Origin of the sequence: Streptacidiphilus jeojiense (assembly GCF_000719095.1) — a bacterium.
Classification (GTDB): domain Bacteria; phylum Actinomycetota; class Actinomycetes; order Streptomycetales; family Streptomycetaceae; genus Streptacidiphilus; species Streptacidiphilus jeojiensis.
In genome coordinates, this window is the sequence record NZ_JOEH01000002.1 from 56,777 (window position 1) to 172,119 (window position 115,343).

At 72.2% G+C, this 115,343-nt stretch carries 96 protein-coding genes (1 of these 96 cut by a window edge); 65 read left to right on the forward strand and 31 right to left on the reverse strand.

Annotation, left to right across the window (positions count from 1 at the left end):
- From IF29_RS0102270 to rpsD, 4 genes are all read left to right on the forward strand, one after another.
- Positions 1-1,462: the 3' portion of an ATP-binding protein gene (locus IF29_RS0102270; protein WP_030248753.1), read on the forward strand. Its footprint begins 191 nt before the window's first position; only the last 1,462 of its 1,653 coding nucleotides appear in the window; its start codon lies beyond the left edge, outside the window; its stop codon occupies positions 1,460-1,462.
- On the forward strand, positions 1,459-2,148 hold the full coding sequence (locus IF29_RS0102275; RefSeq protein WP_030248754.1) for a response regulator: 690 nt from the start codon (positions 1,459-1,461) through the stop codon (positions 2,146-2,148). The genes IF29_RS0102270 and IF29_RS0102275 overlap by 4 nt, the downstream gene beginning before the upstream one ends.
- Before the next feature lie 54 nt (positions 2,149-2,202).
- On the forward strand, positions 2,203-3,549 hold the full coding sequence (locus IF29_RS0102280) for a replication-associated recombination protein A (RefSeq protein ID WP_030248756.1): 1,347 nt from the start codon (positions 2,203-2,205) through the stop codon (positions 3,547-3,549).
- Positions 3,550-3,864: 315 nt separating this feature from the next.
- A complete protein-coding gene (gene rpsD, locus IF29_RS0102285) occupies positions 3,865-4,479 on the forward strand; it encodes a 30S ribosomal protein S4 (protein WP_030248757.1) in 615 nt (204 codons plus the stop codon).
- A 75-nt stretch (positions 4,480-4,554) separates the two neighbouring features.
- Here the strand turns inward: rpsD and IF29_RS0102290 are convergent, their stop codons facing one another.
- Positions 4,555-6,756, reverse strand: a complete 2,202-nt coding sequence (locus IF29_RS0102290; RefSeq protein WP_030248759.1) for an ATP-binding protein — start codon at positions 6,754-6,756, stop codon at positions 4,555-4,557.
- A 168-nt stretch (positions 6,757-6,924) separates the two neighbouring features.
- Here IF29_RS0102290 and IF29_RS0102295 point away from each other — a divergent pair, with 168 nt between their 5' ends.
- From IF29_RS0102295 to IF29_RS43130, 15 genes are all read left to right on the forward strand, one after another.
- Positions 6,925-7,401 carry a DUF948 domain-containing protein gene (locus IF29_RS0102295; protein WP_030248760.1) on the forward strand — a complete coding sequence of 159 codons (477 nt, stop codon included), beginning with the start codon at positions 6,925-6,927 and terminating at the stop codon, positions 7,399-7,401.
- Between the two features lie 5 nt (positions 7,402-7,406).
- Positions 7,407-7,769, forward strand: coding sequence for a DUF6167 family protein (locus IF29_RS41495; protein WP_198037246.1), 363 nt, complete (start codon positions 7,407-7,409; stop codon positions 7,767-7,769).
- Complete coding sequence (gene alaS / locus IF29_RS0102305; protein ID WP_030248763.1) at positions 7,769-10,435, forward strand: alanine--tRNA ligase; 2,667 nt, start codon at positions 7,769-7,771, stop codon at positions 10,433-10,435. The genes IF29_RS41495 and alaS overlap by 1 nt, the downstream gene beginning before the upstream one ends.
- Positions 10,432-10,932, forward strand: a complete 501-nt coding sequence (ruvX, locus tag IF29_RS0102310; protein ID WP_030248764.1) for a Holliday junction resolvase RuvX — start codon at positions 10,432-10,434, stop codon at positions 10,930-10,932. The genes alaS and ruvX overlap by 4 nt, the downstream gene beginning before the upstream one ends.
- A gap of 197 nt (positions 10,933-11,129) precedes the next feature.
- Positions 11,130-12,773, forward strand: a complete 1,644-nt coding sequence (gene mltG, locus IF29_RS0102315) for an endolytic transglycosylase MltG (protein ID WP_051724788.1) — start codon at positions 11,130-11,132, stop codon at positions 12,771-12,773.
- Positions 12,773-13,609 carry a shikimate dehydrogenase gene (locus IF29_RS0102320; protein WP_030248768.1) on the forward strand — a complete coding sequence of 279 codons (837 nt, stop codon included), beginning with the start codon at positions 12,773-12,775 and terminating at the stop codon, positions 13,607-13,609. Before mltG ends, IF29_RS0102320 begins: the two co-directional genes overlap by 1 nt.
- 229 nt (positions 13,610-13,838) lie before the next feature.
- Complete coding sequence (gene aroC, locus IF29_RS0102325) at positions 13,839-15,023, forward strand: chorismate synthase (RefSeq protein WP_037594093.1); 1,185 nt, start codon at positions 13,839-13,841, stop codon at positions 15,021-15,023.
- Positions 15,020-15,547, forward strand: a complete 528-nt coding sequence (locus IF29_RS0102330; protein ID WP_030248772.1) for a shikimate kinase — start codon at positions 15,020-15,022, stop codon at positions 15,545-15,547. Before aroC ends, IF29_RS0102330 begins: the two co-directional genes overlap by 4 nt.
- Positions 15,544-16,641 carry a 3-dehydroquinate synthase gene (aroB, locus tag IF29_RS0102335; RefSeq protein ID WP_030248773.1) on the forward strand — a complete coding sequence of 366 codons (1,098 nt, stop codon included), beginning with the start codon at positions 15,544-15,546 and terminating at the stop codon, positions 16,639-16,641. Before IF29_RS0102330 ends, aroB begins: the two co-directional genes overlap by 4 nt.
- Complete coding sequence (gene aroQ, locus IF29_RS0102340) at positions 16,638-17,075, forward strand: type II 3-dehydroquinate dehydratase (protein WP_030248775.1); 438 nt, start codon at positions 16,638-16,640, stop codon at positions 17,073-17,075. The genes aroB and aroQ overlap by 4 nt, the downstream gene beginning before the upstream one ends.
- A 130-nt stretch (positions 17,076-17,205) precedes the next feature.
- Positions 17,206-17,922, forward strand: coding sequence for an AAA family ATPase (locus IF29_RS0102345; protein ID WP_051724789.1), 717 nt, complete (start codon positions 17,206-17,208; stop codon positions 17,920-17,922).
- A 148-nt stretch (positions 17,923-18,070) separates the two neighbouring features.
- A complete protein-coding gene (locus IF29_RS0102350) occupies positions 18,071-19,171 on the forward strand; it encodes a M24 family metallopeptidase (RefSeq protein WP_030248778.1) in 1,101 nt (366 codons plus the stop codon).
- A 76-nt stretch (positions 19,172-19,247) separates the two neighbouring features.
- Complete coding sequence (efp, locus tag IF29_RS0102355) at positions 19,248-19,814, forward strand: elongation factor P (RefSeq protein ID WP_030248780.1); 567 nt, start codon at positions 19,248-19,250, stop codon at positions 19,812-19,814.
- A 2-nt stretch (positions 19,815-19,816) separates the two neighbouring features.
- Complete coding sequence (nusB, locus tag IF29_RS0102360) at positions 19,817-20,257, forward strand: transcription antitermination factor NusB (RefSeq protein ID WP_030248781.1); 441 nt, start codon at positions 19,817-19,819, stop codon at positions 20,255-20,257.
- Positions 20,258-20,459: 202 nt separating this feature from the next.
- Positions 20,460-21,437 (forward strand): hypothetical protein, encoded by a 978-nt coding sequence (locus IF29_RS43130; RefSeq protein WP_030248783.1) that lies wholly within the window; start codon positions 20,460-20,462, stop codon positions 21,435-21,437.
- 76 nt (positions 21,438-21,513) lie between these two features.
- Here the strand turns inward: IF29_RS43130 and IF29_RS0102370 are convergent, their stop codons facing one another.
- Together IF29_RS0102370 and IF29_RS0102375 are read right to left on the reverse strand one after the other, a co-directional pair.
- Complete coding sequence (locus IF29_RS0102370) at positions 21,514-22,956, reverse strand: MFS transporter (protein ID WP_084713400.1); 1,443 nt, start codon at positions 22,954-22,956, stop codon at positions 21,514-21,516.
- 114 nt (positions 22,957-23,070) lie between these two features.
- Positions 23,071-23,436: a nuclear transport factor 2 family protein gene (locus tag IF29_RS0102375; protein ID WP_030248786.1), complete on the reverse strand. Its 366-nt coding sequence runs from the start codon at positions 23,434-23,436 to the stop codon at positions 23,071-23,073.
- A gap of 185 nt (positions 23,437-23,621) precedes the next feature.
- Here IF29_RS0102375 and IF29_RS0102380 point away from each other — a divergent pair, with 185 nt between their 5' ends.
- The 4 genes from IF29_RS0102380 (at position 23,622) to IF29_RS0102395 (ending at position 29,816) form a co-directional block, all read left to right on the forward strand.
- Positions 23,622-26,468, forward strand: a complete 2,847-nt coding sequence (locus IF29_RS0102380) for an ATP-binding protein (RefSeq protein WP_030248788.1) — start codon at positions 23,622-23,624, stop codon at positions 26,466-26,468.
- 146 nt (positions 26,469-26,614) lie between these two features.
- A complete protein-coding gene (locus tag IF29_RS0102385) occupies positions 26,615-27,727 on the forward strand; it encodes a substrate-binding domain-containing protein (RefSeq protein ID WP_030248790.1) in 1,113 nt (370 codons plus the stop codon).
- Positions 27,724-28,545 carry an ATP-binding cassette domain-containing protein gene (locus IF29_RS0102390; RefSeq protein ID WP_051724790.1) on the forward strand — a complete coding sequence of 274 codons (822 nt, stop codon included), beginning with the start codon at positions 27,724-27,726 and terminating at the stop codon, positions 28,543-28,545. The genes IF29_RS0102385 and IF29_RS0102390 overlap by 4 nt, the downstream gene beginning before the upstream one ends.
- On the forward strand, positions 28,542-29,816 hold the full coding sequence (locus tag IF29_RS0102395; protein ID WP_051724791.1) for a sugar ABC transporter permease: 1,275 nt from the start codon (positions 28,542-28,544) through the stop codon (positions 29,814-29,816). Before IF29_RS0102390 ends, IF29_RS0102395 begins: the two co-directional genes overlap by 4 nt.
- Positions 29,817-29,984: 168 nt before the next feature.
- On the opposite strand, the gene IF29_RS0102400 is transcribed toward IF29_RS0102395, so the two are convergent.
- The gene (locus tag IF29_RS0102400; RefSeq protein WP_030248795.1) at positions 29,985-31,145 is read right to left on the reverse strand and encodes a winged helix DNA-binding domain-containing protein; all 1,161 of its coding nucleotides are present in this window, start codon (positions 31,143-31,145) and stop codon (positions 29,985-29,987) included.
- A gap of 147 nt (positions 31,146-31,292) precedes the next feature.
- Here IF29_RS0102400 and IF29_RS0102405 point away from each other — a divergent pair, with 147 nt between their 5' ends.
- Entirely contained in the window at positions 31,293-31,721 is a 429-nt protein-coding gene (locus tag IF29_RS0102405) for a type II toxin-antitoxin system Rv0910 family toxin (protein ID WP_030248796.1), read from the forward strand.
- A gap of 6 nt (positions 31,722-31,727) precedes the next feature.
- On the opposite strand, the gene IF29_RS0102410 is transcribed toward IF29_RS0102405, so the two are convergent.
- The gene (locus IF29_RS0102410; protein WP_051724792.1) at positions 31,728-32,627 is read right to left on the reverse strand and encodes a PP2C family protein-serine/threonine phosphatase; all 900 of its coding nucleotides are present in this window, start codon (positions 32,625-32,627) and stop codon (positions 31,728-31,730) included.
- 3 nt (positions 32,628-32,630) lie between these two features.
- The gene (locus IF29_RS0102415; protein ID WP_030248799.1) at positions 32,631-33,044 is read right to left on the reverse strand and encodes an SsgA family sporulation/cell division regulator; all 414 of its coding nucleotides are present in this window, start codon (positions 33,042-33,044) and stop codon (positions 32,631-32,633) included.
- 163 nt (positions 33,045-33,207) lie between these two features.
- On the opposite strand from IF29_RS0102415, the gene IF29_RS43135 reads away from it, so the two are divergent.
- The gene (locus IF29_RS43135) at positions 33,208-34,677 is read left to right on the forward strand and encodes a sigma factor (protein ID WP_051724793.1); all 1,470 of its coding nucleotides are present in this window, start codon (positions 33,208-33,210) and stop codon (positions 34,675-34,677) included.
- A 645-nt stretch (positions 34,678-35,322) separates the two neighbouring features.
- Here the strand turns inward: IF29_RS43135 and IF29_RS0102430 are convergent.
- Positions 35,323-36,504, reverse strand: coding sequence for a helix-turn-helix domain-containing protein (locus tag IF29_RS0102430; RefSeq protein WP_030248804.1), 1,182 nt, complete (start codon positions 36,502-36,504; stop codon positions 35,323-35,325).
- A gap of 63 nt (positions 36,505-36,567) precedes the next feature.
- Positions 36,568-37,209, reverse strand: a complete 642-nt coding sequence (locus tag IF29_RS0102435; RefSeq protein ID WP_030248805.1) for an HAD family hydrolase — start codon at positions 37,207-37,209, stop codon at positions 36,568-36,570.
- Positions 37,210-37,338: 129 nt separating this feature from the next.
- Here IF29_RS0102435 and IF29_RS0102440 point away from each other — a divergent pair, with 129 nt between their 5' ends.
- Both IF29_RS0102440 and IF29_RS0102445 read left to right on the forward strand, forming a co-directional pair.
- Entirely contained in the window at positions 37,339-38,112 is a 774-nt protein-coding gene (locus tag IF29_RS0102440; protein ID WP_030248807.1) for an SDR family NAD(P)-dependent oxidoreductase, read from the forward strand.
- An 11-nt stretch (positions 38,113-38,123) separates the two neighbouring features.
- Positions 38,124-38,663 (forward strand): GntR family transcriptional regulator, encoded by a 540-nt coding sequence (locus IF29_RS0102445; RefSeq protein ID WP_232241991.1) that lies wholly within the window; start codon positions 38,124-38,126, stop codon positions 38,661-38,663.
- A 124-nt stretch (positions 38,664-38,787) separates the two neighbouring features.
- Here the strand turns inward: IF29_RS0102445 and bldD are convergent, their stop codons facing one another.
- Complete coding sequence (gene bldD, locus IF29_RS0102450) at positions 38,788-39,291, reverse strand: transcriptional regulator BldD (protein ID WP_030248810.1); 504 nt, start codon at positions 39,289-39,291, stop codon at positions 38,788-38,790.
- Positions 39,292-39,611: 320 nt separating this feature from the next.
- On the opposite strand from bldD, the gene pyrR reads away from it, so the two are divergent.
- The 15 genes from pyrR to metK all read left to right on the forward strand — a co-directional run bounded on the left by pyrR (position 39,612) and on the right by metK (position 55,701).
- The gene (gene pyrR, locus IF29_RS0102455; RefSeq protein WP_051724794.1) at positions 39,612-40,250 is read left to right on the forward strand and encodes a bifunctional pyr operon transcriptional regulator/uracil phosphoribosyltransferase PyrR; all 639 of its coding nucleotides are present in this window, start codon (positions 39,612-39,614) and stop codon (positions 40,248-40,250) included.
- Complete coding sequence (locus IF29_RS0102460; RefSeq protein ID WP_030248814.1) at positions 40,247-41,239, forward strand: aspartate carbamoyltransferase catalytic subunit; 993 nt, start codon at positions 40,247-40,249, stop codon at positions 41,237-41,239. Before pyrR ends, IF29_RS0102460 begins: the two co-directional genes overlap by 4 nt.
- Positions 41,236-42,522, forward strand: a complete 1,287-nt coding sequence (locus IF29_RS0102465; RefSeq protein ID WP_030248815.1) for a dihydroorotase — start codon at positions 41,236-41,238, stop codon at positions 42,520-42,522. Before IF29_RS0102460 ends, IF29_RS0102465 begins: the two co-directional genes overlap by 4 nt.
- Positions 42,519-43,142, forward strand: coding sequence for a PH-like domain-containing protein (locus IF29_RS0102470; protein WP_063757410.1), 624 nt, complete (start codon positions 42,519-42,521; stop codon positions 43,140-43,142). Before IF29_RS0102465 ends, IF29_RS0102470 begins: the two co-directional genes overlap by 4 nt.
- Positions 43,139-44,275 carry a glutamine-hydrolyzing carbamoyl-phosphate synthase small subunit gene (gene carA / locus IF29_RS0102475; RefSeq protein WP_380523680.1) on the forward strand — a complete coding sequence of 379 codons (1,137 nt, stop codon included), beginning with the start codon at positions 43,139-43,141 and terminating at the stop codon, positions 44,273-44,275. Before IF29_RS0102470 ends, carA begins: the two co-directional genes overlap by 4 nt.
- Positions 44,268-47,573: a carbamoyl-phosphate synthase large subunit gene (gene carB / locus IF29_RS0102480; protein WP_030248820.1), complete on the forward strand. Its 3,306-nt coding sequence runs from the start codon at positions 44,268-44,270 to the stop codon at positions 47,571-47,573. Before carA ends, carB begins: the two co-directional genes overlap by 8 nt.
- A 122-nt stretch (positions 47,574-47,695) precedes the next feature.
- Positions 47,696-48,796, forward strand: coding sequence for a quinone-dependent dihydroorotate dehydrogenase (locus IF29_RS0102485; protein ID WP_030248821.1), 1,101 nt, complete (start codon positions 47,696-47,698; stop codon positions 48,794-48,796).
- Positions 48,797-48,800: 4 nt separating this feature from the next.
- Positions 48,801-49,652, forward strand: a complete 852-nt coding sequence (locus IF29_RS0102490) for a dihydroorotate dehydrogenase electron transfer subunit (RefSeq protein ID WP_030248823.1) — start codon at positions 48,801-48,803, stop codon at positions 49,650-49,652.
- A gap of 2 nt (positions 49,653-49,654) precedes the next feature.
- Positions 49,655-50,620 (forward strand): dihydroorotate dehydrogenase, encoded by a 966-nt coding sequence (locus IF29_RS0102495; RefSeq protein WP_030248825.1) that lies wholly within the window; start codon positions 49,655-49,657, stop codon positions 50,618-50,620.
- On the forward strand, positions 50,617-51,447 hold the full coding sequence (pyrF, locus tag IF29_RS0102500) for an orotidine-5'-phosphate decarboxylase (protein WP_030248827.1): 831 nt from the start codon (positions 50,617-50,619) through the stop codon (positions 51,445-51,447). The genes IF29_RS0102495 and pyrF overlap by 4 nt, the downstream gene beginning before the upstream one ends.
- 345 nt (positions 51,448-51,792) lie before the next feature.
- Positions 51,793-52,116 (forward strand): integration host factor, encoded by a 324-nt coding sequence (locus tag IF29_RS0102505; protein WP_030248828.1) that lies wholly within the window; start codon positions 51,793-51,795, stop codon positions 52,114-52,116.
- A gap of 48 nt (positions 52,117-52,164) precedes the next feature.
- Entirely contained in the window at positions 52,165-52,722 is a 558-nt protein-coding gene (gene gmk, locus IF29_RS0102510) for a guanylate kinase (RefSeq protein WP_030248830.1), read from the forward strand.
- Positions 52,723-52,746: 24 nt separating this feature from the next.
- The gene (gene rpoZ, locus IF29_RS0102515; RefSeq protein WP_030248832.1) at positions 52,747-53,013 is read left to right on the forward strand and encodes a DNA-directed RNA polymerase subunit omega; all 267 of its coding nucleotides are present in this window, start codon (positions 52,747-52,749) and stop codon (positions 53,011-53,013) included.
- A gap of 102 nt (positions 53,014-53,115) precedes the next feature.
- Positions 53,116-54,315 (forward strand): bifunctional phosphopantothenoylcysteine decarboxylase/phosphopantothenate--cysteine ligase CoaBC, encoded by a 1,200-nt coding sequence (coaBC, locus tag IF29_RS0102520; protein ID WP_030248834.1) that lies wholly within the window; start codon positions 53,116-53,118, stop codon positions 54,313-54,315.
- Between the two features lie 177 nt (positions 54,316-54,492).
- Entirely contained in the window at positions 54,493-55,701 is a 1,209-nt protein-coding gene (gene metK / locus IF29_RS0102525) for a methionine adenosyltransferase (RefSeq protein WP_030248835.1), read from the forward strand.
- A 79-nt stretch (positions 55,702-55,780) separates the two neighbouring features.
- Here the strand turns inward: metK and IF29_RS0102530 are convergent, their stop codons facing one another.
- Positions 55,781-56,149 (reverse strand): YbjQ family protein, encoded by a 369-nt coding sequence (locus IF29_RS0102530; RefSeq protein ID WP_030248836.1) that lies wholly within the window; start codon positions 56,147-56,149, stop codon positions 55,781-55,783.
- 72 nt (positions 56,150-56,221) lie between these two features.
- Here IF29_RS0102530 and IF29_RS0102535 point away from each other — a divergent pair, with 72 nt between their 5' ends.
- Positions 56,222-58,357, forward strand: coding sequence for a primosomal protein N' (locus IF29_RS0102535; protein ID WP_030248838.1), 2,136 nt, complete (start codon positions 56,222-56,224; stop codon positions 58,355-58,357).
- A 132-nt stretch (positions 58,358-58,489) separates the two neighbouring features.
- Here IF29_RS0102535 and IF29_RS0102540 read toward each other — a convergent pair whose 3' ends face one another.
- Positions 58,490-59,053: a hypothetical protein gene (locus IF29_RS0102540; protein ID WP_030248839.1), complete on the reverse strand. Its 564-nt coding sequence runs from the start codon at positions 59,051-59,053 to the stop codon at positions 58,490-58,492.
- A gap of 217 nt (positions 59,054-59,270) precedes the next feature.
- On the opposite strand from IF29_RS0102540, the gene def reads away from it, so the two are divergent.
- The 5 genes from def to IF29_RS0102565 all read left to right on the forward strand — a co-directional run bounded on the left by def (position 59,271) and on the right by IF29_RS0102565 (position 64,687).
- Positions 59,271-59,816, forward strand: a complete 546-nt coding sequence (gene def / locus IF29_RS0102545) for a peptide deformylase (RefSeq protein WP_030248841.1) — start codon at positions 59,271-59,273, stop codon at positions 59,814-59,816.
- A gap of 40 nt (positions 59,817-59,856) precedes the next feature.
- The gene (fmt, locus tag IF29_RS0102550; RefSeq protein WP_030248843.1) at positions 59,857-60,783 is read left to right on the forward strand and encodes a methionyl-tRNA formyltransferase; all 927 of its coding nucleotides are present in this window, start codon (positions 59,857-59,859) and stop codon (positions 60,781-60,783) included.
- A gap of 73 nt (positions 60,784-60,856) precedes the next feature.
- A complete protein-coding gene (locus tag IF29_RS0102555; protein WP_030248844.1) occupies positions 60,857-62,296 on the forward strand; it encodes an RsmB/NOP family class I SAM-dependent RNA methyltransferase in 1,440 nt (479 codons plus the stop codon).
- A 30-nt stretch (positions 62,297-62,326) separates the two neighbouring features.
- A complete protein-coding gene (gene rpe / locus IF29_RS0102560; protein ID WP_030248846.1) occupies positions 62,327-63,013 on the forward strand; it encodes a ribulose-phosphate 3-epimerase in 687 nt (228 codons plus the stop codon).
- A gap of 213 nt (positions 63,014-63,226) precedes the next feature.
- Positions 63,227-64,687, forward strand: a complete 1,461-nt coding sequence (locus tag IF29_RS0102565; protein WP_030248848.1) for a GuaB1 family IMP dehydrogenase-related protein — start codon at positions 63,227-63,229, stop codon at positions 64,685-64,687.
- Between the two features lie 21 nt (positions 64,688-64,708).
- Here the strand turns inward: IF29_RS0102565 and IF29_RS0102570 are convergent, their stop codons facing one another.
- Both IF29_RS0102570 and IF29_RS0102575 read right to left on the reverse strand, forming a co-directional pair.
- Positions 64,709-65,419, reverse strand: coding sequence for a DUF5995 family protein (locus IF29_RS0102570; RefSeq protein WP_051724795.1), 711 nt, complete (start codon positions 65,417-65,419; stop codon positions 64,709-64,711).
- An 81-nt stretch (positions 65,420-65,500) separates the two neighbouring features.
- The gene (locus tag IF29_RS0102575) at positions 65,501-66,361 is read right to left on the reverse strand and encodes an NAD-dependent epimerase/dehydratase family protein (protein WP_030248851.1); all 861 of its coding nucleotides are present in this window, start codon (positions 66,359-66,361) and stop codon (positions 65,501-65,503) included.
- 139 nt (positions 66,362-66,500) lie between these two features.
- Between IF29_RS0102575 and IF29_RS0102580 the strand changes: the two genes are divergently transcribed.
- Positions 66,501-67,364 carry a helix-turn-helix transcriptional regulator gene (locus tag IF29_RS0102580; RefSeq protein WP_037594099.1) on the forward strand — a complete coding sequence of 288 codons (864 nt, stop codon included), beginning with the start codon at positions 66,501-66,503 and terminating at the stop codon, positions 67,362-67,364.
- Positions 67,365-67,408: 44 nt separating this feature from the next.
- Entirely contained in the window at positions 67,409-68,203 is a 795-nt protein-coding gene (locus tag IF29_RS0102585) for a nucleotidyltransferase domain-containing protein (RefSeq protein ID WP_030248854.1), read from the forward strand.
- 133 nt (positions 68,204-68,336) lie between these two features.
- Here the strand turns inward: IF29_RS0102585 and IF29_RS0102590 are convergent, their stop codons facing one another.
- Positions 68,337-69,773, reverse strand: a complete 1,437-nt coding sequence (locus IF29_RS0102590) for an MFS transporter (RefSeq protein WP_030248857.1) — start codon at positions 69,771-69,773, stop codon at positions 68,337-68,339.
- 219 nt (positions 69,774-69,992) lie between these two features.
- Here IF29_RS0102590 and IF29_RS0102595 point away from each other — a divergent pair, with 219 nt between their 5' ends.
- Entirely contained in the window at positions 69,993-70,577 is a 585-nt protein-coding gene (locus IF29_RS0102595; protein ID WP_030248859.1) for a TetR/AcrR family transcriptional regulator, read from the forward strand.
- A gap of 58 nt (positions 70,578-70,635) precedes the next feature.
- Here the strand turns inward: IF29_RS0102595 and IF29_RS0102600 are convergent, their stop codons facing one another.
- Positions 70,636-71,184, reverse strand: a complete 549-nt coding sequence (locus tag IF29_RS0102600) for a YceI family protein (RefSeq protein WP_051724796.1) — start codon at positions 71,182-71,184, stop codon at positions 70,636-70,638.
- A gap of 109 nt (positions 71,185-71,293) precedes the next feature.
- Between IF29_RS0102600 and IF29_RS0102605 the strand changes: the two genes are divergently transcribed.
- Positions 71,294-71,788, forward strand: coding sequence for a MarR family winged helix-turn-helix transcriptional regulator (locus IF29_RS0102605; RefSeq protein ID WP_063757411.1), 495 nt, complete (start codon positions 71,294-71,296; stop codon positions 71,786-71,788).
- A gap of 44 nt (positions 71,789-71,832) precedes the next feature.
- On the opposite strand, the gene IF29_RS0102610 is transcribed toward IF29_RS0102605, so the two are convergent.
- The 4 genes from IF29_RS0102610 to IF29_RS0102625 all read right to left on the reverse strand — a co-directional run bounded on the left by IF29_RS0102610 (position 71,833) and on the right by IF29_RS0102625 (position 78,350).
- Positions 71,833-73,494 (reverse strand): amidohydrolase, encoded by a 1,662-nt coding sequence (locus IF29_RS0102610; protein ID WP_030248866.1) that lies wholly within the window; start codon positions 73,492-73,494, stop codon positions 71,833-71,835.
- On the reverse strand, positions 73,491-74,939 hold the full coding sequence (locus tag IF29_RS0102615; protein WP_063757412.1) for an APC family permease: 1,449 nt from the start codon (positions 74,937-74,939) through the stop codon (positions 73,491-73,493). The genes IF29_RS0102610 and IF29_RS0102615 overlap by 4 nt, the downstream gene beginning before the upstream one ends.
- A gap of 120 nt (positions 74,940-75,059) precedes the next feature.
- Positions 75,060-75,962 carry an Lrp/AsnC family transcriptional regulator gene (locus IF29_RS0102620; RefSeq protein WP_198037247.1) on the reverse strand — a complete coding sequence of 301 codons (903 nt, stop codon included), beginning with the start codon at positions 75,960-75,962 and terminating at the stop codon, positions 75,060-75,062.
- A gap of 168 nt (positions 75,963-76,130) precedes the next feature.
- On the reverse strand, positions 76,131-78,350 hold the full coding sequence (locus tag IF29_RS0102625) for an NADP-dependent isocitrate dehydrogenase (protein ID WP_030248873.1): 2,220 nt from the start codon (positions 78,348-78,350) through the stop codon (positions 76,131-76,133).
- A gap of 219 nt (positions 78,351-78,569) precedes the next feature.
- On the opposite strand from IF29_RS0102625, the gene IF29_RS0102630 reads away from it, so the two are divergent.
- From IF29_RS0102630 to IF29_RS0102655, 6 genes are all read left to right on the forward strand, one after another.
- Positions 78,570-79,628 carry a LacI family DNA-binding transcriptional regulator gene (locus IF29_RS0102630; protein WP_030248877.1) on the forward strand — a complete coding sequence of 353 codons (1,059 nt, stop codon included), beginning with the start codon at positions 78,570-78,572 and terminating at the stop codon, positions 79,626-79,628.
- Positions 79,629-79,783: 155 nt separating this feature from the next.
- Complete coding sequence (locus tag IF29_RS0102635) at positions 79,784-81,178, forward strand: extracellular solute-binding protein (protein ID WP_030248880.1); 1,395 nt, start codon at positions 79,784-79,786, stop codon at positions 81,176-81,178.
- A gap of 86 nt (positions 81,179-81,264) precedes the next feature.
- Positions 81,265-82,203 carry a carbohydrate ABC transporter permease gene (locus IF29_RS0102640; RefSeq protein ID WP_084713402.1) on the forward strand — a complete coding sequence of 313 codons (939 nt, stop codon included), beginning with the start codon at positions 81,265-81,267 and terminating at the stop codon, positions 82,201-82,203.
- The gene (locus IF29_RS0102645) at positions 82,200-83,126 is read left to right on the forward strand and encodes a carbohydrate ABC transporter permease (RefSeq protein WP_030248884.1); all 927 of its coding nucleotides are present in this window, start codon (positions 82,200-82,202) and stop codon (positions 83,124-83,126) included. Before IF29_RS0102640 ends, IF29_RS0102645 begins: the two co-directional genes overlap by 4 nt.
- 52 nt (positions 83,127-83,178) lie before the next feature.
- On the forward strand, positions 83,179-85,320 hold the full coding sequence (locus IF29_RS0102650; protein WP_037594102.1) for a beta-galactosidase: 2,142 nt from the start codon (positions 83,179-83,181) through the stop codon (positions 85,318-85,320).
- Positions 85,321-85,397: 77 nt separating this feature from the next.
- Complete coding sequence (locus IF29_RS0102655; RefSeq protein WP_051724799.1) at positions 85,398-87,410, forward strand: RICIN domain-containing protein; 2,013 nt, start codon at positions 85,398-85,400, stop codon at positions 87,408-87,410.
- Positions 87,411-87,465: 55 nt separating this feature from the next.
- Here the strand turns inward: IF29_RS0102655 and IF29_RS0102660 are convergent, their stop codons facing one another.
- The gene (locus IF29_RS0102660; RefSeq protein WP_030248891.1) at positions 87,466-87,948 is read right to left on the reverse strand and encodes a hypothetical protein; all 483 of its coding nucleotides are present in this window, start codon (positions 87,946-87,948) and stop codon (positions 87,466-87,468) included.
- 66 nt (positions 87,949-88,014) lie between these two features.
- On the opposite strand from IF29_RS0102660, the gene IF29_RS0102665 reads away from it, so the two are divergent.
- Entirely contained in the window at positions 88,015-88,407 is a 393-nt protein-coding gene (locus IF29_RS0102665) for a VOC family protein (protein WP_030248894.1), read from the forward strand.
- 121 nt (positions 88,408-88,528) lie between these two features.
- A complete protein-coding gene (locus IF29_RS0102670; RefSeq protein WP_030248897.1) occupies positions 88,529-88,756 on the forward strand; it encodes a hypothetical protein in 228 nt (75 codons plus the stop codon).
- Between the two features lie 37 nt (positions 88,757-88,793).
- On the opposite strand, the gene IF29_RS0102675 is transcribed toward IF29_RS0102670, so the two are convergent.
- Complete coding sequence (locus IF29_RS0102675; RefSeq protein ID WP_030248900.1) at positions 88,794-89,180, reverse strand: hypothetical protein; 387 nt, start codon at positions 89,178-89,180, stop codon at positions 88,794-88,796.
- Positions 89,177-90,520, reverse strand: a complete 1,344-nt coding sequence (locus IF29_RS0102680; RefSeq protein WP_051724800.1) for an MFS transporter — start codon at positions 90,518-90,520, stop codon at positions 89,177-89,179. Before IF29_RS0102680 ends, IF29_RS0102675 begins: the two co-directional genes overlap by 4 nt.
- A 32-nt stretch (positions 90,521-90,552) precedes the next feature.
- On the opposite strand from IF29_RS0102680, the gene IF29_RS0102685 reads away from it, so the two are divergent.
- Positions 90,553-91,602 carry a LacI family DNA-binding transcriptional regulator gene (locus IF29_RS0102685; RefSeq protein WP_030248905.1) on the forward strand — a complete coding sequence of 350 codons (1,050 nt, stop codon included), beginning with the start codon at positions 90,553-90,555 and terminating at the stop codon, positions 91,600-91,602.
- A gap of 65 nt (positions 91,603-91,667) precedes the next feature.
- Here IF29_RS0102685 and IF29_RS0102690 read toward each other — a convergent pair whose 3' ends face one another.
- The 5 genes from IF29_RS0102690 to IF29_RS0102710 form a co-directional block, all read right to left on the reverse strand.
- Complete coding sequence (locus IF29_RS0102690; protein ID WP_030248909.1) at positions 91,668-94,205, reverse strand: CBM35 domain-containing protein; 2,538 nt, start codon at positions 94,203-94,205, stop codon at positions 91,668-91,670.
- A 363-nt stretch (positions 94,206-94,568) separates the two neighbouring features.
- Positions 94,569-95,624, reverse strand: a complete 1,056-nt coding sequence (locus IF29_RS0102695; protein WP_051724801.1) for a LacI family DNA-binding transcriptional regulator — start codon at positions 95,622-95,624, stop codon at positions 94,569-94,571.
- A 94-nt stretch (positions 95,625-95,718) separates the two neighbouring features.
- Positions 95,719-97,074: an ABC transporter substrate-binding protein gene (locus IF29_RS0102700; protein ID WP_051724802.1), complete on the reverse strand. Its 1,356-nt coding sequence runs from the start codon at positions 97,072-97,074 to the stop codon at positions 95,719-95,721.
- 113 nt (positions 97,075-97,187) lie between these two features.
- Positions 97,188-98,012, reverse strand: coding sequence for a carbohydrate ABC transporter permease (locus IF29_RS0102705; protein WP_030248916.1), 825 nt, complete (start codon positions 98,010-98,012; stop codon positions 97,188-97,190).
- 12 nt (positions 98,013-98,024) lie between these two features.
- On the reverse strand, positions 98,025-98,996 hold the full coding sequence (locus tag IF29_RS0102710; RefSeq protein ID WP_232241992.1) for a carbohydrate ABC transporter permease: 972 nt from the start codon (positions 98,994-98,996) through the stop codon (positions 98,025-98,027).
- A gap of 462 nt (positions 98,997-99,458) precedes the next feature.
- Here IF29_RS0102710 and IF29_RS0102715 point away from each other — a divergent pair, with 462 nt between their 5' ends.
- From IF29_RS0102715 to IF29_RS48415, 3 genes are all read left to right on the forward strand, one after another.
- Positions 99,459-101,543, forward strand: a complete 2,085-nt coding sequence (locus tag IF29_RS0102715) for a glycoside hydrolase family 36 protein (RefSeq protein WP_232241993.1) — start codon at positions 99,459-99,461, stop codon at positions 101,541-101,543.
- Between the two features lie 165 nt (positions 101,544-101,708).
- On the forward strand, positions 101,709-102,914 hold the full coding sequence (locus IF29_RS0102720; RefSeq protein ID WP_157623538.1) for a serine hydrolase domain-containing protein: 1,206 nt from the start codon (positions 101,709-101,711) through the stop codon (positions 102,912-102,914).
- Between the two features lie 166 nt (positions 102,915-103,080).
- Positions 103,081-105,117, forward strand: a complete 2,037-nt coding sequence (locus IF29_RS48415; RefSeq protein WP_030248933.1) for a protein kinase domain-containing protein — start codon at positions 103,081-103,083, stop codon at positions 105,115-105,117.
- Positions 105,118-105,136: 19 nt separating this feature from the next.
- Here the strand turns inward: IF29_RS48415 and IF29_RS0102730 are convergent, their stop codons facing one another.
- The 3 genes from IF29_RS0102730 to nirB all read right to left on the reverse strand — a co-directional run bounded on the left by IF29_RS0102730 (position 105,137) and on the right by nirB (position 109,543).
- On the reverse strand, positions 105,137-106,486 hold the full coding sequence (locus IF29_RS0102730; protein WP_030248935.1) for an MFS transporter: 1,350 nt from the start codon (positions 106,484-106,486) through the stop codon (positions 105,137-105,139).
- Between the two features lie 94 nt (positions 106,487-106,580).
- A complete protein-coding gene (nirD, locus tag IF29_RS0102735; protein ID WP_084713404.1) occupies positions 106,581-107,033 on the reverse strand; it encodes a nitrite reductase small subunit NirD in 453 nt (150 codons plus the stop codon).
- Entirely contained in the window at positions 107,030-109,543 is a 2,514-nt protein-coding gene (gene nirB / locus IF29_RS0102740; protein WP_084713468.1) for a nitrite reductase large subunit NirB, read from the reverse strand. The genes nirD and nirB overlap by 4 nt, the downstream gene beginning before the upstream one ends.
- Positions 109,544-109,797: 254 nt before the next feature.
- Between nirB and IF29_RS0102745 the strand changes: the two genes are divergently transcribed.
- Entirely contained in the window at positions 109,798-111,015 is a 1,218-nt protein-coding gene (locus IF29_RS0102745; RefSeq protein ID WP_084713406.1) for a uroporphyrinogen-III synthase, read from the forward strand.
- 39 nt (positions 111,016-111,054) lie between these two features.
- On the opposite strand, the gene IF29_RS0102750 is transcribed toward IF29_RS0102745, so the two are convergent.
- Entirely contained in the window at positions 111,055-115,224 is a 4,170-nt protein-coding gene (locus tag IF29_RS0102750; RefSeq protein WP_030248943.1) for a bifunctional nitrate reductase/sulfite reductase flavoprotein subunit alpha, read from the reverse strand.
- Positions 115,225-115,343 lie beyond the last annotated feature (119 nt).

Consider the following 115,343-nt stretch of genomic DNA (forward strand, 5'->3'; position numbering starts at 1 on the left):
CCGGGCGGTCGCCGACTCGCCGACGGTGCGCTCGGGGGTGCTCTCGGCGGACCCCACCGCGGTGCTGCAGCCCTACGCCGACCGGGTCTGGCGGGACAGCGAGGCCGCCGTCGACTTCGTCACCATCATGGACACCCACGGCATCCGCTGGACGCATCCCAACCCCGCGGAGATAGGCAAGCCCTTCCTCGGGCACATCGCCCCCGCCCTGGCCGGACGGACCTTCACCGAGACCTACACCGGGACCCTCGGCTCCTCGGTGCGGGCGGTCACCCCGGTCCTGGACGACCAGGGCAAGGTGGTCGCCCTGGTCAGCGTCGGGATCAAGGTGCAGTCCGTGTCCGAGCAGCTCCGGGGCCCGGTCACGGCACTGGTCGCGGTCGCGGTCGCGGCGCTGCTGCTGGGCGCGCTGGGCAGCTGGCTGGCCAACCGCCGGCTGCGCCGGCACACCCACGGGATGGGCCCGGCCGAGCTCAGCCACCTCTACGAGTACCACCAAGCCACGCTGCACTCGGTCCGGGAGGGACTGCTGCTGCTGGACCGCGACGGCACGGTACTGCTGTGCAACGACGCCGCCCGCGAACTCCTGGCCCTGGAAGGGGAGGTGGAGGGCCGTCCGCTGGGGGACCTGGGCCTCCCGGAGCCGCTGTGCACGGCGATCGCGGGCCAGGACGCACTGCGCGACGAGGTGCAGCTCACCGCCGAGCGCGTGGTCGTCGTCAACACCTCCGCCATCGGCGACGGGCCCGCCCTGGGCACCGTGGTGACCCTGCGCGACCACACCGAGCTGCAGGCGCTGTCCGGCGAACTCGACTCGGTGCGCGGATTCGCCGACGCGCTGGGCGCCCAGGCGCACGAGGCGGCCAACCGGCTGCACGCGGTGGTCTCGCTGATCGAACTCGGCCGGCACCGGCAGGCGGTGGAGTTCGCCACCGCCGAGCTGGAACTGGCCCAGCAGCTCACCGACCGGGTCGTCGGCGCCGTCAGCGAGCCGGTGCTGGCCGCGCTGCTGCTGGGGAAGGCGGCACAGGCCGCCGAACGCGGGGTCGAGCTCACCATTACCGAAGACAGCCTGATCGACGACTCGCTGGCCGGCGCCGTCGGCGCCCGCGACCTGGTCACCCTGCTGGGCAACCTGATCGACAACGCCATGGACGCCGCCATCGAGGGCGCCGCCGGGAGCCCGCGGCCGCCCGAGGTCACCGTCACCGCCCGCAACGCCTCCGGCGAGCTGCTGCTCCGGGTCGCCGACACCGGACGCGGCATCGACCCCGACGCGGTGGAGAAGGTGTTCCGCCGCGGCTGGTCCACCAAGCAGCCGGGACGCGGGCTGGGCCTCGCCCTGGTGGCGCAGACGGCGCGCCGCAACGGCGGCACCGTGGTCGCCGACAGCCCGGCCGGGACCGGCGCGGTGCTCACCGTCCGGATCCCGTTGCAGCACGCGGGAGTGGTGCCGCGATGACGATCGACGTGCTGGTGGTCGAGGACGATCCGGTCGCCGCAGACGCGCATGCGCTCTACGTGGGACGCGCCCCCGGCTTCCGCTGCGTCGGCGCGGTGCACAGCGTGGGAGCGGCGCTGCGCTTCCTGGAGCGGCGCCGCGCCGAGGGCGACCCGGTGGCGCTGCTGCTGCTCGACCTCTACCTGCCGGACGGCCACGGCCTGGAACTGGTCGGACGGCTGCGGGCGGCCGGGCACGACGCCGACATCATCGCCGTCACCTCGGCCCGGGACCTGGCGACGGTGCGTCAGGCGGTGTCGGTCGGGGTGGTCCAGTACCTGCTGAAGCCCTTCGCCGCGGCCTCGCTGCGCAGCAAGCTGGAGCACTACGCCCGCTACCGGGCCTCGCTGGCCCGGGACGGCGAGGCGCTGGGCCAGGACGAGGTGGACCAGGCCTTCGCCGAACTGCGCTCGGCCGACCGCAGCACCCTGCCCAAGGGGCTGACCGGTGCCACCCTGGAGGCCGTCGCCGCGGTCCTGCGCCAGTCGGACGTCGGGCTGGCGGCCGCCGCGGTCGGCACCGCGGCCGGGGTCTCCAGGATCACCGCGCGCCGCTACCTGGAGTACCTGGTCGAGACCGGCCGTGCGGTCCGCGAGCCGCAGTACGGCAACGTGGGCAGACCCGAGCTCTGCTACCGGCCGCGGTGAGCCCGGCCGCGGTGACCAGGCCGGAGTGTCGGAGCCAGGCAGTAGGGTCGTTGCGTGGAACCTGACCTCTTCACCGCCGCCGCCGAGGAGCGGAAGGCCGCCGAGCCGGCCCGCTCGCCGCTGGCCGTGCGGATGCGGCCGCGGAACCTGGACGAGGTGGCCGGGCAGCGCCGGCTGCTGAACCCGGGGTCGCCGCTGCGGCGGCTGGTGGAGCGCGCCGGCGGGCCCGCGGCCTCGTCGTCGGTGATCCTGCACGGCCCGCCGGGGACCGGCAAGACCACGCTCGCCTATGTGATCAGCCAGGCCACCGAGAAGCGCTTCGTGGAGCTGTCGGCGATCACCGCGGGGGTGAAGGAGGTCCGCGCGGTCATCGAGTCGGCGCGGCGCGAGGTGGGCATGTCGGGGCGGGAGACCGTGCTCTTCCTCGACGAGATCCACCGCTTCAGCAAGGCCCAGCAGGACAGCCTGCTGCCGGCGGTGGAGAACCAGTGGGTCACGCTGATCGCGGCCACCACCGAGAACCCCTTCTTCTCGGTGATCTCACCGCTGCTGTCGCGTTCGCTGCTGCTCACCCTGGAGTCGCTGACCGACGACGACATCCGCGAGCTGCTGCACCGGGCGGTGACCGACGAGCGCGGGCTGGGCGGCGCGCTGGCGCTGGCCGCGGACGCCGAGGACCACCTGGTGCGGATCGCCGGCGGCGACGCCCGCAAGGCGCTGACTGCGCTGGAGGCGGCGGCCGGCACGGCGCTGGCGCTGGGCGAGGCGGAGATCCGGCTGGAGACGGTCGAGCAGGCCGTCGACAAGGCGGCGGTCCGCTACGACCGGGACGGCGACCAGCACTACGACGTGGCCAGCGCGCTGATCAAGTCGATCCGGGGCAGTGACGTCGACGCCGCACTGCACTACCTGGCCCGGATGATCGAGGCGGGCGAGGACCCGAGGTTCATCGCCCGGCGGCTGATGATCTCGGCGAGCGAGGACATCGGCCTGGCGGACCCCAACGCGCTGCCGATCGCGGTGGCGGCCGCCCAGGCGGTGGCGATGATCGGTTTCCCGGAGGCCTCGCTCACGCTGTCGCACGCGGTGATCGCGCTCGCCCTGGCGCCCAAGTCCAACTCGGCGACGCTGGCCATCTCCGCGGCGCTGGAGGACGTCCGCAAGGGGCTGGCCGGACCGGTGCCGCCGCATCTGCGGGACGGCCACTACGCGGGGGCGAAGAAGCTGGGCCACGCCCAGGGCTACGTCTACCCGCACGACCTGCCGGACGGGGTGGCCGCGCAGCAGTACGCACCGGACGCCATCGCCGGCAAGCACTACTACGTGCCGGGCCGGCACGGCGCCGAGGCCCGCTACGCGGACGTGGTGGACTGGGTGCGCAAGAAGCTGGCCGGTCAGTAGCGCCGGTCGGCAGCGCTGGTCAGGAGCACCGGTACGGGTCCGTTAGACTGGCCCGAGCGAGATGTCCCGTCGCCCGGGTGAGAGCCCGGCGTCACCAGCGGGACGTCATACAGGGAGCCGCACCGCGAGGAGCGGTTCCAGGAGCGTTGCGCACCCTTCGGGTGTCGCGTGCAGCCCACTATCCCTCCAGGGATGGTGGGCCTGTCGTGTGCTGCACATTGTGCCCGGTTCCGGTGACTGGCTGTCCCGGACCGCGAGATGCGACCTCCTTCAACAGTGGTGAGCCGATTCGTACAGTGAGATGAGGTTTGGTTCATGGCGAACCAGAAGCGTCCCAAGGTCAAGATTGCCCGCGCCCTGGGCATTCCGCTGACCCCGAAGTCCGTCAAGTACTTCGAGGCGCGCCCCTACCCGCCCGGCCAGCACGGCCGTGGCCGCAAGCAGAACTCGGACTACAAGGTCCGTCTGGTCGAGAAGCAGCGCCTGCGCGCTCAGTACGACCTGAGCGAGACCCAGATGGCCCGTGCGTTCGACCGTGCCCGCAAGGTCGAGGGCAAGACCGGTGAGGCGCTGATCAGCGAGCTGGAGACCCGGCTGGACTCCCTGGTGCTGCGTTCGGGCATCGCCCGCACCATCTACCAGGCCCGCCAGATGGTCGTCCACGGCCACATCGAGGTCAACGGCGGCAAGGTCAACCGTCCGTCGTTCCAGCTGAAGCCCGGCTTCGTGGTGACGGTCCGCGAGCGTTCCAAGGAGAAGACCCCGTTCCTGGTCGCCCGTGAGGGTGGCAACGCGGGCGAGGGTCAGACCCCGAAGTACCTCGAGGTCAACCTGAAGGCCCTGGCCTTCCGTCTGGACCGCGCGCCGCAGCGTCGCGAGGTCCCGGTCATCTGCGACGAGCAGCTGGTCGTCGAGTACTACTCGCGCTGATCCGCGAGCGGTACCCGTTGGACGTGCAGTAACGAGCGCCGGGCCGGTCTCCCGCGAGGGGGACCGACCCGGCGCTCATGCGTCCGCGGGCGCCGGACTGCGCGGGGCCGTGGGCACCGGGCGCGGACCGGGGACCTCGCCGCCGGGCGGACCGCCCCCGCTGGAGCCGGAGCCGCCGCGCAGGGCGCGCTCGACCGCCGCGTCCAGGTCGAGCAGGGTGCCCTGGTGGAACGACGCGGCGGCCTGCTCCTCGCTGAGCGCGCCCAGCACCCGCGCCTCGCAGGCGGCGTGCGCGGCGTTGAAGCTGCGCGAGCCGAACAGCGGGACGCCGACCTTGCGCCAGATGACGTTGGCCGCGCCCTGCAGCAGCCGGGCCTCGGCCAGGTCCCCGGGGGCGCCGTCCTCGTCCGGCTCGGTCGCCAGCAGCGCCAGTACCTCCATGCCGAGCACCACGCCGACCAGGTCGCGGAAGCCGTAGCTGATCCGCAGGCACTCCCGGGCCCGGGTCCGGGCCGTGCGCAGGTCGCCGAGCAGCCATTCCGAGTAGGCGGAGGCGAACAGGCCGTAGGCATGGGCCCACTGCTCGCCGAACTCCTCGCAGACGTCCATCACCTTGGCCATCCAGGACTCGCCGCGCGCGGTGTCGCCCTGGAAGATCATCGCCAGCCCCAGCTCGAACATGGCCATCACCACGTTGCTGTTGAGCTCGCCCAGCTTCTCGTAGTGCCAGATCGCCTCCTCCAGCAGCTCGGCGGCGCGGGCCAGGTCGTCGCCGATCAGTGCCGCGCAGCCCTGCCGGTGCACCGCGTAGGCCAGCGCCCGGTCGTCGCCGGTCTCCAGGGCCTGCCGGTGGCACTCCTCCAGCAGCGGACGGGCCGCGGCCAGGTCGCCCTGGAGCGTCGCCATGTAGCCGGTCACCCACAGCGCCTTGGCCCGCGCCTCGGTGGGCTCGTCGGACAGCGCCAGGGCGCGCTCCAGCCAGTGCCGGCCCTCGGCCAGGTGCCCGCAGCCGACCCAGAAGTACCAGAGCGTCCCGGTCAGGAACTGGGCGATCTGCTCCTCGCCGGGCTCGGCCAGGCAGTAGTCCAGCGCGGCGCGGATGTTGGCCTGGGCCAGGTGGGTGCGGTCCCGGGTCTGCACCTGCCGGGCGCTGAACCACTCGATCTCGCCCCAGGTGGCCAGCCCCAGGTACCAGTCGCGGTGGCGCCGCCGCAGCAGCGGCTCGGTGCCGGTGTCGCCGAGCCAGCGGGCGCCGTACTCGCGCAGGGTGTCCAGCAGCCGGTAGCGCGCCGCGCGGGACGGGTCACGGTCCGGGGCGTCCTCCTCGCGCAGCACGATGGACTTGGCCACCAGCTCGGAGAGCAGGTCCAGCACCTCGTCGGCGCGCAGCCCGTCGCCGGCGCAGACGTACTCGGCGGCGTCCAGGTCGAAGCTGCCGGCGAAGACCGAGACCCTGGCCCAGAGCAGCCGTTCGGCCGGGGTGCACAGCTCATGGCTCCAGCCGATGGCGGTGCGCAGCGTCTGGTGCCGGGGCAGGGCCGTGCGGGAGCCGCCGGTGAGCACCCGGAACCGGTCGTTGAGCCGCTCGGTGATCTGCTCGACGCCGAGCACCCGCAGCCGGCCCGCGGCCAGCTCCAGCGCCAGCGGGATGCCGTCGAGCCGGTGGCAGAGCGCGGTCACCGCCTCCCGGTTGGCGTCGGTGAGGGTGAAGCCCGGCAGCACCGCGGCGGCCCGCTGCACGAAGAGCTCGACGGCCTCCGGGCCGGGGCCCTCGGTGGACAGTGGCGGCACCTGCAGCAGGTGCTCCCCGCCGACGCCCAGGGGCTGCCTGCTGGTGGCCAGGATCCGCAGCCCGGGGGCCTCCGCGAGCAGCCTGGCCACCAGCGCCGCGCAGCCGTCCACCAGGTGCTCGCAGCCGTCGAGGACCAGCAGCAGGCTGCGCCCGCGCAGGTGCGCGATCAGGATGTCGACCGGGGGGCGCGCCGTCCCGTCGGTCACCCGCAGCGCCTCGGCGACGGCGTGGACCAGCAGTTCGGGATCCCGGACGAGTGAGCACTCGACCACCCAGGCCCCGTCGCGGGACGGGTCGGCGGCGCCCGTGGCAGCGCCCGCGGCGGCGGCGCGCAGGGCGAGGCGGCTCTTGCCCACCCCGCCCGGGCCGACCACGGTGACCAGCCGAGCGGTCGTCAGTAGCCTTACGGCCTCGGCCAGTTCGGCCGACCGGCCGACGAAGCCGGTGGTTTCGGCGGGGAGGTTCCCCGCGGTGTCGCTGTTCATCGGATCCCCCTTTGGATCCCCCAGTGGGCGTGCCGAGGGCGCTCCCCCGTTCGGTTCAACGATCGAACGGGCCGGGGGTCACGCGGTCGGGAATGCCGGGTCCGGCGCGATAGGGTTTCCGCACGCCCGCGGTTTGGACGAGCGACGAATGAGCGAGGGAGCGCCAAGGTGTCCGGTGGAGAGGTCGCGGGCCTCGTGGTCGCCGTGTTCTGGGCGGTGCTGGTGACCCTGCTGGCCGTGGTCCTGGTCCGGCTGGCCGGCGCGCTGCGGCAGGCCACCGTGCTGGTCGCCGCCGTCACCGAACGGACCGTACCGCTGCTGGACGAGGCCGCCGAGACCCTGCGCGCCGCCAACGACCAGCTGGTGCGGGTGGACGAGATCACCGCCAACGTGCAGGACGCCGCGGCCAACGCCAACGCGCTGTCCTCCACCATGGCGGCGACCCTGGGCGGCCCGCTGGTGAAGCTCTCCGCCTTCAGCTACGGCGTGCGCAGCGCGGTGGCCCGGCAGCGCTCGGCCGGGCAGCCGGAGCGCCACGTCCCGCAGCAGACCGAGCGCGAGCTGATCGCCCGCATGGTCAGGGCCGAGGTGCGCTCGGCGACCGCCCGTCGCGGGGTGTTCGCCCGCATGCTCAGGAGGGGTTGAGGACGGTGCGCAGGATCTTCTGGATGGCCGTGGGCGCGGGTGCGACCGTGTGGACCGTCAACAAGGCCAACCGCCTGGCCCGCAGCATCACCCCCGGCAGCCTCGCCGATACGGCGGCCCAGGGCGCGGTGGAGCTCGGCGGGGCCGTACGCTCCTTCGCGGGCGAGGTCCGCGCCGGAATGCTCCAGCGCGAACTGGAGCTCAACCGGCAGCTGGGCCTGGACGGCAGCGTGCTGGCGCTGCCGGGCCCGCAGGACAGGCCGGTGCTGCGCGGTACCGCGAGCAGTGCAAAACCGTTCGAGATTTCCCCTGCTGGAACGTCTACTTCTACTGACATCACCCCGTACGACCGGAATGAGGACAACTGATGGAGTCGGCTGAGATCCGCCGCCGCTGGCTGCGATTCTTCGAGGAGCGCGGCCACACCGTCGTGCCCTCGGCGTCGCTGATCGCAGACGACCCGACGCTGCTGCTCGTCCCGGCCGGCATGGTGCCGTTCAAGCCCTACTTCCTCGGCGAGGTCAAGCCGCCCTTCGCCACCGCCACCAGCGTGCAGAAGTGCGTCCGCACCCCGGACATCGAGGAGGTCGGCAAGACCACCCGGCACGGCACCTTCTTCCAGATGTGCGGCAACTTCTCCTTCGGCGACTACTTCAAGGAGGGGGCGATCCGCTACGCGTGGGAGCTGCTGACCTCCTCGCAGGAGGCCGGCGGCTACGGGCTGGACCCGGAGCGGCTGTGGATCACCGTCTACCTGGACGACGACGAGGCCGAGAGCATCTGGCGGGAGAAGATCGGCGTACCGGCCGAGCGGATCCAGCGGCTGGGCAAGAAGGACAACTTCTGGTCCATGGGCGTCCCCGGCCCCTGCGGCCCCTGCTCGGAGATCAACTACGACCGCGGCCCGGAGTTCGGCGCCGAGGGCGGCCCGGCCGTCAACGACGAGCGCTACGTGGAGATCTGGAACCTGGTCTTCATGCAGTACGAGCGCGGCGCCGGCGACGGCAAGGAGGACTTCCCGATCCTGGGCGACCTCCCCGCCAAGAACATCGACACCGGCCTCGGCCTGGAACGCCTCGCGATGATCCTGCAGGGCGTGCAGAACATGTACGAGACGGACACCCTGCGCGTCGTCATGGACACCGCCACCGAGCTGACCGGCGTCCGCTACGGCACCGCGCACAACACCGACGTCTCGCTGCGCGTGGTCGCCGACCACATGCGCACCTCGGTGATGCTGATCGGCGACGGGGTGACCCCCGGCAACGAGGGCCGCGGCTACGTGCTGCGCCGGATCATGCGCCGCGCCATCCGCAACATGCGGCTGATGGGCGCCACCGAGCCGGTGGTCGCCCGGCTGGTCGACACCGTGATCAGCACCATGGGCCTGCAGTACCCGGAGCTGGAGACCGACCGCAAGCGGATCGAGACGGTCGCGCTGGCCGAGGAGGCCGCCTTCCTGAAGACCCTGCGCGCGGGCACCAACATCCTGGACACCGCCGTCGGCGAGACCAAGGCCGCCGGCAGCGCGGTGCTGCCCGGGGACAAGGCATTCCAGCTGCACGACACCTACGGCTTCCCGATCGACCTCACCCTGGAGATGGCCGCCGAGCAGGGCGTCACCGTCGACGAGGACGGCTTCCGCCGCCTGATGAAGGAGCAGCGGGACCGGGCCAAGGCCGACGCCAAGGCCAAGAAGATGGGCCACGCCGACGTCTCGGCCTACCGCGAGGTCGCCGACCGCGCCGGGGCCACCGACTTCCTCGGCTACACCAGCAACGAGACCGAGGCGACCGTGGTCGGCCTGCTGGTCGACGGCGTCCCGGCCCCCGCCGCCCAGGAGGGCGACGAGGTCGAGGTGGTGCTGGACCGCACCCCCTTCTACGCCGAGGGCGGCGGCCAGCTCGCCGACCAGGGCCGGCTGCGGCTGGACTCCGGCGCCGTGGTCGAGGTCCGCGACGTGCAGCAGCCGGTGCCCGGCGTGTACGTCCACAAGGGCAGCGTGATGGTGGGCGAGGTGGTGCTCGGCTCCGCCGCGCACGCCGTGATCGACGTGGCCCGGCGCCGGGCCATCGCCCGCGCCCACAGCGCCACCCACCTGACCCACCAGGCGCTGCGCGACGCGCTCGGCCCCACCGCGGCCCAGGCCGGTTCGGAGAACTCGCCCGGCCGCTTCCGCTTCGACTTCGGCTCTCCCAACGCGGTGCCCGGCACGGTGCTGTCGGACGTGGAGCAGAAGATCAACGAGGTGCTGGCCCGGGAGCTGGACGTCACCGCCGAGATCATGGGCATCGACGAGGCCCGCAAGCAGGGCGCCATCGCCGAGTTCGGCGAGAAGTACGGCGAGCGGGTCCGGGTGGTCACCATCGGCGACTTCTCCAAGGAGCTGTGCGGCGGCACCCATGTCGGCAACACCGCCCAGCTGGGCCTGGTGAAGCTGCTCGGCGAGTCCTCCATCGGCTCCGGGGTGCGCCGGGTCGAGGCGCTGGTCGGCGTGGACGCCTACCGCTTCCTGGCCCGCGAGCACACCGTGGTCTCCCAGCTCACCGAGCTGGTCAAGGGCCGCCCGGACGAGCTGCCGGAGAAGATCGCCGGCATGCTGGGCAAGCTCAAGGAGGCCGAGAAGGAGATCGAGCGCTTCCGCGCCGAGAAGGTGCTGCAGGCCGCGGCCGGACTCGCCGACGGGGCCGAGGACGTCAACGGCCTGGCGCTGGTCGCCGCTCGGGTTCCTGACGGGACGACAGCCGACGACCTTCGCAAGCTCGTTCTGGATGTGCGCGCACGCGTGACCGGCGGCCGTCCGGCCGTGGTCGCGGCGTTCAGCGTGGTCGGCGGCCGTCCGCTGACGGTGATCGCCACCAACGAGGCCGCCCGCGAGCGCGGGGTCAAGGCCGGCGCGCTGGTCCGCGTCGCCGCCAAGACCCTCGGCGGCGGCGGTGGCGGCAAGGACGACGTCGCCCAGGGCGGCGGCACCGACCCGGCCGCCGTCGACCAGGCCATCGCCGCGGTGCGCCGCGAGGTCCAGGGCGCATGACCGACGGTGCGTTCCGGCGGGGACGGCGGATCGGCGTGGACGTGGGGGACGCCCGGATCGGGGTCGCTTCGAGCGACCCCGACGGGATGCTCGCCACCCCGGTCGAGACCGTCCCCGCCGGCCCCGGCTCGCAGGCCCGGCTGGTGGCCCTCGCCGAGGAGTACCAGGCCGTCGAGGTGGTGCTGGGGCTGCCGCGCTCACTGAACGGCGGCGAGGGCCCGGCCGCCGCCAAGGTCCGCCGCTACGCGGGGGAGCTGGCGGCGCGGCTCGCCCCGGCCGGGGTGCCGGTGCGGCTGGTGGACGAGCGGATGTCCACCGTCACCGCCGCGCAGGGGCTGCGGGCCTCGGGGGTGAAGTCGAAAAAGGGACGCTCCGTGATCGACCAGGCCGCCGCCGTGGTGATCCTGCAGAGCGCGCTGGAGGGGGAGAAGACGAGCGGAAGGCCGCCGGGACAGCTGGTCGAACCGGACGAAACCGCTGCTCCGAGTGAGGGATGACGGTCATATGAACGGCGTGGGGGACGTTCTGCGGGCGATTCGTGAGCGGATGATGGCTAACGCTGCGGCACCGGCTCCTGGGCGCCTAGGGTAACGTTCCGCTTCACGGCGCGCTTTGGCACGCCGGTTCGATCGTCGGCGGGGAGGTCCCGTCCGACCGGAGAGGATGCCGGTCGCCACGTCGTCCAAGGGGAAGCATGACCGACCAGGGCCGGGGCTACGGCACCGCACCGTGGGGCCACGGGGACCCGAATCAGGGCAGCCCCTATGCCGGATCTGTGGGTTACCCGCAGCAGCCGACGAACGGCTGGGGCGATCCGCAGGCACAGGACCCGTACGGCACCGGGCAGTACCCCGTGCAGCAGCCGGGCTACCCGCAGCAGCCCGGCTACCCCCAGCCGCAGCAGCCCGGGTATCCGCAGCAGCCCGGCTACCAGCAGCCGGGTTACCCGCAGCAGCCCCAGCAGGTCCGGCCGCAGCAGCCCTACCGCCAGCCGCCCCGGCCGCAGCCGGTCCAGCCCGCCGCCCCGGTGCTGGGCCCGGACGGCATCGACTGGGAGGCCGAGGCCGCAGCCCTGGACGCCGAGGAGCTGGCGCCGCAGGTCGAGGAGGTGCAGGCCGAGGACGAGGAACTGGTCGAGGAGTACCAGGACGAGCACGTCGACGGCTACGACGACGAGGACGACTACCAGCCCTTCCTGGCCGAGGAGGACGACAGCCGGCAGGGCGAGCGCAAGCGCAAGCAGGCCGGCCGCACCCAGCGCAAGCGCAGCGGGGTGGCCTGCCTGGGCATGTCGCTGCTGCTGGTCGCCAGCATCGGGGCCGGCGGCTACTACGGCTACGGCTTCTACAAGTCGCACTTCGGGCCGCCCGCCGACTACGTGGGCGGCGGCACCGGAGCGGTGACGATCACCATCCCCAGCGGCGCCGACGGCTGGGCCATGGCCAACGTCCTGAAGGCTGACGGCGTGGTAGCCAGCGGCCAGGCGTTCGTGAATGCCTACAACAAGAACGTCAAGGCCAGCAGCATCCAGCCTGGTTCATACACGCTCAAACAGCAGATGTCCGGCGCTGATGCTGTCGCCTTGTTGATCGCAGACAACGGCGGTGATGTGATGACCGTCACCGAGGGCATGCGTGCCAGCGCGATCTACACCAAGATCGACGCCAAGCTCGGCCTGCCCGCTGGGACCACGGCGAAGGCAGCCAAGGACAACATCTCGGGACTTGGTCTGCCGTCCTACGCGAACGGTGACATCGAAGGTTTCCTCTGGCCGACCCGCTACTCGGTCAGCAAGGGCATGAAACCGGCCGACCTGCTGAAGCAAATGGTCGCCAATGCTGTCGCCCAGTACCAGGCCCTTGACCTGGACACGAAGGCTCCGGGGGTCAAGCTGAAGAACGGCTACCAGGTCCTCATCGAGGCGAGCATCCTCCAGGCCGAGGGTAAGACGGCCGACTTCAGCAAGATCGCCCGGGTGCTCAGCAACCGCATCAACGAGACCGACGGTGAGACCCACGGCCAGCTGCAGCTGGACACCACGCTGCAGTACGCGCTGAACTCCACCAAGTTCACCAACGCCCAGAAGAACGGCGACCAGGCCGGCGGCTACAACACCTACCTGGTGAAGGGACTGCCCCCGGGCCCGATCAGCAACCCGGGTATGGACGCCATCAACGCGGTGCTCAACCCGGCGCCGGGCAACTGGCTCTACTTCATCGCGATGACCCCGACCAACACCCAGTTCGCCGACACCTTCACGGACTTCAAGGTGCTGGTGAAGCAGTACTGCACGGCCCACAACCAGGGCTTCGACGCCGTCGCCGGGCAGTGCGACTGATGCGCACCGCCACCCGGGCCGCGGTACTGGGCTCGCCGATCGCGCACTCGCTCTCCCCGGTGCTGCACAACGCCGCCTACGCGGCGCTGGGTCTGACCGACCGTCACTACGGCCGCTTCGAGGTGGACGAGGCCGGGCTGCCCGGCTTCCTGTCCGCGCTCGACGTCGAGGGCGAGGGCTGGGCCGGGCTGTCGCTGACCATGCCGCTGAAGCGGGTGGTGATACCCCTGCTGGACGAGATCAGCGCGACGGCGCTGGCGGTGGACGCGGTGAACACCGTGGTGTTCACCGCGGACGGACGCCGCACCGGCGACAACACCGACGTCCCCGGTCTGGTCGCGGCGCTGCGCGAGCGCGGGGTGACCTCGGTGGAGTCCGCCTCGGTGCTGGGCGCCGGCGCCACCGCATCGTCCACGCTGGCCGCGTTGGGGCGGATCTGCACCGGCGAGGTCACCGCCTACGTCCGGGGCCCCGAGCGGGCCGCGCAGATGCTGGCGCTGGGGGAGCGGCTGCAGGTGAAGGTGCGGACCGCGGCGTGGGAGCGCGCGGCGGAGGCGTTCGGCGCGCCGCTGACGGTCTCCACGACGCCGGTCGGGGCGACCGACCACCTGGCCGGCGCGGTGCCGCGGACGCCCGGCGTGCTGTTCGACGTGCTCTACCACCCCTGGCCCACGGCGCTGGCCGCCGCCTGGTCGCAGCGCGGAGGCAGTGTGCTGGGCGGGCTGGACCTGCTGGTGCACCAGGCGGTGCTGCAGTGCGAGATGTTCACCGGGATCACCCCCGCTCCGCTGGCCGCGATGCGGGCCGCGGGCGAGGCGGCGCTGGGTGGTCTCTGAGGGATCTCGGGTGCGGCGTCTGCCTGGTTTGTCGCGCAGTTCCCCGCGCCCCTAGGGGTCTGCGACTGGCTCAGTTGCACTTGCTCAGGGGCGCGGGGCTGTGCTGATTCAAAAGCGTGCGCGAACAACCATGCACAGCCCGCAGCCAGGATCCGGACGGATTCTGAGCTCCGGAGGGTCTCGTGGGAGGATCGGAGACGACGCACGTCCGGATCTTTGAGGAGCACCGTTGGGTACCTTGCGCTGGCTGACGGCGGGGGAGTCGCACGGCCCCGCACTCGTGGCGACGCTGGAGGGCCTGCCCGCCGGTGTCCCGGTCACCTCCGAGGTGATCGTGGACGCGCTGGCACGCCGTCGGCTCGGCTACGGACGCGGCGCCCGGATGAAGTTCGAGCAGGACCAGGTCACCTTCCTCGGCGGCGTCCGGCACGGGCTGACCATGGGCAGCCCGGTCGCGATCATGGTCGGCAACACCGAGTGGCCCAAGTGGGAGCAGGTGATGTCGGCCGACCCGGTCGACCCGGAGATCCTGGCGGGCCTGGCCCGCAACGAGGCGCTGACCCGCCCCCGCCCCGGCCACGCCGACCTGGTCGGGATGCAGAAGTACCACCTGGACGAGGCCCGACCGGTGCTGGAGCGCGCCAGCGCCCGGGAGACCGCAGCCCGCGTAGCGCTGGGCGCGGTCGCCCGCGCCTACCTCAAGGAGGTCTGCGGCATCGAGCTGGTCTCCCATGTGGTGGAGCTGGGCGCGGCCAAGGCCCCGGCCGGCGTGGTCCCGGTCCCGGCCGACGAGGCCCGGCTGGACGAGGACCCGGTGCGCTGCCTGGACGCCGACGCCGCGAAGCGGATGGTCGCCGAGATCGACCAGGCCCACAAGGACGGCGACACCCTCGGCGGGGTCGTCGAGGTGCTGGCCTACGGCCTGCCGCCGGGCCTGGGCTCGCACGTGCACTGGGACCGCAGGCTGGACGCCAGGCTGGCCGGCGCGCTGATGGGCATCCAGGCCATCAAGGGCGTCGAGGTCGGCGACGGCTTCGAACTGGCCCGCGTCCCGGGCTCGCAGGCCCACGACGAGATCGTGCCCGGTCCGGACGGGGTGCGCCGCGCCTCCGACCGCTCCGGCGGCACCGAGGGCGGCATGTCCACCGGTGAGGTGCTGCGGGTGCGCGCCGCGATGAAGCCCATCGCGACTGTGCCGCGTGCGCTGGCCACCATCGACGTGCGCACCGGCGAGGTGGCCCGGGCGCACCACCAACGCTCCGACGTCTGCGCCGTGCCCGCCGCCGGGATCGTCGCCGAGGCGATGGTCGCGCTGGTGCTGGCGGACGCCGTGGACGAGAAGTTCGGCGGGGACAGCGTCAGCGAGACCCGCCGCAATGTCCAGGGGTACCTCGACAACCTGATCGTCCGATGAGCGGCCCGACGGTCGCCCCGGTGGTGGTGCTCGTCGGACCGCCGGGATCGGGCAAGTCCACCGTGGGTGCCGCGGTGGCCGCACGGCTGGGCGTGGGCCTGCGGGACACCGACGCCGACGTCGTGGCCGCCGCCGGCCAGCCGATCGCCGACCTCTTCGTGGACCACGGCGAGGCGCACTTCCGCGAGCTGGAGGCGGAGGCCGTGCGCACCGCGCTCGCCGAGCACGACGGCGTGCTGGCGCTGGGCGGCGGCGCGATCATGCGCGAGCGGACCCGGGAACTGCTCTCGGGCCACGCCGTGGTCTTCCTGGACGTGTCCCTGCACGACGCGGTCAAGCGGGTCGGCCTGGACGCCCCGCGCCCGCTGCTGATCGGCAACCCGCGGGCCCGCTGGCGCGAGCTCATGGAGCAGCGCCGCCCCCTGTACACCGAGGTCGCCCGCGCCGTGGTGGCCACCGACGGTCTGACGCCCGACCAGGTGGCCGACGCCGTCCTCAACGCGCTTCAGCTGGAGAAGGCATGACGGAGTCTCAGGAAGTCACTCGGATTCGGGTCGGCGGCAACGCCGGCAGTTCCCCCTACGACGTGCTGGTGGGCCGTCAGCTGCTGGGCGAGCTGGGCGGGTTGATCGGTTCCGCGGCCCAGCGCGTGGCTGTGGTGCACCCCGAGGCGCTGTCCGCCACCGGCGAGGCGATCCGGGACGACCTGGCCGCGCAGGGGTACGAGGCCATCGCGCTGCAGGTGCCCAACGCTGAGGAGGCCAAGAGCGCCGAGGTGGCCGCGTACTGCTGGTCGGTGCTGGCGCAGACCGGATTCACCCGCACCGACGCGATCGTGGCGGTGGGCGGCGGGTCCACCACCGACCTGGCCGGCTTCGTCGCCGCCTCCTGGCTGCGCGGCATCCGCTGGATCGCCATGCCGACCACCCTGCTGGGCATGGTCGACGCGGCGGTCGGCGGCAAGACCGGCATCAACATCGCCGAGGGCAAGAACCTGGTCGGCGCCTTCCACCCGCCGGCCGGGGTGCTCGCGGACCTGGCCACCCTGGAGACGCTGCCGCGCAACGACTACATCAGCGGCCTGGCCGAGGTCATCAAGACCGGCTTCATCGCCGACCCGGTGATCCTGGACCTGGTGGAGTCCGACCCGCAGGCCGCGACCACCCCCGAGGGCCCGCACACCGCCGAGTTGATCGAGCGCTCCATCAAGGTCAAGGCCGAGGTGGTCTCCGGCGACCTCAAGGAGGCCGGCCGGCGGGAGATCCTCAACTACGGCCACACCCTGGCGCACGCCATCGAGCGCAATGAGCGCTACAAGTGGCGGCACGGCGCCGCGGTCAGCGTCGGCATGGTCTACGCCGCCGAACTCGGCCGCCTGGCCGGACGGTTGGACGACGCCACGGCCGACCGGCACCGCGCCGTACTGGCCTCGGTCGGCCTGCCGCTGACCTACCAGGCGGACGCCTGGCCCAAGCTGCTGGAGACCATGAAGCTGGACAAGAAGTCCCGCGCGGACATGCTGCGCTTCATCGTCCTGGACGGCCTGGGCAAGCCCACCGTGCTGGAGGCCCCGGACCCGACCCTGCTGGTGGCCGCCTACGCCGAGGTGGCGAAGTGAGCCAGAAGGTGCTGGTCCTGAACGGCCCCAACCTGGGCCGCCTGGGCAGCCGTGAGCCCGACGTCTACGGTTCCACCTCCTACGCCGGCCTGGTCGAGCGCTGCACCGCGCTGGGCAAGGAGCTGGGCCTGGACGTCGAGGTCCGGGAGACCAACGACGAGGGCGAGATGATCCGCTGGCTGCACGAGGCCGCCGACGGGAAGTACCCGGTGGTGATCAACCCCGGCGCGTTCACCCACTACTCCTACGGAATGCGGGACGCCGCCTCGCAGCGGACCGCTCCGCTGATCGAGGTGCACATCTCCAACCCGCACGCCCGCGAGGAGTTCCGGCACACCTCGGTCATCTCCGCGGTCGCCTCCGGCACCATCGCCGGCTTCGGCATCGGCTCCTACGAGCTGGCCCTGCGCTCACTGGCCGGAACACTCGGGTAGGTACGAAACCCGGGGCCGTTCCCGCTCGTTGGCATGACACCGGGTCAGGCCGGAAAGACGCAGCTGTGGGGGCGGCTGCGGCGCGGTATCGTCGCAGCCGTCGGACGGGAGTGACGCAGGAGGTGGAGCGGTGAGCGACGGGCACTACCAGGGCAGCCTGCCCGAGCCCACGCCGGGACCGCCGCGGGCGACGCTGCAGTTGCGCGCCGTGCCGGAGTCGGCCGCCGGGCAGTCGTCCACCGGACACTTCGTCATGCCGGTGGGACTGCCGCCGGGGACGGCGCCCGCGCACCCGCATGCGCGGGGGCCGGTGGCGGTGCTGCTGATCGGTCCGGCCGGGGCCGGCAAGACCTCGGTGGCCCGGCAGTGGGCCGAGAGCCGCACCACGCCGACCGCGCACATCAGCCTGGACGACGTCCGCGAGTGGGTCCGCTCCGGCTTCGCCAATCCCCAGTCCGGCTGGAACGACCAGTCCGAGGCCCAGTACCGGCTGGCCCGCCGGACCTGCGGCTTCGCCGCCCGCAACTACCTCGCCAACGGCATCTCCTGCATCATCGACGACGCCGTCTTCCCGGACCGCCCGGCGATCGGCTTGGGCGGCTGGAAGCGGCACGTCGGCCCCGACCTGGTGCCGGTGGTGCTGCTCCCCGGGCTCGACGTGGTGCTCGCCCGCAATGCGCAGCGCAGCGGGGTGCGGCGGCTGGACGACGAGGAGGTCGCCCGGATCCACGGCCGGATGGCCGGCTGGTACGGCTCCGGGCTCCCCATCATCGACAACTCCAGGCTGGACGTCCCGGGGACCGTCGCGGCGCTGGAGCAGGTGCTCACCAGAGCGATGCATCGGTAGTTCCTCGGCTGCGGCGTCTGCATGGCTTGTCGCGCAGTTCCCGCGCCCCTACAGGGGCGCGGGGAACTGCGCGAACGGCAACCAGGCACACGCCGCAGCCGGAGCAACCCGCCGAGCGTCCTGGCGCCCCCGTGCCTACGCTCAGGGCATGGCCGAAGTGCACGCGGAACGCCGCGACCGGATGCGGGAGCGGTCCAGCGCCGCAGGGCTCGACGCGGCGCTGGTCACCAGACCCGCCAACGTCCGCTGGCTCACCGGATCCGACTCCGTGGCCGCGCTGCTGCTGACCCGTGACGGCGCCGAAGCGGCTGCCGCCGGTCCCACCGGCCCCCCGGAGTCCGACGGCGGCTGCACCGTGCTGCCCGTGCCCGCCGGCACCGACCCGGCCGTGCTGCTGGCCGCCCGCTGCCGGGCCCGCACCCTCGGCGTCGAGGAGCACGACCTCACCGTGGCCCGGCACCGGGCCGTCGCCGCCGCGGCGCCGGGCGTGGAGCAGCTCCGGGACCTGGGCCGCGCGGTGGAGCAACTGCGCACGGTCAAGGACGAGGAGGAGATCTCCTGCCTGCGCATCGCCGGGGAGATCGCCGACCAGGCGCTGGGCGAGCTGCTGGAGTCGATCCTGGTCGGCCGCACCGAACGGCATCTGGCGATGGAGCTGGAGCGCCGCATGATCGACCACGGCGCCGACTCCGCGGCCTTCCCGACCCGGGTCGGCTCCGGCGACCACTCCGGACGCGCCGACCACAGCTCCGGGGACCGCAGGGTCGAGGACGGCGACTTCCTCACCGTCGCGCTGGGCGCCTGCTACCGCGGCTACCGCACCGCCGCCACCCGTACCTTCGTGGTCGGCCTCAGCCCCGCCGACTGGCAGTCGGACCTGCACCGGCAGGTCTTCGCCGCCCAGCGCGCCGCCCGTGAGGCGCTGACCGTCGGCGGCGGGTACGACGAGGCGGACCGTGCCGCCCGCCGGGTGCTCGGTGCCGCCGGGCAGCCGGCCCCCGACGAGGCCGAACCGGCCGCCCGCGAGGGCGTCGGAGCGGGGGTGGGGCTGGAGATCGGGGAGGAGCCGCGTCTCGGACCTCTGGAGTTGGGTAAGCTTGACAACCGTGTGCCGGTAACCGTCGGCGTCGGGGTCTGCATCCCGGGTCGCGGCGGGGTCCGGATCGAGGACACGCTCGTGGTCCGTCCGTCCGAGGACGGCGGTCCCGAGCTGCTCACCATCACGACCAAGGAGCTCCTCGCCCTGTGACCCGCCCGGGTCCGCGGACACCGCCGCTTGGTTCTGATGCTTGACATACCGCGATATCTCAGGAGTTAGTGCGACCGTGGCTTCCACCAACGACCTCAAGAACGGCATGGTGCTCAAGCTCGACAACGACCAGCTGTGGTCCGTCGTCGAGTTCCAGCACGTCAAGCCCGGCAAGGGCCCGGCCTTCGTGCGCACCAAGCTGAAGCACGTGCTGTCCGGCAAGGTGGTCGACAAGACCTTCAACGCCGGCGTGAAGGTCGAGACGGCCAGCGTCGACAAGCGCGGGATGCAGTTCTCGTACAAGGACGGCGAGGACTTCGTGTTCATGGACATGGACACCTACGACCAGATCCAGATCAGCCCGGCCGTCCTCGGCGACAACGCCCACTACCTGCTCGAGGGCAACGAGGCCACCGTCGCGATGTACGAGGGCGCCCCCCTCTACGTCGAGCTGCCCGCCTCGGTCGAGCTGGTCATCGAGTACACCGAGCCCGGCGTCCAGGGCGACCGCTCCACCGGCGGCACCAAGCCCGCGCGCCTGGAGACCGGCCACGAGATCGGCGTCCCGCTCTTCATCACCACCGGTGAGAAGATCAAGGTCGACACCCGCACCGGCGACTACCTCGGCCGGGTGAACTCCTAACCGTGTCCACCGCACGCAACAAGGCCCGCACGCGAGCCTTCCAGATCCTCTTCGAGGCGGACCACCGGGGTGTCACCCCGCAGTCCGTGCTCGCGGACTGGGTGCGCCGGGCGCGCACCCCGGACGAGGGAACGCCGCAGGTCAGCGAGTACACGATGGAGCTGGTCGAGGGCTACAGCCAGCACGCCGCCCGGATCGACGACCTGCTCGCCACCTACGCGGTGGGCTGGACGCTGGACCGGATGCCCATCGTGGACCGCAATGTGCTGCGCCTGGGCGCGTACGAGCTGATCTGGGAGGACGGCGTCCCGGACGCGGTCGTCCTGGACGAGTCGGTCGAGATCGCCAAGGAGTTCTCCACCGACGAGTCCCCGGCGTTCGTCAACGGACTGCTGGCCCGACTGCTGGAGCTCAAGCCGTCGCTGCGCGCCTCGCGCGACTGACGGAGCGTTCGGAGCGATCCGCCGCAGGCCCGGCACCACCCCGGACGGGGACGGTGCCGGGCCTTCCGTCGTTCACCGTGCGTCACCGATGGTGACAGTTCTGTGACACAGGGTGCGCATGGGGCGCCGGTGGTCGGGGAGGACGCAGGTAGCGGCCGTCGGGGCCGCACCCGCCGAGCCCTTCCGCCCCCGAGGAGTTCCCATGGCCGCCAGGCACGCACGCACCCGCCGCCCGTCCACCGCGCGGACCGCGGCACCCGCACCCTGCCGGCGAGGCGCCCGCGCCGTCGCCCGCCCCGGGACCCGGAGCCATGCGGCCCGGCCGCCGGCGCCCACCCTGCTCGGCGTGGTCACCTGCCGCGAGGACTTCGAGGCGCTGCGCCGGGACGGCGGCACCGAGTACACCGGCTACACCGAGTACCTCGCCGACATCGAGGAGCTGCTGGGACGGCTGACCGGGTCCGGCGGCGTGGTCAGGGGCCGGGCCTTCCACCCCGGTGACCTGGTCGACTTCTGCCACCGCGAGGGCCTCTCGCTCGCGGACCCGGAGAGCCACACCGCCTACACGGCCGACCCGGAGGCCGAGGACGAGTGGGTGCTCTACGAGGGCGAGCCGCTGGCGGAGTTCACCGCCCGGCTGGCGCGGGCCCGCGAGCGGGGCCTGGTGCACCGGCGGCTGGCCAGGATGCTGGCCGAGACCGCGGAGGCGGCGGCGACCGGCGGGGAGTTCCCGGAGGAGCCGCTGCGCGCCGCCTACACCGAGGGCGCCGACGCGCTGCGCCGGGTCCTGGTCGGCGCCGGCCAGGGCAGGTTCCGGCTGGTCTGCTCGCTGCGGTCGCCGGAGGGGCCGGTGGAGGCCTGGGCCGACCTGCTGCTGGAGTCGGGCGACGACGGCGGCAGCGTGCTGCGGATCGAGGAGGCCGACCTGGACCTGCTCTGCTCGCTGCTGTGCACCGGCTTCGCGCTGGGCATGCCCGGCGGGGTGGTGCTGTCCGGGATGTGCCGTACCCGCGGCTCGGTGGCCTGGGGCTGGGAGCTGGACGACGGTGGCTTCGTACCGCGCAACGCCGCCGATGTGCTGCTGGACCTGTCGGTACCGGCGGTGTCCTGGATCGCGGTCTGCCTGCCGGGCGCCGAGTCCGTCCCGGGCTTCGCGCTCGGGGAGATCAGCCTGGGCTGACGCCGGATCAGCACGGCTCGGCACGTGACGGCGCCGCCCCCGGAGGACCGGGGGCGGCGCCGAAGGGCTGTCGGGTTCAGGCGTTGCGGCGGGGGAGCAGCTGGACCAGGCCGGCCAGCACCAGCTCCACCCCGGCCAGCGAGGCCAGCCCGAGCTGGAAGGCGTGTGGGAAGCGGTCCGGGGCGGCGTTGCCGAGGGCTCCGTAGAAGACGATGCCGATCAGCGCGATCCCCAGCGCCCCGGCCACCTGCTGGGTGGTGGCCAGCACCCCCGAGGCGGAGCCGGCCAGCTGCGGCTTGACCCGGCTGAGCACGGTCCCGGTCAGCGGGGCGATGACCATCCCCATGCCCAGGCCGTCGACCAGCAGGCCCGGTGCCAGCCAGGCGGCCCCGGCGGTGCCGCCGCCGGTGCCCAGCAGGCCGACGGCCAGCCAGAGCAGCCCCAGGCCCAGGGCCATCAACAGGGAGCCGACGGTCAGCACGTGACGCCCCATCCGGGCCGCCAGCAGGTGCGCGGTCATCGAGGTGGCCAGGTAGCCGCCGCCGATCACGGTGAACACCACGCCCGAGGCCAGCGCGTCCAGGCCGCGGCCCTGCTGCAGGTAGAGCGCCAGGATCAGGAAGAACGAGCCCTGGCCGAGCCAGAAGGTGAGCTGTGCCAGCGATCCGGCGCTGAAGACGCGCTCCCGGAACAGCCCGGTGTGGACCAGCGGCAGTCCGCCGCGGGCGCTGGCCCGGTGCTGGTGCACGCCGAAGACGGTGAAGAGGACGGCGGAGCCGGCCAGGCAGACCCAGGTCCAGGCCGGCCATCCCTGCGCCCGGCCCTGGATCAGCGGCAGCACCAGGGCGACCAGGGCGGCGGTGACCAGGGTGACGCCGGCCAGGTCCAGCCTGGGCCGCTGCGGCGCGCGGGACTCCGGGACCACCCGGGGGACCAGCACCAGGGTGGCGACGCCGACCGGGACGTTGATCAGGAAGCAGGACCGCCAGTCCAGGCCGAACAGGTCGGCGCGGATCAGCACCCCGCCGATGAGCTGGCCGAACACCGCGCCGATGCCCATCGTGAGCCCGTACATCGCGAACGCCTTGGCCTGGGCCGCGCCGCGGTAGGCGGTCTGCAGGATGACCAGCACCTGCGGTCCCATCAGCGCCGCCGACAGCCCCTGTACGGCGCGGGCGGCGATCAGAACGCCGACGGTGGGGGCCAGGCCGCAGGCCGCCGAGGACAGCGTGAACAGGGTCAGGCCGAGCGCGAAGATCCGGCGGCGTCCGGCGATGTCGCCGATCCGGCCCGCGGTGATCAGCGCGGTGGCCAGGGCCAGGCCGAAGGCGGCGACGATCCACTGGATCGCGGAGGCGCCGGCGCCCAGGTCCGACTGCATCGAGGGGATCGCCACATTGACGATGAAGAAGTCCAGGGCGGTCATGAAGGTCGCGGTCAGCATCACCGGGAGCAGGCCCCGGGGTGTGGTCCCGGCGTCGGCCGCGGCGGCCGGGGCGGGGACGGTGGAGGTGGTCATCAGCGTGCTCCTGACTGCGTAGGGGTGCTGCGGGGAGGGGTCGGGTCCCGTCCGGGGCTGTGGGAGCAGCCCCGGACGGAGTTCTTGGGGGTGCGTCGGGCCTGGCGGATGCCGTCAGGCCGAGGGCACCTTGTCGAGGAAGCCGTGCACCTGCTTGATCCGCCCCTCGGCGTCGGCGACCAGCACGTCGAAGCCGACGACCAGGGCCTCGGCGCCCTGCGGGCCGAGCTCCCAGGTGAAGCGGGCGATGTCGTGGTGCGCGTCGACGGCGCCGCCGAGGGTGAACACCAGCCCGGGGAACTGGGCCTGCACGGCGCCCAGGGTGGCGTCGATGGCGTCCCTGCCCTCCGCGACCACCAGCGGGTCGGTGTAGCTGCCGTCCTCGGCCCACACCTCGTCGACCAGGCGGCGGCGGGCCGCGGGGTCGGTCTCGTTCCAGGTGGCGAGGTAGCGCTCGGCGAGGTCCTGAAGGTCACTCATGATCGGGTTCTCCCTGCTGTCCTGACGGTCCGTCTGTCGCCGTCGTCCGGTTGTCCGGTCGTCCTTGCAGGTCAAAAAGCTACGCAGGACGGGAGACCGTCGAATCTGTCGCGCTTAGGTACTTTCCGCAGGGGGTTGTCGGAGGCGGCAGGTAGGGTGCGAGCAGAGGGAAGGGGGATCCCGGGTTGCTGTACGGACGCGAGGGTGAACAGGCCGCGGTCGAGGCGCTGCTGGCGGGTGCGCGGGCCGGGCGCAGCGGTGTGCTGGTGCTGCGCGGCGAGCCGGGGATCGGCAAGACCGCGCTGCTGGAGCACGCCGTCGAGGCGGCCGCCCCGGACTTCCGGGTGGTGCGCGCCACCGGCGTCGAGTACGAGGCCGATCTCCCCTTCGCCGGGCTGAACCTGCTGCTGTCTCCCGCCCTGGACCGGCTGCCCGGGCTGCCGGCCCCGCAGCGCCGGGCGCTGGAACGCGCCTTCGGCCTCAGCGACGAGCCCGCGGCCCCGACGGCCGCCCCGGACCGGCTGCTGGCCGGTCTGGCCACCCTCACCCTGCTCGCCGACCTGGCCGAGAAGCAGCCGCTGCTGTGCGTGGTCGACGACGCGCAGTGGCTGGACCACGCCTCGGCCGGGGCGCTGCTGCTCGCGGCCCGGCGGCTGCAGGCCGAGGGCGTGGTGCTGCTCTTCGGCGCGCGGGACGGCGAGGGTGCCTGGTCCGCCCCCGGGCTGCCCGAGCTGCGGCTCGGGGCGCTCCCCGCCGACGCGGCCCGCGCCCTGCTGGCCGAGCGCGCCGCAGGTCTGAGCGACCACGCCAGGAGCCGGGTGCTGGCGCAGGCGCACGGCAATCCGCTGGCCCTGAGCGAACTGCCGGCCGCTCCCGGGCCGGACGGCCCCGTCGACGGCGCCGGCGCCGGTGTCGAAGCCGCCGGTGCCGTCCCGCTGGCCGGTCAGCTGCAGCTCGCCTACCACGGGCAGGTCAGCAGGCTGCCCGCGGCCACGCAGACCCTGCTGCTGGTCGCGGCGGCCGAGGAGACCGGCGACCTGGACGTGATCCTGCGCGCCGCCGCCGTGCTCGGCGCGGCCGCGGAGGACCTGCGGGCCGCCGAGCAGGCCGAACTGGTCCGGACCGCACCGTCGGAGGCCGGGCAGCGGCTGGTGTTCCGGCATCCGCTGCTGCGCTCCGCCGTGCTCCAGCGGGCCCCGCTGGCCCAGCGGCTGGCCGCGCACCGGGCCCTGGCCGAGGCGCTGGCCGCGCTGCCGGTCCCGGACGCCGAGGGCCGTCGGGCCTGGCACCTGGCCCTGGCCGCGACCGGCCCCGACGAACCCACGGCGGCGGCGCTGGAACGGGCCGCTGTGCAGGCCGCCCGGCGCGGCGGGCACGCCGGCGCCGCCTCGGCCTACGAGCGATCGGCCCGGCTCACCCCGGAGCGGGCGACGGCCACCCGCCGCTACACCTATGCGGCGGAGGCCGCGATCGAGGCGGGCGAGACCGACCGCGCCGCCGAGCTGGCGGTCCGCACCCTGCGCCGGCTGGACCCCGAGGGCAGCACCGCGGGCGGGGCTGACGGCGGGTCGGACGACCGGCTGAGACGGGCCCAGCTGCTGCTGGTGCAGGCCACCACCCAGTTCTGGCGCGGCTCCGACCAGGGCGCGTTCGACCTGCTGCTGCGTACCGCGGACCTGGCCGCCGACGTGGCGCCCGAGCACCTGGCCCGGGTGCTGATGCAGGCCTTCCACGTCGCCTGGTACCTGGGGGAGGAGCAGGTGGGCGTGGTCTGCGACCGGCTCGGCACCCTGGCGGAACCGCCCGCCGCCGGGACCGTGGCCGGAGCGGGCCCCGACTTCGGCCCCGGGACCCATCCCACCGCCGCCCAGGCCGGCTATCTGGTGCAGGTGGTCCGCTCGCTGCTGGGCCGCAGCACGCAGCCGGTACCACCGGTCGCCGACACCGTCGCCCGGGCCCGCGCCGCCGGGGCCGCCGTACCGGTGGACCTGGTGACGGTCTGCGGGGCGACGCTGATCATGGGGCGCGACGACGAGACGCTGCGCCTGGCCGAGGAGCTGGTGGCCGAGGCCCGCGCGGTGGGCGCGGTCGGGGCGCTGCCGACGCTGCTGTTCTTCCTGGCCGAGGGCGAGCTGTTCCAGGGCCGTCCCGCCGAGGCGCTGGCCCACGCCAGCGAGGCGCTGCGGATCGCCGAGGACACCGGGCAGCCGCACTGGACCGGGCAGCTGCACAGCTTCCTGGCGCAGCTGGCGGCCCTGCGCGGTGACGAGGCGTCAACCCGGCGCAGCGCCGATGCCGCCCACGCGGCCGGTCTGGCCGGACGTCCCTGGACCCAGTGGTCGCTGGGGCTGCTCGACCTGGGCCTGGGCCGGGCCGAGGAGTGCCTGGGCCGGCTGGAGCCGCTGGTCCACGGCCCGCAGCGGCACCATGTCGCCGGTCTGCGCGCCGTCCCCGACCTGGTCGAGGCGGCAGTGCGGCTGCGTGAGCCGGAGCGCGCCGCCGGGCCGTTCGACTACTTCCGCCGCTGGGCCGCCCGGACCGGGCAGCCCTGGACGGAGGCCCTGGTGCTGCGCTGCGAGGCGCTGCTGGGCGAGGACGCCGACGCCGAGCAGCGCTTCACCGCCGCGCTGCGCCGGCACGAGGAGCAGGACCGCCCCTGGGACCGGGCCCGCACCGCCCTGCTGTACGGCGAGTGGTTGCGTCGCGGCCGCCGCAAGGCCGAGGCCCGGGGTCCGCTGCTGGCCGCCCAGTCGGCGTTCGACCAGCTCGGCGCCGTGCCCTGGGCCGAGCGGGCCCGCTCGGAGCTGGGCGCCACCGGAACCGCCGCCCCGCAGGGCCGGGCCGGGTCCGGGCCGCTGGCCTCGCTCACCCCGCAGGAGTCGCAGATCGTCCGGCTGGCGGCGCAGGGGCTGTCCAACCGGGACATCGCCGCCCAGCTGTTCCTCAGCTCACGGACCGTCGGATACCACCTCTACAAGGCCTACCCCAAGCTCGGCGTCGCCTCGCGCGGGGAACTCGCCGAACTGTTCTGACCGCGGGTCAGCGGTCGCCCGGGAGTATCGCAGGAGTGATTCCGTTCCCCTGCCTGGCCTATTCCGACGGGCCCGATCCGGTCACTGGCTGTCGTATGGAGTGAGCGCTGCGTCAGCGTCCCTGTACGAAAGGCGTCCAACCTCCCATGAGCCAGATCTCACGCACCCTTCTTGTCTCGGCCGCTGCCATGTCCCTGGCGCTGACCGCCGCCGCCTGCGGAAAGGCCGGCAGCTCCTCGTCGAGCTCCTCCGCCTCCGGCTCCGTGGCGGCGAGCTCCCTCTCCGGCAAGGTGGGGCTGCTGCTCCCGGAGAACCAGACCACCCGGTACGAGAAGTTCGACAAGCCCTTCTTCGAAGCCAAGATGAAGGAGCTGGCGCCGAGCGTGACCGTGGACTACGCGAACGCGGCCGGCAGCGCCGCCACCCAGGCCCAGCAGGTCACCACCATGATCAACGCGGGGGTCAAGGTCCTGGTGGTGGACCCGGTCGACGCGGCCGCCATCAAGGCGTCGGTGGTCGCCGCCAGCACCAAGGGGATCAAGGTGGTCAGCTACGACCGCCTCTCCCAGGGGCCGGCCGACGCCTACGTCTCCTTCGACAACATCAAGGTCGGCCAGCTGCAGGGGCAGGGGCTGCTCAACGTCCTCGGCTCCAAGGCCACCCCGACCGCCAAGGTCGTCGAGATCGACGGCGACTCGGCCGACCCCAACGCCGCCGACTTCAAGTCCGGCTTCCAGGGCGTCGTCAAGGGCAAGGTCGACCTCGCCTACGACGCCTCCGGGCTGTGGAAGGCCGACGTCGCGGCGCAGAAGGCCGCAGCCGCGATCAACCAGCTGGGCGCCGGCAACATCGCCGCCTTCTACTCGGCCAACGACGGCATGGCCGCCGGTATCGCCACCTCGATGAAGAACGCGGGTATCTCCAACCTGCCGCTCACCGGCCAGGACGCCCAGCTCGACGCCATCCAGCGGATCATGGTGGGCACCCAGAGCTTCACCATCTACAAGGCGTACCAGCCGGAGGCCGACGCCGCGGCGCAGCTCGCGGTGGACCTGATGTCCGGCAACAGCATCAGCAGCCTGGCCACCACCACCAAGACCAACGGCTCCGGCAACAAGGTGCCCTCCGACCTGCTGACGCCGGTGCTGGTCAAGGCCGACAACGTCAAGGACACCGTGGTCAAGGACGGCCTCTACACGGTCGCCCAGATCTGCACCTCCGCCTACGCGGCCGGCTGCAAGGCCAACGGACTCTCATGAGCAGCCCGTTCGCGACCGCCGGCACCGGCGCCGGTGCCGGCGCGGGTGAACCGGTCCTCGCCCTGCGCGGCATCTCCAAACGGTTCGGCGCCGTCCAGGCGCTGACCGACGTCGAGCTGGAGGTGCGCCCGGGCGAGGTGCTGGCCCTGGTCGGTGACAACGGCGCGGGCAAGTCCACCCTGGTCAAGACCATCGCCGGCGTGCACCCGATCGACGACGGCGTCATCGAGTGGGAGGGCAGGCCGGTCTCCATCAACCGGCCGCAGGACGCCCAGCACCTCGGCGTGGCCACGGTCTACCAGGACCTCGCCCTGTGCGACAACCTCGACGTGGTCGGCAACCTCTACCTGGGCCGCGAGCTGAAACTGCGCGGGCTGCTGGACGAGGTCGCGATGGAGAAGAAGGCGCAGGAGCTGCTGTCCACGCTGGCGATCCGGATCCCCAGCGTGCGGATCCCGGTCGCCAGCCTCTCCGGCGGCCAGCGCCAGGTGGTGGCCATCGCCCGTTCGCTGATCGGCGAGCCGAAGGTGGTGATCCTGGACGAACCGACCGCCGCCCTCGGCGTCGAGCAGACCGCCCAGGTGCTCGACCTGGTCGAGCGGCTGCGCGAGCGCGGTCTCGCGGTGATCCTGATCAGCCACAACATGGCCGACGTCCGCGCGGTCGCGGACCGGGTCGCCGTGCTGCGGCTGGGCAAGAACAACGGCACCTTCCCGGTGCAGCAGACCACCCAGGAGACCATCATCGCCGCGATCACCGGGGCCACCGACAACGCGGTGACCCGGCGTCAGGCGCGTACGGCGGAGGGCGACAGATGAGCGAGATCGACCCCAACGTCACCCCGCCGCCGGCGGTCCCGCCCCCCGTCGACCCCAGGCTGCTGGTGCGCGAGGAGGGGCTCAAGGGCTATCTGACCGAGTTCCAGCGCAAGATCCGCGGCGGCGACCTCGGCTCGCTGCCGGTGATCGTCGGGCTGGTGATCATCTGGATCGTCTTCAGCGTCCAGGACAGCAACTACCTGACCTCGGCCAACTTCGAGTACATCGCCTACTACATGGTGGGCATCGGGCTGCTGTCCATCGGCCTGGTGTTCGTGCTGCTGCTGGGCGAGATCGACCTGTCGGTCGGCTCGGTCAGCGGTCTGGCCGCCGCGGTGTTCGCGGTGCTCTCGGTGAGCCACGGCCTCAACCCCTGGTTCGCCATGGTGATCACGCTGCTCACCGGCGCGGCCATCGGCGCGCTGCACGGCTTCGTGTTCGCCAAGATCGGCGTCCCGGCCTTCGTGGTCACCCTGGCCGGGTTCATGGGCTGGCAGGGCTTCATGCTCTGGCTGCTGGGCTCGACCGGCACCATCAACCTGCCGACCGACAGCGGGCCGATGCGCTACCTGTCCGGCAACTCGTTCTTCATGGGCGGTGACATCGCCGGCGGCTACATCCTCGCCGGGCTGGGTGTCGCCGCGTACGTGTTCAGCGCGTTCGGGCTGCAGCGGCGGCGCCGGCAGGCCGGGGTGCCGTACCGGCCCACCACCGAGCTGGCGCTGCGGACGGTGATCCTGGCCATCGGGTCCTTCGGCACCGCGATGATCCTGAACGACCAGAAGGGCGTGCCCAATGCGCTGGTGCTGTTCTCGGTCGCGCTGATCGTCACCAACTTCGTGCTGCGCCGTACCACCTACGGCCGGAAGGTGTTCGCGGTCGGTGGCAACATCGAGGCCAGCCGTCGCGCCGGTATCAGCGTGGCGATGGTCCGGATCACGGTGTTCTCCATCTCCGGTTTCTTCGCCGCGCTGGGCGGGCTGACCATCGCCGGGCAGATCTCCTCGGCGAACCAGGCCGGCTCCGACCCGAACAACCTGATGCTGGCCATCGCGGCCGCGGTCATCGGCGGCACCAGCCTCTTCGGTGGACGCGGCATGGTCTGGTCGGCGCTGCTCGGCATGCTGGTGATCGAGTCGATCAACGCCGGGCTCTACATGCTCGGCCTGGCCAACTCGATCCAGTACATGATCACCGGCGCGGTGCTGCTGGCCGCGGTCATCATCGACTCGCTCTCCCGCCGCACCCAGAAGTCGGCGGGACGCGCCTAGCGTTCCCGGCTGCGGCGTTGTGCATGGCGTGTCGCGCACGCTGTTGAAAAAGCACAGCCCCGTGCCCCTCACCAGTTGCAACTGAGCCAGTTGCAGACCCCTGGGGGCGCGGGGCTGTGCTGTTTCAACAGCGTGCGCGCACAGCCACCTACGGCCCGCAGCCGAAGTTCAGGTCCCGGCGAGAGCACGTTCCAGCGGGGTGCGGAACCGCGGTGTGATCCGCTGCCCGCCGATGAACTCCGCCATCCGCCCGGCCTCGGCCGCGACCGCGGCCTCGGCCTCCTCGCCCACATCGTCCAGCAGCCGCCAGACCAGTTCCCCGTCCGGCCGCTGGGCCCAGCCGCCGACGATCCGGCCGTCCCACCAGACCGTCGGCCCGATGTTGCCGGTCCGGTCGAACAACTCGGCGGTGTGCTCGGGCGGGAGGTACCAGTCCCGCTGCGCCCAGCCCATCCCGGTGGGGTCCAGCGCCGGCAGCAGCGCGGCGTACGGCGCGCCGGCAGCCGTCGGGCCGGTGTCCCCGGGCAGGACGTAGCCGGGCTCCTGCCCCTCCAGCGCCACCTCCTCGGCGCCCACCGCGACCAGCGCCTTGCGGACGTCGCCCAGGTTCCAGCCGGTCCACCACTTCAGGTCGGCCACCGTCCCCGGCCCGTACGATGCCAGCCAGCGCCGCGCCAGTTCGGCCCGCGCCTCGGCGGGCGGCAGCTGTGGGAACGGCTCGCCCGGCAGCCAGCGGAACTGGCTGGAGATCCAGCTCCCGCGCGGACGGTCGCGCCGCAGCCGGTTCTCGGCCGCCATGGTCCGCAGGATCCGGCTGGCGACGGCCTGGGTGGCCTCGTAGGGCTTGCCGACCGCGACCGTCACCTGCTCCCGCAGTGCCGGCACCCGGGTGCCCAGCTCGGCGCCGGTCAGCGGCCCGCTCGCGGCCAGCTCGGCGAGGACCGCCCGCTCCGCCGCCGCCAGCCACTTCTCGTCCCAGCCGCCGCCCTCCTTCAGGAAGGCGAGCAGCTTGGTGCGTTCCCTGGCGGCGATCGCCCGCGCCGTGGACGAGTCGACCACCGGCGCGAGGTCCCGCCCCACCACGAACATGGTGCGGCGCATGCACAGCAGCCGCGTCAGCGTCAGGTCCTGGTACAGCGCCTGCTCCAGCAGTGCCGGGGTGGCGGAGCCCATCCGCGCGGCGACGGCCAGGAACACCGTCGCAGGATCGGTGGCATGCAGCCCCACCATCGCGTCGGCCGCCTCCTCGGGGGTGGCGGCCCGGGTCGCGGGGGAGAGGAGATGACGGGTCGCCAGCCGGGCCCTGCGCTCTTCGGTCGAGATCTGCACGTCCGTACGCTACCCGTGCGGGCCCCGGAAACCGCTCAACCCCAGCTGCGTCACATTTATTGATGGTTCGTCAGATTCTGGTTAGCCTCGCGGAAACCGGTGTCCGAACGGCCGCCCCACGCGTGGCCGCGCCGGAGAGGAGCTGTCATGCCCGAGGTTTCCGTCAGCGCTTCCCTGCCCGCCCCCGCGGACAAGGTGTGGGCCGTGATCACCGATTTCGACCGCTTCGGCGAGTGGAACACCATCCACACCGCGTTCCCCAACGGCGCCCCGGCCGAGCTCGCCGTCGGCGCCCAGTACGCCGAGAAGATGACCCTGATGGGGATGCCGACCGAGGCCGCCTGGACCGTGGCGGAGGTCGAACCCGGCAAGTCCTGGGTGCTGGAGGGCAAGGCCCCGATGGGGATCACCCTGCGCCAGCACTACCAGTTGAGCAGCGAGGGCGAGGGCACCCTGCTGACGGTGCAGAGCGAGTTCAAGGGCGCGGCGGTGAACATGATGGCCAACCGGGTCAAGGACGCCACCACGGCCGCCCTCACCGAGTCGCTGCGCAAGCTCACCGCGCTGGTCGCCTAGGGCGGTTCAGGCCGGGGTGCCGCGCCCGTCCGTCCGCTCCGCCGAGGGTGGGCGGTGGACCGCGAGCATGGCGATGTCGTCCCGGGCCGGCCCGCCGCTGTGGCGGAGCACCTCGCGGCAGAGGGTGTCCAGCAGCGGGCCCGGGCTGCCGGGGCGCGCCGTGGCGAGGGCCGTGAGTGGCTCGTAGAACTCGCCCTCGGGCGAGCGGGCCTCGGTCACCCCGTCGGTGAGCAGCAGCAGGGTGGCGCCCCGGGGCAGCCGGACCAGGTCCGCCGGGGTGTCCGCGGTGCCCAGGGTGGTGGCCAGGCCCAGCGGCGGCCGGCGGCGGCCCGGTTCGAGGGTCCAGGTCCGGCGGCCGGTCAGCAGCAGCGGCGGGATGTGGCCGCAGTTGACCAGGCGCAGCACCGACAGGTCGGTGCTGATCTCGACGACCAGGGCGGTGGCGAAGTCCTCGTCGGCGTCGGCGCGGAAGCGCAGGCTGGCGGCGCGCTCCATGGTGCGGTCCAGCCGGGCGGCGACCTCCTCGACGGTGGCGGCGTGCTGGGCGGCCCGGCGGAAGGCGCTCAGCAGGATCGCGGCGACCCCGCCGGCCCCCGGCCCCTTGCCGCGGACGTCGCCGATGAGCAGGCGGATCCCGTGCGGGGTCTGCTGCACCGCGTAGAAGTCGCCGCCGATGCCGGTGTCCGGGTCCGCCGCCAGGTAGCGGGCCGCGACCGAGAGCGGTCCGACCTCGGCGGTCACGGCGGCGTTGCTGTTGCTGGCGGGGTGCGGCGCCAGCGCCGCCTGCTGGGCGGCGGCCGAGTCCTCGCCAAGCAGGGCGAGGCGGCGCAGCGGCCGCTGCAGCAGCCGGTCGGCGAACAGGGCGGTCGGGCGTGCGGGTCTGCTGAGGCGTGGGCCGGTCGTCATCGGTCAGACCCCTCCGACCAGTGCGACGAGCAGGCTGGCGAGGTCGGCCCGGGGGTCCTCGGCCCCCTCGGGGACGGCCGCGTAGCTGCGGGCCAGGAACGCCCGCACCTCGGCGCTGCGCAGCCGGAGCATCGCCGCGCCCTCGGGGCCGTGCAGCTCGACCATGGTCCGGTGCGGACCGCAGGGCCAGACATGGACGTCGCCGGCGCCGGCGGGGGCGAGCATCCCCTCGCCGAGCAGGTCCCTGGCGAAGGTCCAGGTCTGTTCGGTACCGTCCAGGCTGATCTCGGCGGGGAAGGTCAGCCGTACGGCGAAGGGGTCCTCGGGACGGTAGCCGAGGCGGGCGACGAAGTCGCAGCTCAGGCCGGCGGTGACGATCAGGCGGGCGTGGACGGTCTGCTCGACGGCGGTGACCATGGGGGCGGCTCCTCGCTGCGGTGCGGCGTGTACAGGAGAAGGACTCGATCGACCCCGCCGCGATTACGCGGAAACCGGGGAATCTGCTGTGACCTGCGCCATAGGCAAATCGTCGCTTTGCCCTTTTAGTCGTATCTGTCGCATGTACCGATGAAAGGCTTCCGTGAGCACCACCGGTGAGACCGCCATGCCCGGCCCCGGCGAAGAGACGGCCATCGAGGCGTACACCCGCACCTACCAGGAGCACCACTCCCGGCTGGTCGCCTACGCCCGCACACTCACCGGCGACGCCTGGCTGGCCGAGGACCTGACCGCGGAGGCCCACTTCCGCGTCTGGCGACGGATCTCGGCGGGTCACCAGGTGGACCACATCCCCGGCTACCTGGCCGCGACCATCCGCAACCTCGCCGTCGACCTCGGCCACGCGCCCAAGGAACTCCCGCAGGGCGACCAGCTGGAACGGCTGCACCCGGCGGAGCCGGCCACGACGCCCGTCCCCCAGGAGGGCGCCTACGCCGTCATGCTCGCGGGGGCGCTGAAGCAGCTTCCGCACCGCTGGGTCCGTGCGCTGTGGCTGACCGAGGTCGAGGACTGGAGCCTCGAAGCGGTCGGCGACGACCTGGGCACCAACCGCAACGCCACGGCGGTGCTGCTGCACCGCGCCCGCGAGGGGCTGCGCCAGGCCTTCCTGCGCGCGCAGCCGGGCGCACCGGACGAGGCGAGCTGCGCCGAGCACTGGGAGCGGATCCCGGCCCATGTCCGCGGCACCAGCTCGGCCCGCCAGGACCGCGCGCTGCGCGCCCACGCCGAGGGCTGCGCCGACTGCCGCGCCCGAATAGCCCTGCTGGAACGCGCCAACCACCGCCTGCCCGCACTGGTCGGCCCGGCACTCCTGCTGGCCTTCGCCGGCGGCGGCGCCGCACGCTACCTGATCCCGACCGCCGGCGCCCGAGCAGCAGCGCGGGCCCACGGGGCGGGGCATGGCGCCGTCCGGGTCAGCGGCCACGCCGCCGCCAAATCCGGCCCGGCCTCCGGCTCGGTAGGAGCGGGCACCCTCGCCGTAGCGGGCGGCCTCGTCCTCGCCGCCGCAGGCGCGGTAGCAGCCTTCACCCTCACCGGCTCGCACTCCTCCCCACAACCGGCCGCACTGGCCGCCACCCAGCAGAGCACCACCGCGCCCGCATCCCCCACTCCCGCGAGCACCCCTGCATCGCCTTCGGCGTCCACCTCTACGACCCCCGCAACCACCACCGCCCCGAAGCAGGCAGCAGTCACCAGCCCGATCCCGAACACCGCCGCCGGCAGCCCCAGCGCAGCAGCAACCACCCAGACGCCCGAAGCGACCACAACGACCCCGGCCGCCCAACCATCGCCGTCATCCACACCCCCTCTGGCGACCCCGACCTCGACACCCCCCTCCCCGACGACGGCATCCCCCACCCCGTCCACCCCGTCCACCGCTCCGACCAGCCCGTCCGACTCCCCATCACCCACCGTGGCCACCCCCACGCCCACCCCCAGCACAACGGCAGCATCACCCTCCACCCCCGCCACGCCCCCCACCTCCACGCCCCCCACCACCGACCCGACCTGCTGGACCCTCAGCGGCCTCTCGCTGTGCTGGAACCGGTAAGTTCGCCCCCTCAGACCGTCCAGGTACGCGTCCGCTCTGTCACAGGTTTGGCCAGGCCGACATGCTCGGGGTGGCGTACCACCGTGTGTCCCGCACCGGCATCGCTGTGGATCTCTGCGACTACTACGCCCCTCCGCAGCCACTCACCGCAGTAGCTGCAGTAACCCGGGGCTGTATTCGGTTCGCTCGGCTCACTCATGAGGCCCCCGCTGCGGTGGTCCGCCCGCTGGTTCAGGTCGGCGACGCGCCCGAACTCCTCAGGGGTCAGCCGACCGGCCCGGGCGATGCTCATCAGTCGGCTCCGCTCGGATTCTTCGGTCGGGCTGAGGGGCTGCGGCTCAGCTGTCTCAATGGGTTCGGGCATGGTGCTGGCTCCTGGTAGAGAGTGCTCCGGGCAAGCGACGACGGACCAGGCCAGCACACCGTCGTCGGTGCCGCGGGTTCTTACGTGCCCGTTCCGTATCAGCGGCAGCGTGGTTGTACCGCACGTGATGCATGCCTCGCCGTGTAGGCGGACGATGCTGACCAGGTCGACAGGTAGTTGCATTGCAGCTGCGGGCACGTTCACGCCTTCCCTCGCGGGTTCGGACGTGACCATGCTCCCGACCTGCAAGGGCGCCTAGGAGTACAGCGTGTACTCCTCGCTCAGGTTGCCCCGGCCCACTCGGCGAGGGCCAGTAGCGCCTCGCGCTCGGATCGCTGGGAGCGCACCAGGGACCGAAGCGTTTCACGTACTTGCGGGTGTTCGCGGACGTGTTGGGGCGCGATCCGGCGCGCTACCTGCAGCGACTCCAATGCGTCGGCACACAGGTTCTGCCACAACTGCGCCCGTGCGACGTCGATGTAGTAGTGGCTGCGCCGCTCTGCCGGAAGCTCTGCGGGTGGTTTCCACTCCATGGCGGCGGCGAGCACGGCAGGACCGTCGTTGAGTTCGACGGCGACGGCGACCTCGTGCACCCGGAAAGAGGAGGGCCCGAACGCAGTGCCGAGGTAGATCCCTTCCTGGACGCTGTCCGCGAGTTCCTTGGCGTAGGCGAGGTGAGTCCGCGCCGACGCCTCGTCGCGCATCCTGCCCGCGACCACCGCCGCCCTCATGTGCAAGGCGCCCACCGCAGCCCGGGTCGGCTGGTCGCCTGGGGACGGGGCCCGGTCGATGGCGCCCTGAAGCATCCTCAGTCCTGTGGCGAGCGCTTCCTCCTGGCGGGAGGAAAAGAACGTCTCCATACGGACGTAGGAGGCGGTGGCGTCCAGGACGGGGTCCTCGGCACGGTCGGCGGCCCAGCGCATCAGCTCCACCGTGCGCGCCGAAAGATCGCAGTAGGTGTATTTGTAGACGACCGCATCGGCCGATCGGTACACCGAGGCCAGCAGCCGTGCGGCCTCGATGCACTCGGCGCCGGTGAACTGCTGGACTGCGCGGTTCAGCTCCGTCAGCCGATCGGGCAGTACCTTCGTCAGCGAGGTGTAGCGGGAGGCGAGGCGCCACGCCTCGAGTTCGGCGGTAGAGCGACGTAACGATGCCAGGTCGCGGACCGGTCCGTCGGGCGGCAGGTCGTACGCGTCCACGGCCGCGCGCAGGGCGGGGATGGCGGCGTGGATTCGGCTGTCGCTGCGGCGGCCTTCGCGGAGCCGACTCGGGTCGAGGTCGAGGGCTTCCGCGATCGATTCCAGCACGGACTCCGAGGGTTCCCGTCTGCCCTGTTCGATCGACTTGATGGCGTCGAGGGAGACGCAGGCCAGCCCGGCGAGTTCGGCCTGTTGCAGGCGCCGGGATTTGCGCGCGGCGGCGATGCGGGATCCGAGGGTATTGGCATCGCGGGGCGGCATGTTGGACTCCGTTCCTGACGCGTCATTGGAAACGGTACCGCGCAGTCAAAAAACGGATGGGTTCTATGCCTCTGTGAACAGCCCTGGCAGCTCCAGGATGCTGTTCGCCTGCCAGTTCGCCTGAGCCGCAGCCGCACTGCCCGCCCACAGATGACCCCACGGACCGCGGCGCAGATGCACCGTGCGAAGACCAGCGGTCCGGGCCGGCACCGTGTCGTTCGCCGGGTGGTCGCCCACGTAGACGATCTCCGCAGCCGGGAACCCGGACCAGGTGCAGATCCGGGCGAAGAACTCCGGCGCGGGCTTGGCGAATCCCCATTCACCGGACGTCGCCAACCCGTCCACGGGTAGGTCCAGGGCTCGCAGGAGTTCTGCGGCACGGGCTGTCTGGTTGCCTGCCACGCCCACCCAGTACCCGGCTGCCCGCAAGGCGGAGAGGCCGTCGCGGACGTCGGGGTACAGGTCGGCCTCACCCAGACGCTCGCCGTGGCCGGCTGCCTCGCGGGCGGCGTACTCGCTGGTGAGGTCCAGGCCGGGGCGCAGAAGGCGGAGGGCGTCGGCATTGTCGCGGCCCTGCCCGACCACGGCGCCGACCAGGGCAGCCACGGTGTAGTGGGGGACATCCAGCCAGTCGGCCCAGTCCGCCCAGAACCGCTGGTCGGAGGTGAGCGTCTCGCCGACGTCGAACACCACAGCTCGGATCATGCGGGGGAGCCTAGCGGGCGCGTGGTGGCTGCGGGACATGAGTTGGATGCGGCACCCGCAGCCCCTGCCCGCGCTCGACGCGTCCGCGTAGCCAGGGTTGGCGGAAGGCTCAGGGGTATGGTTCGCATCATGCCTACAGCACTCATCACCGGCGCGACGGCCGGAATCGGGGCGGCGTTTGCGCGGCGTCTGGCGAAGGACGGGCTGGATCTGGTTCTGGTTGCTCGGGACGGGGGTCGGTTGGACGAGAGCGCGGACGTGCTGGGCAAGCAGTACGGCGTCGGGGTGGAGACCCTTGTCGCCGATCTGGCGACCGACGAGGGCATCGCCGTCGTCGAGGCCAGGCTGGGCGATGCCGGGAAGCCGGTGGACCTGTTGGTGAACAATGCCGGGTTCGGGCTCAAGGACCCGTTCCTGGTGGTGCCGCTGGCCGACGAGCTGGCGATGGTGAAGCTGCACATCGAGGCGGTGCTGCGGCTCACCACGGCCGCGCTGCCCGGGATGCGCGAGCGGGGGCGCGGCTACGTGATCAATGTCGCCTCCGTCGCGGCCTTCGTGCCGCGTGGCACCTACGGGGCCAGCAAGGCTTGGGTGGTCCAGTTCAGCCAGTCCGTCTCCCGCGACCTGACCGGTAGCGGGGTGCGGGTGCTCGCGCTCTGCCCCGGGTTCACCCACACCGAGTTCCACCAGCGGGCCCAGGTCGACATGAAGGACGTCGGCGGGTGGATGTGGCTGGACGCCGACCGGGTGGTGGACGACGCGATGCGCGACCTGGCTCGCGGACGGACCGTCAGCATCCCCTCCGGCCGCTACAAGGCGCTGGTCGCCGCCGCCCGCAAGGCGCCGCTGGAGGCGCTGGCCGGACTGTCCTCCCGGGCCGGCCGCCGCCTCGACCGGCGCTGAGGGCCCCGGCCGTGCCCGCGGAGCGCCGCAGCCTGCGCGACCAGGTCAACCAGGCGCTGCGGGCCGCCCTGGCGGCGGGCGAGCTGGTGCCCGGAGCCGTCTACTCGGCGCCGGTGCTCGCGGCGCGGTTCGGCGTGTCGGCGACGCCGGTCCGTGAGGCGATGCTCGACCTGGCCAAGGAGGGCCTGGTGCGGGCGGTTCCCAACAAGGGCTTCCGGGTCGTCGAGGTCACCGAGCGGGACCTGGCCGAACTGCTGGAGATCCGTGCCCTGTTGGAGGCCCCCAGCGCGGTCCAGGTGGCCCGCAGCGCGAGCCGGGCCCAGTTGGAGTCGCTGCTCGGACCGGCCCGTACCGGGGGCGACCGCGGCTTCCACGAGGCCCTGCTGACGCTGGCCGGGAACCGGCACCTGGTGGTGCTGGTCGGCGAGCTCCGGAGCCGGGGTGCGCGCTGCGGCGGGGCGGCGGCCGGGCACGAGCAGCTGGTCGAGTTGATGCTGGCCCGGGACCTGGACGGCGTGGAGGCGCTGATGCACCGTCATCTGGTGGGTTGAGAAGGCGCATTGAGAAAGAACGTCGAGCAGGCACAGCCAAGGGCCGGCCGGCCCCCGAGGGGGACCGGCCGGCCCTTGGCTGTGCTGCTGCTGTGACGTTTCTTCAGGCTCCCCCGGGGCGCCGTCAGATCGCGTCGTCCTCCCGCACCGCGCGGCGGGCGTCCGGGTCGAGCACGCCCCAGCTGATCAGCTGGTCGACGAGCAGCGAGGCCGGCTGGTCGTAGATCACGGCCAGGGTGCGCAGGTCGTCCTGGCGGATCGACAGCACCTTGCCGTTGTAGTCGCCGCGCTGGCTCTGGATGGTCGCCGCGTAGCGCTGCAGCGGGCCGGCCTTCTCGGACGGGACCTGGGAGAGCCGCTCCAGGTCGAGCACCAGGCGCGGCGGCGGCTCGGCCGCACCGCCCGGGGTGCTGCCGGGCAGCAGTTCCTGCACCGGAACCCCGTAGAACTCGGCCAGCTCGGCCAGGCGCTGCACCGTGACGGCGCGGTCCCCGCGCTCGTACGAGCCGACGACCACGGCCTTCCAGCGGCCCTGGGACTTCTCCTCGACGCCGTGCAGTGACAAGCCCTGCTGGGTGCGGATCGCTCGCAGCTTGCCGCCAAGCTGCTTCGCGTAGTCGCTGGACAAATGGTCTCCCCGGACGAGATGTGGCGTGACGCTGTGACTGCCCTGCGACGGCTCGTCCGAGAGGCACCGGAAGGGTGCTTTGGTGGACCTCCGTCGTCCGGCCGTAACTCACTGTGAGATTACGCAGAGTGATATGGATTGGTCAAGCTGAATGGGGCAGTCGTGCGAATGCCCGGACGCCGCCCCGCCTGCGGCGTCGCCGGGGGCGCATGATCGCCCTGGTAGGGTGGACGGCGGCCACCGCCACGCCCGGTGGGGGCCGTCCCAGAGACATCCTTTAAGGCCCGTCCGGTGAGGCGGGGAAGGAGGTCGGCTTCGGCATGACCACATCTGCCCGCAGTAATGAGAACAGCAGTAGTAGCAGCACTGCCAAGAACAGCCCGGGCAACGCCCGGCAGGTCCTGGACGAGAGCGACATCGCCCGTTCGCTGACCCGTATCGCCCACGAGATCGTGGAACGCGCCAAGGGCGCGGAGGACGTCGTCCTGCTCGGCATCCCCACCCGCGGCATCCTGCTGGCCCGCCGGCTGCACGCCAGGCTGGCGCAGATCACCGGCCGGGAGATCCCGTTCGGGACCCTGGACATCACCATGTACCGGGACGACCTGCGGCTGAAGCCGGCCCGCGCGCTGGAGCACACCGAGATCCCGCCCGGCGGCCTGGACGGGAAGCTGGTCGTGCTGGTCGACGACGTGCTGTTCTCCGGTCGCACCGTCCGCGCCGCCCTGGACGCCCTCGGCGACCTGGGCCGCCCCCGCGCCGTGCAGCTCGCGGTCCTGGTCGACCGCGGCCACCGGGAACTGCCGATCCGCGCCGACTACGTCGGCAAGAACCTGCCCACCTCGCTGCGCGAGGCCGTGAAGGTGAAGCTGGTCGAGGAGGACGGCCTGGACGCCGTGCTGATCGGCGACCGCGACGACTCCACCAGCAGCAGCGACGCCAACGGGAGCGCCCGATGAAGCGACACCTCGTCTCCACCGCCGACCTCACCCTCGACGACGCGCTGCTGATCCTGGACACCGCCGAGGAGATGGCCCAGGTCTCCACCCGCGCGGTGAAGAAGCTGCCGACGCTGCGCGGCCGCACCGTGGTCAACCTCTTCTTCGAGGACTCCACCCGGACCCGCACCTCCTTCGAGGTGGCCGAGAAGCGGCTGTCCGCCGATGTGATCAACTTCTCCGCCAAGGGCTCCTCGGTCTCCAAGGGCGAGACCCTCAAGGACACCGCGCTCACCCTGCAGGCCATGGGCGCCGACGCGGTGGTCATCCGGCACGGCGCCTCCGGCGCCCCGCAGCGGCTGGCCGAGTCGGACTGGCTGCACGGCAGCGTGGTCAACGCCGGCGACGGCACCCACGAGCACCCCACCCAGGCGCTGCTGGACGCCTTCACCATGCGCCGCCACCTCAACCCGGGCCTGGGCCGGGACCTGAACGGGCGCCGGATCACCATCGTCGGCGACGTGCTGCACAGCCGGGTGGCCCGCTCCAACGTGCACCTGCTGCACACCCTGGGCGCCGAGGTGACCCTGGTCGCCCCGCCGACGCTGGTGCCCTACGGCGTCGAGAGCTGGCCCTGCGCGGTCTCCTACGACCTGGACGCGGTGCTGCCCAAGAGCGACGCGGTGATGATGCTGCGGGTTCAGCGCGAGCGGATGAACGCCGCCTTCTTCCCCACCCAGCGCGAGTACTCGCTCCGCTACGGGCTGGACGCCAAGCGCGCCGCGGCCCTGCCCGAGCACGCCATCGTGATGCACCCGGGCCCGATGGTCCGCGGCATGGAGATCGCCTCGGAGATCGCCGACTCGGCCCGCTCCACCATCGTCGAGCAGGTCACCAACGGCGTCTCCATCCGGATGGCGGTCCTCTACCTCCTGCTCGGCGGCTCCGAGCCAGCCCTGTCTCCCGCACGTCCTGCCGAGTCCCGCACCACCGAGGAGCACAGCAAGTGACCAGCTACCTGATCAAGAACGCCCGCATCCTCGGCGGGGAGCCGCAGGACCTGCGCCTGAAGGACGGTGTGATCGCGGAGATCGGCACCTACCTCGCTGACGACGGCGCCACAGTGATCGACGCCGAGGGCCTGATCGCCCTGCCCGGCCTGGTCGACCTGCACACCCATCTGCGCGAGCCCGGCCGGGAGGACGCCGAGACCGTCCTCACCGGGACCCGCGCCGCGGCCAAGGGCGGCTTCACCGCCGTCCACGCGATGGCCAACACCTTCCCGGTGGCCGACACCGCCGGCGTGGTCGAGCAGGTCTGGCGGCTGGGCAAGGAGTCCGGCTACTGCGACGTGCAGCCGGTCGGCGCGGTCACCATCGGCCTGGAGGGCAAGCAGCTCGCCGAGCTGGGCACCATGGCCGACTCCGCCGCAGCCGTCCGGGTCTTCTCCGACGACGGCAAGTGCGTGGACGACGCCGTGATCATGCGCCGGGCGCTGGAGTACGTGAAGGCCTTCGGCGGCGTCATCGCCCAGCACGCCCAGGAGCCCCGGCTGACCGAGGGCGCCCAGATGAACGAGGGCACCGTCTCCGGCGAGCTGGGCCTGCGCGGCTGGCCGGCCGTGGCCGAGGAGTCGATCATCGCCAGGGACGTGCTGCTGGCCGCGCACGTCGGCTCGCGGCTGCACGTCTGCCACGTCTCCACGGCCGGCTCGGTGGAGATCATCCGCTGGGCCAAGTCCAAGGGCTGGGACGTCACCGCCGAGGTCACTCCGCACCACCTGCTGCTGACCGACGAGCTGGTCCGCTCCTACGACCCGGTCTACAAGGTCAACCCGCCGCTGCGCACCGAGGCCGACGTGCTGGCCCTGCGCGAGGCCCTGGCCGACGGCACCATCGACGCCGTCGCCACCGACCACGCCCCGCACCCGTCCGAGGACAAGGACTGCGAGTGGGCCGCGGCCGCGATGGGCATGGTCGGCCTGGAGACCGCGCTGTCCGTGGTGCAGCAGACCATGGTGGAGACCGGCCTGATGGGCTGGGCCGACGTCGCCGACCGGATGTCCCGCCGCCCCGCCGCCATCGGCGGTCTCACCGGGCAGGGCCGTCCCGTCTCGGTGGACGAACCGGCCAACCTCGTGCTGGTCGACCCCGCGTACCGTGGAGCGGTGAACCCCGACAGCTTCGCCACCCGCAGCCGCAACACCCCGTACCGAGGCCGTGACCTGCCCGGACGCGTCGTCGCCACCTTCCTCAGGGGCCGCGCGACCGTCCTGGACGGAGAGCTCGTATGAGCCCCGCGCTGAGTCTGGCCGAAGCACCGCACTCCGCCCCGGTCACCCATGTGGGCGATCTGATCGGCTGGACGGTCGGGCTGCTGGTGGTGATCGGCCTGGTCTACTGGCTGATGCGGCAGGGCTGGAACTGGCGCAGGACGCAGCAGTCGGGCCTGCCCGCGCTGCCCGTCGCGCCGAAGGCGACCACCGAGTCGATCCTGGAGCTGGAGGGCCGCTACTTCGGCTCCACCTCGGCCGGGAACTGGCTGGACCGGGTGGTGGCCCACCGCCTGGGCGAGCGCAGCCTGGTGGAGCTGACCCTGCGACCCGACGGGCTGGACGTGGTCCGTCCCGCCTCGGTGAGCTTCTTCATTCCGATCGCGGCGCTGCGCGCGGCCCGCACCGACAAGGGCATCGCCGGGAAGGTCGTCCCCGAGGGCGGCCTGCTGGTGGTCACCTGGGAGCACGGCGGCAAGCTGCTGGACTCCGGGTTCCGGGCCGACCACCCGGCCGAGCACGACAACTGGGTCACCGCCGTCGAGGTGCTGCTCAAGGCGCACGCGAAGGTGGCCGGGCAGCAGTCCGAAGTAAAGCCGGCCGAAGCACCGCAGGCCGAAGCACAGAAGGAAGGCGCATGATGACCGCACGTACGGAGAGGAAGCCGGCCGTCTACGTCCTGGAGGACGGACGGATCTTCCGCGGCCAGGCATACGGCGCCATCGGCGAGACCTTCGGCGAGGCCGTCTTCAACACCGGTATGACGGGCTATCAGGAGACCCTGACCGACCCGTCCTACCACCGCCAGGTGGTCGCCATGACGGCCCCGCAGATCGGCAACACCGGCGTCAACGACGAGGACCCGGAGTCGTCCAGGATCTGGGTGGCCGGCTACGTGGTCCGCGACCCCGCCCGGGTGCCCTCCAACTGGCGCTCGCAGCGCTCGCTGGACGAGGAGCTGGTCAAGCAGGGCATCGTCGGGATCAGCGGCATCGACACCCGCGCGCTCACCCGCCACCTGCGCGAGCGCGGCGCCATGCGCTGCGGCATCTTCTCCGGCCCGGCCGTCGCCGACGACGCCACCCTGCTGGAGCGGGTCCGCCGGGCGCCGCAGATGGAGGGCGCCGACCTGTGCGGCGAGGTCGCCACCGACGAGACCTATGTCGTCCCCGCCATAGGAACCAAGCGCTTCACCGTGGCCGCCCTGGACCTGGGCATCAAGGGGATGACCCCGCACCGGATGGCCGAGCGCGGCATCGAGGTGCACGTGCTGCCCGCCAACGCCACCGCCGAGGACGTCTACGCGGTCGCCCCCGACGGCGTGTTCTTCTCCAACGGCCCGGGCGACCCGGCCACCGCCGACGGCCAGGTCGCGGTGCTGCGCGAGGTGCTGGGCCGGAAGACCCCGTTCTTCGGCATCTGCTTCGGCAACCAGCTGCTCGGCCGCGCCCTGGGCTTCGGCACCTACAAGCTCAAGTACGGCCACCGCGGCATCAACCAGCCGGTGCAGGACCGCACCACCGGCAAGGTCGAGGTCACCGCGCACAACCACGGCTTCGCCGTGGACGCCCCGCTGGACCGGGTCAGCGACACCCCCTACGGGCGGGTAGAGGTTTCTCATATCTGCCTCAACGACGATGTGGTCGAGGGCCTGCAGTGCCTGGACCAGCCCGCCTTCAGCGTCCAGTACCACCCGGAGGCGGCGGCCGGTCCGCACGACGCCGCCTACCTGTTCGACCGCTTCGTAGAGCTCATGGAGGGCCAGCGTGCCTAAGCGCACCGACATCCAGTCCGTCCTGGTCATCGGTTCCGGCCCGATCGTCATCGGCCAGGCGGCCGAGTTCGACTACTCCGGGACCCAGGCCTGCCGGGTACTCAAGGCCGAGGGCCTGCGGGTGATCCTGGTCAACTCCAACCCGGCCACGATCATGACCGACCCGGAGATCGCCGACGCCACCTACGTCGAGCCGATCACCCCCGAGTACGTCGAGAAGATCATCGCCAAGGAGCGCCCCGACGTCCTGCTGCCCACCCTGGGCGGCCAGACCGCGCTCAACACCGCCATCTCGCTGCACGCCGACGGCACCCTCGACAAGTACGGCGTCGAGCTCATCGGCGCCAACGTCGAGGCCATCAACAAGGGCGAGGACCGCCAGCTGTTCAAGGGCGTGGTCGAGGCGGTCAAGCAGAAGATCGGCTACGGCGAGTCCGCCCGCTCGGTCATCTGCCACTCGATGGAGGACGTCCTCGCTGGCGTCGAGACCCTCGGCGGCTACCCGGTCGTGGTCCGCCCCTCCTTCACCATGGGTGGCGCCGGCTCCGGCTTCGCCCACGACGAGGAGGACCTGCGCCGCATCGCCGGCCAGGGCCTGACCCTCTCGCCGACCACCGAGGTGCTCCTGGAGGAGTCCATCCTCGGCTGGAAGGAGTACGAGCTGGAGCTGATGCGCGACAAGAACGACAACGTCGTGGTCGTCTGCTCGATCGAGAACTTCGACCCGATGGGCGTGCACACCGGCGACTCCATCACCGTCGCCCCGGCGATGACCCTCACCGACCGCGAGTACCAGCGGCTGCGCGACATCGGCATCGCCATCATCCGCGAGGTCGGCGTCGACACCGGCGGCTGCAACATCCAGTTCGCGATCAACCCCGACGACGGCCGGGTCATCGTCATCGAGATGAACCCGCGGGTCTCCCGCTCCTCGGCGCTGGCCTCCAAGGCGACCGGCTTCCCGATCGCCAAGATCGCCGCCAAGCTCGCCGTCGGCTACACCCTGGACGAGATCCCCAACGACATCACCGAGAAGACCCCGGCCTCCTTCGAGCCGACGCTCGACTACGTCGTGGTGAAGGTGCCCCGGTTCGCCTTCGAGAAGTTCCCCTCGGCCGACGCCACCCTCACCACCACCATGAAGTCGGTGGGCGAGGCGATGGCCCTGGGCCGCAACTTCCCCGAGGCGCTGAACAAGGCGCTGCGCTCGCTGGAGAAGAAGGGCTCGCAGTTCAACTTCGTCGGCGAACCGGGGGAGAAGGACGAGCTGCTGGCGAAGTCCCGGATCCCCACCGACGGCCGGATCAACACCGTCATGGACGCCATCCGCGCCGGGGCCACCCAGCGCGAGGTGTTCGACGCCACCAGGATCGACCCCTGGTTCGTGGACCAGCTCTTCCTGATCCACGAGATCGCCGAGGAACTGGCCGAGGCCGAGCGGCTCGACCCCGAACTGCTGCGCCACGCCAAGCGGCACGGCTTCTCCGACCTGCAGATCGGCGAGATCCGCGGCCTCAGCTCGGACGTGGTCCGTGAGGTCCGGCACGCGCTGGGCATCCGCCCGGTGTTCAAGACCGTGGACACCTGCGCCGCCGAGTTCGCCGCCAAGACGCCGTACTTCTACTCCTCCTACGACGAGGAGAGCGAGGTCGCCCCGCGCACCAAGCCGGCCGTGCTGATCCTCGGCTCCGGCCCCAACCGCATCGGCCAGGGCATCGAGTTCGACTACTCCTGCGTCCACGCCTCCTTCGCCCTCAGCGACGCCGGCTACGAGACCGTGATGGTCAACTGCAACCCGGAGACCGTCTCCACCGACTACGACACCTCCGACCGGCTCTACTTCGAGCCGCTCACCCTGGAGGACGTGCTGGAGATCGTCCACGCGGAGACCCAGGCCGGGCCGGTCGCGGGCGTCATCGTGCAGCTCGGCGGGCAGACCCCGCTGGGGCTGGCGCAGGCGCTCAAGGACAACGGGGTCCCCATCGTCGGCACCCAGCCCGAGGCCATCGACTTGGCCGAGGAGCGCGGCGCCTTCGGCCGCGTCCTGCGGGACGCCGGCCTTCCGGCGCCCAAGCACGGCACCGCCTTCTCCTTCGAGGAGGCCAAGGCCATCGCCGACGAGATCGGCTACCCGGTGCTGGCCCGCCCGTCGTACGTGCTGGGCGGCCGCGGCATGGAGATCGTCTACGACGAGCCCTCGCTGGCCGACTACCTGAAGCGCCACGCCGGGCTGATCTCCGAGCACCCGGTGCTGATCGACCGTTTCCTGGACGACGCCATCGAGATCGACGTCGACGCCCTGTTCGACGGCGAGGAGCTCTACCTCGGCGGCGTGATGGAGCACATCGAGGAGGCCGGCATCCACTCCGGCGACTCCGCCTGCGCGCTGCCGCCGATCACCCTGGGCGGCTTCGACATCAAGCGGCTGCGGGCCTCGACCGAGGCCATCGCCCGGGGCGTGGGCGTGCGCGGGCTGATCAACATCCAGTTCGCCATGGCCGGGGACATCCTCTACGTGCTGGAGGCCAACCCGCGCGCCTCCCGGACCGTGCCGTTCACGTCCAAGGCGACGGCGGTGCCGCTGGCCAAGGCCGCGGCCCGGATCTCGCTCGGCGCGACCATCGCCGGTCTGCGCGACGAGGGCATGCTGCCCAAGGAGGGCGACGGCGGCACGCTGCCGATCGACTCCCCGATCGCGGTCAAGGAGGCGGTGATGCCCTGGAGCCGCTTCCGCGACATCCACGGCCGCGGCGTCGACACCGTCCTCGGCCCGGAGATGCGCTCCACCGGCGAGGTGATGGGCATCGACACCACCTTCGGCACCGCCTACGCCAAGTCGCAGGCGGGCGCGTACGGCGCGCTGCCGACCAAGGGGCGGGTCTTCGTCTCGGTCGCCAACCGCGACAAGCGCAATCTGGTCTTCCCGGCCCGGGCGCTGGTCGGCCTGGGCTTCGAGGTGCTGGCCACCTCCGGCACGGCGGAGATCCTGCGCCGCAACGGGATCGACGCGACGGTGGTGCGCAAGCACAGCGAAGGTCCTGGGGCGGACGGCGAGCGCACCATCGTGCAGCTGATCCACGACGGCGAGGTCGACCTCATCATCAACACCCCGTACGGGACCGGCAGCAGGCTCGACGGCTACGAGATCCGCACGGCCGCGGTCGCGCGGTCGGTGCCGTGCCTGACGACGGTTCAGGCGATGGGCGCGGCGGTCCAGGGCATCGACTCCCTGCTCCGCGGCGACATCACCGTCCGTTCCCTCCAGGAACACGCCGCGCAGCTGAACGCCAGTCGCTGACGCGAAACCACCTGGGGGCGCGGGGAACTGCGCGACCAGCCCTCTACGGAGGTGCATGGTTGGCAGCGCCTGCTTTTCATCGAGCAGAGCCCCGCGCCCCTGCAGAGACAAGGTCCGTATCTGTGTACCGGTTGTTCTTCAACGTCGTCTTCAAGCGGCTCGATCCCGAGAAGGCGCATCACCTGGCGTTCTTCTGGATCAGGCTCGCGTCCTCCGTGCCGGGGCTCCGCACCCTCGTGGCGAAGGTCCTCGCTCCGCAGGATCCCGCGTTGCGGACCAAGGCCCTGGGGCTGGACCTGCCCGGTCCGTTCGGGCTGGCCGCCGGGTTCGACAAGAACGCGGTGGGGATCGACGGACTGTCGATGCTCGGCTTCGACTACGTGGAGATCGGGACGGTCACCGCCCAGCCGCAGCCCGGCAACCCCGCGCCCCGGCTGTTCCGTCTGATCGACGACCGCGCGCTGGTCAACCGGATGGGGTTCAACAACGAGGGCTCCGCCGCCGTCGCGGCCCGGCTCGCGGCCCGTCCGCTCCGCTCCAAGGCGGTCGTCGGCGTCAACATCGGCAAGACCAAGGTGGTGCCGGAGGCCGAGGCCGTCGCCGACTACGTCACCAGCACCGAGCGGCTGGCCCGGCACGCCGACTACTTCGTCGTCAATGTCAGCTCGCCCAACACACCCGGGCTGCGCAACCTGCAGGCCGTGGACCAGCTCCGGCCGCTGCTCACCGCGGTACGCGAGACCCTGGACGCCAAGTCCCCGCAGGGGCACATCCCGCTCCTGGTCAAGATCGCGCCCGACCTCGCCGACGCCGACATCGACGACGTCGCCGACCTCGCGCTGGAGCTCGGTCTGGACGGCATCATCGCCACCAACACCACCATCGGCCGCGAGGGCCTGCGCACTGACCCCGCCAAGGTCGAGGCGGCCGGAGCCGGCGGCCTGTCCGGTGCGCCGCTCAAGGCGCGCTCGCTGGAGGTGCTGCGCCGGCTGTACGCCCGTACCGGGGACCGGCTGACGCTGGTGTCCGTCGGCGGGATCGAGACCGCCGACGACGCCTGGGAGCGGATCACCGCCGGAGCCACGCTGATCCAGGGCTACAGTGCCTTCATCTACGAAGGACCCTTCTGGTGCCGCAAACTGCACCGGGGCCTGGCAGCACGACTCCGCGCAAGTGGACATGCCACTCTGAGCGAAGCAGTCGGCGCGTCCAACGGAAGGTGATCGCATGGCGCACCCCCTCCAGATCCGGGCGGAGGTCCTCGGCATCACACCGGTCGGGGCCTGGCGGCAGGTGCTGCTGCACGCCCCCGGTGTCGCGTCACGGGTGCGCCCCGGACATTTCGCCGCGCTGGCGGTGGGCGGGTCGGAGTCGTCCATGCTGCTGCGGCGGGCCTTCTGGATCCACCGGGCCGACCCCGCGGCCGAGACCGTCTCGCTGGTGGTCGCCGAACGCGGCCGCGGCACCAGGGAGCTGCTGCGCACCCGGGTCGGTGCGGCGGTCGACCTGGTCGCTCCGCTGGGGACGGCCTTCCCGCAGCCGGCCGGGCCGATGACGGCGCTGTTCGTGGGCGCGGGCTACGGCAGCGCGCCGCTGTTCCCGCTGGCCGAGCAGATCGCGGCGCAGGGCGGGGGAGTCGGCTTCATCCTCGGCGCCGGTACCGCGGACCAGCTGTTCGGCGTCGACGCGGCCCGTGCGCTCACCCCCGATGTGCTGGTCACCACCAATGACGGCTCGGCCGGCATAAAGGGCCGGGTGATCCTGCCGCTGGCGGAGGCGATCAAGGCGATCGGGGCCGAGGCGGTCTACTGCTGCGGTCCCAGGGCGATGCTGCGGGCGGTCACCGAGGTGGCCACGGCCGAGGGGGCGCGCTGCTTCTGCGCCGTCGAGGAGGACATGGCCTGCGGGGTCGGGGTGTGCAACACCTGCGTGCTGCCGGTGGTCGGCGAGGACGGGGTCAGCCGCTTCGTCCGCTCCTGCGTCGACGGGCCCTGCTTCGACGGCACCCGGGTGCGCTGGGACGACATCGGTACGATCCCCGCGGACCTGGACGGCGCCGCTGCGATGGGAGTGCACTGAAGGTGGAAGCCCACGACGTCGACCTCACCGCGCCGTTCGGCAACGGCACCCTGCCCAATCCGGTGACCACGGCCTCCGGCTGCGCCGGCTACGGCCGGGAGCTGGCCCGGTTCCAGCCGCTGGTGGAGCTGGGGTCGATCACCACCAAGACGATCATGCCGTATCCGCGGGCGGGTCAGCCGACGCCGCGGATGGCGGAGACGCCGAGCGGGATGCTCAACTCGGTCGGCCTGCCGGGCGCGGGCATCGGGTACTTCGTCGAGCACGAGCTGCCCTGGCTGGCCGAGCGCGGCGCGCGGGTGCTGGTCTCGATCGCGGGGGAGCGGGTCGAGGAGTTCGCCGAGACGGCGCAGGCGCTGAACGGCCGGCCCGGGGTGGTCGGCATCGAGGCCAACCTCTGCTGCCCCAACGTCGCCAACCGCGGCCTGGTCTTCGGCGGCAACCCGGCCACCTCGTACGACGTGATGGCGGCGGTCCGCGAGGTGGTCGACCCGGCGCTGCCGGTCTACGCCAAGCTCACCCCGGACGTCACCTCCATCACCGAGATCGCCGCGGCCTGCGTCCGGGCCGGCGCCGACGGCCTGTCGATGATCAACACCCTGCTGGGCATGGCCATCGACACCACCACCATGCGCCCGGTGCTGGCGGGGCTGAGCGGCGGCCTGTCCGGGCCCGCGGTCCGCCCGGTGGCGGTGCGCTGCGTCTACCAGGTGCACGCCGCGATGCGGGCCGGGACCATGCCGGTGGTGCCGATCTTCGGCATGGGCGGTATCAGGACCGGTCTGGACGCCCTGGAGTTCGTCCTGGCGGGCGCCTCCGGCATAGCGGTCGGCACCACCGTCTTCAACGACCCCTCGGCCCCGCTGCGGGTCCTCACCGAGCTGCGCCAGGCGCTGGCCGAACGCGGGTTCGCCAAGTTCACCGACGCCATCGGCTTCGCCCACCACCACCAAGGAGTTCAGCCATGACACCCCCGTTCGGCACCCGTCTGCGCCAGGCCATGGACAAGCGTGGTCCGCTCTGCGTGGGCATCGACCCGCACGTGGCGCTGCTGGAGGCGTGGGGGCTGGGCGACGACGTCGCCGGCCTGGAGCGGTTCTCGCGGACGGTGGTGGAGGCGCTGGCGGGCGAGGTGGCCGTGCTCAAGCCGCAGAGCGCCTTCTTCGAGCGCTTCGGCAGCAGGGGCATCGCGGTGCTGGAGCAGACCGTCGCGGACGCCCGGTCGGCGGGCGCCCTGGTGCTGATGGACGCCAAGCGCGGCGACATCGGCTCGACCATGGCCGCGTACGCGGACGCCTTCCTGGCACCGACCAGCCCGCTGTTCTCCGACGCGGTGACGGTCTCGCCCTATCTGGGCTTCGGCTCGCTGCGGCCGGCCGTCGACGCGGCGCGGGCGAGCGGTTCCGGCCTCTTCGCGCTGGCGCTGACCTCCAACCCGGAGGGGCACGAGGTGCAGCGCGCGGTGGGGGAGGACGGCCTCAGCGTCGCGCAGTCGGTGCTGCGGCAGCTCGCCGCGGAGAACGCCGACGCGAGCCCGCTGGGCAGCTTCGGCGCGGTCGTCGGTGCCACCCTCAGGGACATCGGCGAGGACCTGGAGATCAACGGCGCGCTGCTGGCCCCCGGGGTCGGCGCCCAGGGCGCGACCCCGGCGGACCTCCCTGCGGTCTTCGGCGCCGCGGCGGCCAATGTGCTGCCGAGCGTCAGCCGCGACGTACTGAAGCACGGCCCCTCGGTCGCGGCGCTGCGCGAGGTGTCTGCTCGATTTGTGGACGAGGTGCGTAGCGCGATCGGCTGACGGCCCGCCGGATCGCTCGTTCGTGTGATGCTTTCGTGAACACCTTGTGTGCTCCTGATCAGCGGATTTGATCCGAGCAGGGGCCTCGGTGGCGGGGTGGGCCGACGAGTCGGGTCGCCACTCCTCGAAAACCGGGGGATATGTCCGGAAAAGTCCTGCCCGAGCGAGGCTGACCAGGACTTTTCTGTGCTTTTTCCTGACGTGGACCGCGCAGAGGGGTAGTGTCCGGCGGTAAGTCCACTGAGGGGCGTGTTCCACGTTGCTCTTGCAGGTCAGAGCTACTAGGTTCCTCAGCGGCTGACAACCAGTCCTGTCCTATTCGTTCGAATCACTGAGGTGAACGGCGTGGCACTTCCGCCCCTTACCCCTGAGCAGCGCACCGCTGCGCTCGCCAAGGCAGCTGAGGCTCGCCGGGAGCGCGCCGAGATCAAGAACCGGCTCAAGCACAGCGGCGCTTCGCTCCACGAGGTCATCAAGGCCGGCCAGGAGAACGACGTCATCGGCAAGATGAAGGTCAGTGCTCTCCTGGAGTCGCTCCCGGGCGTCGGCAAGGTCCGGGCCAAGCAGATCATGGAGCGGCTCGGCATCTCCGAGAGCCGTCGTGTGCGCGGTCTCGGTACCAACCAGATCGCTTCCCTGGAGCGCGAGTTCGGCGGCGCTCCGGCCTGATCCGTGCCGATGGTTCGAGAACCGTCCCGGTTCCTGGATAATCGGTACATGAGTGAACGTCCGCGGCTGACCGTGCTCTCCGGCCCCTCAGGGGTCGGCAAGAGCACGGTCGTCAGCTTTATGCGAGCAAAGCACCCCGAAGTATGGCTCTCCGTGTCCGCGACCACCCGCAAGCCGCGGCCGGGCGAGAAGCACGGTGTGCAGTACTACTTCGTCGACGAGGACGAGTTCGCCAAGATGGTGGCCAACGGCGAGCTGCTGGAGTGGGCGGTGTTCGCCGGCAACCACTACGGCACGCCCCGCAAGCCCGTCCTGGACAAGCTGGAGCGCGGCGAGCCGGTGCTGCTGGAGATCGATCTCCAGGGCGCCCGCCAGGTGCGCGAGTCCATGCCCGAGGCCCAGTCCGTCTTCCTGGCCCCGCCCTCCTGGGAGGAGCTGGTCCGCCGCCTCACCGGCCGCGGCACCGAGCCGCAGGAGGTCATCGACGAGCGGCTGCGCAGCGCCAAGGTGGAACTCGCCGCCGAAAGCGAATTCGACACCACTCTGGTCAACCACTCGGTCGAGGGTGTAGCGGCGGAACTGCTAGCCTTGCTCAACGTAGTCTGATCATTTTCTCCGGAAGGTTCCCGCGTGTCCTCTTCGATGACAGCGCCCGAAGGCATCATCAACCCGCCGATCGATGAGCTGCTCGAGGCCACCGACTCCAAGTACAGCCTGGTGATCTACGCGGCCAAGCGCGCGCGTCAGATCAACGCCTACTACTCGCAGCTCGGCGAGGGCCTGCTGGAGTACGTCGGCCCGCTGGTCGACACCCACGTCCACGAGAAGCCGCTGTCGATCGCGCTGCGCGAGATCAACGCCGGCATGCTGACCGCCGAGGCGATCGACGCCCAGTAGGCGGCGCACCTCGCACAGCAGCGTCCTGCCGCGGCCCGTAGCATGCTCGGGCCGCGGCTTTTGCGTGCCCGCGCAACGGATTGAGCAGGGAGTGGTCCACGAGTGAACGTCGTCCTGGGTGTCAGCGGGGGCATCGCCGCCTACAAGGCGTGCGAGCTGCTGCGGCGCTTCTCGGAGTCCGGCCATGACGTGCGGGTGGTGCCGACCGCCTCCGCGCTGCACTTCGTCGGCGCCGCGACCTGGTCGGCGCTGTCTGGCAAGCCGGTCGCCACCGAGGTCTGGGAGGGCGTGCACGAGGTCCCGCACGTGCGGATCGGGCAGCACGCCGACCTGCTGGTGATCGCCCCGGCGACGGCCGACATCATGGCCAAGGCCGCCCACGGCATCGCCGACGACCTGCTCACCAACACCCTGCTGACGGCCCGCTGCCCGGTGGTCTTCGCCCCGGCGATGCACACCGAGATGTGGGAGCACCCGGCCACCCAGGAGAACGTCGCCACGCTGCGCCGCCGCGGCGCGGTGGTGATCGAGCCCGCGGTGGGCCGGCTGACCGGCGTGGACACCGGCAAGGGCCGCTTCCCCGACCCGGACGCGATCTTCGAGCTGTGCCGGCGGGTGCTGACCCGCGGCGCGGACGCCGGCCAGGCCGACCTGGCCGGCCGTCATCTGGTGGTCTCCGCCGGGGGCACCCGCGAGCCGCTGGACCCGGTGCGCTTCCTGGGCAACCTCTCCACCGGACGCCAGGGCTACGCGCTGGCCGCGGTCGCCGCCGCCCGCGGGGCCCGGGTCACCCTGGTCGCGGCCAACACCGACCTGCCGGACCCGGCCGGGGTGGACCTGGTCCGGGTCGGCACCGCGGCGGAGCTGCGGGAGGCGGTGCTGGCCGCCGCGGCCGACGCGGACGCGGTGGTGATGGCGGCCGCGGTGGCCGACTTCCGGCCGGCTCATTACAAGCATGTGAAGATCAAGAAGGTGGAGGGTGAGTCGCCCGCGCCGGTGGAGCTGGTGCGCAACCCGGACGTGCTGGCCGAGATCTCGCAGCAGCGGCAGGCCCCGGGCCAGGTCGTGGTGGGTTTCGCGGCCGAGACCGACGACGTGCTCGCCAACGGCCGGGCCAAGCTGGCCCGCAAGGGCTGTGACCTGCTGGTGGTCAACGAGGTGGGCCGGGGCCGGGCCTTCGGCAGCGCCGACAACGAGGCGGTCATCCTTTCGAGGGACGGCTCGGAGACGGCCGTGCCCTTCGGACCCAAGGCGGCACTGGCCGATCTGCTGTGGGACCTGGTCGCGGAGCGGCTCCGCTGACCCCGTCCGGCCAGCAGAAACGACCCTGTGCGGATCCAAAGAATGAGACCCTGTGAGTCAGATGCGGGAACCTTTGGTTACACTCCCCGCAGTAGTCCTCCATAAGTCTTTCCGGACCGGCGGGGTTCCCACCAATCCGCCGGTTCAGTCAGCAGCCGCTGCAACTCAGGGAGCGCTGTGTCTCGCCGCCTGTTCACTTCGGAGTCCGTGACCGAGGGTCACCCCGACAAGATCGCTGACCAGATCAGCGACACCATTCTCGACGCCCTCCTGAAGGACGACCCCACCTCGCGGGTCGCCGTGGAGACGCTGATCACCACCGGCCAGGTCCATGTCGCCGGTGAGGTCACCACCAAGGCCTACGCGCCGATCGCGCAGCTGGTCCGGGAGAAGATCCTGGAGATCGGCTACGACTCGTCCAAGAAGGGCTTCGACGGCGCCTCCTGCGGCGTGTCGGTGTCCATCGGCGCCCAGTCGCCCGACATCGCCCAGGGCGTCGACGACGCCTACGAGAACCGCGTCGAGGGCGACGACGACGAGCTCGACAAGCAGGGTGCCGGCGACCAGGGTCTGATGTTCGGGTACGCGTGCGACGACACGCCCGAGCTGATGCCGTTGCCGATCACCCTGGCGCACCGGCTGGCCAAGCGCCTGTCCGAGGTGCGCAAGAACGGGACCATCCCGTACCTGCGCCCCGACGGCAAGACCCAGGTGACCATCGAGTACGACGGCGACTCGGCCGTGCGCCTGGACACCGTGGTGGTCTCCTCGCAGCACGCGTCCGACATCGACCTGGACTCGCTGCTGGCCCCCGACATCCGCGAGTTCGTGGTGGAGCCGGAGCTGAAGGCGCTGGCCGACGAGGGCATCACCCTGGTCACCGAGGGCTACCGGCTGCTGGTGAACCCGACCGGCCGCTTCGAGATCGGCGGCCCGATGGGCGACGCCGGCCTGACCGGCCGCAAGATCATCATCGACACCTACGGCGGCATGGCCCGTCACGGTGGCGGCGCGTTCTCCGGCAAGGACCCGTCCAAGGTCGACCGCTCCGCCGCGTACGCGATGCGCTGGGTCGCCAAGAACATCGTCGCCGCGGGCCTGGCCCGGCGCGCCGAGGTCCAGGTCGCCTACGCGATCGGCAAGGCCGAGCCGGTGGGCCTGTTCGTGGAGACCTTCGGCACCGAGACCGCCCCGGTGCTCAAGATCCAGGAAGCCGTCACCCAGGTCTTCGACCTGCGACCGGCCGCGATCATCCGCGACCTGGACCTGCTGCGCCCGATCTACTCCCAGACCGCCGCCTACGGCCACTTCGGCCGTGAGCTGCCGGACTTCACCTGGGAGCGCACCGACCGCGCCGAGGCGCTGAAGCGCGCTGTCGAGGCCTGACAGCAGCCCAGAACGGCCGACGGCCCCTCCGGAGAGATCCGGAGGGGCCGTCGCCGTCCGCCGCGCGGTCGAGGGAGCGTCAGCCGAGCGGGCTGATCACGGCGGCGGTTCCGTAGGCGCAGATCTCGGCGCCGTTGCCGCCGGCCTCGGTGACGTCGAAGCGCATGGCCAGCACCGCGTTGGCACCGCGCGACCTGGCCTGCTCCACCAGTCGGTCCATGGCCTGGTTGCGGCTCTCCACCAGGGTCTTGGTGAGCCCGCGCAGCTCGCCGCCGGCCAGCGACTTGAAGCCGGCGCCGATCTGGCTGCCGATGTTGCGGGAGCGGACGGTGAGGCCGAACACCTCGCCGATCACCCGGTCCACCCGGTGGCCGGGAACGTCGTTGGTGGTGACCACCAGGACCTCGGTGCTGTGCTGGCCCCCGCCGAAATCATCGAGATTCGTCATGACCCGCATTCTGCCGCCCCGGGGCCGTCCCGGCATCGGGATGTGTCGGTCGGTTCTGGTAGGACTTGGGGCATGAACGGCAGCACCGGCTCCCCCGACCGTGCCCCCGCCTCCGAAGGGGGAGCGGGGGAGCAACTGGAGCTGGTCCGTGCCGAGCTGAAGAAGGCCAGGGCCAGGGCGAAGCCCAGGACCAACCCCAAGGCGACCACCGGCCGGCTGCCGGTCGCCCGAGTGGTCGTCAACAAGGGTGTGCTGGTGATCGACCAGTACTTCGACTACTCCGTTCCGGTGGATCTGGACGAGACCGCCCAACCCGGGGTCCGGGTCCGGGTGCGGTTCGGCGCGCGGGTGGTCAAGGGCCGGCGCGAGGGCGGCACGCTGATCGACGGCTTCGTGGTGGAGCGGCTGGCGGCGTCCGACTACGCCGGACCGCTGGCGCCGCTGAGCCAGGTGCTGTCGCCGGAGCCGGTGCTCTCGCCGGAGCTGCTGCGGCTGTGCCGGGCGGTCGCGGACCGCTACGCCGGGACGCTGGCGGACGTGCTGCAGCTGGCGGTGCCGCCCAAGCACGGCCGGGCCGAGGCGGCCCCCTCGCCGGACCCGCTGCCGGCGCCGGCGCCGCCGCCCGCCGGCTCCTGGAGCCGCTATCCGCAGGGGCCGGCCTTCCTGTCCGCACTCGCGGCCGGCGGCGCGCCCAGGGCGGTGTGGACGGCGCTGCCCGGCGGGAGCTGGGCGGCTGAGCTGGCCGTGGCGGTGGCCTCGGCGCTGGCCTCGGGACGGGGCGCGCTGGTGGTGCTGCCCGACGGCCGCTCGGTGGCGCAGTTGGACGCCGCGCTGCTGGAGCTGCTGGGCTCCGGGCACCATGTGGCGCTCACCGCCGAGCACGGCGCCGAGGAGCGCTACCGCCGCTGGCTGGCCGTCAGCCGCGGCTCGGTCCGCGCCGTGGTGGGCACCAGGGCCGCGATGTTCGCGCCGGTGCGCGAGCTGGGGCTGCTGGCGGTGTGGGACGACGGGGACGACCGGCACAGCGACGAGCGCGCCCCCTATCCGCACGCCCGCGACGTGCTGCTGCTGCGGGCCGCCGAGGTCGGTGCCGCGGTGCTGATCGGCGGGCTGACCACCACGGTGGAGGCGGCGCAGCTGCTGCACACCGGCTGGGCCAGACCTCTGGCCGCGGACCGGGAGCAGGTGCGGCGCAGCGCCCCGCTGGTCCGCACGGTCTCGGACCGGGACCAGTCGGACGACGCGGCGGCCCGGGCGGCCCGGCTGCCCTCGCACGCCTGGCGGGTGGCCAGGGAGGCGCTGGAACGCGGTCCGGTACTGGTGCAGGTGCCGCGGCGCGGCTATGTGCCGAGGCTGGCCTGCACCCGCTGCCGGGAGGGCGCGCGCTGCGCCCACTGCGCCGGGCCGCTGGCGCTGCCGGGCGCCGACGGCGTACTCACCTGCGCCTGGTGCGGGCGGACCGAGGCGGACTGGCACTGTCGGGAGTGCGGCGGGACCGGGCTGCGGGCCCAGGTGGTCGGGACCAGGCGCACCGCCGAGGAGCTGGGACGGGCCTTTCCGCTGGTCCCGGTCCGCACCTCGGGGCGGGCCGAGGTGCTGGCCTCGGTGCCGGACGCCCCGGCGCTGGTGGTGTCCACCCCGGGGGCCGAGCCGGTGGCCGAGGGCGGTTACGCGGCTGCGCTGCTGCTGGACGGCTGGGCCCTGCTGGGCCGGGCCGACCTGCGGGCCGGCGAGGACGCGCTGCGGCGCTGGACCAACGCGGCCGCGCTGGTGCGGCCGCGGGAGCAGGGCGGCACGGTGGTGGTCGTCGCGGAGGAGACGCTGCGGCCGGTGCAGGCGCTGGTGCGGTGGGACCCGGCCGGGTTCGCGGCGCTGGAGCTGGGCGAGCGGGCCGAACTGCGGTTCCCGCCGGTGTCGCGGATGGCCTCGGTGACGGGCAGTGCCGCCTCGGTCGAGGATCTACTGGGGCTGCTGCGGCTGCCGGAGGGCGGCGACGTGCTGGGGCCGGTGCCGGTGCGGGGGCGGCCCTCGGGCGGGGGCGCTCCGGGCGGCCCGGGCGCGGAGCCGTTGGAGCGGGTGCTGCTGCGGGTCGATCCGGGGCGGGGGGCGGCGCTGGCCGCGGCGCTGAAGGCGGCTCAGGTCGCCCAGCTGGTGCGGAGGTCGGCCGAGCCGGTGCGGGTGCGGGTCGATCCGCCGGACATCGGCTGAGGCGGATCCTCGGCTGCGGCGTCTGCCTGGTTGGCCGCGCAGTTCCCCGCGCCCCTAAGCAAGTGCAACTGGCCCAGTTGCAGCCCCCTGGGGGCGCGGGGAACTGCGCGACAAGCCATGCACATGCCGCACTCAGCGCCGGACGTTCTCCACCTGCTCCGCCGCTTCGGTAGGGACGACGTGGTCGCGCCGCGCAGCGGGGATCGCGCGGGACAGGCCGCCGGGGATCTGCACTCCGCCGGAGGGTGCCAGGCTCTGTCCGGCGGGGGTGTCCAGCACCTCGGCGAGGGCCTCGGCCGGAGTGCTGCGGCTGCCCTGCTCGGGGACGCCGGCCACGGTGCCGTCCGCGGGGCGGCGCACGCCGTACCTGCGGTGCACGGCCTGCTTGGTGACGCCCAGTGCGGAGCCGACGGCGTCCCAGGAGAAGCCCAGCGAGCGGTCGAACTCGACGGCGGCGGCGACCAGGCCCTCCACGCTGTCCCTGAGCTCCTGCGCCAGCCGTACCGTGGGCGCGGGGGCACGTCCGTAGACGACGAAACCGGCGGCGGTGGTGGGGCGGCGCGGGCGGTACACGTTGCCGAGCTGTGCGGTGAGCGTACGCAGCGCGTCGACCTGGCGCCGCACCCGCTCGATGTCCCGCACCAGCAGGTGCAGACTGGCCCTTGCCCGGGCGTCGTGGGTGGCGTGGTCGGCCATGGTATTCGGGAGCCTCTCGGAACCGGCGGTCAATCTCCTTTGACCAACGGCCGAAGTGCCCGACTGGTCACGGCGGGGGCGTGCGGAGGCATGCGCACGGCGTGCGGGTGGAGGCGTGCGACCTGGGGGTCGGTGCCCCCGCCACGTCAGTAGACTGGCGTGTCTGTGCACTTCTTGTTGCTGCACGCCTCCACCCTGACCGACGGGAGCCCGTTCCGTGGCGATTCAGCCCATCCGCATCTTCGGCGACCCGGTGCTCCGGCTGACGGCCCAACCGGTGACGGTCTTCGACAAGGAGCTGCGCACCCTGGTCGCCGATCTCACCGAGACCATGAAGGACGCCCCGGGCTCGGGCCTGGCCGCCCCGCAGATCGGCGTCTCGCTGCGGGTGTTCACCTACCACGTGGACGGGGTGGTCGGTCATCTGATCAACCCGCGGCTGGACCTCACCGAGGAGGAGCAGGACGGCCCGGAGGGCTGCCTGTCGCTGCCCGGGCTCACCTTCGACTGCAAGCGGGCCTACGGGGTCGTGGCCAAGGGCTTCAACGAGTACGGCGACCCGGTCACCGTCGAGGGCACCCAGCTGCTGGCGCGCTGCATCCAGCACGAGACCGACCACCTCGACGGCATCATCTTCATCGACCGGCTGGACCGCGAGCAGCGCAAGGCCGCGCTGCGGGCCGTCCGCGAGGCCGAGTGGGCCGGGGACTCCGCGCCGCAGGTGAAGGTCTCCCCGCACAGCACCTTCGGCCGCGCGCTCTGACCCTCCCCCTGCCGCTTCACCATCCTGGAAGGCCCCGTCCTTGAAGCTCGTATTCGCCGGTACGCCCGAGCCCGCCCTGCCCGCGCTGGAGGCGCTGATCGCCTCCCGGCACGAGGTGGCCGCGGTGGTCACCCGCCCGGACGCGCCGGCCGGCCGCGGCCGCAAGCTGGTCGCCAGCCCGGTGGCGCAGCTGGCCGAGCAGCACGGGATCGAGGTGCTGAGGCCGGAGCGCCCGCGTGACCCGGAGTTCCTGGAGCGGCTGGCGCAGCTGGCCCCGGACTGCTGCCCGGTGGTCGCCTACGGCGCGCTGCTGCCCAAGGCGGCCCTGGAGATCCCCCGCCACGGCTGGGTGAACCTGCACTTCTCGCTGCTGCCGGCCTGGCGCGGCGCTGCCCCGGTGCAGCACGCGGTGCTGGCCGGGGACGAGGTCACCGGTGCCTCGACCTTCGAGATCGAGCAGGGACTGGACACCGGACCGGTGTACGGGACAGTCACCGAGCTGGTGCGCCCCGGCGACACCAGCGGCGACCTGCTGGAGCGGCTGTCCCGCTCCGGCGCCCGGCTGCTGGTGGCGACCATGGACGGCATCGAGGAGGGCAGGCTCAGCCCGCGCCCCCAGCCGGCCGACGGGGTCAGCCTGGCGCCCAAGATCAGCGTCGAGGACGCCAGGGTCGACTGGTCCACCCCGGCGCTGCGGGTGGACCGGGTGGTCCGCGGCTGCTCCCCGGCCCCCGGCGCCTGGACCCTGTTCCGCGGCGAGCGGCTCAAGCTGGGACCGGTGCGGCTCGCGGCCGGCCGCTCGGAGCTGGCGCCCGGCGAGATCGCGGTGAACAAGAACACCGTCCGGGTCGGCACCGGCAGCCACGAGATCGAGCTGGGCGAGGTCCAGCCGCAGGGCAAGAAGCGGATGCAGGCGGGAGACTGGGCGCGGGGATCGCGTCTGGAGCCCGGCGAGCGCCTGGGCTAGTCACGCCGCCGAGCCCCTCCGTACTCCGTATCCGTACTCCATAACCAACGTCAGCACCTTTGCGAGGCACCACATGACCGGCCCAGCCCCCAAGTCAGCTCCGCGTCCGCACCGCCGTCCCAAGAAGGACCCGGCCCGGATGGTCGCCTTCACCGCGCTGCGGGCCGTGGACGAGCGCGACGCCTACGCCAACCTGATCCTGCCCTCGCTGCTGCGCAAGGCGGAGAAGAACGAGGGCTTCGAGCGCCGTGACGCGGCCTTCGCCACCGAGTTGGTCTACGGCACGCTGCGGATGCGCGGCAGCTACGACGCCATCATCGGGGCCTGCATCGACCGGCCGCTGAGCAAGGTCGACCCCAATGTGCTGGACGTGCTGTCGCTGGGCGCGCACCAGCTGCTGGGCACCCGGATCCCCCCGCACGCGGCGGTCTCCGCCACCGTGGAGCTGGCCCGGGTGGTCCTCGGCGACGGGCGGGCCAAGTTCGTCAACGCGGTGATGCGCAAGATCTCCACCCAGGACCTGGACACCTGGCTGGAGCAGGTCGCGCCGCCCTACGAGGAGGACGCCGAGGACCACCTCGCGGTGCTGTACTCGCATCCGCGCTGGGTGGTCGCCGCGCTGTGGGACTCGCTGGGGGTCTGGCAGCCGCAGCACTGCGGCCGTACCGCCGTCTCCGAGCTGCTGGCCGCCGACAACGAGCGCCCGGCGGTGACCCTGGTGGCCCGTCCGGGCCGCTCCACCGCCGCGGAGCTGCGCGACTCGCTGCCCGCGGAGGAGAGCGAGGCCGGGCGCTGGTCCCCCTACGCGGTACGGCTGGTGGAGGGCGGCGACCCGGCCGTGGTCCCGGCCGTCGCCGAGAACCGCGCCGGGGTCCAGGACGAGGGCAGCCAGCTGGTCGCCGCCGCGCTGGCGGCGGCGCCGGTGGAGGGCCGCGACGAGCTGTGGCTGGACGGCTGCGCCGGACCCGGCGGCAAGGCCGCGCTGCTGGCCGCGCTGGCCGCGCAGCGGGGCGCGGCACTGGTCGCCTCCGAGTCGCAGCCGCACCGCGCGGCGCTGGTCGCCAAGGCGCTGCACGGCAACCCCGGCCGCTACGCGGTGATCACCGCGGACGGGCTGCGGCCCGCCTGGCGTCCGGGCAGCTTCGACCGGGTGCTGGTGGACGTCCCCTGCAGCGGGCTCGGCGCGCTGCGGCGCCGGCCCGAGTCGCGCTGGCGGCGCCGCCCCGAGGACGTGGCCAACTTCGGTCCGCTGCAGCGCGGCCTGCTGGAGTCGGCGATCGAGGCCACCCGTCCGGGCGGCGTGGTCGGCTACGCCACCTGCTCCCCGCACCTGGCCGAGACCCGGGTGGTGGTCCAGGACGTGCTGCGCGGACGCTCCGACCTGGAGTACATCGACGCCAGGCCGCTGCTGCCCGGCGTCCCCGACCTGGGCGAGGGGCCGGACGTGCAGCTGTGGCCGCATCTGCACGGCACCGACGCCATGTATCTGGCACTGCTCCGCAAGAAGTCCTGACCACCGGTTCCACCAGGGATAATCGGCGCCATGAGCCCTCAGATCAGCCCCAGCATCCTGGCCGCGGACTTCGCGCGGCTCGCCGACGAGGCGGAGGCCGTCCGCGGCGCCGACTGGCTGCACGTCGACGTCATGGACAACCACTTCGTGCCCAACCTGACCCTGGGCCTGCCGGTGGTCGAGTCGCTGCGCAAGGCCACCGACATCCCGATCGACTGCCATCTGATGATCGAGGACCCGGACCGCTGGGCCCCGCAGTACGCGGAGGCCGGGGCCGGGTCGGTGACCTTCCACGTCGAGGCCGCGGCGGCGCCGGTGCGGCTGGCGCGGGAGATCCGCTCGCTGGGCGCCCGGGCCTCGATGGCGCTGAAGCCGGCCACGCCGATCGAGCCCTACGAGGACCTGCTGTCCGAGCTGGACATGCTGTTGATCATGACGGTGGAGCCGGGCTTCGGCGGCCAGTCCTTCCTGGACATCATGCTGCCCAAGATCCGCCGCACCCGGGAGCTGATCAACCGGCACGGCCTGCAGCTGTGGCTGCAGATCGACGGCGGGGTCTCCGCCGAGACCATCGAGCGCTGCGCGGACGCCGGCGCGGACGTGTTCGTCGCCGGATCGGCCGTCTACGGGGCCGAGGACCCGGCCGAGGCCGTCCGCAGGCTGCGCGCGCAGGCGGCCGCGGCGACCGAGGGCTCACCCTGGGTGCACCGCCACTGAGAGTGCCGCCGCTGAGGGCATGGGGCCGGACTTGTGGGAAGCTACAAGTCCGGTTCCCGCCCCGCCGCCGCCACCTGTGCGGAACCGCAGGAAACGCCGCTGAGCTGGATCCTTCTCGTCCGATGTACGAGAATCGAACGTTGGGTGCAGGGCGCCCTGATGCGCTCCCCGCCGCACCCGAGGTCTACCCCCGCCGCAGCAGAGAGCCCCCAGATGCGCTTCTTGAACCCCCAGACCGGCAGTCACGACGAGCGTCCGTCGGCGCCGTACGACCTGACCTACGACGACGTGTTCATGGTGCCCAGCCGTTCGTCGGTGGGCTCCCGGCAGGCCGTGGACCTCTCCTCGGAGGACGGCACCGGCACCACGATCCCGCTGGTGGTGGCCAATATGACGGCCATCGCCGGACGCCGGATGGCCGAGACGGTGGCCCGCCGCGGCGGTCTGGTGGCGATCCCGCAGGACATCCCGCTGGACGTGGTCTCCGAGGTCATCGGCTGGGTCAAGCAGCGCCACCTGGTGCACGACACGCCCATCACCCTGGCCCCGGGCGCCACCGTCGCCGACGCGCTGTCGCTGCTGCCCAAGCGGGCCCACGGCGCGCTGGTGGTCGTCGAGGACGGCAGGCCGGTCGGCGTGGTCACCGAGTCCGACTGCCAGGGCGTGGACCGCTTCACCAGCCTGTCCGCGGTGATGTCGGCCGACCTGCTGCTGCTGGAGGAGGGCATCGCACCCCGCGAGGCCTTCGACCGGCTCACCAACGCCCACCGCAAACTGGCCCCGGTGGTGGACGGCAAGGGGCAGCTGGTGGGGATCCTGACCCGCAAGAACGCGCTGCGGGCCACCCTCTACAGCCCGGCCGTCGACGCCGCCGGGCGGCTGCGGATCGCCGCCACCGTCGGCATCAACGGCGACGTCGCCGGCAAGGCCGAGGCGCTGCTGGGGGCTGGCGCCGACGTGCTGATCGTCGACACCGCGCACGGGCACCAGGAGTCCATGATCAGCGCGCTGAAGGCGGTGCGCGCCCTGGACCCGCAGGTGCCGATCGTGGCTGGGAACGTGGTCGCCGCCGCCGGTGTGCGCGACCTGGTCGAGGCCGGCGCGGACATCCTCAAGGTCGGTGTCGGCCCCGGCGCGATGTGCACCACCCGGATGATGACCGGGGTGGGCCGCCCGCAGTTCTCCGCGGTGCTGGAGTGCGCCGCCGAGGCCCGCAGGCTGGGCAAGCACGTCTGGGCGGACGGCGGGGTGCGGCACCCGCGCGACGTGGCGATGGCGCTGGCCGCCGGCGCCTCCAATGTGATGATCGGCTCCTGGTTCGCCGGGACCTACGAGTCGCCCGGCGACCTGCAGACCGCCGCCGACGGCCGGCAGTACAAGGAGAGCTTCGGGATGGCCTCGGCGCGTGCGGTGCGCAACCGGACCTCCGAGGAGTCCTCCTACGACCGGGCCCGCAAGGCGCTGTTCGAGGAGGGCATCTCCACCTCGCGGATGTTCCTGGACCCGGCCCGCCCCGGCGTCGAGGACCTGATCGACGCGATCGTCGCCGGTGTCCGCAGCTCCTGCACCTACGCCGGTGCGCACTCGCTGGAGGAGTTCCGCGAGAACGCCGTGGTCGGCGTGCAGAGCGCCTCCGGCTACGCCGAGGGCAAGCCGCTGCACGCCAGCTGGTAGCCGGTCGGGCAGGCTGCCTGCTCATCCGGTCCCGAGCGCACCGAGTGCTCCCAGCGGGGTGAGCAGGCAGCGGCAGACCAGGCCGGTCGCGTCGTCCAGGGCCTCGGCGGCCACCCGGTAGGCGTCGGGGCGGTCGCGCAGCTCCCAGAGCGTGGCCGCCGAGGCCCAGGCGGCGTCCCGGGCCCGTTCGATGCTCCAGGCGCTGAGCAGGTGCAGCAGCGGCTCGGCCACCGCCAGCTCGCCGTCGACGACCGGCATCAGCCGGTCCCTGACCTCCTCCTCGACCTGCGCCAGCAGGTCGTTGACGCGGTGGAAGTCGCCGGAGAGCTCCTCGGGGGAGCAGCCCAGCAGGGTGCAGGCGTCCACCACCGCCAGCGGCAGGTCGTGCTCGATGTGCGCGTTCATCCCGCACAGCGCGAACTGCACCGGCAGCACCCCCGGGTGCAGCCGCAGCTGCAGCAGCGGACGCCAGCAGGCCGGGGGCCGGCGGGCGGTGAGGGCGTCCAGGAAGCGTCCGGCGAACAGCACGTCCAGCCGGGCGACCCCGTCGGGGTTCTTGAAGTAGCCGCCCGCCGCGAGGTGCCCGGCGAGGGCCTCGGTGACGGTCAGATAGGCGGTGGCGAAGGCCGCCACGCCGTCCTGCGCGGGCAGCGCGGTGACCAGTCCGCGCAGCCGGGCGACGACCGCCCCGACGTCCGCGGCCCGGTCGGCCTGGGTCGCTCCTGGTGCCATGGGGTCCAGGGTGACGGGTCGTCGGCGGTACGGCGAGCCGCCGTCCGGGCGACGACCGTCCCCGCCCCGCCCGCCACGGCGCTACAGCGCGCCGGCGTCGCGGGCGGTCCACACCGACGGGTAGATCGGGCGCCAGCCCAGCTCCTCGCGGAGCGGGAGGTTGTCGGTGACGCCCATCCACGGGTTGGGGTCCTGCTTCCCGGCGGCCTCCGGCGGGAGCGCCAGTCCGGCCAGGCGGTGGATGTCGTAGGCGGACACCGGGGCGTCGTCGGCGGCGTGGTAGATCCGGCCCTCGATGCCGGGGGTGCGCAGTGCCCGGTGCAGCGCCTGGGCCACGTCGGCGTGGTGCACCATGGGCAGCCGCTGGTGCGCGGCCCAGTCGGCGGAGCGGCCGACCGCATCGCGCAGGTGCGGGTCGCCCTCGCCGTAGACGAAGGCCAGCCGCACGGTCACCAGCGGCAGGCCCTGCCCGGTGCGCAGCTCGTCCAGCGCGGCGTCGGCCTCGGCCTTGGACCTCGGGTAGACACCCCAGGGGACGGGCTCCAGGGGGTCCTCGGCGCGGGCCGGACGGCCGTGGCCGAAGCCGTAGACCAGGTTGGTGCTGGTCTGCACGAAGCGGCGGACGCCCGCCTCCAGGGCCTGACGGCCCAGCGCGACAGCGGCGTCGCGGTTGACCGCCAGCGCCTCCTCGTCCGGGACGCCGCGGAAGGCGGCGGCGACGTTGACCACGTCGTCCACGCCCTGCAGGGCCTTGGCCCGGTCGCTCTCCTCGCGCAGGTCGCCGAGGACCGCCTCGGCGCCCAGCGCGGTGAAGCGCTCGGCCGAGGCCTCGCTGCGCACCAGCACCCGCAGCCGTTCGCCCTCGGCCGCCCACTGGATCAGCCTGGGCACCAGCCGCCGGCCGACCTGCCCGGTCGCTCCGGTCACCAGAATCGTCGTCATCGTCCTCGTCCTCTCGGCGGGCCCCCTCGGGGGGCGTTGACTCCACTGTGCGGACCGGTGGTCGGCGACGGGAGAGACCTGGCGATCGGGGGACCGGCGATCCCTGGATACCGGCCGGCGGCCGGGGGATGCTGGAGGCATGGACCGACCGCAGCTCGCCGACTTCCTCCGCCGCTCCCGCAGCCGCCTGGCGCCCGCCGACGTGGGCCTGCCCGAGGGGGCGCGGCGGCGTACGCAGGGGCTGCGGCGCGAGGAGGTCGCCCAGCTGGCGGGGATGTCGGTGGACTACTACACCCGGCTGGAGCAGCAGCGCGGACCGCACCCCTCGACCCAGCTGCTGGGCGCGCTGGCCCGGGCGCTGCGGCTGAGCGACGACGAGCGCGACCACCTGTACCACTTGGCCGGGCAGGCCCCGCCGCGGGCCAGGAGCGCCGACCACCATGTGCGCCCCGGACTGCTGCTGGTGCTGGACCGGCTCTACGACACCCCCGCCCAGGTGACCTCGGACATCGGTGACGTGCTGGCGCAGAACGCGCTGTCGATGGCGGTGTTCGGGGACAGCACCGCCCGGCCGCCGGGTGAGCGCAACATGATCTGGCGCTGGTTCACCGACTCCGAGGCCAGGGAGCGGTTCGTCCCCGCCGACCACGACCGGCTCGGACGGGTGCACGCCGCGCAGCTGCGCTCGGTGGTCGCCGCCCGGCCCGACGACGCCCGGGCGGCGGCGCTGGTGCGACGGCTGCTGGCGGCCTCGCCGGAGTTCGCCGAGGTGTGGGCCGAGCACGACGTCGCGGTGCGGCGCGCCGACACCAAGACGATCCTTCACCCGGTGGTGGGAGCGCTCGAACTGGACTGCGAGGTGATGCTCAGCGCCAACCACGAGCAGCGCCTGATCGTCTTCACCGCGCGACCTGGCACCGAGACCGCCGAGCGGCTGGAACTGCTGCGCGTGGTGGGGCTGCAGGACCTGTCCCGGCCGGAAAGCCGTGGCGCGGCCCGTTAGCCGGCTGCGAGGATGCCGCGGTGAACGATGACGACCTGGACGTGATGGCGTCGCGGCTGGCCCAGGTGCCCGGGGTGGTCGGGGTGCTGCTGGGCGGCAGCCGGGCCCGCGGCGAGCACACCCCCGAATCCGACTGGGACCTCGGGGTGTACTACCGGGGCGCGCCCGACCTCGGCGAACTGCGGGCGCTGGCCGAGCGCTGCACCGGCGAGCCGGTGGAGGTGGCCTGGCCCGGCAGCTGGGGCCCCTGGGTCAACGGCGGGGCCTGGCTGCGGGTGGACGGCGTGGCCGTCGACTGGATCCTGCGGGACGTGGACCGGGTCGGCCGGGTGCTGGCGGACTGCGCGGCCGGGACGTACGAGGTGGGCACCCAGCCGGGCCACCCGCTGGGGTTCTGGTCGCCCTGCTACGTCGGCGAGGTCGCGCTGGGGCGGGTACTGGCGGATCCGCGCAAGGAGTTGACGGAGCTTCAGGCTGCTGCCGCCGAGTACCCGGAGCCGCTGCGGGCGGCACTGGTCGGGGCCTCCTGGGAGGCCGAGTTCCTGATGTCCAACGCGGCGAAGGGTGCGCGGCGGGGCGACGGGCTGCTGGTGTCGCTGTCGCTGTCGAAGGCTGTCGGCATCCTGGTCCAGTCGCTGTACGCCTGGCACCGACGCTGGTGCCTCAACGAGAAGGGGGCGCTCGCGGTCGCCGAGACGCTCGCGGGGGCCCCTGCGGGGTTCGGTGCGCGGGCGCGGGCGCTGATGGCTGCGCCGGGCAGGTCTTCTGACGAACTGTCAGTGACCGTTACTGCGGCGTTGGAGCTGGTGGCGGACGTGCGGGCGGCGCTGGGTCAGTAGATGGCTTGTCGCGCACGCTGTTAAGTAAGCACAGCCCCGCGCCCCTGAGGGGGCTGCAACTGACCCACCGTGGTTCAGTTGCACCCCCTAGGGGCGCGGGGAACTGCGCGACCAACCATCTACAGGGCCGCGCTTACCGCCCGACCCTCTCCGACACCAGCGCGGGCTGTGCAACCTCCGAGACAGCAGTTGCCTGCCGAACCGCACTGCGAGCCGGAACCAGCAGCGCAGCGAACGACGCGGCGAGGCAGAGGACGGCGAGCAGCGCGAACCCCTCGGTGTAGCCGCTCTCCGCGGGCAGGCCGGAGGCCTGCAGATTGCCGGTGACCAGGCTGCTCATCACGGCCGCGCCCAGCGACCCGCCGATGGTGCGGATGTTGGCGTTCATCCCGGTGGCGGCACCGGTCTGCTCGGCCGGCACGCTGTGCACGATCAGGTTCGCCATCGAGGCGAAGGCCAGGCCGATGCCCAGGCCGAACACCCCTGCGGCGAAGGCGATCTGCCACTGCTGACCGTGCCAGCCGGCGAGGATCGCGCACGCCGCCGCGCCCAGCGCGGCACCGGTCACCAGCAGCGCCTTGGCGCCGACGATCGGCTGCAGCCGCCCGCTGAGCACACCGGAGCAGAACATCGCCACCAGCATCGGCAGCATCAGCAGGCCGGCCCCGGTCACGCTGGAGCCGAAGCCGTAGCCGGCCGAGGAGGGGGTCTGGGCGAAGCCGGGCAGGAAGGACCAGACCGCGTACATGCCGGCGCCGAAGAGCAGTGCGGCGGTGTTGGTGGTCCACACCGCGCGCAGCCGCATCACCTTGAGGTCGATCAGCGGGCTGGCGGAGCGGCTCTCGGAGCGGATCCACAGCGCGAACAGCACCACGGCGGCGACCAGCAGCAGGTTCACCCGCATCGAGCCCCAGCCCCAGACCGAGGCCTGGCTGATCGGCAGCAGCAGGGCGACCAACCAGGCCGAGAGCAGCCCGGCGCCGAGCCAGTTGACGCTGCCCTCACCGCGGTTGGGCGACTCGGGGACGTAGCGCAGTGCGGCCAGCGCCGCCAGTGCCACCACGCCGACCGGCAGCCAGAACAGCCAGCGGTAGTCCAGCGCGCCGACGATGGGTCCGGCCAGCACCATGCCGAAGCCGCCGCCGGCGGCGATCACCGCGGAGAGGTTGCTGATGCTGGGCGAGACCCGGACGGCCGGGAACTCGTCCCTGATGATGCCGAAGGAGAGCGGGAACAGTGCGCCGCCGATCCCCTGGATCACGCGGGCGACGATCAGCACGGTGATGTTCGGCGCCAGCGCGGCCAGCAGGCAGCCGAGCACCAGCGCGGCCAGGACCGCGACCAGGGTGCGCTTCTTGCCCACCAGGTCGCCGACGCGTCCCAGGATCGGGGTGAAGACGGAGGCGGACAGCAGATAGGCCGTCATCACCCAGGTGACCGTGGACTGGGAGGTGTGCATGGCGTGCTGCACGGTGGGCAGCGCCGGGGCTATCAGTGACTGCAGCATCGAGAAGACGCCGGCCCCGGTCGCGAGGACCGCGAAGGTGAGCCGATTGGACGTCCGGTTCATGATGGTTTCTCTCTCGAGCGAACGGCGTTGAGGCATGGTGGAGAGCGGTCCCGGGTGTCGTGGAGGGACAGCGGGGACCGTTGGACGGAAAGGTTCTGGGAGGCCGCGTCGGTGCGGACCGATGACTCGACTGTTAAAGTGGAGGCATGCCTCCACCATAGTGGAGGGTAGCCTCCGGTACAAGTCCGGTTCTTTGTTCGATCGACGAGGGAGAGCGTGATGGCGGAGTCCACGGCGACAGCGGCGGCGGCGGAGATCGTCGTGGTGCAGCGTCCTCGCCGGGCGGACGCCGCGCGCAACTTCGACGCGCTGCTGGCCGCGGCGCGGGAGGCCTTCGCCGAGCACGGGGCCGACGCCTCGCTGGAGGACATCGCCCGGCGCGCGGGGGTGGGCATCGGCACCCTCTACCGCAACTTCCCCACCCGCAGGCACCTCTTCGAGAGCGTCTACGCCGAGGAGGTCAACGCCCTCGCCAAGGTGGCGGTGGACCTGGCGGCCGAACCGCCCTGGCCGGCGCTGACCACCTGGCTGCGCCGCTTCGTGGAGTACACCGTCACCAAGAAGGCCATCCGCGACGCGCTCAACGGCGAGTCGGACATCTTCCTGGCCTGCCGGGAGTCCCTCTACGAGGCGGGCGGCCCGCTGCTGCTCCGGGCCCAGCAGGCGGGCGAGGTGCGCGAGGACATGAGCTTCGACGACCTGGTGCGGATGATCTCCGGCATCACCTCGATCGCCTTCCCGGAGGAGGGGCAGCGTGACCGGGTCCTCACCATCGCCCTGGACGGCGTCCGGGCGCGGCGGTGAACGCAGACGGGTGGGGCGGCGACCGGTCGGTCGCCGCCCCACCCGAATGGTCGGAGCGTCAGGCCTGGTGCACGAAGGTCGCGTTCACCGTGACGCCGGTCAGGCCCTTGAGCATGCCGAGCTTGTTCCAGCCCAGGCCGTGCGCGTCGCGGTCGACGGTCAGCTCCGCGGTGAGGGTGACCGAGTCGGCGCCGACCGCCGACGGCCTGGCGGTGAACTCCAGCGGCTGGGTACGGCCGCGGACCGTCAGGCTGCCGCTGACCTGCACCGCGCCGTCGGCCTTGGCCTCGGCGCGGTCGGCGGTGAAGGACAGGGTGGGGTGCTGGTCGGTGGCGAAGAAGTCGTCGGAGCGCAGATGGGCGTCCCGCTTGGCGTGGGAGGTGTCGAGCGAAGCGGCGTCCACGGTCAGCGTCCCGCGCGCGGGGGAGCCGTCGGCGGGGATCTCGCCCTCGCCGGAGAACTCGCTGAAGCCGCCCTTGACGGTGACCAGGCCCCACATGGTCTTGTGCTGGATCCGGACCTCCGAACGGGTCCGGTCCAGCAGGTAGCGGCCGGTCGGCAGGTCGCTGAGCGCAGTGGTCGCGGCGGCGGGGGTGGGTGAGGACATGGCGGTGCGCCTTCCAGCTTAGGCAACTAGATAATAAGTAGCTAGTTAGACAATAACTGGCTTTGATACCCTGGGCAAGCACGCACGGGGAGACGAAGGAGTGCACACGGTGGAGGAGTCCACGCGCGCGGAGGCCGCGCGCCGCTGCCCGGACGCCGAGGACCTGGCCCTGCTGGAACAGTGGAACGCCCTGCAGTCGGGCTTCCGCCGGCTCACCGAGCAGATGCTGGCGGACGTGGACGACAAGGTCGGGATCGCGCCGTCGTCCTTCCAGGTGCTCTGGTTCCTGCTCACCTCGCCGTCGCAGTCGGCGCCGATGAACCGGCTCGCGGCCACGCTGGGCTTCACCACCGCCGGCACCACCAAGGTGGCGGACCGGCTCAGCGAGGCCGGACTGCTGGAGCGCCGACCCTCGCCGACCGACCGCAGGGTGGTCTTCGCCGCGCTCACCGAACAGGGTGTGGAGGTGGCCATGAAGGCGGCCCTCAGCCTGGCCGCCTCACTGCGCGAGCGGGTCGTCGCGCCGCTCGGCGAGGAGCAGTTCGCCGCCCTCGCCGAGAAGTTCGGCTCACTCGACCCCGAGGGCCGCTCCGGCTGCTGCTGAGCGCAGCCGGTGGTTCGGCAGCGCTCAGCAGTACTCAGCCGCGCTCAGCCGCGCCGGACGATGGTGCCGTCGACCACGGAGAGGTCGACCACGGTCTCGAGGAAGGCGCTCGGGTCGGTGGCGGCGAACAGGTCCTGGGACAGCAGCACCAGGTCCGCGTACTTGCCGGGGGTGACCGAACCGAGCCGGTCCTCCAGGAAGTTGGCATGGGCGCTGCCCAGTGTGTAGGCGCGGACGGCGGTGGCCAGGTCCAGCGTCTGCTCCGGCACCCAGGCGGGGCCACCGTCCAGACCACGCCGGGTGACGGCGGTGTAGAGGCCGACCAGCGGATCCATCTCGGCCACGTTCCAGTCGCTGGAGAAGGCGAGGGCGGCGCCGGCCTCGTGCAGGCTGCGCATCGGCCAGGCCTTGCTCCAGCGCTGCTCGCCGACGGCCTGCGCCCAGTCCTGGCCCGGGCCCGCGATGTCGGGGGAGCAGTGCCGGGGCTGCATGCAGGCGACTACGCCCAGTCGGCGGAAGCGGTCGACGTCCGCCGGGTCCAGGCACTCCACATGGACCACCTGGTGCCGCGAGTCCCGTGGTCCGTTGACCGCACGGGCGTGCTCGGCCGCGTCCAGGACGGTGCGGATGCCGCGGTCGCCGGTGGCGTGCACGAACAGCTGGAAGCCCAGCCGGTCCAGCCGGGCGAACACCTCGGCGAACTCCTCCGGCGGGTAGAAGGTCTCCCCGCGGTGGGAGTGGTGGCCGGCGTAGGGCTCCAGCAGAGCGGCGGTGTGCGGTTCCACCACGTCGTCGATGTAGAGCTTGAGCGGACCCACCCGGAGCCGGTCGCTGTCGTGCCGGCGGCCGGCCGCGGCGAAGGCGTCCAGGTCGGCCCGGGTGGTGCCGCGCGGGTGGAACAGCGCCGCGACCAGGCGGGACCGCAGCCGGCCCTCCCGTTCGGCCCGCTCGAACAGGGACAGGTCGTCCAGGGAGTTCTGCGGCTCGACCACGGTGGTGATGCCGTACCTGGCGGCCAGGTCCAGGCTGGCGCACAGCCGGGCGTACTGGCGGTCGGGGTGCGCCCAGGGGACTCCCGCCGCACGCAGGGCCCGGTGCCCGTCCCGGGACAGCCCGCGGACGGCGAAGTCGGTCAGGAAGCCGGTGGGCTCCCCGGTCGCCGGGTCCTTCCGCACGGTGCCGTACGGGGTCTGCCGCACCTGTGCGTCGATGCCGAGACGGCGCAGCGCCGCGGTGTTCAGCCAGGCCGTGTGGACGTCGTAGCTGAGCACGAAGGCCGGACGGTCGCCGGTGAACGGGTCCAGGTCGGCCGCGGTGGGCATCCGGCCGCCGGGGACGGCGGAGTAGTCGAAGGCCTCCGCCTCCACCCAGTCGGCCTGCGGGTTGACGGACAGCCAGGCCCTGATCCTCCGCCCGATCTCGGCCAGGTCGGCGGCCCCGGCCAACTGCACGCAGGCCGCGTCGGAGCCGAGGCGGACGTGGTTGTGACTGTCGACGAACCCGGGCAGCAGCAGCCGGCCGCCGGCGTCGACCACCTCCGTCCCGGCTCCGCGCCATGCGCGGATCTGCTCGTCGGTGCCGACCGCGGCGATACGGCCGTCGCGCACGGCGACGGCCTCGGCGCGGGGCAGGGCCGGGTCGACGGTGTGGACGTGGGCGCTGTGGATGATCAGGTCTGCGGGCGGGTGGTTCGGCTGGTGGTTCACAGGTGCTCCGGGCTTGCGGCGCTGACGCCGAGTGAGGTGGGGAGAGGCTGCTCGGAAGGGGCGGGCGCGGGGATCGCCGTCTCGTCCGCGGGCAGGCTCAGCTGCCAGTGGCTGGCGCTGCGGGGCCGCAGGTAGCCGAACCAGTAGGCGAGCCCGACGGCCAGTACGGCGGCGGTGATGATCAGGTCGTGGGCCGTCTGCTGGGTGAGGACGTAGCCGAGCGCGAGCGTGGTGACCACGGGTGCCACCGGCCACAGCGGCATCCGCCAGGCCGCGGTGGCCCGGTGCCGACGCCGCCGCGCGGCCAGTGCCGCGATGCCGAGCAGCAGGTAGATCACGGCCACCACGACGCCGGTGAAGCCGAGCAGCTGGTCGATGGGTACGGCCAGGGCCAGCAGCACGCCGGGCAGGCCGATGCCCAGGGTCGCCACCCAGGGCGAGCCGAAGCGCGGGTGGATCCGCGCCAGCGCCCGGTTCACCGGGTCCGGCCAGGTGCGGTCGCGGGCGGAGGCGAACAGCACCCGGCCGTTCTGCAGCACCATCACGATGACCGCGTTGAGGATCGCGGCGGCGATGCAGAGGCTGACGAAGGTACCCACGCCGGTTCCGGCCCAGGAGTCCACGACGGCGACGAGGTCGCCCGCCGCCAGCTGGTCCGGGCTGCTGACACCCAGGCAGATCGCGGTCACCGGGACGGTGATGACCACCACTCCGGCCAGCAGCGACCACAGCACGGCGCGGGCGACCGAGCGGCGCGGCTCGACGAGGTCCTCGGAGAGGTAGATGGCGGTGCCGAAGCCGTTGTAGGTGAACAGCGCCACGGCGAGTCCGGAGACCAGCAGACCGGCGGTGAGCGGCGAGGAGTGGCCGGCGCCGTCCGGGACCAGCGGGTGGATCAGGCTGGAGAGGGGCTGGTGGACATGGGTGAAGCCGAGAAAGCTGACGGTGGCCGCCGCGAGCACCTCGATGCCCAGGAAGATCCCGGTGATCAGCGCGTTGGACTTGATGTCCAGCACGCCGACGGCCACGGACAGCAGCATCACCGCCGCTCCGGCGATCCGCGGGTCGACGGTGAGCAGGGAGCCGATGTAGTCGGCGGTGCCCAGCGCGATGATCGGCGGGATCACCATCAGCGACACCAGCGAGATCACGAAGACCAGCCAGCCGATCGGGCGGCCGAGCACCTGCCCGACGATCGAGTACTCGCCCCCTGCGCTGGGGACCAGCGTGCCCAGCTCCGCGTAGAAGAGGCCGACCCCGAGCGACAGCACGGCGGCCACGACCAGGCTCAGCACGGTGCCGCTGCCCAGCGTCATCAGCAGCGGTGGTACCACGATGAAGAGCGACGAGGCCGGAGTGATGCAGGACAGGGTGAGCATCACGGCGCCGAAGACCCCGAGGGATCTCGGGAGCGCGGCTGCGGGAGCTGGGGCGGGTGTGGTCATGACGCTCATTGAAGGCTGCGCTAAAAGTAGGCGTCAAGAGTTCATCAAGAGCTAATTCCCGAGAATTCTCATAGCATTCGGCAATTCATTCGCCCCATGGCTGGGTGACAAACAAAGCGCTTACGAGGTGGGTAGATCGTAGGTGTAGCTCTCCTTGACAATGTCCAGGTGCACCCAGGACTCGCTGCGGACGACGCCCTCCAGTGCGCGCAGCGCTTCGAGGCCGGCCAGCAGCTCGGTGCGGTTCGGCGCGTCGACGCCGCACACCACGTCGAAGCGGCCGTGGCCGAGGGCGACGTAGTTGACACCGGGAAGGCCCGCTGCGGCGCGGGCGACCTCGCGCACCCCCGAGTGCACGCCCAACCCCGCCCCCGCGGCCTCGCGGACCCCCAGCGCCTCGCTGGTGACCAGCCCGGTCACGTACACCGCCCGCGCCTCCAGCAGGCGCAGCACCCGGGCCCGGGTGGCCGGCTGGGACAGGCCGACCCGCTGCGCCAGCAGGGTGAAGCTGGCCCGGCCGTCCTCCTGGAGCAGGGCGAGCAGTTGCCGGTCCACGGCGTCGAGGTCGGCGGCGGTGAGAGCCGAGGGTCCGACGGTCGGCAGTTCGGGCGAGTACGCGTCCTTGACCAGCTCGGTGCAGCTGAACACCTCGATGCCGCGCACGCCCGGGGCCCGGCGCAGCGCCGCGAACTCCCGCTCCAGGGCCTCGGGACCCGCGGCGCGCACATCGGCGACCACGCCGCGCGGCCCGGCCGTGCACGAGACGAACCGGACCGCCCGGCGTGCCGCGGCGACCCTGGCGACGGGGGCGGCGGCGCCCGCGATGTCCAGCGACACATGCGCCAGTGAGGCGACGCCCGCCACCTCGGGCGAGACGATGCCCACGATCCGGACCCGGCCGCCCTCCAGCAGCCGCTGCACCCGGGCCCGTACCGCCTCCCTGGACACCCCGGTCCGCTCCGACAGGGCCTGGAAGCTCGCCCTGCCGTCGCGCTGGAGCTCGCGCACCAGTCCGGCGTCCACACCATCAAGCACAGCGACCCCAACCATCCGGTGGACAGCCCGACAACCCGTGACCAGTCAGGATCCTAGCCAAGGGGCTGCGGTGGGCCGTCGAACGGCGGAGGTCCCCGGGTCGTCGACGACCCGGGGACCTCCTGGTGCAACCTGGTGCAGCTACCTCACGCGGTGTCAGCCGAGGGTGGCCAGCGCCTCGTTGAGGGTGGCCGAGGGGCGCATCACGGTGGAGGCCTTGGCCGGGTCGGGCTGGTAGTAGCCGCCGATCTCGACCGGGGAGCCCTGGACCGCGATCAGCTCGGCGACGATGGCCTGCTCCTGCTCGGTCAGCGTCTTGGCGAGCGCCGCGAAGGCCTCGGCCAGCTCGGCGTCGGCGGTCTGCGCGGCCAGCTCCTGGGCCCAGTACAGGGCCAGGTAGAAGTGGCTGCCGCGGTTGTCGATGCCGCCCAGGCGGCGGCTGGGCGACTTGTCCTGCTCCAGGAAGGTGCCGGTGGCCCGGTCCAGGGTGTCGGCGAGGACCTGGGCCCGCGCGTTGTCCGTGCTCTGGGCCAGGTGCTCGAAGCTGGCCGCGAGCGCGAAGAACTCGCCCAGGCTGTCCCAGCGCAGGTAGTTCTCCTTGAGCAGCTGCTGGACGTGCTTGGGGGCGGAGCCGCCGGCGCCGGTCTCGAACAGGCCGCCGCCGTTGATCAGCGGGACCACCGAGAGCATCTTGGCGCTGGTGCCCAGCTCCAGGATGGGGAACAGATCGGTCAGGTAGTCGCGCAGCACGTTGCCGGTCACCGAGATGGTGTCCTCGCCGCGGCGGATCCGCTCCAGCGAGAACGCGGTGGCCTGCTCCGGGGTGAGGATCTCGATCTGCAGCCCGGTGGTGTCGTGCTCCGGGAGGTAGGCCTTGACCTTGGCGATCAGGTTGGCGTCGTGGGCGCGGCCCTCGTCCAGCCAGAACACCGCGGGGGAGCCGGTGGCGCGGGCGCGGGTGACGGCCAGCTTGACCCAGTCGCGGATCGGCACGTCCTTGGTCTGGCACATCCGGAAGATGTCGCCGGTGCCGACCGGCTGCTCCAGCACGGTGTTCCCGGCGGTGTCGACCACCTTGACGGTGCCGTCGGCGGGGATCTCGAAGGTCTTGTCGTGGCTGCCGTACTCCTCGGCCGCCTGTGCCATCAGGCCGACGTTGGGCACCGAGCCCATGGTCGACGGGTCGTAGGCGCCGTGGGCCCGGCAGTCGTCGATGACGACCTGGTAGACGCCGGCGTAGCTGCTGTCGGGGATGACGGCGAGGGTGTCGGCCTCCTTGCCGTCCGGGCCCCACATGTGGCCGGAGGTGCGGATCATCGCGGGCATGGAGGCGTCCACGATGACGTCGCTGGGGACGTGCAGGTTGGTGATGCCCTTGTCGGAGTCGACCATCGCCAGGGCCGGGCCCTCGGCGAGTTCGGCGTCGAAGGAGGCCTTGATCGCCGCGCCCTCGGGCAGCGCGTCCAGGCCCTTGAGGATGCCGCCGAGGCCGTCGTTGGGGCTCAGGCCGGCCGCCGCGAGGACCGCGCCGTACTGGGCGAAGGTCTTCGGGAAGAAGGCGCGGACCACGTGGCCGAAGATGATCGGGTCGGAGACCTTCATCATGGTGGCCTTGAGGTGCACCGAGAACAGCACGCCCTCGGCCTTGGCCCGGGCGACCTGGGCGGTGAAGAAGGAGCGCAGCGCGTCCACGTGCATCACCGAGGCGTCGACGACCTCGCCGGCCAGCACCGGGACCGACTCGCGCAGCACCTTGACCGAGCCGTCGGCGCCGACCAGCTCGATGCGCAGGCTGTCGTCGGCGGCGATCACCGCGGACTTCTCGGTGGAGCGGAAGTCCTCGGCGTCCATGTGCGCGACATTGGTCTTCGACTCGGGGGTCCAGGCGCCCATGCGGTGCGGGTGGGCCTTGGCGTAGTTCTTCACCGAGGCGGGGGCGCGGCGGTCGGAGTTGCCCTCGCGCAGCACCGGGTTGACGGCGCTGCCCTTGACCTTGTCGTAGCGGGCGCGGACGTCGCGGTCCTCGTCGGTCTGCGGGTCGTCCGGGTAGTTCGGCAGGGCGTAGCCCTGGCCCTGCAGCTCGGCGATGGCCGCCTTGAGCTGCGGGACCGAGGCCGAGATGTTCGGCAGCTTGATGATGTTGGCGCCGGGGGTCTTGGCGAGCAGGCCCAGCTCGGCGAGGGCGTCGGAGATCCGCTGCCCCTCCTCCAGACGCTCGGGGAAGCTGGCGATGATGCGCCCGGCCAGGGAGATGTCGCGCGTCTCCACCTTGACGCCCGCCGTCGAGGCGTACGCCTGGACCACCGGCAGGAACGAGTACGTCGCCAGGGCCGGGGCCTCGTCAGTGTGCGTATAGATGATGGTCGAGTCAGTCACCGCTACTCCGATTCACGTCTCCAACGTTTCTCGACATCAAGATATCTCGTTCGCGGGCCTGTGCGACACCACCACCCCCGACCGGAGCCCCGCGGCGGGGCGGCAGATGACGGACATGTTGCGCGAAGTATTGACGCGCCCTCTCTGACTGCGTAGACATGTCTGCGCAGTCACATCGCGACGCACTACGATCGAGCAGCCGCCCAACGAGGAGACGCCATGACCCAGTCGGTGCCACGGAGCGAGCGGGCGTCCACGCCCCGGAGCGTGGACGTGGCCCGGCTCGCGGGCGTCTCGCAGAAGACGGTGTCCCGGGTCTTCAACGACGAGCCGTACGTCTCCGCCGACGTCCGACGGCGCGTCATGGCGGCCGCCGACGAGCTCGGCTACCGGCTGAACAGCGCGGCCCGGGCGCTGGCCTCCGGGCGGACCCGCTCGGTCGGCGTGGTGACCCTGGGGACGGCGCTGTACGGGCCGGCCTCGCTGCTCATGGGCATCGAGCGGGCGGTCCGGGACGCCGGCTACGCGCTGCGGGTGGTCAACACCCTGGAAGGGGACCCCGCCGGGGTCACCGGCGCGGTGGAGTCCCTGCTGGACCAGGGCGTGGACGGCATCGTCATCTCCGAGCCGATCGACGAGGGCGCGGTCGCGGTCCAGGTCGACGTACCGGTGATCGTCCTCGGTGCCTCGCCGTCCTTCGTCGCCCCGCGGGCGGTGACCGCGGGGGTCGGCGCCGACCTGCTGGCGCGGGTGGCCACCGAGCACCTGCTGGACCTGGGGCACGAGACCGTGCACCATCTCGCCGGACCGCAGCGCTGGTTCGCCGCCAGGGACCGTCTGGACGGCTGGCGGGCGGCGCTGGCGGCTCGCGGCAGGCGCGAGCCGGCCGTCGTCGAGGGCGACTGGTCCGCCGCCTCCGGTTATGCGGCGGGTCGTCAACTCGCCGCCGACCCCGGGGTGACCGCGGTGTTCGCCGCCAACGACGACATGGCGATCGGCTTGATCCGGGCCCTGGCGGAGGCCGGCCGGGGGGTGCCCGAGGAGGTCAGCGTGGTCGGTTTCGACGACATCCCGGTCGCCGCCTTCGTCACTCCGCCGCTCACGACGGTGCGTCAGCCCTTCGACGCGGTGGCGCAGGAGGGTCTCCGGCTCCTGGTCCACGCCATCGAGAAACCCGAGCAGGACCTCCCGCCGGCGAACGACCCACCGGTCGAACTCGTCGTCCGCGCCTCCACGGCGCAGCCGCGCAGCCGGACGATCCCGGGGCGCGACCGGTAACAGGCGGCGGGCCCTCCGCCCGCCCTCCCTTCTCCACCTCCGCAGCTGTCACCACCGCCCCACCTCACACCACCCCACCCCGGCCGTCGGTGTTCCCTCCCGACCGCCCTCATTTGACGTTCCCTCAACCCTTCATGCAGACAACGGAGTTCGCCATGCCCAGAATCACCCCCGGCTCCAACCAGCTGAACCGGAGAAACTTCCTGGCCATCGCCGGTGCGGCGTCCATAGGCGCGGCGCTGGCCGCCTGCGGCAGCAGCGGCAGCGGTAGCGGCAAGACCGGATCGGCCGCCGCGGCCCAGCCGGTGAGCCAGGCCGACATCGACAAGGCCATGTCGACGCCCACCACGATCACCTTCTGGAGCTGGGTCCCCGACATCAGCCAGGAGGTCGCGCTGTTCCAGAAGAAGTACCCGGCCATCAAGGTCAACGTGGTCAACGCCGGTCAGGGCGCGGCGCAGTACACCAAGCTGCGCACCGCGCTGCAGGCCGGCACCGGCGCCCCGGACGCGGTCCAGATCGAGTACCAGTACATCCCGACCTTCACGATCACGGACAGCCTGCTGGACCTGCGGCCCTACGGCGCCTCCGCGCTGCGCAGCAAGTTCGTCGACTGGACCTGGGGCCAGGTCAGCGGCGGCAACGGCGAGGTCTGGGCGATCCCGCAGGACACCGGCCCGATGGGGATGCTCTACCGGCAGGACATCTTCGACAAGCACGGCATCGCGGTGCCCAAGACCTGGGACGAGTTCGCGGCCGCCGCACGCAAGCTGCACGCGGCCGACCCGAGCGTCTACCTGACCAACATGTCGGCGAACGAGCCCGCCGCCTGGCACGGGCTGATGTGGCAGGCGGGCGCCAAGCCGTACGCGACCTCGGGCAAGAGCACCGTCACCGTCAACCTGGACGACGCGGTCTCGCAGAAGGTGGGGGCGTACTGGGGTGGTCTGGCCAAGGAGGGCGTGGTCAGCTCCGACCCGGACTTCACCGACGCCTGGTACGCCGGGTTCAACTCGGGCCGGTACGCCACCTGGCTCACCGCGGCCTGGGGCCCGGTCTTCCTCTCCGGTTCGGCCGCGTCCACCACCGGCAAGTGGCGGGCGGCCCCGCTGCCGCAGTGGGACGCCTCCGCGCCCAGCTCGGGCAACTGGGGCGGCTCGACGACCGCGGTCACCAAGTCGACCAAGAACCCGATCGCGGCGGCGATGTTCGCGCAGTTCCTCAACAGCGACCCGGACAGCGCCAAGCTCTTCGCGACCAAGCAGTCCTTCTTCCCGGCCACCAAGGCGCTGCTGGCCGACCCCGGTTTCGCCGGCCAGGCGTCCGCCTTCTACGGCGGGCAGCAGGTCAACCAGGTCTTCGCCGACATCGGCCCCACCGTGGCCACCGCCTTCCAGTGGCCGCCGTTCCTGGACCAGGTGGTCACCGACTGGACCGAGACGGTCGGGAAGTCGCTCGCGGACAGGACCGACACCGTCGCCGCGCTCGCGCAGTGGCAGTCGCGGGTCACCAGCTACGCCAAGGGCCAGGGCTTCACCGTCCAGTCCTGACGGCCGGGGGCCGTGCCCGGCCCGTCCCGCAGGCAGGGCACGGCCCCGCTCCCCGGACCGCTCCGAAATCCCAGAAAGGCCCGCTCATGTCTGCCATAACCGCGGCCTCCCGCGAGGCCCCGCGCCGCCCGGTGGAGCGGCGCCGCCGACTCGGCGGCGTGCGCCCCGGTGCGGCCGGCCCGCTGTTCGTCGCCCCGTTCATGGTGCTCTTCCTGCTGCTGTTCCTCGCCCCGCTCGGGTACGCCGCCTATCTGAGCCTGTTCCAGCACAAGCTGATCGGCGGGACGACCTTCGTCGGCCTGCAGAACTACGTCACCGCGCTGAAGGACCCGCTGTTCCTCCACGGGGTCGCCCGGGTCGCGCTGTTCTTCCTGATCCAGGTCCCGGTGATGCTGGTGCTGGCGCTGCTGTTCGCGCTCGCGCTGGACAGCGGGCTGATGCGGTTCGCGCGGGTGGTGCGGCTGGGCATCTTCGTGCCCTACGCGGTGCCGAGCGTGGTCGCCACCCTGATGTGGGGGTACCTGTACGGGCCGTCCTTCGGGCCGTTCGCCCAGCTGGGCCGGCACTTCCACGTCCCGGTGCCCAACTTCCTCAGTGACAGCTGGATGCTCGCCAGCCTCGCCAACGTCGTGACCTGGGAGTTCGTCGGGTACAACATGATCATCCTGTATGCCGCGCTGCGGACCATCCCCGGCGAGCTCTACGAGGCGGCGGCGGTGGACGGGGCCGGTGCCTGGCGGATCGCCTGGTCGGTCAAACTGCCGGCGCTGCGGCCCGCGTTGATGCTCACCCTGCTGTTCTCGGTGATCGGCAGCTTCCAACTCTTCAACGAGCCCAAGCTGTTGCAGACGATCGCCCCCAACGTCATCGACAGCGCCTACACCGCCAACCTCTACGGCTACTCGCTGGCCTTCACCAGCCAGCAGGTCAACTACGCCGCCACGGTGTCCTTCCTGCTGGGCCTGGTGATCGTGATCGTCTCCTACACCGTCCTCATCACCGCGAACCGCAGGAGGGCCTCGTGACCACCACGACCGCCCCGGACCGGGCACCCGCCCGCACCGTGCCCGGCGTCCGCAGCCGGCGCAGGACGCAGGCGCACCGGCGCAGCACCCCGCTGACGATCGCCATGCTGGCGGCCCTGGCCTACTTCCTGCTGCCGCTGTTCTGGCTGGTGATCGCCTCGACCAAGAGCACCCAGGACCTGTTCAACAGCTTCGGACTGTGGTTCTCGCACGCCCCGCAGCTGTGGACCAACGTGCGGCAGACGCTGACCTACGACAACGGCGTCTTCGGGCGCTGGCTGCTCAACACGGTGGTCTACGCCGGGGTCAGCGCGCTGGGGGCGGCCATGCTGGCCGCCGCGGCCGGCTACGGCTTCGCCAAGTTCCGCTTCCGCGGCCACGGCGCCTCGTTCAACCTGGTGCTCGGCGCCATCATGGTGCCCACCACCGCGCTGGCCATCCCCACCTATCTGCTGTTCGCCAAGGTGGGCCTGGTCAACACCCCCTGGGCGGTGATCCTGCCGTCGCTGATCAACCCCTTCGGCCTCTACCTGATGCGCATCTACGCCGAGGACGCCGTCCCGGACAGCGTGATCGAGGCGGCCCGGATCGACGGGGCCGGCGAAGCCAGGATCTTCTTCACGCTGGCCCTGCGGCTGCTGGCCCCGGGCCTGGTCACGGTGGTGCTGTTCACCCTGGTCTCGACCTGGAACAACTACTTCCTGCCGCTGATCATGCTCAACGACCCGAGCCTCTACCCGGTCACCGTCGGGCTGTCCTCCTGGGCCGCCCAGGCCCAGAACGGCGGGGCCGGCGCCAGCAGCAACATGCTCGCACTGGTGACCACCGGGTCGCTGCTCTCGATCATCCCGCTGGTGGTTGCCTTCCTGCTGCTGCAGCGCTACTGGCAGAGCGGTCTGGCCAGCGGCGCCGTCAAGCAGTGACGGCCCATCAGTTCAGGTTTCCCACAGCACACTTCTACCGGAGGTTGCCTTCATGGCGGTCCTGCCCGCCCGCGTCCTCTTCGGCGCCGCTTACTACCACGAGTACCAGCCGGCCGACCGGCTCAAGTCCGACCTGGACCTGATGGCCGAGGCGAGGTTCAGCGTCATCCGGGTCGGCGAGTCGGTCTGGTCGACCTGGGAGCCCGAGAACGGGCGGTTCGACCTGGACTGGCTGCAGCCGGTGCTGGACGGCGCCCACCAGCGCGGGATATCCGTCATCCTCGGCACGCCCACCTACGCGGTGCCCCCGTGGCTGGCCCGGCAGTACCCGGAGATCACCGGCGAGCGGGCCACCGGGCAGCGGATCGGCTGGGGGGCGCGCCAGGAGGTCGACTTCACCCATCCGGCGTTCCGGTTCCACGCCGAGCGGGTGATCCGCAGGATCATGGAGCGCTACGCACTGCACCCGGCCGTCATCGGGTTCCAGGTGGACAACGAGCCGGGTCTGGAACTCCTGCACAACCACGGGGTGTTCCAGCGCTTCACCGACCACCTGCGGAACAGCTACGGCGACGTGGAGACGCTCAACCGTGAGTGGGGCCTGGTCTACTGGTCGCACCGGCTCTCCACCTGGGCCGACCTGTGGACGCCGGACGGCAATTTCCAGCCCCAGTACGACGTCGCCTGGCGTGCGTTCCAGGCCCGGCAGACCACCGAATTCATCGCCTGGCAGGCCGGCATCGTCCGCGAGTACTCCCGCCCGGAGCAGTTCGTCACCACCTGCATCTCCTACACCCGGCGGGCGGTGGAGGACGACGAGCTGACCGACAGCCTGGACGTGGCCACCGGCAATCCGTACTACGACATGCAGGACGGACTGCTGCTGCCCGACCCGACGCCCGAGGACCACGAGCAGGTCTGGAAGACCACCGGGACCTGGGCGCTGTACCAGACGGCCGACTGGATGTTCTCCTCGCGCCAGGCGCCGTTCCTGGTCACCGAGACCAACGCGGCGAGCATCGGCTTCCCGTGGGACAACCGTCCGGCCTACGACGGGCAGTGGCGGCAGGCCGCCTGGGCGCTGGTCTCGCGCGGGGCGCAGATGATCGAGTACTGGCACTGGCAGTCGTTGCACTTCGGCGCCGAGACCTACTGGGGCGGCATCCTTCCGCACAGCGGCCGTCCCGGTCGTACCTACGCCGAACTCGCCCGGCTGGGAGCCGAGTTCGAGGCCACCGAGGCACTGGTCGCCGGGATCGAGCCGGACGCCGACATCACCCTGGTGTACTCGACGCCGAGCAAGTGGCTGATGCAGAAGTACCCGCCGCTGGCGACCGCGGACGGCGAACCCGACCCGGCCTCCTACCACCGCATCGTCGACCCGTTCTACCGGGGCGCCTTCGAGTCCGGCCGCCAGGTGCGGATCGTCCACGCCCGCCAACTGCACGACCCCAGCGGCGAACGGGCCGGCCTGAGCCCGGAGGAGGCGGTGCGACGCCACCCCGTCCTGGTCGTGCCCGGCCTCTACCTCGCCGCCGACAGCACCCTCGACTGGTTCGACGCCTACGCCCGGGCCGGCGGCCATCTGGTGCTCGGCCCGCGCACCGGCTACGCCGACCAGGGGGCCAGGGCGCGCAAGGAGCCCGCCCCCGGGAGGCTGGCGAAGGCCGCGGGCGTGCACTACGAGGAGTTCAGCAACCTCCCGAACCCGCTCGACCTGCACCCGGTGCCCGGGAGCCCGCTGGCACTGCCGGACGGGGCCACGGCCACCCGCTGGGCCGACGGCCTGACCGTGGACGACGCGGAGGTGCTGGCCGGCTACCGGCACCCGCACTTCGGCCGCTGGCCGGCGGTGACCACCCGGCGCCACGACCGGGGCCGGGTGACCGTGGTGGGCACCGTCCCCGGACGCGACCTGGCCCGGGCCCTGTCGGTCTGGCTCGCCCCCGTCGCGGTCAGTGGCTGGCAGGAGCTGCCGGCCTCGGTCACCGCCGGCACCGGTACCTCGGCGGACGGACGCCGGGTGCACATCCTGCACAACTGGAGCTGGGAGCCTGCCCGCGCGGTGGCTCCCGTGGAGCTGACCGACGCCCTGGACGGCAGCTCCGTCCCCGCCGGAACGGTGCTGGACCTCGGCGCCTGGGACGTGCGGGTGTTCGCCGCCACCGGCGGTGAAGGGCCCGCCCCGGTCTGAGCCGGGCCCACCCCACGGCCGGCCGGGGCGACCACCCTGCAACCGCCCCGGCCGGCCCTGCCTGGAAGGAAGGGAACATGGCAAGAGCCGCAAGATCCCTGTGGGCGGTCGCGCTGGCGTTCTGCGCCGCGGTCGCCCTGGCCCTCGGCGGCGCCCCCGCGGCGCAGGCCCGGACCAGCGCCGTGCAGACCGTCTTCACCCCCACCTCCGCCGCCGGGTACGTGAACCCCGGTGCGATGTACGCCCGTTCGATCACCCTGCACCACGCCGGCGACGCCAACGGGACCATCCTCACCACCTTCGAGGTGTACACCAACGGCACGCCGTACTTCCCGGTCTACCGGAGCACCGACGGCGGCACCAGTTGGAGCTACCTGTCCCAGGTCACCGACACCGTCAACGGGTACGGGATGCGCTGGAACCCGCAGATCTACGAACTTCCCGCGGCCCTGGGCAGCCTGCCGGCCGGCACCCTGCTGGAGGCCGGGCTGTCGGTGCCCGCCGACCGCAGCTCGACCGAGATCCTGCTCTACGACAGCACCGACCAGGGCGCCAGCTGGCATTTCCTCAGCTCGGTGGCCAAGGGCGGCGCGGCCTGGACCGCGGACCCCAACACCCCGGTGTGGGAGCCGTTCCTGCTGATGAACAACGGCCGGCTGGACGTCTACTACTCGGACCAGCGGGAGAACTCGGTCAACTCGCAGAAGCTGGTGCACCAGACCAGCACCGACGGCACCAGCTGGGGCTCGGTCGTCGACGACGTGGTCTACTCGGCCCAGTCCGCGCGTCCGGGGATGGCCACGGTGGCGGCGATCGGCGGCGGTAAGTGGATCATGACGTACGAGTACTGCAACGCCCCGTCCGGCGGCTGCCCGGTCTACTACAAGATCGCCAGTGATCCGGAGAGCTTCGGGTCGGCCACCGGCCAGCAGATCGTGCTGAACGACGGCAGCAAGCCCTGCTGCCAGCCCTACGTCGTCTGGACCCCCAGCGGCGGTGCCAACGGGACCATCGTGGTCAGCGACGGCGGGCAGACCGCGCTCGCGGTCAACACGGCGGGCGGCGCCACGGGCTCCTGGAAGTCCGAGGGCTCCAACGCGCCCGGCGGCTACAGCCGTTCGCTGATGCTGATGCCGGACGGCAACACCGTGATGACGCTGACCGGCGGCTACCACGACAGCACCTACCTCAACCAGGTGCAGTTCGCCCTGGACAACATCGCCCCCGGGATCTCCGCCGGAGCGACCTACACCCTGACCAACAGCTACTCCGGCCTCAACCTCGGCGCCACCGCGACCGCGGACGGCAGCCCCGCCGTCCAACTGACCGCGGCGTCCACCAGCACGCAGCAGCAGTGGGTGCTGACCCGCCAGGCCGACGGCTACTTCACCCTCACCGATGTGGCGGCGGGCAAGCTGCTGGCGGTGACCGGCGGGTCCACGGCCGACGGTGCGACCACGGAACTGCGCACGGCCTCGTCCGGGTCCGCGGCCCAGGAGTGGTCGGTGGTCCAGCAGCCGGACGGCAGCTTCACCCTCGCCAACCGCCGGAGCGGCCTGCTGCTGGACGACTACCAGTGGTCCAAGAGCTCCGGCTCGACCGTGGACCAGTGGGAGGACACCGGCGGCGCCAACCAGCGCTGGACGCTGACCCAGACCGCCCTGCCCGCCCTCACCACCGGCCAGTACTCGATCCAGAACAACTTCGGCGAGTACCTGGAGATCCCCGGCGGCTCCACGGCCTCGGGCACCCAGGCCGACCAGTGGTGGTACGCCGACCAGTCCTGGCACCTGTGGCGCTTCGCCGCGGTGAGCGGCGGCTACCAGATCGTCAACGTCAACTCCGGGCTGGTCCTCACCGACACCTACCCGGCCTCCACCGACGCCATCACCCAGACCGCCGCCGTCAGCGGCAACAGCAACCAGGTCTGGACCCTGGTCCCGCACGGCAACCAGTACCTGGTGAAGAACGCCGGCACCGGCCGCTACGTCACCATCGCCCAGGGTTCGTCCGGCGACCTGGCCAAGTCCGTCTCCTGGACCGAGTCCGACACCTCCGACCAGCTCTGGACGGTGCGCCGACTGAACTGAGCCCAGGAGGCCTCCCACCGGGGCGGCGCCACACGGGCGCCGCCCCGGTGCGTGGCTAGCGCCGGCGTTTGCGGTTGGGGCGGTGCGGGCGGAGGAGGGTGTCGAGTTCGCCCACCGCCGCGCGGATGTGGGCCGGGCCGCGTCGGCGGCGGTCGCCCGCGCACCACCAGGCGAGCCGTCCGTCCGCCTCGCGCGGGTGCATGCCGAGGTCGTGCACGGGGCAGAGCGGCCACGCCTGCCAGAGCCGTTCGGTGACGGTCTCCTGCGCGGCGTCGGCGACGTTAGCCAGCGCGGCGGCCGGGTGCTCCGCCGATTCCGGCCAGAGCGCGTTGCCGTGCCACTCGCCGTTGTCCAGGGCGACGTGGACGAGCTCCGGGCCGTCCGCGCCGAACGGCGGCAGGGCGAGCAGCCGGAGCGGGCCCTGTTCCGGCAGGGTCGCCGCCAGATCGCGGTTGAGCAGGGCCAGCGCCCCGTCCCAGGCGGGGTGTTCCCCGGGCAGGACCAGGCGGGGCTCGGGCAGGTCAAACGGAGCAGGCATACCGCCATCCTGCCCGGTTGATACGTTGGCGAGGCCAGATGCCTGCGTAGTCGTGTGAGGACGTCGATGGAACTCGCCCAGGTCCGCCTGCTGGTTGCGGACTTCCCCAGCTGTTACCGCTTCTACCGCGATGTGCTGGGGCTGAAGCCGCAGTTCGAGGCGGAGCAGGGCCCCTATGCCAAGCTCACCCCCGAGGGCGGCGTCGCCGGTGTGGCGCTGCAGGACCGCGCGCAGATGGCCCAGGTCCTGGGTGAGCTCGCCGCCGAGCCGACCGGCTACCGGTCCCTGGTCGTGCTGCGGGTCGACGACCTCGACGGCTACTGCCGGGAGATCACCGAGCGAGGAGCGGCGCTGCTGCACGGCCCCGCCCCGATGACGGACCGTATGCGCGTCGCCCACCTGATGGACCCGGCGGGGAACCTGGTCGAGCTCCAGGAGTGGCTCCTGCTCCGCGGCTGAGGCCGCAGCGCCCAGCTGCCGGTGGTTCTCATCGTGCTCCGAGACAAGCCAAAGACGATCTCCAGAACGGCAGTTGAGACTCGTAACTGTCGATCAGGGGACAGCGGGCGAGGAGGGGCAGATGACGGGCAGTGAGAACAGCGGCGGCGGCCTGCGGGGCTGGTTCAGCAGGGGGCCGTGGCTGGTCGCCGGGGTGGCGGCCGCGGTGGTGCTTGGGCCGGCGGCGGCCACCGCCTCGGCACTGGAGAAGGCCAATGCCGCCCCGGTGCACCGGCTGGTGCTCCAGGCTGCGGCCGCCAATCCGGCCGTGACCAGGGAGGACGGTTACCGGCTGGAGCGGACCCGTTAGGCCGTCCGGTCCTGGCCCACCGGTCGCAGGGCCGCGGTCACCGGCGACCGCCGGCCCGGCGGTCGTCCGCGAGCGAGGTCAACGGCCCGTACTCGTGGGCGAGTTGCTGCCAGGTGAGGGTGTCGCCGCAGCGGGGCGCATCGTGCGCGGGGTCGAAGCTCGGCATGGTCCAGGCGCCGGTGGCGGGGGTGCGCAGCCACAGGTCGCCGTCTCCGTCGACCACGGTCTGCGGGGTCGGGTCGGGCTCGGTCTGGTCGGTGGGGGCCCAGGTGACCCGGCCGGGGTGCGAGGCGCGGCGCAGCTCGGTGGCGGCGAGCTGCGCGGCGGCGTCGCGGGACTCGCTGTCGACCGCCGCCACCGAGGCGAGCCGGTAGGCATCGGCGAGGTTGGGAAGGGCGGGGGCCTGCTTGCGATTGGAGCTCATGAAGGTTCCCTCCCGGTTGAGGTGCCATGTCCGTTTTGGCACCTCGGAGAGGCGAGCTTATCCGAGGTCAGCCACGGCTCGGGCGCCACGGCGGACGGAAGAGCGGTCGGCAGGACGGTCGGCCGGCGGCGGTACCGCCCCCGGCCCCGGTACGTCGAGGCGTCGAATCCGGTCAGCCGTAGCAGCAGCTGGGTCAGCAGGAGGAGGGCTGCGGCCAGGGCCGCGACCGCACCGAGGGCCGCACGCAGCCCGTCGGCGTCGGCCCACAGTCCGACGTAGACGGGTCCGAGCAGGTATCCGAGGTAGGCGACGCCGGTGACCGTGGACATCGCCCGGCCCCGGCGGGACTCCTCGACGTTGCGCGAGACGATCCCGATCAGCGTCGGGAAGAGCACGGCGGTGCCCGCGCCGGCCACCACCAGGCCCAGCGCGGCGACGAGCAGCGTCGGTGCGGCGGCCACGACGACGGTGCCGGTCGTGGCGGCGAGTGCTCCGGCAAGGAGGACGGTACGGGCATGGGCGGCCTTCAGCCCGCCGATGGAGAAGCGTGTGGCCGCGACCGTTCCCGCGAAGACGGCGGGCGCGACGGCGGCGAGTCCGGGGCCCGCGTGCAGTTCCTCGCGGGCGAAGACCGCGCTCCAGCTCTGGTGGGCGTTCTCGGTCGCGAAGGCGAGCGCGCCCAGTGCCCCCACGAGCAGGAGCGGGAGGAGCCGTGGACCGACGGGAGGTGTGGCGTCCGTGGCCGTGCGGCCGGCGCCTCCCGGACGCCAGGGACCGGAGGGCAGCGTCCTGAGCATCGTCGCCCCGGCCACGAGCGACAGTGCGGCCACCGAGACGAAGGGCACCGCGAGCGGCAGTGATGCGGCGGACGCCAGGCCGGTGCCGAGGCCGGCGAGGACGACCAGGGTGGAGAAGACCCCGTGGGCCCGGGTGATGACGGGTCGGCAGGAGAGCGCCTCAGCGCGTCCGGCGACCGCGTTCATGGCCACGTCCGCCGCACCGCTGCAGGCGCCGACGAGGGACAGCCCGATGCACAGGCCCAGCAGGTTCCGTGCCGTCAGCGCCATGGCGACGCCTGCCGTGCCCAGGGCCATGACGAGCAGGGCCGCGGTCCTCAGCCCCCATCGGTCCAGGGCCCTGCCGACCAGCAGCATCGCCGGAAGGGCGCCGGCGGCCACGAAGAGCAGTGCGACCCCGAGCCGGCCGTCGGTGACGTGGGCCTGCTGCTGGACCCGTGGCACGGAGGCGCCCCAGACACCCCAGAACGCGCCGAAGGCGGCGAAGGCGGTGAGGGCGGAGACGATCAGGTTGCGCGGCGCGGTGCTCGGCGTCCCGGACATGCGTGTAACGATACACACGTAGACTCGGCAGCATGAGACCGCCCGCAGCCCCGAAACGAGTGACCCTGGCTCAGGTGGCCGAGCTGGCAGGTGTGTCGGTGATGACCGCCTCCTACACCTACAACCGGCCCGGCCGGGTCTCGGAGCAGGCCCGCGCCAAGGTCCTCGCCGCCGCCGACCGCCTGGGCTACGCCGGGCCCGACCCCAGCGCCCGCTCGCTGCGGCGCGGCAGCACCCGCACGCTCGGGGTGGTGCTGGGCGAGCACCTGAACTACGCCTTCGAGGACCCCCAGGCGGCGTCCTTCCTGGCGGGCATCGCCGAGGTCTGCGCCGGGCGCGGCTACGGGATGACGATCCTGCCGGTCACCGGCGCCGCGGACGACGCCGAACGGATCAGGACCGCGGCCGTCGACGGATTCATCGTGTGGACCACCTCCGACGACGATCCGGTGCTGGAGGCGGTCCGGGCGATGAAGCGCCCCGCCGTGGTGCACGGCGGCCCGGCGGTCCGGGGGCTGGCCCTGGTGGGCATCGACAACCGGGCGGCGGCACGGGCCGCGGGCGCGGTCGCGTTCGCGGGCGCGGAACGCCCGGCAGTGCTGAGTTTTCCGCTGTCCCGGGAGCGGATCAGCAGCGTCGCCGGCGGCACGGACCCCGCCGGGGTCCTGTTCCCGGTGACCCGGGAGCGGCTGGAGGGCTACCGGCAGGCCGCCGGGGACGCCGGGATCGCCTGGGCGGACGTGCTGGTCGCGGTGTGCGCGCGCAACGACGCCGCCGAGGCCGAACAGGTCACGGCGACGCTGCTGGCGGCCCCCGAGCCGCCGGACGCCGTCGCCGCGATGAGCGACCAGCTGGCGGCCGGGGTGGTACGGGCGGCGGGTGCCGCCGGGCTGCTGCTGCCCGACGACCTCGCGGTCACCGGCTGGGACGACGGCGCCGTGGCCGCCGAACTCGGGCTCACCACCGTCGCCCAGTCGCTGCGCGACCAGGGGACGGCCTGCGCGTACCTGGCGCTCGGGGAGAAGCCGGTGTCCACGGCCGCGCCCTGGTCCGTGGTGCGCAGGGGCAGCACGCGTCACTGACGGAGGGTCCGGGGCGCAGCGCCCCGGACCCTCCGCTGTGTTTCTGACGCTTGATCAGCGAGTGGTCACTGTGCGGCGATCCGGATGGAGTCGATGTTGGGGACGTAGGCGGAGGCGTTGGAGAAGGTGATGGTGTTGCTGCCGGCGGCCAGGGTCACCGGGATGTCCACCGTGTTGAACTGGTCCCAGCTGAAGGTGTTGGCGAAGACCTCCGTGGTCGCCGTGCCGCCGTTGACGGAGATCGAGGCGGTGCGGGACTCGATGTTGGAGTTGTAGTTTCCCGATCCCGAGGTGTCGTCGTTGGAGTACTGGATGGCGAGCATGTAGGTGCCGGCGTGGGCCGCGGTGACGCCGTTGAAGGTGAGCGTGTTGGCGGAGCCGTTGCCGATGTAGCCGACGTAACTGCCTCCGGAGGCCCAGGTGTTGGCGGTGACCACGGCCGTGCCGCCGAGGGTGTTGGCGGAGCTCTCGGCCTGGTAGGTGGTGACGCCGCTGGTGCTGCCGGTGGCGGCGACGGTGACGTTCTCCACCGAGGCGGCGCCGCTGGCGGTCACCGTCACCGGGTTCATCCCGGCCTGCAGGTAGAGGCTGACCGTCGCGGTGGACATGGCCCCCGAGGTGGAGGCCAGGGTGCCGCCGGTGACGGTGTTGCCGTTGGCGGTCAGCGTGAGCGAACCGCTGGTCGCGTAGCGGACGGTGGTGGTGTAGAAGCCGTCGCTGGGTGCGTAGACGTCGGCGGTCGAGGAGGCTCCGGAGGCGAGCACGGCCCGGCCCTCACCGGTGCCGTCGGAGGCGGTGTAGTTGTAGCTGACGGTGCCGCTGGTGCGGCCGAGCGCCGCCTCGTAGACCGTCGCGGCGGAGGAGACCGCGGTCAGGTCGATCTTGTCCAGGGTCACCTCGCCGATGGCGGTGCCCAGGGTCGCGTTGTACTTGGCCAGGGTGATGGTGTGGGTGCCCGCCGAGAGCGTGAGGGTGACGTCCTTGCGGCTGCGCCAGAGCCAGTTGAGCGTGGCGGGGTAGTTCACCAGCTGCGAGGCGGTCCCGTCCACGCTCAGCGCCTGCTGGGCGTAGGTGCCGCCCTGGTTGCCGTAGTAGATGCCGAGGTCGTAGGAGCCGGTCGTCGGTGCGGTCACGGTGAAGGTGACCGCACTGGTGGAGGTGTTGAGCGAGCCCACGTCCTGGGTGCCCGAGGTGGCGTAGCCGTTGGCGTTGCTCACCGTGCCCTGGGTGTAGACGGTGCCGCCGGTGATGGCGGCGGCCTCGGCCTCGTAGGAGGCGCTGTAGGGGGCGTTGGCCGCGGTGGGGGTGGTGACGTTGGAGGGGGTGAGCACGATCCGGTAGGCCGACATGGCCTTCATGCCGGTCAGCGGCACGGTGATGGTGCCGGAGGAGGTCGAGTACACCGCCCGGGAGATCACCTGCGGTGCCGCGCCGGCGCCCGCGTAGCCGGACCAGTCGGTCTCCTCGACGGTCGCGGCGACATTGGAGCCGAAGACGCTGGAGGAGACCCCGTTCACCACCACGTTGGCCGCTCCGGAGGAGCCGCCCAGGATGACCTGGGCCTGGTCCTTGGTGGTGTCGTAGGAGGCCACGCCCTGGAGGGTGTCGGTGGTGTTCGGGGACGGCGGGGTCACCGAGACCGTGTTGCCGGTCATCCGCGCGTACCAGTCGTAGAGCCAGTAGGCCCCCGTCGGCGTGTTCTGGCCGGTCGTCAGGTCGTCGAAGTTGCCGGCGATGTCCCAGTAGGCCATGTCACCGTAGACCTTGGCGTTCTCGAACGCCGAGATCCACTGCACCAGCTGGCCCGGCACCGACAGGTCGCGGCGGTCGCCGTACTCGGTGATGTCGATGGGCAGCGCGCTGACCCCGGCGGCGGTCTCCTCGGCACGGTAGGTGCTGTAGTGGGAGGCGAAGTTGGCGGTGGAGCTGGAGGACAGCTCGTGCCAGCTCATCATGTCCGGCAGGGTGCCGGCGCTCTTGGCGTGCGCCAGGAAGTCGGGCAGGAAGCGGCTGTCGAAGTTGGCCTCGTTGGGGCCGACGATCTTCGCGGTCGGGTCGTCCTTCTTTATCTCGGCGTAGATCGCGTCCCACCAGGTGAAGAAGGTGTCCCGGTTGGTGTCGTAGGTGGCGGTGGAGCTGACGCCCAGACCGAACCAGATCCCGTCCGGCTCGTTCACCGGGACGTACTCGAAGGAGGAGTGCTGCGGGCTGGCCACCACCGTGGCGGCGATGGTGTCGACCACCGAGAGGTACGAGGACAGCGTGGTGGTCGCGTAGGGCCAGTCCGGGTAGTAGTCCTGCATGTAGATCAGGATCTTGCCGCTGCTGGAGTCCTTGACGAAGGTGCCGGCCACCTTGGCGGCGTCGCCGTTGGGGTGCTGGGTGCCGCCCGGTGCCTTCTGCGCGATGGTGGTCACGGCCAGCGGCGTGAGCAGGTTGTCGCTGGGCACGCCGGCGTCGGAGAGCCCGTACAGCGCGCCGTTGGCGCCGTGCAGGACCGAGCCGGTGCTGCTGCCCAGGTTCACGGTCAGGGTGGAGGTCGCCGCCGAGGCGGACTGGACGGATACGGCACTTGCCCCCGTGGCGGCCGCGAGCAGAAGCATCGCGGACGCCAAGCGCGTGGCTGCGCTTGCGAATCTCATGGTGGGATCGCTCCAACTGGGTGAGGTGGATCCAGGGTGGGGTGGGGCCCGAGGGCGCCGTCGGCGGCCGATGACCGTGACCGATAACAGATTGACGGCAGGTCGGACCGGCACGGTCAGCCGGGATGCGGCTGACCGTGAGTGCGTGGGTGGGTGGTTGGTGCCGGGACTCGGCTGCGGCGTCTGCCTGGCTTGTCGCGCAGTTCCCCGCGCCCCTGGGTGCTGCAACTGAACCGCTGCAGGGAAGTTGCAGCACCCAGGGGCGCGGGGAACTGCGCGACAAGCCACCTGCGATCGGCAGCTGAAGTTCAGTCAGATACGGCTTCAGCGGGGGGCCGGGCCGCTGCTTTCGCGGACGACCAGTTCCGGTTCGGCCCACAGCCCGGGGGCCGGCGCCGAGTCCGGTTCGAGCAGGGCGTGCAGCAGGCCGAAGGCGGACCGGCCCAGGCCCTCGAAGTCGAGCCGGACCGTGGTCAGCGAGGGGGTGAGGTAGGCGGACTGGGGCGCGTCGTCGAAGCCGATGACGCTGAGGTCCCCGGGGACGTCCCGGCCGGCCTCGCGGGCGGCCCTGAGCACGCCGAGGGCGACGTCGTCGTTGCCGCAGAGGATGGCGGTGACGCTCGGATCGTCCAGCAGGGTGCTGGCGGCGAGGTAGCCGGAGCGCGGGGTCCAGCCGGCGTCCAGCAGGGTGGGCACCGGCCGTCCGGCCGAGCGCAGCGCGTCCTGCCAGCCGTGGGTGCGCTGGGTCAGCCGGCTGGTGGAGGACGGGATGGACAGGTGGTGCACGGTGCGGTGGCCCAGGCTGAGCAGGTAGCGGGTGGCGTGGGCGGCCGCGCCCCGGTCGTCGATCCACACCTGCGGCCGTCCGGACTGCTGCTGGCCGCTGTCCGGCCGCTCCATCAGCCCCACCACCGGGTGGTCCGCGGGCAGCGCGTCCAGCACCCGGGCGCCGACCGTCTCGAACGCGATGACGACGGCCGGGGCCCCGGGGCGGCCCAGCCGCTCCACGACGTCCTGGGTGCCGGTGGCCGCGTCCGGTTCCAGCACGCTGATGCCGACGGTGAACCCCGCCGCCCTGGCCTCCTCCTCGATGCCCCGCAGCGCGGCGGCGCAGCCGTAGAGCGCGGTGTCGACGGTGAGCACGGTGACGGACCGGACCAGGCCGCCGGCCAGGGCCTGGGCGCTGCGGTTGGGGGTGAAGCCGAGTTCCTCGATGGTCCGCAGCACCAGGGCCCGGGTGGAGTCCTTGACGTGCGGCTTGCCGTTGATGACCCGGGAGACGGTCTGGTGCGAGACCCCGGCGACCCGGGCCACCTCCCAGATGCTGGTGGCCTGGGCGCCTGCCGCTGGTCCCGGTGCGGCGGAGGTGTCCGTGCTCATGCTGTTACCGCTCCCAGTCATATCGGTCATTCTCGGAAGCGCCGGCCTGCGGTGTCAATTCGCAGGCCGGACGCCGGCGTCCGTGCGGCTGCGGTCAGTTGCCGCTGGTGATGGCCGCGTTCGACTTGGTGTTGACGTCGTCGGCGGCGGCCTGCGGGGTCATCTGGCCCAGCCACACCTGGTTGAAGTCCTGCAGCACGACGTTGTTGAAGGTGGTGTTGGAGGTGGTCAGCGGGTAGCCCATGGTGTTGCCCTCGGAGCCGGTCTGGAAGGCGGTCACGTCGACCCCCTTGGCCTTCCAGGCCGTCGCGAAGCCGCTGTTCAGGGTGGGTATGCCGGGCCAGACGGTGCCGCTGTCGGCGACCAGCTTCTCGGAGGCGGCGGAGGCGAGCCACTGCTCCAGCTCCCAGGCCTCGGCCGGGTGCTTGGTGTGGGCGTAGATGGCGTCGCTCAGGCCGTTGAAGACGGTGCCGGTGCCGGCCGGGCCGCTGGGCAGCGCGGACACGCCCCAGCTGCCGGCGGGCATCGCGGACTGGAACGCGGTCAGGTCCCAGTCGCCGTCGAAGGTGGTCGCGGCGTCGCCCTTGGACAGGATCGTCGGCAGGTCGGCGGCGTTGGGCGTGTTGGTCATCGAGCCCGGCGCGGCGACGTGCCACTTGTCGCGCAGGTCCTGCTCGAACTGGATGGCCTGCACGCAGGCGGGGGTGTTCACGGTCCACTTGCCGTAGGCCTTGTCCTGGAGCTGGCAGCCGTTCTCCAGGCCGAAGTCCCACCAGTCCTGCTGGCCGTTGGGGGCCTCCAGGGCGATGCCGTAGGTCTTGACGTGCTTGGAGTCGAAGCCGGCCTGGTTGGGGTGCTTGCCGTTGACGTCGACGGTGAGCTTCTGCAGCGCCGCGACGAAGGTCCCGCCGGTGCTGGGGTCCCAGGTCAGGTGGTTCATCTGGTCGGCGGTCAGACCGGCCTTGGCCAGCATCGACTTGTTGTAGATGGTGGCGATGGTGTCCCAGTCCTTGGGCAGGCCGTAGGTCACGCTGCCGGACTGCCACTGGGCCAGCAGCTTGGGGCTGTAGATGCTGGTGTCCAGGTTGGCGGCCTTGATCTTGCTGCTGAGGTCGGTGATGATCCCCTCCTTGGCCAGCTGCGGCAGGTAGGCCAGGTGGTCCCAGAACACGTCGGGCATGTTTCGGGAGGCGGCACCGGTCTGCAGCTTGGTCCAGTACTGCGCCCAGGCCACGAGCTCCAGGTTCACCTTGATGTTGGGGTGCGCCTTCTCGAACTCGTTGAGCGAGGCCTGGTAGGCGGCCTTCTCGGAGTCCTGCCAGGTCATGTAGGTGAGGGTGACGGTTCCGCCGGCCTTGGCGGAGCTGCTGCCACCGCATGCCGCGGTGAGGCCGACGAGGGCGGCGCAGGCGGCGGTGGCCGCGAGTCTCCTGGTGGTGGGCTTGAGCATGGGGTATCCACTTCTCTGTGGTCGGGGATGCTGCGCGGTGGGGTGAGGGGACAGCTCGGGGGGACCGTCCGAGGCGACGGTCGGGGTGGCCGCCGCGGGGGGCGGCCGGGGGGCTACTTCAGTCCGGTGAGTGCGATCGACCGGACGATGTGGCGCTGGAAGAGCAGGAAGACGGCGATCAGCGGCACCAGGGCGACGGCGGCCGCGGTCAGCACGATGTTGAACTGGGAGGCGAACTGCCCCTGGAGCGCCGAGATGCCGACGGTGATCACCGTGGTGCGCTCGCTGCTGGTGATCATCAGCGGCCAGAGCAGGTTGTTCCAGCTGTTCACGAAGGTGACGGTGGCCAGGGTCGCCAGGATGGGCCGGCTCAGCGGCAGGATGATCCGCCACAGGATGGTCCAGGTGCCGGCGCCGTCGATGCGCGCGGCCGCCTCCAGGTCCGGCGGGATGGTGCGGAAGTACTGGCGCACCAGGAAGATGCCGTAGGGCGTGCCGAACACGTACGGCAGGATCAGCGCCCGGTAGGTGTCCGCCAGTTCGAGCTTGCTCATGATGAAGAAGAGCGGCACCAGGGTCACGATCTGAGGGACCATCATGGTGGCCACGAAGCCCCAGAACAGCAGGTCCCGGCCGGGGAACTCCATCCGGGCGAAGGCGTAGGCGCTGAGCGAGCAGAACACCACCTGGCCGATGGTGATGGCGACCGACACGATCAGGGTGTGCACCATGAAGCCCGACATGTCGTACTTGGACCACAGCGAGCTGAAGTTGGAGAAGGTGGCCGGGTGGGCCGGGGTCCAGGCCTGGGTGGAGAACATCCCCTGCGTGGTCTTGAAGGAGGCGTTCAGGGTCATCAGGTAGGGCGCGACCGAGACCAGCGCTCCGGCCAGCAGGGCCAGGTAGAGCAGCGTCCTACGCACAGCGGTGCTTGACATGGTGATCGTCCCTCAGCTGAAGTCGTAGACGGTGCGCTTGCGGAAGTACAGGAACTGACCGGCAGTCACCAGCAGGATCATGACGAACAGCACGATCGCGAGGGTGGCCGCGTAGCCGGCGTGGAAGAGCTGGAACGCCTGCTGGTAGATGTAGTAGTTGAGGGTGGTGGTCGAGGTCCCCGGGCCGCCCTGGGTCATCACGAAGACCGTGTCGAACAGCTGGAACGAGCCGATGACATTGGTGATCAGCACGAAGAACATCGACGGGCGCAGCAGCGGCAGGGTGATCTTGAAGAAGCGCTGCACCGCGTTGACCCCGTCCACCGCGGCGGCCTCGTAGATCTGCTCGGGTATCGCCTGCAGTCCGGCCAGCAGGAACAGCATGGTGTAGCCGGTGTACTGCCAGACGTTGACCGAGGCGATGACCGGCATCGCCCAGGTGGTGGAGGTCAGCCAGTTGGGGCCGACGATGCCGACCAGCGACAGCAGGTGGTTGACCGCGCCGTGGCGCGGGTCGAAGGCCCAGGTCCAGATGATGCCCAGGGCGACCGGCATGGCCATCCAGGGGAGCACGAACAGGACCCGGAACACCTTGACGCCGCGCATCTTCCGGTTCAGCGCCAGCGCCAGTGCCAGGGCGAGGACGGTCTGGGCCGGGATGTTGAGGGCGACGTAGTAGACGGTGTTGCCGACCGCCGTCCAGGCCGCCCCGTCGCCGGCCAGCCGGCGGTAGTTGGCGAGCCCGACGAACTCCGGGGTGCTGACCAGGTCCCAGCTGAACAGGCTCAGCACGAACACCCCGATGATGGGGAGCACCAGGAAGAGCAGGAATCCCGCCAGGCTGGGGGCGATGAGCAGGTAGGCCTCGACGGTGGTGCGGATCCGCCTCCGCCGTCGGCCGGGCGCCGCCACCGCGGGGGCGGGGGCGTCCTGCTTCGACAGTGACGGTCCCGCGGTGGCGAGACCTGGGCTGTTGGTGGTCACAATTCCTACTCCCTGCGGCCGTGCGACAGAGCATGGTGGCGTGGGCTGCGGCTGCGTACGAGACGCGTTTCCCCTGGTCGCCCGGGCCTGGGGGAATTGATGTGTGCGTTAACATCGCCGTGACGTAGGCACATAGTTATCGGTAACAGAAGAAGGCCGTCAAGGGCTCGAACACTATGAGTTTTGCTGCCCGGCCCGGGGGCGAGTACCAACCGAAGCGGCTGTAACCACGCTGAACTGGTGTGTTGTCAGATCGCCTGGACTCTGGTGATGATGACGCCGGGATCCCCCCCCCCACGGCGGCGTGGACGGCGACGAACCACCGGCTCTTGTGTGAGCGGTCGTCGGCAAGCCAAGATTGTTAGCGGTCACAATGCGGGGCGTGGACGCCTCGAGGACCGTCCTGGACGCACGCAAGGAGAACACGCGTTGACAACTGTTGCTCGCACGGGGGAGAGGTCCGTGCTCTGGTCGCACGAGGCGCTCGGCGTTCAGGTGCTGCTGTCCGAGGGCGGGGGCGTCCGGCTCGGAGCGCCCGGAGCGGGGTGGGACTCACTGGTCCCGCTGGTGGAGGTGGTCGCCACCGGGCACGGGCGCGAGTGGTCCGGGGAGCGGTCCGTCGACAGCGCCATCGGCGCCCGGATGCGGCACCAGGGTCATCTGCTGGACCGTCAGGACGGTTGGGACCGGCTGCGGGTACGGCTGGACGACCCGCTGACCGGGCTGTCGGCGGAGGTGGAGCTGAGCACCCGGGCCGAGCTGCCGGTGCTGCGCTCCCGGGTGCGGTTGCGCAACGACGGCACGACCGCGCTCCGGATCGAGTCGGTCAGCACCCTCACCCTCGGCGGCCTGGGCGCGCCCGCCGACTTCGACCTGCACTGGGCCGACAACGACTGGCTGGCCGAACTGCGGTGGCGGCAGGCGCCGTTGCGCGAGCAACTGGTCGACCTGGACCGCTCGGCGGGCGGGCACGACGGTCGCGGCTGCTTCGAGCGAAGCTCGCGGGGCAGCTGGTCCACGGCCGGCAGCCTGCCGCTGGGGGTGCTGACCGAGCGCGGTACCGGCCGTTCCTGGGCCTGGCAGGTCGAGTCCAGCGTCGGCTGGCGCTACGAGCTCGGTGAGCGCCGGCGCAGCGCCTACCTCGTCCTCGGTGGTCCCGACGACGCCCGGCACCACTGGAGCTGCCTGCTGGCGCCGGGGGAGGAGTTCACCACCGTTCCGGCCGCCCTTGCGGTGGTGCCGTCCGGGGGCCCGGAGGCCGCCTTCGGCGTCCTCACCGGCTACCGCAGGCTGCTGCGCCGGCCGCACCCGGACCTGGACGCGCTGCCGGTGATCTACAACGACTACATGAACACCCTGATGGGCGACCCCAGCAGCGAGCGGCTGCTGCCGCTGATCGAGGCGGCCGGGCGGGCCGGAGCCGAGTACTTCGTCATCGACGCCGGCTGGTACGACGACGACGCCCTCGGCTGGTGGGACTCGGTCGGAGCCTGGGAGGCGGCCGAACGCCGCTTCCCGGGAGGACTGCAACTGGTGCTGGACGCCATCCGGGCGCACGGCATGGTGCCGGGGCTGTGGCTGGAGCCGGAGGTCGTCGGGGTCCGCAGCCCGATCGCCCGGGCGCTGCCCGAGGAGGCGTTCTTCCAGCGCGGCGGGGTCCGGGTCACCGAGCACGGGCGGCACCACCTGGACCTGCGCCACCCGGCCGCCCGGGCCCACCTGGACGCGGTGGTGGACCGGATCGTCGACGACTGGGGCGTCGGCTACTTCAAGTTCGACTACAACATCAACGCCGGTCCCGGTACCGACGTTGACGGCCAGTCACCGGGCGCCGGACTGCTCGGCCACCACCGCGCCCACCTGGCCTGGCTGGAGTCCGTGCTGGACCGTCACCCCGGCCTGGTGCTGGAGAACTGCGGCTCCGGCGGCCTGCGCATGGACTACGCCCAACTGGCGGTCGCCCAGCTGCAGTCCACCAGCGACCAGGAGAACTTCCTGTGCTATCCGCCGATCGCGGCCGCCGCCCCCACCGCGGTCACCCCTGAGCAGAGCGCGGTCTGGGCCTATCCGCAACCGGAGTTCAGCGACGACGAGAACGCCTTCGTGCTGGCCGGTGCGATGCTCGGCCGGATCCACCTGTCCGGCTTCCTGGACCGTATGACGGAGGATCAGCAGGTCCTGGTCGCCGGGGGCGTGGCCGCCTATAAGGCCATCCGCGCCGACCTGCCCGGAACGCTGCCCTTCTGGCCGCTGGGCCTGCCCGGCTGGGAGGACGAGTGGCTCGCCCTCGGCCTGCGCGGCGACGGCGCCACCTATCTGACGGTCTGGCGCCGCCCCGCGCCGGACGGTGCACCGGGGTCCGCACCGCAGGCGGCCCGGCGCCGCACCCTCGCCGTCCCGCACCTGCGCGGGCTGGGCGTCCATGCCCGGGTGGTGCATCCGGCGGCGACAGTCGGGTCGGTGCACTGGGACGACGAGCACGGCGAGTTGACGGTCGAGCTCCCGCACGCGCCGCAGGCGGTCGTGGTGCGGATCGCCGCCGACTGAGCGCTGCCGGCGCGGGCCCTGGCGTTACCGGCGGGGTGGTCCGCGCACCACCCCGGGTCCGGTGGCCTGCGCCAGTGATCGGCGCGGTGGATCCCGGAACACTCGTGGTGAGCCGGTCGCGACCAGCACCGGACTGCGAGCGCCACCGCACCCAGGGGGATTCCCATGCATGCCACTTCAGCCAGCTCAGCCGCCTCACGTCCACGACGCGCCCGGATGCGCGCCCTGCTGGCCCTCACCGCCGGGTCGCTGGCGCTGACCGCGGTCCTGCCAGCGGCGGCGGCCGAGGCCGGCACCGCGCAGCTGCCGCCGGTGAACCCCGCCGCGCTGCGGCAGGCGATCGGCGGGCTGCCGAACCAGCAGGTGGTCAGCGCGCTGATCGACGTCTCCGGCTCCGGCGGCAGCTGGCGCGGCGCCTCCGGAACGGCGGACCTGGCGACCGGGCGTCCGGCCGGCGCCGACGCGCGGTTCCGGATCGGCAGTGTCACCAAGGTGTTCACCGCCACCGTGGTCCTGCAACTGGTGGCCGAGCACCGGGTCGCCTTGGACGGCACCGTCCAGCACTACCTTCCGGGCCTGCTGCCGGCCGACTTCCCGCCGATCACGGTCGCCGAACTGCTGAACCACACCAGCGGCCTGCCCGGCGGCACGGCGGGCGACGGGGAGGGCGACCCGGCCCTGTTCATCGCCGAGCGCTTCGGCCACCCGACGCCCGAGCAGGTGGTGGCGTCCATGGCCGGGCAGCCGATGAGCTTCGCGCCCGGGACCGAGCAGCAGTACAACGGCGAGAACTACTACCTCCTCGGCCTGCTCGTCGAGAAGGTCACCGGGCACTCCTACGCCGACGAGGTCAGCCGGCGCATCCTGCGCCCGCTGCGCCTGCACGACACCACGGTCCCCGCCGCGACCGACGACCGGATCCAGGGTCCGCACCTGCACGGCTATCTGACGGTGAGCCAGGGCTCGCAGCCGGTGGACGTCACCGAGCAGAGCCCCTACCCGTGGGCCGAGGGCGGCATGATCTCGTCCACCGCCGACCTCAGCACCCTGCTCACCGCACTGCTCGACGGCCGGCTGCTGCCCGCCGCGGAGCAGCGGGACCTGACCACCGTTCCGGACGTGCCCTACCTGGGCACCAGCCAGTGCCAGCTGGGCAACCCGGGCCGGGCCTGCTTCGGGATGGGCCTGATGGAGGTCACCATCGACGGGGTGACCCTGTGGGGCAAGACCGGTTCGCGCCCCGGCTACACCGACGGCGTGTTCGCCACCGCCGACCTGCAGCGGGTGCTGGCCTACGCCTTCACACCCACCGACGAGAACGCGGCGTACTTCGGTTTCATCACCGGCATCGCCGATGCCGCCCTGCGCTAGGAGCGGTGCCGTCCGCTCCACGGCGTTCGTCGGCGGACCGGCCGAGACGGCGGACCGGCCGAGACGGCGGGCGCCGGGAGCGGTAATCTCCCCCATGCATCTTGTGCATCTGTAGTACCGGTAGCACTCACGGTCATGTCCGCAACGGGGAAGTCGAGTCCGCACCATGGCGCAGCAGCATGATGAGCTGTCGGATCCGCGCGTGTTCGCGCGGACGGGGCTGGACCGACTCGGGGCGACGCCGCTGCGGGCCGTCGATCCGCGCCGGGTGGGGCCGTACGCGGTCCTGGCCGCTCTGGGTGGCGGCGGGATGGGGCGGATCTACCTGGGCCGGCCGCTGGACGGCAGCCCCGGGCTGGCCGCGGTCAAGGTGATCCGGCCGGAGTACGCCGAGGACCACGGTTTCCGGCGCCGGTTCGAACGGGAGTCGGAGGCGCTGGGGCGGGTCCGCGGCGAGCAGGCCGCGGTGCTGCTCGGGACCGGGCTGGACGGCGACCTGCTGTGGATGGCCACCGACTACATCCCCGGGCTCAACCTCTCCGAGGCGGTGGCCGCGCACGGCCCGCTCAGCGCGGAGGCTGCCTGGTGGCTGGCCGGGGACCTGGCCCAGGCGCTGGCCGCGATGCAGCGGGTCGGCGTGGTGCACCGGGACGTCAAGCCGTCCAACGTGGTGCTGGGGACGGACGGTTGCCGGGTCATCGACTTCGGGATCTCGCAGGCCGCCGACACCAGCTCGATCACCACCACCGGGCAGCAGGTCGGCACCCCGGCGTACATGTCGCCGGAGCAGGTGCGCGGCCAGGGCGTGGCCACGGCCTCGGACGTGTTCGCGCTCGGGTCGGTGCTGGCCTACTCGGTCACCGGGAACGGTCCCTTCGGCGACGGCACCAGCGTCGACGTGCTGCACAGCGTGGCCTTCGAGCCGCCCAAGGAGGAGGTGCTGGGCCGGGTCGAGCAGGCGGACCCCGGGCTCGCCGCGCTGGTCCGCTCCTGCCTGGACAAGGACCCCGCCGCGCGGCCGGATCCGGAGTCCATCGCCGCGCAGGCGGCGAGCCGGCGGGTGCTGGCGCCCTGGTCGGCCGGGCTGAGCGCGGAGATCGTCCGCCGGGTGGAGATAGCCCTGGCGGCACAGCAGTTGACGCTTCCCGAGGTGGGGCGGCCGGCCGAGGTCGACCAGCCGCAGCACACCGTCCAGCTGTTCGCGGGGGCGGGGCTCGGGACTGGCACCGGCGCCGGGGCCGAGGCTGGCGCCGTCGCTGCGGTGCCGGGGCTTCCGCCGGAGCAGATACCCGGGCCCGCGCAGATGCCGACGCCGACGCCTCCGATGCCCACCCCGCAGGCGGTGCCCTGGCAGGCCTCCGCGGAGGCGCCCACTCCGGTCGCCGGGCCGCGTACCCCGCCGACCGTCCCGGCCCTGCAGCAGCCCGCCTACGTGGTCGCCGCGCCGCTGCCGCCCCGTACCGTGCCGCAGTCGGCTCCGCCCGCCGTGTCCTCCTCGCGGCGGCGCAATGTGCTGATCGTCGCGGGCAGCGCCGTCGCCGTGGGTGCGGTCGCGGTGGCCGGGGTGCTGCTGGGCAGCGGCAGCTCTGGTGCCCATGGCGCGGACGCGGCGGCCTCCTCCGGGACTTCGGTGTCGGCGTCGGCCCTGCCCGGGACGGTCGCGGCGGGGACCGGAAGCGCGAGCGCGGCGGCGAGTGCGAGCGGTACCGCCTCGCCGAGCGCCGGGCGCAGCGGCGCCGCCTCGGCGTCGGCGAGCAGCACTGCGGCCGGCGCTCCGGCCATCGGCGCGACCTCACCGGCGGCCGGCTCCGGCACCGGTGGCGGCACCGCCGGTACCGCGACCAAGGCGGCCGGGGCGACCACCGCCGCGGCGGCCGCGACCACGGCGGCCGCGGCCACCACCAAGGCGTCCACCCCGACCACCGCGCCCGCGGCCTCCCCGACCAGTCCGGCCTGGATCAGGAACTGCACCTACTACTCCGGCACCACCCAGACCCAGTACGGCGACACCGGCAGCCGTGTGCTCCAGGTCCAGTGCATGCTGGTCAACCGCGGCTACGGGGTCGGCTCCTCCGGCGTGGACGGCCAGTTCGGGACCGACACCGAGGCCGGGGTGAAGGCCTTCCAGACCGCCAAGGGCCTGGAGGTCGACGGCCAGGTCGGCCCGCTCACCTGGGCGGCCCTGCGCTCGACCGCCCCGTGACAGCGGATCTGATACCGGCTCAGACGCGGTTGGTGTAGAAGATCCGGGTCAGCACCAGGCACAGCGCGTAGTAGCCGAGGAAGGCCAGGTAGGCGGCGTTGCCGTTGGCGGAGCTCAGGAACGACTGCCGGAAGGCGATGTTGACCAGGACCCCGCCGAAGGCGCCGATCGCGCCGGCGATGCCGATCAGCGCGGAGGCGCTGCGCCGCGAGGCCTGCTCGGCCTGTTCCGGATCGGCGCCCTCGGCCACCGACACCTCGGCCCTGGTGCGGAAGATCGCCGGGATCATCTTGTAGGTCGAGCCGTTGCCGATCCCGCTGAGCGCGAAGAGCAGGATGAAGCCGCCGAGGAACAGCGCCAGCGAGTGCTGCTGCGAGGCGACCAGGACCACGATCGTCGCCGCCGCCATCGCGGCGAAGGTCCACAGGGTGATCCTGGCCCCGCCGAGGCGGTCGGCGAGCAGCCCGCCCAGCGGACGGGAGAGCGAGCCCAGCAGCGGGCCGAGGAAGGTCAGGTAGGCGGCCTTCAGCGGGGTGTCGAACTGGGCGTGGAACTGGACCTGGAGCACCTGGCCGAAGGCGAAGCCGAAGCCGATGAAGGAGCCGAAGGTGCCGATGTAGAGCGCCGAGACCACCCAGGTGTGGTGGTCCCTGGTGGCGTCCCGCATGGCCCTGCGGTCGTTGCGGAGCATGGTGAGGTTGTCCATGCGCAGGGCGGCGCCCAGGGCCGCCAGCACGATCAGCGGGATGTAGACCAGCACCAGCAGCCGGGGGTGTGCGGCCCCGGCGGTGGCCAGCACCAGCAGTGCGACCAGCTGGACCACCGGCACGCCCAGGTTGCCGCCGCCGGCGTTCAGGCCCAGCGCCCAGCCCTTGAGCCGCTGCGGGTAGAAGGCGTTGATGTTGGCCATCGAGGAGGCGAAGTTGCCGCCGCCCACCCCGGCGACCGCGGCGGCGACCAGCAGCGTGGAGTAGCTCACGCCGGGGTGCAGCACCACCGCCGCGAACACGGTGGGGACCAGCAGCAGCAGGGCGCTGAAGACGGTCCAGTTGCGGCCGCCGAAGCGGGCGACGGCGAAGGTGTAGGGCAGCCGCAGCAGCGCGCCGCAGGCGGTGGGGACCGCGGTGAGCACGAACTTGCCAGCCGCGTCGATGTGGTACTGCGGGCCCAGGAAGAGCACCAGGACCGACCACAGGCTCCAGACCGAGAAGCCGATGTGTTCGGAGAGGATCGAGAAGACCAGGTTGCGCCGGGCGGTCACGGCCCCGGTCCGCTCCCAGAACGCCTCGTCCTCGGGGCGCCAGTCCGCGATGGCGCGGGACCGGGGCGGTGCGGCTGCTCCTACGGTGCTGTCGACTGTTGCGCTCATGGGTGAACCAGCCTCAGGTAGAGGGGAGTCGTTGATTGGTTCCCATGCTGGTGGGCCGAGGTTTCACGCCCTGCGCGTTGTCGGTTCCAGCGCGCTACGGTTCCCGCACACCGTCCGGGAGGGCTTGTGAGGGACGGCTGCGCACCGGCCAGCGGCGCAGCGTCGCGCTGCTGCCGTCCGGTGCGGTGTCCTCGTCCAGGCAGCGGCCGGTGTCCAGGTCGAAGGCCTGCTTCAGCATCGGCGAGACCAGCACCTGGACCGGTCCGCGGCTGCCCAGCAGGCCGCGGGAGAGGACGTGGGCGCCGCTGAACGGGTCGCGGTTGTCCAGCGCGTGCAGGCCGTCGGCCGGGTCGCGGAACAGCGCCACCTGCTCCGCGCCGAGCAGCACGGCGACTCCGCGCCCCGGCAGCAGTTCGTCCAACTCGCAGACCTGGACCCAGTGCTGGCCGTCATGGATCTCCACGGCGGTCCGGGTGCGGGCGGCCACCGGTTCGGCGACGTCGACGTCGACCGCGACGGCCGCGTCGAAGGTGAGGGTCTCGGTCATCGGCTGCGTACCTCCAGGCTGGTGCCGCCGATCAGGACGTGACCGTCCTCGTCGGGGCGGGCAGGGCGGATCTGGTCGCGTTCGGGGACGAAGCGGACGGTGGGGTCGGGGGTGCCGGGCGCGTTCACGAAGGAGACGAAGCGGCGCAGCCGCTGCGGGTCGGCCAGCACGGCCGCCCACTCGTCCTGGTAGGTCTCGACATGACGGGCCATCATCTGGTCCAGCTCGTCGGCGATGCCCAGCGAGTCCTCCAGGACCACCTGGCGCAGGTGGTCCAGGCCGCCCTCCAGCCGGTCCAGCCAGGGCGCGGTGCGCTCCAGCCGGTCGGCGGTGCGGATGTAGAACATCAGGAACCGGTCGATGGTGCGGATCAGCGTGTCCCGGTCCAGGTCCTTGGCCAGCAGGTCGGCATGACGGGGCGTCATGCCGCCGTTGCCGCCGACGTAGAGGTTCCAGCCCTCGGCGGTGGCGATGACGCCGAAGTCCTTGCTCTGCGCCTCGGCGCACTCGCGGGCGCAGCCGGAGACCGCCGACTTGAGCTTGTGCGGGGCCCGCAGCCCCCGGTAGCGCAGCTCCAGCTCGATCGCCAGGCCCACCGAGTCCTGCACCCCGAAGCGGCACCAGGTCTCGCCCACACAGGACTTGACGGTGCGTAGGGCCTTTCCGTAGGCGTGCCCGGACTCGAAGCCGGCGTCCACCAGCCGGGCCCAGACGGCCGGCAGCTGGTCCACCCGGGCTCCGAAGAGGTCGATCCGCTGGCCTCCGGTGATCTTGGTGTAGAGGCCGAAGTCACGGGCGATCTCGCCGATGGTGATCAGCCCCTGCGGAGTGATCTCGCCGCCGGGGACCCGGGGGACCACCGAGTAGGAGCCGTTGCGCTGGAGGTTGGCCAGGTGGTGGTCGTTGGTGTCCTGCAGTGCGCCCTGTTCGCCGTCGAGGATGTGGCCGTTGCCCAGGCTGGCCAGGATGGAGGCAACGGCCGGCTTGCAGATCTCGCAGCCCAGGCCGGTGCCGTGCTCGTCCCGCAGCCGGGCGAAGCTGGTGATGCCCTTGACCCGGACGATCTCGTAGAGCTCGGAGCGGGTGTGGGCGAAGTGCTCGCACAGGCCCTTGGCTACCTCGACGCCGGCCGCCTGCAGCTCCGCGCTGACGATGCCGCCCATCAGCTTGAGGCAACTGCCGCAGCCGGTACCGGCCTTGGTGCACTTCTTGACCTCGGGGATGCTCGCACAGCCCTGCTCGGCGACGGCCGCGCGGATCGCGCCCTTGCTGACGTTGTGGCAGGAGCAGACCACGGCGTCGTCGGGCAGCTCCAGCTTGCCCGCGGCGCCGCCCTCGGAGGCGGGCAGGATCAGCTGCTCGGCGGGGACGGTCAGCGGCGCGCCGCCGATGGCCAGCGGGCGCAGGGTGGCGAAGGACTCGGCGTCGCCGACCAGGACGCCGCCGAGCAGCCTTCCGTCCGGGTGCACCACCAGCTTCTTGTAGACGCCGGACCTGCTGTCGGAGTACAGCACGTCCAGCGCGCCCGGGGTGGCGCCGTGGGCGTCGCCGAAGCTGGCCACGTCCACGCCCAGCAGCTTGAGCTTGGTGGAGGTGTCGGCGCCGGTGAACGCGCCGGCCGCGCCGGTCAGTTCGGCGGCGGCGACCTCGGCCATCGCGTAGCCGGGGGCGACCAGGCCGTAGACGCGGCCGTCGGCGGCCAGCGCGCACTCGCCGATCGCGGAGATCCGCGGGTCGGAGCTGCGGCACTGCTCGTCCACGACGATGCCGCCGCGCTCGCCGACCGCCAGCCCGCAGTCGCGGGCGAGCTGGTCGCGGGGGCGCACCCCGGCCGAGAACACCACCAGGTCCGCCTCCACGGAGCTGCCGTCGGACAGGGCCATGCCGCGGACCGCGCCGTCCTCGCCGGTCTCGATGCTCTGGGTGCCGGCGCCGGTGTGCACCACCACGCCCAGCTCCTCGATGGCGCGGCGCAGCACCCTGCCGCCGCCGTCGTCGACCTGAAGGGCCATCAGTCGCGGTGCGAACTCCACGACATGGGTCTCCAGGCCCATCGCCCGCAGCGCGCCGGCGGCCTCCAGGCCGAGCAGCCCGCCGCCGACCACCGCGCCGACCCTGGCGCGTTCGGCGCCGGCCCGGATCGCCTCCAGGTCCTCGATGGTGCGGTAGACGTGGCAGCCCTCGGCGTCATGGCCCGGGACCGGCGGGACGAACGGGTACGAGCCGGTGGCCAGCACCAGCGCGTCGTAGCCGAGCACCGCGCCGCTGCGGGTGGTGACGGTGCGGGCGGCCCGGTCGACCGCCACGGCCGGATCGCCGAGGCGCAGGTCGATGCCGTTCTCCTCGGCGAAGGACGGCGGGCACAGCGACAGCTCCTCGGCCGTCGTACCGGAGAACCAGGACGTCAGATGGACCCGGTCGTAGGCGGGGCGGGGCTCCTCGGCGAGCACGGTGACGCGCCAGTCGTGCGGCCGCTCGAACAGGGCCTCCAGGAAGCGCTGACCGACCATCCCATGGCCGACCAGGACCAGGTCTCGCAGCGTCACGGGCTCTCTCCTCCGGTGGTGGTCATGGCATCGAGCGTGGTCGGGGGCGGTTTCCGGGATGGGTCGCCGATGTTGCCGCAGCGGTACGTGTCCCTCACACGGACACCCCGACCTGGTGACCGACGCGTCATCTGCTGTATGCCGGGTGGTTGTTTCGCTCACCGCCCCGTGACGGTGGCGCAACAACGCCGAAACACCGCTGCTGGAGCCTGCGGAGCATGGCAACAGTTCCCACACCCGACACCGCGTCCCCGGGGCCCGGCGGCAGCGCGGCCCTCCCGAAGGGCCCGGAGCCGACCGACGGCGCCGATCCCGACGAGGGCGCGGCCGGCGCAGGACCGCTGACCGGATTCACGGTCGGGGTCACCGCCGCCCGCCGCCGCGACGAACTGGTCGCGCTGCTGAAGCGGCGCGGGGCGAGAGTCGTCGAGGCCCCCACCGTGCGGATCGTGCCGCTGGAGGACGACAACGCCCTGCGCCAGGCCACCGAGCTGTGCCTGGCGGCGCCGCTGGACTACGTGGTGGCCACCACCGGCGTCGGCTGGCGCGGCTGGATGAGCGCCGCGGACGGCTGGGGCCTGGGCCGGCGCCTGAGCGAGGCCTGCCGCAACGCCGTGGTGATCAGCCGCGGCCCCAAGGCCACCGGCGCGGTGCGCGCCAGCGGACTGGGCGAGGCCTACGCCCCGCCGAACGAGGCCAACGACGGGCTGCTCACCTGGCTGCTCGCCCGCGACCTGCGCGGACGCCGGGTCGCCCTGCAGGAGCACGGCGCACCCCTGGACGCCTTCGCCGAGGCGTTGCGCGAACGGGGCGCCGAGGTCATCACCGTCCCCGTCTACCGCTGGGCCCCGCCGCAGGACCCGGAGGCGGTACGCCGATTGGTGGAGCAGACGATCCGTCGGGAGATCCAGGCGATCGCCTTCACCAGTGCACCGGCCATCACCGGCTTCCTGGACTGCGCGCACGCCCAGGGGCTGCACGAGGAGGTGCTGGACGCGCTGCGGGACGGGGTGCTGCCGGTGTGCGTCGGACCGGTCTGCGCCCGTCCACTGGAGGAGCACGGCGTGCGGCCGGTCTACCCCGACCGGGGCCGGCTCGGCTCCCTGGTGCGCACCATCGTCGAGGCCCTGCCGGTCGGCAACCGCGAGCTGCAGCTCGGCAGCGCCCGGCTGGTGCTGCAGGGCAGCGCCGTGCTCACCCCCAACGGCACGCTGTGGCTGTCGCCCACCCAGGCCGCCCTGCTGCGCGCGCTCGCCGAGCAGCCGGGACGGGTGCTCAGCCGGGCCGAACTGCTGCGCCGGGTCTGGGTCGGCATCAGCGCCGACGAGCACGCCGTCGAGGCCGCGGTGGCCCGGCTGCGCACCGCGCTGGGCCCGCACGCGGCGCTGGTCCGCACGGTGCCCAAGCGCGGCTACCGGCTCGCGGTGCCGGGCTGACGGAGCGTCGGTCCGCGTGCCGGCGCTGGTGTCGGTTCGTCAGTAGACGTCCCTGAGGTAGCGGCGGTCCGCGGCGAGCTGCTCGACGTAGGCCGCCGCCTCGGCCGGACCGAGTCCGCCGTGGGCGGCGGCGATGTCGACCAGCGTCTGCTGGACGTCCTTGGCCATCCGGTTGGCGTCGCCGCAGACGTACAGCTGGGCGCCGTCCTGCAGCCAGGACCACAGCTGGGCGCCGTGCTCGCGCATCCGGTCCTGCACGTAGACCTTGGCCCGCTGGTCCCGGGAGAAGGCCAGGTCCAGCCGGGTCAGTACGCCCTGGCGGTGGAACTCCTCCAGTTCCTCGCGGTAGTAGAAGTCGGTGCCGCGGCGCTGCTCGCCGAAGAAGAGCCAGTTGCGGCCGGAGTGGCCGCGGGCCCGGCGCTCCTCCAGGAAGCCGAGGAACGGTGCCACCCCGGTGCCGGGACCGACCATGATCATCGGGGTGGCCGGGTCGGCCGGCGGCCGGAAGTGCGGTGACCGCCGGACGAAGACCGACACCTCGCCGCCGGGGGAGCGGTCGGTCAGATAGGTCGAGGCCACGCCCTTGCGCCGCTGCCCGTGCAGGCCGTCGTAGCGCAGCACCGAGACGGTGATCCTGGGCTGGTCCGGGTGCGCCAGCGGGCTGGAGGAGATGGAGTACAGCCGCGGCTGCAGTCCCTTGAGCAGCTCGGCCCACTCCTGTGCGGTGATGTCCAGCGAGAACTCGCCGATCAGGTCGACGGCCTGCCGGCCCCAGCTCCACTTGGCCAGCTCGCCCTTGTTGTCGGGACGCAGCAGCCGCCGCAGCGCGCGGTCCCCGCTGCGCTCGGACGCGAAGCGGAGCAGGGCCGGGGTGATCCGGGTGATGTCCAGATACCGCAGCAGCGCCTCGCGCAGCGGGACGGTGCCCCGGTCGGCGAGCGCCACCTCGGCGCCCGGGTCCAGCGCGGTGGCCTCCAGCCATTCGGCGACCAGGTCCGGGCAGTTGAGCGGACGGACGCCGAGCGCGTCGCCCGCCTCGTAGGCGAGGGCGCCACCGGTGTCGAAGCTGAACGAGCGCACCTCCTTGGCGGCGCCGGGGAGGCTGAGCAGGCGGTTGCCGGACAGCCGGGCGGTGAAGGGCGCCTGGCCGGTGCGCTGACCGGTGCGGGCGGGGGCGGATGCGGGGGCAGGGGCAGGGGCGGATGCGGGGACGGACGGGACCGTTGGTGTCGCTTCGGGCGTGCCTTCGAGCAGGCCGACGATCTGCTCCAGCCACCGCTCGGCGTCCTGCTGGTAGCTGTCCGGCTCGCAGTCGACGCGCGGCAGCAGCCGCTGCGCGCCCAGCTCGTCCAGGCGCTCGTCCAGCCGCCGGCCGTGGCCGCAGTAGTCGTCGTAGCTGGAGTCGCCGAGGGCCAGGACGCTGTAGCGGACGCCGGCCAGCTTCGGCGCGTCCGCGTCGGTGATCCACTTCCAGAATCCTGAGCCGTTGTCCGGGGCGTCGCCGTCGCCGAAGGTGCTGGTGACGACCAGCAGGTCGGCGCCGTCGACCAGGCTCTCCGGGGCGGCACCGGCCATGTCCTGCAGCGCAACCGTGCGGCCCGCGCGGGTCAGCCGGTCCCGTACTGCGGTGGCGACCTCCTCGGCGTTGCCGGTCTGCGAGGCCCACAGCACCAGGATCTCCCGGGAGGGAACGGTCGGCCCGGTCGGTGCGGTCCTCCTGTCGGGGTCGTTGGCCGGGGAGCGCGAGAACATCCCCGCGAGCAGCCCGTCCACCCACTCGGCGTCCCCGCGCTCCAGTGGTGCACCCGACGGCAGCACCGGTATCGCGCCGTCGGTGAGCGGCCTGGCCGTCAGTCCGGCGAGGAAGCCGGAGAGGTAGCGGCGTGCGCTCTCGTCGAGGGCCGGCGGAGCCGTCTCGACGCCCAGGGCGTGGGCCAGCGCGGGCACCAGTTCCGGCACCGTTACCAGTTCAGGCGCCGCCGCGCGGACCGGTTCCGGCACTGTCTCGGCCGCCGCTGCTGCGGTCGACACCTTGGCCAGCGCGACCGCGCACACCTTGAACTCGGGCTGGAAGGAGATCGGGTCGACCGCGTCGCTGGTCACCGCGTTGACGCTGAGGTACTCGCCGAACAGGTCGTTCCAGTGGAAGGGCGCGAAGCAGTCCCCGCGCCTGACCCGGTCGCTGATCCGAGCCGGGAGCACCGCCCGCCCGCGCCGCGAGGCCACCTCCACCCCGTCGCCCTCGACCAACCCGAGCGCGGTCGCGTCCTCGGGGTGCAGTTCGACGAAGGGGCCGGGGTCGAGCTTGTTGAGCTTGGCGACCTTGCCGGTCTTGGTCAGGGTGTGCCACTGGTGCTGCAGCCGACCGGTGTTGAGCACGAACGGGTAGTCGTCGTCCGGCAGTTCGGCGGCCGGCAGGTGCGGCCGGGCGAAGAAGGCCGCGCGGCCGGTGGCGGTGGGGAAGGCCAGCCGGGGCGGGGTGCCGTCCGGGCGGACCAGCAGGGTCTGGCTGACTCCGTCGTTGAGGTAGCGAACCGGATTGCGGTCGGGGCCGGCCGGGTCGGCGCTGGGCCACTGCACCGGGGTCTCCCGTAGCCGGTCGTAGTCCACTCCGCGCAGGTCCCAGCCGGTCTTCGGGTTCCAGGCGCGCTTGATCTCCTCGAAGACCTCCTCGGCGGAACCGTGCTCAAAACCCTCGGTGAAACCCATGGCCCGGGCCACCCGGGCGATCAGCTGCCAGTCCGGCAGTGCCTCGCCCGGTGGGTCGACGACCCGCCGACTCAGCGTCAGATTGCGCTCCGAGTTGACCATCACCCCCTCGGACTCGGCCCAGAGCGCGGCGGGCAGGGCGATGTCCGCGTAGGCGTTGGTCTCGGTGTCGGCGAACACGTCCTGGGTGATCACCAGCTCGGCCGCCTCCAGGCCCTCGATCACCGTCCTGCGGTTGGCGACCGAGGCGACCGGGTTGGTGCAGATGATCCAGCAGGCCTTGATCTCCCCGGCCGCCATCCGCTCGAACATCTCCACGGTGCCCTGGCCCGCCTCGGCGCGCAGGGTGCCGGACGGCAGCGACCACAGCGCCTCGGTGAACGCGCGGTCGCCGGGGTCGAGCGCCGAGCGCTGGCCGGGCAGGCCCGGGCCCATGTAGCCCATCTCCCGGCCGCCCATGGCGTTGGGCTGGCCGGTCAGCGAGAACGGGCCGCTGCCGGGACGGCAGATCGCCCCGGTGGCCAGGTGCAGGTTGACCAGCGCGTTGGTGTTCCAGGTGCCGTGCGTGGACTGGTTCAGCCCCATCGTCCAGCAGCTCATCCACTCGCCGGCCGCCCCGATCCACTCGGCGGCCCGGCGGATGTCCGCCTCCGGGATCCCGGTCACCTCGGCGACGTGCTCCGGCGGGTAGTCGGCCAGGAAGGCCGGCATGCCGTCCCAGCCCTCGGTGTGCTCGGCGACGAACTCCTCGTCGACGTCGCCGCTCTCGACCAGCAGGTGCAGCAGGCCGTTCAGCAGGGCCAGGTCGGTGCCCGGCTTGATCTGCAGGAACAGGTCGGCCTTGTCGGCGGTGGCACTGCGGCGCGGATCCACCACGATCAGCTTCGCGCCGGCCGCCTTGCGGCGCTCCAGCAGCCGCAGGAACAGGATCGGGTGGCAGTCGGCCATGTTGGACCCGATGACCAGGAACGCGTCCGCGTGGTCGAAGTCCTGGTAGGAACCGGGCGGCCCGTCCGCCCCGAGCGACAGCTTGTAACCGCTGCCGGCGCTGGCCATGCACAGCCGTGAGTTGGACTCGATCCTGCTGGTCCGGACGTAGCCCTTGGCCAGCTTGTTCGCCAGGTACTGCGCCTCCAGCGACATCTGGCCGGAGACGTAGAGGGCGACGGCGTCCGGGCCGTGCTCGTCCAGCACCGCCCGCAGCCTGCGACCCGCCTCGGCGACGGCCCCGTCCAGTCCCACCGGCTCCGGCGCCGCCCCGCGCTCGGCCCGCACCAGCGCCTGCGCCAGCCGTCCGGGCGCGGCCAGCATCTCGGCGCTGGTCGCACCCTTGGTGCAGAGCCGCCCCCCGTTCGCCGGATGCGCCTTGTCCCCGGACGCCCGCAGCACGCTGCTCCGCCCCTCGGCGTCCCGGCCCACGTCCAGCACGATCCCGCAGCCCACACCGCAGTACGAGCACACCGTACGCACCTGCTCGGTCGCCACCCCCAGCTCCGGCACCCACGGCCCCTCTCGTCCACACCGGCAGGACGACCCCGCCACCCGGAACGCTAGAAACCCGCTGTTGCACCCCGGTGTCCCCCACCGCAGCCCCACGGTTACAACCCCCGCACGCGACC

Excerpts from the sequence above, each read along its gene's own strand:
- IF29_RS0102275 (WP_030248754.1), top strand. The coding sequence starts at position 1,459 with ATGACGATCGACGTGCTGGTGGTCGAGGACGATCCGGTCGCCGCAGAC.
- rpsD (WP_030248757.1), top strand. The coding sequence starts at position 3,865 with ATGGCGAACCAGAAGCGTCCCAAGGTCAAGATTGCCCGCGCCCTGGGC.
- IF29_RS0102290 (WP_030248759.1), bottom strand. The coding sequence starts at position 6,756 with ATGAACAGCGACACCGCGGGGAACCTCCCCGCCGAAACCACCGGCTTC.
- alaS (WP_030248763.1), top strand. The coding sequence starts at position 7,769 with ATGGAGTCGGCTGAGATCCGCCGCCGCTGGCTGCGATTCTTCGAGGAG.
- ruvX (WP_030248764.1), top strand. The coding sequence starts at position 10,432 with ATGACCGACGGTGCGTTCCGGCGGGGACGGCGGATCGGCGTGGACGTG.
- mltG (WP_051724788.1), top strand. The coding sequence starts at position 11,130 with ATGACCGACCAGGGCCGGGGCTACGGCACCGCACCGTGGGGCCACGGG.
- IF29_RS0102320 (WP_030248768.1), top strand. The coding sequence starts at position 12,773 with ATGCGCACCGCCACCCGGGCCGCGGTACTGGGCTCGCCGATCGCGCAC.
- IF29_RS0102330 (WP_030248772.1), top strand. The coding sequence starts at position 15,020 with ATGAGCGGCCCGACGGTCGCCCCGGTGGTGGTGCTCGTCGGACCGCCG.
- aroB (WP_030248773.1), top strand. The coding sequence starts at position 15,544 with ATGACGGAGTCTCAGGAAGTCACTCGGATTCGGGTCGGCGGCAACGCC.
- IF29_RS0102350 (WP_030248778.1), top strand. The coding sequence starts at position 18,071 with ATGGCCGAAGTGCACGCGGAACGCCGCGACCGGATGCGGGAGCGGTCC.
- IF29_RS43130 (WP_030248783.1), top strand. The coding sequence starts at position 20,460 with ATGGCCGCCAGGCACGCACGCACCCGCCGCCCGTCCACCGCGCGGACC.
- IF29_RS0102370 (WP_084713400.1), bottom strand. The coding sequence starts at position 22,956 with ATGACCACCTCCACCGTCCCCGCCCCGGCCGCCGCGGCCGACGCCGGG.
- IF29_RS0102375 (WP_030248786.1), bottom strand. The coding sequence starts at position 23,436 with ATGAGTGACCTTCAGGACCTCGCCGAGCGCTACCTCGCCACCTGGAAC.
- IF29_RS0102385 (WP_030248790.1), top strand. The coding sequence starts at position 26,615 with ATGAGCCAGATCTCACGCACCCTTCTTGTCTCGGCCGCTGCCATGTCC.
- IF29_RS0102390 (WP_051724790.1), top strand. The coding sequence starts at position 27,724 with ATGAGCAGCCCGTTCGCGACCGCCGGCACCGGCGCCGGTGCCGGCGCG.
- IF29_RS0102395 (WP_051724791.1), top strand. The coding sequence starts at position 28,542 with ATGAGCGAGATCGACCCCAACGTCACCCCGCCGCCGGCGGTCCCGCCC.
- IF29_RS0102405 (WP_030248796.1), top strand. The coding sequence starts at position 31,293 with ATGCCCGAGGTTTCCGTCAGCGCTTCCCTGCCCGCCCCCGCGGACAAG.
- IF29_RS0102410 (WP_051724792.1), bottom strand. The coding sequence starts at position 32,627 with ATGACGACCGGCCCACGCCTCAGCAGACCCGCACGCCCGACCGCCCTG.
- IF29_RS0102415 (WP_030248799.1), bottom strand. The coding sequence starts at position 33,044 with ATGGTCACCGCCGTCGAGCAGACCGTCCACGCCCGCCTGATCGTCACC.
- IF29_RS0102430 (WP_030248804.1), bottom strand. The coding sequence starts at position 36,504 with ATGCCGCCCCGCGATGCCAATACCCTCGGATCCCGCATCGCCGCCGCG.
- IF29_RS0102435 (WP_030248805.1), bottom strand. The coding sequence starts at position 37,209 with ATGATCCGAGCTGTGGTGTTCGACGTCGGCGAGACGCTCACCTCCGAC.
- IF29_RS0102440 (WP_030248807.1), top strand. The coding sequence starts at position 37,339 with ATGCCTACAGCACTCATCACCGGCGCGACGGCCGGAATCGGGGCGGCG.
- pyrR (WP_051724794.1), top strand. The coding sequence starts at position 39,612 with ATGACCACATCTGCCCGCAGTAATGAGAACAGCAGTAGTAGCAGCACT.
- IF29_RS0102460 (WP_030248814.1), top strand. The coding sequence starts at position 40,247 with ATGAAGCGACACCTCGTCTCCACCGCCGACCTCACCCTCGACGACGCG.
- IF29_RS0102470 (WP_063757410.1), top strand. The coding sequence starts at position 42,519 with ATGAGCCCCGCGCTGAGTCTGGCCGAAGCACCGCACTCCGCCCCGGTC.
- carA (WP_380523680.1), top strand. The coding sequence starts at position 43,139 with ATGATGACCGCACGTACGGAGAGGAAGCCGGCCGTCTACGTCCTGGAG.
- IF29_RS0102490 (WP_030248823.1), top strand. The coding sequence starts at position 48,801 with ATGGCGCACCCCCTCCAGATCCGGGCGGAGGTCCTCGGCATCACACCG.
- pyrF (WP_030248827.1), top strand. The coding sequence starts at position 50,617 with ATGACACCCCCGTTCGGCACCCGTCTGCGCCAGGCCATGGACAAGCGT.
- gmk (WP_030248830.1), top strand. The coding sequence starts at position 52,165 with ATGAGTGAACGTCCGCGGCTGACCGTGCTCTCCGGCCCCTCAGGGGTC.
- IF29_RS0102530 (WP_030248836.1), bottom strand. The coding sequence starts at position 56,149 with ATGACGAATCTCGATGATTTCGGCGGGGGCCAGCACAGCACCGAGGTC.
- IF29_RS0102535 (WP_030248838.1), top strand. The coding sequence starts at position 56,222 with ATGAACGGCAGCACCGGCTCCCCCGACCGTGCCCCCGCCTCCGAAGGG.
- IF29_RS0102540 (WP_030248839.1), bottom strand. The coding sequence starts at position 59,053 with ATGGCCGACCACGCCACCCACGACGCCCGGGCAAGGGCCAGTCTGCAC.
- IF29_RS0102555 (WP_030248844.1), top strand. The coding sequence starts at position 60,857 with ATGACCGGCCCAGCCCCCAAGTCAGCTCCGCGTCCGCACCGCCGTCCC.
- rpe (WP_030248846.1), top strand. The coding sequence starts at position 62,327 with ATGAGCCCTCAGATCAGCCCCAGCATCCTGGCCGCGGACTTCGCGCGG.
- IF29_RS0102565 (WP_030248848.1), top strand. The coding sequence starts at position 63,227 with ATGCGCTTCTTGAACCCCCAGACCGGCAGTCACGACGAGCGTCCGTCG.
- IF29_RS0102570 (WP_051724795.1), bottom strand. The coding sequence starts at position 65,419 with ATGGCACCAGGAGCGACCCAGGCCGACCGGGCCGCGGACGTCGGGGCG.
- IF29_RS0102575 (WP_030248851.1), bottom strand. The coding sequence starts at position 66,361 with ATGACGACGATTCTGGTGACCGGAGCGACCGGGCAGGTCGGCCGGCGG.
- IF29_RS0102580 (WP_037594099.1), top strand. The coding sequence starts at position 66,501 with ATGGACCGACCGCAGCTCGCCGACTTCCTCCGCCGCTCCCGCAGCCGC.
- IF29_RS0102585 (WP_030248854.1), top strand. The coding sequence starts at position 67,409 with ATGGCGTCGCGGCTGGCCCAGGTGCCCGGGGTGGTCGGGGTGCTGCTG.
- IF29_RS0102590 (WP_030248857.1), bottom strand. The coding sequence starts at position 69,773 with ATGAACCGGACGTCCAATCGGCTCACCTTCGCGGTCCTCGCGACCGGG.
- IF29_RS0102595 (WP_030248859.1), top strand. The coding sequence starts at position 69,993 with ATGGCGGAGTCCACGGCGACAGCGGCGGCGGCGGAGATCGTCGTGGTG.
- IF29_RS0102600 (WP_051724796.1), bottom strand. The coding sequence starts at position 71,184 with ATGTCCTCACCCACCCCCGCCGCCGCGACCACTGCGCTCAGCGACCTG.
- IF29_RS0102615 (WP_063757412.1), bottom strand. The coding sequence starts at position 74,939 with ATGACCACACCCGCCCCAGCTCCCGCAGCCGCGCTCCCGAGATCCCTC.
- IF29_RS0102630 (WP_030248877.1), top strand. The coding sequence starts at position 78,570 with ATGACCCAGTCGGTGCCACGGAGCGAGCGGGCGTCCACGCCCCGGAGC.
- IF29_RS0102635 (WP_030248880.1), top strand. The coding sequence starts at position 79,784 with ATGCCCAGAATCACCCCCGGCTCCAACCAGCTGAACCGGAGAAACTTC.
- IF29_RS0102640 (WP_084713402.1), top strand. The coding sequence starts at position 81,265 with ATGTCTGCCATAACCGCGGCCTCCCGCGAGGCCCCGCGCCGCCCGGTG.
- IF29_RS0102650 (WP_037594102.1), top strand. The coding sequence starts at position 83,179 with ATGGCGGTCCTGCCCGCCCGCGTCCTCTTCGGCGCCGCTTACTACCAC.
- IF29_RS0102655 (WP_051724799.1), top strand. The coding sequence starts at position 85,398 with ATGGCAAGAGCCGCAAGATCCCTGTGGGCGGTCGCGCTGGCGTTCTGC.
- IF29_RS0102660 (WP_030248891.1), bottom strand. The coding sequence starts at position 87,948 with ATGCCTGCTCCGTTTGACCTGCCCGAGCCCCGCCTGGTCCTGCCCGGG.
- IF29_RS0102665 (WP_030248894.1), top strand. The coding sequence starts at position 88,015 with ATGGAACTCGCCCAGGTCCGCCTGCTGGTTGCGGACTTCCCCAGCTGT.
- IF29_RS0102670 (WP_030248897.1), top strand. The coding sequence starts at position 88,529 with ATGACGGGCAGTGAGAACAGCGGCGGCGGCCTGCGGGGCTGGTTCAGC.
- IF29_RS0102675 (WP_030248900.1), bottom strand. The coding sequence starts at position 89,180 with ATGAGCTCCAATCGCAAGCAGGCCCCCGCCCTTCCCAACCTCGCCGAT.
- IF29_RS0102680 (WP_051724800.1), bottom strand. The coding sequence starts at position 90,520 with ATGTCCGGGACGCCGAGCACCGCGCCGCGCAACCTGATCGTCTCCGCC.
- IF29_RS0102685 (WP_030248905.1), top strand. The coding sequence starts at position 90,553 with ATGAGACCGCCCGCAGCCCCGAAACGAGTGACCCTGGCTCAGGTGGCC.
- IF29_RS0102690 (WP_030248909.1), bottom strand. The coding sequence starts at position 94,205 with ATGCTTCTGCTCGCGGCCGCCACGGGGGCAAGTGCCGTATCCGTCCAG.
- IF29_RS0102695 (WP_051724801.1), bottom strand. The coding sequence starts at position 95,624 with ATGAGCACGGACACCTCCGCCGCACCGGGACCAGCGGCAGGCGCCCAG.
- IF29_RS0102700 (WP_051724802.1), bottom strand. The coding sequence starts at position 97,074 with ATGCTCAAGCCCACCACCAGGAGACTCGCGGCCACCGCCGCCTGCGCC.
- IF29_RS0102705 (WP_030248916.1), bottom strand. The coding sequence starts at position 98,012 with ATGTCAAGCACCGCTGTGCGTAGGACGCTGCTCTACCTGGCCCTGCTG.
- IF29_RS0102720 (WP_157623538.1), top strand. The coding sequence starts at position 101,709 with ATGCATGCCACTTCAGCCAGCTCAGCCGCCTCACGTCCACGACGCGCC.
- IF29_RS48415 (WP_030248933.1), top strand. The coding sequence starts at position 103,081 with ATGGCGCAGCAGCATGATGAGCTGTCGGATCCGCGCGTGTTCGCGCGG.
- IF29_RS0102730 (WP_030248935.1), bottom strand. The coding sequence starts at position 106,486 with ATGAGCGCAACAGTCGACAGCACCGTAGGAGCAGCCGCACCGCCCCGG.
- nirD (WP_084713404.1), bottom strand. The coding sequence starts at position 107,033 with ATGACCGAGACCCTCACCTTCGACGCGGCCGTCGCGGTCGACGTCGAC.
- nirB (WP_084713468.1), bottom strand. The coding sequence starts at position 109,543 with ATGGTCGGTCAGCGCTTCCTGGAGGCCCTGTTCGAGCGGCCGCACGAC.
- IF29_RS0102745 (WP_084713406.1), top strand. The coding sequence starts at position 109,798 with ATGGCAACAGTTCCCACACCCGACACCGCGTCCCCGGGGCCCGGCGGC.